The following is a 115,343-nucleotide window of genomic DNA, read 5'->3' as shown; positions in this document are numbered from 1 at the left end:
TAACGTTGTTTACCGTATGGGTTTTGCAGCTACTCGTGCAGAAGCACGTCAGTTAGTGAGCCATAAATCTATCGTGGTAAACGGTCGAGTAGTAAATATTCCTTCTTATCAGGTTTCTGTTGATGATGTAGTTGCTGTTCGTGAGAAATCTAAGAAACAAGCTCGAATTAAAGCATCATTAGAATTAGCTACTCAAAGAGAAAAACCAACTTGGTTAGAAGTTGATGCAGCTAAAATGGAAGGCGTATTTAAACGTACTCCTGAGCGTTCAGATCTATCAGCAGATATTAACGAGAGTCTGATCGTTGAGCTTTACTCTAAATAATAGTTGATAAAGCTTAAAAGAAAAGAGAGGATAAAATGCAGGGTTCTGTGACAGAATTTTTAAAACCGCACTTAGTGAATATTGAGCAAGTTAGCTCAACTCACGCAAAAGTGACATTAGAGCCACTAGAACGTGGCTTTGGCCATACACTAGGGAATGCCCTTCGTCGTATCTTACTTTCTTCTATGCCAGGTTGTGCAGTGACAGAAGTTGAAATTGATGGTGTATTACATGAATACAGCAGCAAAGAAGGGGTTCAGGAAGATATTCTTGAAGTGTTACTAAATTTAAAAGGTTTAGCGGTAAAAGTGCAAAACAAAGATGATATTGTTTTGACACTAAATAAGTCTGGAATTGGCCCTGTTATTGCAGCCGACATTACTCACGATGGTGATGTAGAAATAGTAAACCCAGAACACGTGATCTGTCATTTAACAGATAAAGATGCGTCTATTAATATGCGTATTCGAGTACAACGTGGTCGTGGTTATGTACCGGCTTCTGCGAGAGTTCACTCTCAGAGTGATGATCGTCCAATTGGTCGTTTATTGGTTGATGCACGTTTTAGTCCTGTTGATCGTATTGCTTACAATGTGGAAGCAGCACGTGTGGAACAACGTACAGACTTAGATAAATTGATCATTGAAATGGAAACTAATGGAACATTAGATCCAGAAGAAGCTATTCGTCGCGCTGCAACAATTTTAGCAGAGCAATTAGCTGCATTCGTAGATTTACGTGATGTACGTCAACCTGAAGTGAAAGAAGAGAAACCGGAATTTGATCCAATCCTTCTTCGCCCTGTTGATGATTTAGAACTAACAGTTCGTTCAGCTAACTGCTTAAAAGCAGAGACAATTCACTATATCGGTGATTTAGTACAACGTACAGAAGTTGAGTTATTAAAAACACCTAATCTTGGTAAGAAATCACTTACAGAGATTAAGGATGTGCTGGCTTCTCGTGGCTTATCACTGGGTATGCGTCTTGAAAATTGGCCTCCAGCAAGTATTGCTGAAGACTAATTTCAGACATAGATTTCTAAGAAGGAATAAGGTATGCGTCATCGTAAGAGTGGCCGTCAACTAAATCGTAATAGCAGTCATCGCCAAGCGATGTTCCGCAATATGGCAGGTTCTTTAGTAAGTCATGAAATTATCAAGACTACTGTGCCTAAAGCAAAAGAATTACGTCGTGTAGTTGAACCATTAATTACTTTATCAAAAGTAGATAGCGTAGCAAATCGCCGTTTAGCATTTGCTCGTACACGTAACAAAGATGTTGTTGCAAAATTATTTAATGAATTAGGTCCACGTTTTAAAGAGCGTGCGGGTGGTTATACTCGTATCATGAAATGTGGTTTCCGTGCAGGTGATAACGCTCCAATGGCTTACATTGAGTTAGTTGATCGTCCAGAAGTTGCTGAAGCAGCTGCGGAATAAATAATTTAATTTTATAAACGTAAAGCCCGACATAGTAATATGTTGGGCTTTTTTTATAGCAAGCGGTTATTTTTGATTACAAATTTGCAAAAAGTAGCTAAAATTTTCTCTCTTATATAAGATTTAGCCTTTCTATTTTTCTCTCAATATTTACATTATTTACAAATTTCATCTTTGCTAGATCTGATAAGCCTTCCTAATTTGTCAAGCTCTTATTATCAATAAATTATATTGAAATGATAATTCTTGTTGCGGTATGATCACGCTTATTTGTCAAAGCGAGGATAGAAAATGAGTAATTTTATGGTAACAAAACGAGATGGTTCTCTGATAGAATTTGATATCACACGCATTATTACAGCAATAAAAAATGCTTCTAAAGCTGTTGGTATTGATGATGAGCATTATTGTCTAGCAATCAGTCAACAAATTAGTGGTAAGATTTTAAATGATTATCAGCAGGGGATCGATATCAATAGTATTCAAAATATTGTTGAAGACCATCTAATGCAGAGTTGTTACCCTCAGGTTGCTCGTGCTTATATTGAGTATCGTCACGATAGAGATATTGCTCGTGAAAAATGCTCTTTTTTAATGAAAGAGATAGAAGGGCTAATCGATCAAACTAACATTGCGGTATTAAATGAAAATGCTAATAAAGATGCTAAGATTATTCCTACCCAACGTGATTTATTAGCGGGTATTGTTGCAAAGCATTATGCACAACGTTATATCTTACCTCGTGATGTTGTAAATGCTCATAACAATGGGGAAATTCATTACCACGATTTAGATTATTCACCATTTTTCCCGATGTTTAACTGTATGTTGGTTGATTTAAAAGGAATGCTTGAAAATGGTTTTAAAATGGGTAATTCTGAAATCGATACACCACGTTCTATTGGTACAGCGACGGCAATTACCGCGCAAATTATAGCTCAAGTGGCGAGTCATATTTATGGTGGCACAACAATAAATCGTATTGATGAAGTCCTTTCGCCTTACGTTGAGAAAAGTTACCAAAAATTACTCAAAATAGCTGAAAAATACGCTATTCCTGATTCTGAAAATTATGCAAAAGAAATGATAGAGAAAGAGTGTTTTGATGCGTTTCAGTCCCTTGAATATGAGATCAATACACTACACACTGCAAATGGTCAGACGCCTTTTGTCACTTTAGGTTTTGGATTAGGAACAAGTTGGCAGGCACGTTTAATTCAAAAATCCATTTTAAAAAATCGTATTCGAGGTTTGGGTACAAATAATAAAACGCCTATTTTTCCTAAATTAGTTTTTACACTAAAACGTGGCTTAAATCTTGAAAATGGCGATCCTAATTATGATATCAAACAACTTGCTTTAGAGTGTGCTTCTAAACGAATGTATCCTGATATTCTCAATTATGATAAATTGATTGAAATCACAGGTTCATTTAAAGCACCAATGGGATGTCGTAGCTTTTTAAATCCTTATGAAGAAGATGGTGAACAAATTCATGATGGGCGTAATAATTTAGGCGTGGTGAGTATTAACTTACCTCGTATTGCATTAGAAGCTAAACAGAGTGAAGCGAAATTCTTTGAATTGCTTGATAAACGGTTATATATTGCGAAAAAAGCACTAATGACACGTATTGCTCGCCTTGAAAATACCAAAGCTCGTGTTGCTCCTATATTGTATATGGAAGGTGCTTGTGGCGTACGTTTGAAAGCGGAAGATAATGTCGCCCAATTATTCAAAAATGGGAGAGCTTCCATTTCTCTTGGTTATATTGGTATCCACGAAACAATCAATGCATTGTATGGCGATAAACATATTTATGATGATGAGATTTTACGTCAGAAGGGCTTAAAAATTGTGGAATATTTAAGTAATGCGACCAAACAATGGAAAGAAGAAACTGGCTACGCATTTAGTTTATATTCGACACCAAGTGAAAATTTATGCGATCGTTTCTGCCGTTTAGACGTGAAACAATTTGGTATTATTAAAGGCGTAACGGATAAAGGTTACTACACCAACAGCTATCATTTAGATGTTGAGAAAAAAGTGAATCCGTATGATAAATTAGATTTTGAAATGCCTTATCCTGCTCTCGCAAGTGGTGGTTTTATTTGTTATGGCGAATATCCGAATATTCAGCATAACTTAAAAGCATTAGAGGATGTTTGGGATTATAGCTATGATAGAGTGCCTTATTATGGGACGAATACGCCAATAGATGAATGCTATGAATGTGGGTTTAGTGGCGAATTTGAGTGTACCAGTAAAGGATTTACTTGCCCTAAATGTGGTAACCACGACAGTAATAAAGTCTCGGTCACTCGCCGAGTATGTGGTTATCTAGGTAGCCCAGATGCCCGCCCATTTAATGCGGGAAAACAAGAAGAAGTGAAACGTCGCGTGAAACATTTGTAAATTTTATCAAAAATTTGACCGCTTGTTAGAAAAATAGTTAAGTGAAAAGATGAATTATTTACAATATTATCCTGTTGATGTGGTAAATGGAGAGGGTACAAGATGTACCCTTTTTGTCAGTGGTTGCACTCATTATTGCAAAGGGTGTTACAATCAAAAAAGCTGGTCTTTTGATGCTGGAATTTTATTTGACAGTGAAATGGAGCAGCAAATTATCAATGATCTCAATGATTCCCGAATTAAACGTCAGGGGTTAACCCTTTCTGGTGGCGATCCTTTGCATCCAAGAAATATAGAAGTATTATTACCTTTGGTAAAACGCGTAAAATCAGAATGTAAAGGTAAAGATATTTGGGTTTGGACAGGCTATAAACTTGCTGAGTTAGATGAGTATCAACGTCAAATGCTGCCTTATATTGATGTACTAATTGATGGTAAATTTATTCAGGAGCAATCTGACCCAAGTTTAATTTGGCGAGGCTCAGCAAATCAAATTATTCATTATCTAAAATAATGAGAATATGCTCAAATAATGATGTCAGTATTGTAAGATATTAAGTCTGAGCCAGTATTTAGAATATAATTGTTAATTAACAGCAGGTTATTTAAATATAATATGAAATTAGGTGGATAAAATAAAAGAAGTGGTGGGCGATACCGGTCTCGAACCAGTGACCCCCTCCTTGTAAGGGAGGTGCTCTCCCAACTGAGCTAATCGCCCTTTTAACTTTAAATTTTACTAGTGTAAACCATAAAATTTAATTTTAAAGGTTTTCTTTAAATTAGGATATTTAAAGAATAATTTAGAACAAAAAGGCACTTTAATGTTGGTTAAAAAAGTGGTGGGCGATACCGGTCTCGAACCAGTGACCCCCTCCTTGTAAGGGAGGTGCTCTCCCAACTGAGCTAATCGCCCTTTTTAATTCTAAATTTTACAACAGTGGCACTTTAATGTTGGTTAAAAAAAGTGGTGGGCGATACCGGTCTCGAACCAGTGACCCCCTCCTTGTAAGGGAGGTGCTCTCCCAACTGAGCTAATCGCCCGCTGTTGTGGGGTAGAATTATAGAGAACTAATCCTGTCAGTCAATCAATTTTTGTAAAAAAAAGTCTATTTGTCGTAAAAATCATCAAAAATGCAAAGTTTTTACTATTATTCGTTATTTTGCGTAGTAGAATAGCGGGGTATTTTGTCCAAAACTTATAGGTTACTTAGAATGAAAATTGAAAATCTTTTTCCTTTTGATCCAAATGTGAAAGTGCGAACTCGTTTTGCACCAAGTCCAACTGGTTATTTACACGTGGGTGGTGCAAGAACAGCACTTTATTCTTGGCTTTATGCTAAGCATAATAATGGTGAATTTGTGCTTCGTATTGAAGATACGGATTTAGAACGCTCAACGCCAGAAGCAACAGCAGCTATTTTAGAAGGTATGGAATGGTTAAATTTAGCGTGGGAACACGGACCTTTCTACCAAACTAAGCGTTTTGATCGTTATAATCAGGTGATCGATCAAATGTTAGAGCAAGGATTAGCTTATCGTTGTTATTGCTCAAAAGAGCGTTTGGAAGAATTACGTGAAAACCAAGAAGCGAATAAAGAAAAACCTCGCTATGATAGACATTGTTTAAATGGGCATAATCATTCTGTTGATGAGCCACACGTTGTGCGTTTTAAAAATCCAACAGAAGGCTCAGTAGTATTTGACGATGCAGTACGTGGTACGATTGAAATTAAAAATAGTGAGCTAGATGATTTAATTATTCGCCGTACTGATGGTGCACCAACCTACAATTTCTGTGTAGTGGTTGATGACTGGGATATGGGAATTACCCACGTGGTGCGTGGCGAAGATCATATCAATAACACGCCTCGTCAAATCAATATTTTAAAAGCATTGAATGCACCAATACCAACTTATGCACACGTTTCAATGATTAACGGTGATGATGGTAAGAAATTATCAAAACGTCACGGTGCAGTGAGTGTAATGCAATACCGTGATGAAGGTTATTTACCAGAAGCGTTGGTAAACTATTTAGTGCGTTTAGGTTGGGGACACGGCGATCAGGAGGTGTTCTCTGTGGAAGAGATGATCAATTTATTTGAATTGGATCACGTGAGCAAATCAGCGAGTGCATTTAATACTAAAAAATTACAATGGTTAAACCAACATTATATTAAAACATTAGATCCTAGCTACGTGGCGACACATTTAGATTGGCATATGAAAGATCAAAATATTGATTATTCAAATGGTCCAAAATTAGAAGATGTGATCACTGCATTGGCAGAGCGTAGCGTAACGTTAAAAGAAATGGCAACCGCAAGTCGTTACTTCTTTGAAGATTTTAATGAATATGATGAAAAAGCAGCGAATAAAAATTTCAAACCAGCAGCGGTTGAGCCACTTGCAAAATTATTAGAAAAATTGACCGCTTTAGCTGAGTGGAATGTGGAGAATGTTCATATTGCAATGAATGAAACTGCAGCTGAACTTGAAGTAGGAATGGGCAAGGTTGGAATGCCATTCCGTCTTGCTGTTACTGGTTCAGGGCAGTCGCCTTCAATGGATTTAACTGCTTATTTAGTGGGTAAAGAACGCACACTCACTCGAATCCAAAAAGCGATTGCGTTTATTCAAGCTCAAAACAGTTAATTTTCTATTGACATAAAAAACGCTGAGTATTATTATTCTCGGCGTTTTCTTCTCAACAAAACGTGGGGACATAGCTCAGTTGGGAGAGCGCTTGAATGGCATTCAAGAGGTCGTCGGTTCGATCCCGATTGTCTCCACCAAATCTCTTTTTATCTCTTTATTTAACTACATTGTGGTTATTTCAATGCTTTAATAAAATCAACGACAAATGATTGAACCCATTGTGCGGTGTCTGGATTAAATTCTTCACTGTGAATTTCACTATTAGAAAGAATTCTAATTCCAATAAATGGGATATGATATGCCGTTGCAACCTGTGCAGCCGCTGATGTCTCCATCTCTTCACTGGAAGTACCAAATTGCTTATGAATAAAGTTTATTCGTTCAATTTCTCGATTCCATTGATCTGCTGTACCAATCGTTCCTTTTATAACTTTGCCGTGATTATAAGGAATGTGAATTGCCTTATTTAACATTTTAGGATCGCTTGAGAAATGGGTATATTTTTCCTGTTGATTATCTTCATTACGAAGACGCTGTACAACATCAAAAAATAATTGGTCTTGCATGGCTGGGGCGATATTTGGGTCTTTATGCTCAGTACGGAATGCTCCAAAATTTACTATTTTTTCTCCTAATACAATATCGCCCTGATGAAGACTAGGATCGTGCCCGCCTGATGTGCCTTGATTGATGATTAACGTTGGCTGATATTTCTCTATTCCCAGCGTCGTTGCCGCTGCAGAATTGGTTAAGCCAATTTCAGTGCGAGAGATAATTACATTATTATCCCCCATTTTTCCTTTCCAAAATGTCCAAGAACCAATATGTTCTTTGTTCGCATTTTGTAATTGACTGATCATATAGTCAACTTCCATATCCATAGCTCCCTGTACTAAAATGGTCTCGTTTGAGAAGGCTATAGTGGGTAATAATGAGAAAAGCACGAGTAATTTTTTCATAAAAATTCCTTAATATAAAAGTAATATAGAAAAACTGCTTGAATTTAAGCGGTTATCTTGCAGATTATTTTGGTAAGTAGTGTTTAAGACTACTAACAAAATAATTCGGTTGTAATACCTAGTTTAGGTATTTGAAAATTAAGTATTTTTACACAAAACCATAAGTTGATTTTTATATTGCCCATATTTTAGCAAACGTTTGCTTTTTTAACAAGGATTGATGATTTTTTGTAAAAGGAGGAAAGTAGCAACGCATAAAAGAGCATAGTTATATGGCAAATAATGCTATTTTTGTATTTCCTTAATATTTGCTATCCAAATTAGTCTTTCAGTTGCCCAATAAATAAAAGTATGAAACAATCTACCTTATTTTTAAAGTTTGAAAAATAAGGCGGTCAGGTTGATCGATTCTGATGGATATCGCCCAAATGTTGGTATCGTTATTTGTAATAAGAAAAGACAAGTTTTGTGGGCAAAACGGTTTGGTCAAAACTCTTGGCAGTTTCCGCAAGGAGGCGTAAAAGAGGGCGAAAACATTGAAACAGCAATGTACCGTGAGCTACAAGAAGAAGTCGGTTTGACAAAAAATGATGTGCAATTATTGTGGGCATCTAAATATTGGTTAAGGTATAAATTACCAAAACGTTTAATTCGTAATGATGCCTCTCGCCCTGTATGTATTGGGCAAAAACAGCGTTGGTTTTTATTACAATTAGTAAGCGATGAAAGTGCGATCAAGCTAGATGCGACAAAAAATCCTGAGTTTGATGGCTGGCGTTGGGTTAGTTTTTGGTATCCTGTGCGTCAAGTGGTATCGTTTAAGCGAGATGTTTATCGAAAAGCAATGAAAGAATTTGCACAAATATTGATGAACAGTAATATTGAGCAATCTGATGATGTTGAGCGTGATGAAGAGCATTATCCAAAGCGTCAACATCGTCGTAATGCTTGGAGAAAACGTTAGTGTCTATCGCTATTTTGGGTGCATTTTTAGTGCTAGGGGCAATTTCAGGGCTGTTGGCTGGATTATTCGGCATTGGCGGTGGAATGGTTATTGTGCCAGCACTGGTTTATTTATTACCCAAAGTAGGTGTGCCAGATGATTTAATTATGTCGATGGCATTAGGCACCTCATTTTCTACTATCGTTGTGAACACCTTCTCAGCAGCACAACACCATCACAAATTAGGCAATATTGAATTTTCTGTGATAAAAGTGTTTGTTCCAGCACTAATGATTATGGGATTTCTCACAGCTTCTATCGTTACCGACTTACCAAAACACATTATCACAAAATTGTTTTCGGTATTGATGTTTTATTTATCACTTAAAATGTTTTTATCCATAAAATCACAGAAAGTAGCAACTAAACAATTAACGGTACGGTCTATGATTACGGCAGGTAGTGTAATTGGTGTATTAGCCAGTTTAGGTGGCATTGCGGGTGGTGGTTTTATCGTCCCTTTTTTAGAAGGACGCGGTTTAGCACTGAAAAAAGCGATTGGCACATCATCTTTTTGTGGCTGTTTGCTTGGACTAACAGGAATGTTGAGCTTTATGTTTTATGGCTATAATATTCCCAATTTACCTGATTATTCCTTAGGTTATGTTTATTTACCCGCCCTATTTGGCGTGGTGTCTGTGTCATTTTTTACCTCAAAATTAGGGGCGAAATTGGCGGCAGTGTTATCTGTAAGCATATTAAAAAGAGCGTTTGCATTACTGCTAGTCGGGATTGCAATCAATATGTTTTTTAAATACTAAATATAAGAGTAAAAATGTACGAAAATTATTTAATTTATCCAAATATTGATCCTATCATCTTCCAAATTGGTCCGATTGCATTGCGTTGGTATGGTTTGATGTATCTTATCGGTTTTGCTTTTGCCTATTGGCTAGGTACTCGTCGAGCAAAGCAATCTAATGGTCTGTGGACAGTAGAACAAGTTGATCAACTGCTTTATAACGGCTTTTTTGGGGTTATATTAGGCGGACGAATTGGCGATGTGTTCTTTTATAGTTTTGATAAACTAATGGCAGATCCATTGTATCTTTTCCGTATTTGGGAAGGAGGAATGTCATTTCACGGTGGGCTTATCGGTGTGATTATTGCAATGCTTTGGACAGCTCGTCGTCAGAAGCATACCTTCTGGCAAACGGCGGATTTTGTAGCACCTTTAATTCCTTTTGGTTTAGGAATGGGGCGTTTGGGTAATTTCATCAATGGCGAACTTTGGGGTCGAGCAACGGATGTATCGTGGGCGATGATTTTCCCCCACGTTGATATGCAACCTCGCCATCCTTCACAACTTTATGAGTTTTTATTAGAAGGCGTTGTATTATTTATCATTCTAAATTTATTTATTCGTAAAGCACGTCCACTGGGTGCGGTGTCAGGTCTATTTTTAATAGGTTATGGTTGTTTCCGCTTTATTGTGGAATTTTTCAGAGAGCCAGATATGACGCTTACTCTTGATTTAGATATTATTACACGTGGACAGTTATTATCACTTCCGATGATTATTGGCGGAATCGTTATAATGATGGTGGCGTATAAAAAAGCACAGAAATAACGAATTTCCTAGTATCAATCAAGCGGTGATATTTTCTAAAAAATTTGCAAATTTTAATGAAAATATCACCGCTTGTTTTTATCTATAATTAGTTACTTTGCCAAAATAGAGGCTCTAATGTAATACGGTTTGAATTCAGTCTGGGGTTTCGCCTCTAGCGAAGAGTACGACACCTTGTAATTTATCAAAACCTTGTTGGGTAGTGCTATTTTTTACTTCTTATTATTAGCAATCAAGCGGTGATATTTTTTCAGAAATTTGCAAATTTTAGTGAAAATATGACCGCTTGTTTTTTATCTATAATTAGTCATTTTACCAAAACAGTGGATCTAATGTAATACGGTTTGGATTCAGTCTGGGGGGGCATTCCTTGCAAAGAGAGCAACACCTTGTCATTTATCAAAACCTTGTTGGGTAGTGCTATTTTTTACTTTTTATTATTAGCAATCAAGCGGTGATATTTTTTCAGAAATTTACAAATTTTAATGAAAATATCACCGCTTGTTTCTTATTTATAATTAGTCATTTTGCCAAAACAGTGGATCTAAATGTAATACGGTTTGGATCCAGTCTGGGGTTTCGCCTCTTGCGAAGAGTACGACACCTTGTAATTTATCAAAACCTTGTTGGGTGATGTCATCTAAAATTTTATCTTTTGCTTCAAACATTGAGCCACCTGTTGTGAATACATCGTCCACGAGTAAGAAGGTTTTATTTTCAGGGGTGATATATTTTTCTAGGGCCTTTTGTAATGCAACACCACCACGTGGAATGCCGTACACGCCACCGAAGGTAAATTTGCGTGAGATTAAGAATGCAAGGGTGTCTAAATCTGCTTCGCTAAGTGCATCACATTCGATTTTAAAATCAGAGAAGCCCCCTGAGTGCATTTGAAAGCGTTGTTGGATAAAAAGATTATTCATTGATGTCCTCTCTATAAGTTATTTAGTGCAAAATTGATAAAATTTTTCGGTCTGTTGCTTAATATGTTGTGCATTCATTATGGGGCGACCGACCACCATATAATCACAACCTCGTTCCAGTGCTTGCTGTGGTGTGACACAATTTTGATGATCGTCTTTATTTTCAAAACGAACTCCGGGTGTCACAAGGGTAATCTCATTGCCAAATTGCTGGCGGAGTTCTGTTAGCATAAAACTTGGGGTAATAAAGCCTTGAATGCCACAATTCAAATTACGTTCTACGGTATTGAGAAAGGTTGTGGTATTGCCGATATCACTGGTTAGTGAGATAACCGCAAGGGGCTGACATTGGTTATCACAGCTTTCAACCACCGCTTTTAATCCGTCATTGCTTGATGTTCCCCATACGGTAATCATTTCAAGATATTCGAATGCGTTGCGATAACCCGTGATGGCTCGAGCCATTGTGCTTGGGATATCGTGTAGCTTAAAATCTAAAAATAAGGGGGTATCTTGAATGATTTTTTTAATGGTTTCTTGCCCCATTGTAAAAGGGATATGCCCGAGTTTAACGTGAGAAATCATCGCCTTTGTTTGGTCTAAGACCTGTGATGCCCTTTGGACATCACAAGTATCTAATGAAAGAATCAGTTTCATATTAGATGATGTTACAAGTTTTTAATGCGTGCATCATACGAGTTACACCGATTCCGCCGCCGCAACGCTCGAAGAAATCTAGGCTTAGATAATCTTCTAATTCTTGTAATACACGCGCTTTACCAAATTTGTTGAAAAGTAGATTTGCGTATTCGCCATCTGAAATTGTGTGGAAAGCGTGTCGCATTTCATCGGCATTCACTGCACGTTCTGCTGAACCGATGGTTTCTTGTCCGCAGATAATTGCATCAATTTTACGTGCCTTGTTTTGTCCTTCGTGGCTACGCATATTCCAGAATGGGCTGGTGTAGTTAGGGAAGTCGCAAAGTAATGCAACGTTGCCATATTCTTGGTAAATTTTCGCTTCTTCGTGATTATCAATGTCTGTTGTGCCATATTTTTCAGCGATTTCAGCATAATCGATATGTGGTACAGCATCAGGGCTATCGACTAAGCCTAAGTGTGTCACTAATTCTTTTTCTAATTGTGCTAATTGCTCTAATCCGCCGTGTGTTTCAAATTCAAACATTGGGAAAATTGTTCTGTGGCGATCTGGAATTGGGTTTGGTTCTGCTCGGTAAGAGGTTGAAAGACAGAAGTAACCTGGCACATTTGGTTTGGTTAAAAGTTCATACTCTAACCACATTTGCCCCGTTTGTGGTAGTGGCCATACTTCGCCTTCGAAGGTGTAAGTGCTAACGGTGGTTGGGTCTTCACAAGCGGCTAAGATAGATAAACGTGATTGTGTTGGTACTTCAATAAATCCTTTTTTGACAAAAAACTCACGTAGTAATGCAACGGTCTTGCTGTAATCTTCTGAATTGATTAAATCATTTGCATAAACGCCAGATGTGAAAGTTTTAGTGCTCATTTTTACTCCTTGATTGTGTGTTGTGTTGAAATTTAGGCAAAAAAAAACCACCTAAAATAGGTGGTTTAAAAATAAATAATAATTTGAAATTGAAAAGGGAATAGCCAAAGACAATGCTCTGTTTTTTCGTTTCTTGATTAAAACACAATAGTTCATTTTCTATGCTTCCCTTCGTCTAGGCTCAAAATTGTGCCGTATGATATAGATAAAATATTTTTAGTCAAGGATTTTTTTGTAAAAAATCTAAAAAAATTGACCGCTTTGCATTTCATCAAAAATGTGTTATTTTTTATTTCCCAAAAATAGAGGGGATTTTTATGTATAAAAAAATAGTGCGTCCGATACTCTTTTGGTGTGATCCTGAAACGGCTCATTTGATAGTTTTTTATCTACTCAAATTATTCTCTTTTCTGCCCTTTATTCCCCCTTTAATCCGTAAAAAATATTGCCTTAATGATCCTAAATTAACCCAAAAAATACTCGGTTTGACCTTTAAAAATCCGGTTGGTTTAGCTGCTGGATTTGATAAAAATGCTACGCTGTATAACGAATTGGCAAATTTCGGATTTGGCTTTATTGAGATTGGCACTGTGACACCAAAAGCGCAATCGGGTAATCCTAAAAAACGGCTGTTTAGATTAGTCAAAGATAGGGCGATAATTAACAGAATGGGTTTTAATAACAATGGGTTAGATGAAGCAATTAAACAGCTTAAAAAAAATAAACACAAGGCAATTATTGGCGGAAATATTGGCAAAAACACCACAACAAAACCAGAAAATTATACCCAAGATTATGTGCAATGTTTTCAAGAATTACACCCTTATGTGGATTATTTTTCAATAAATATTAGTTGCCCAAATGTGTCTAGTCATAAAAAATTACAAGAAATAAATTACCTAAAAGAATTACTTTTAACCCTGCAAAAAATAAATCATCAGTTTGCTAAACCTCGTCCGATTTTATTAAAAATTTCCCCCGATTTAACCCCTCAACAATTAGATGAAATTATCCGTTTAATTTCAGAAACTAGCATTGATGGCGTGATTGCGTGTAATACATCAACAACACGAGAAAATTTACAAACGCCGATTTCAACATTAGAAAAGATCGGCAATGGCGGATTAAGTGGCAAACCGATTAAGGATCGTAGCACAGAAATTATTCGTTATTTAGCCAAAAAATCCCAAAAAAGTTTTGTGATTATTGGGGTTGGTGGGATTCACAGCGAGCAAGATGCACTGGAAAAATTGCAAGCAGGGGCAGATCTTATCCAAATTTATACGGGTTTTATTTATGAAGGGGCAGGATTGGTTAAGCGTATTAACAAAAAGTTGCGAGAGGTTTGGTAAATAAATGAGCAATAAATATAAAAGCCAGTAGAAAAATTTCTACTGGCTTTTTACATCATTCATTCAATATGATTGATATTAAATTGAAATGATGATTAGTTTTGTTCTGCAATTCTTGCTTTTGCTGCTTCTTTTTCTTCTGCTGTACGGTAATCAAGGAAGATGATTAAGAAGAATGGAATTAAGAATGCCACTAAGATTGATACTGCATATACCCACATTGGTTTAAATACAGGAATAGTAAGTAGTGATGTAAATGCAAACGCATTTGTTGTTACACCGTTTACTACGCTTGCAACACCTTGGTTTACAACTTCGTGAGAAGTTAATGAACCTAAAATAGCAATTACAACACCACCGATGAAACAGCCTGGAAGCATACGTGAATATACTTTTTTGAAGCGTAAATGGATACCATATAAAGAAGGCTCTGAGATACCACCGAATAAACCAGCAGCTAATGCACCCACAGAAGTTTGACGCATTACAGAGTCTTTTTCACGCCATGATAGGAATAATACCCCTGCTGTTGCACCGAAACACGCAAAGTTCCATACACCCATTGGACCTTGAATGAAGTCATAACCAAGCGTTTGGATGTTTAATAGCATCAATGCGTTTAATGGCCAGTGTAAACCAAGTGGTACTAAGAATGGATAAAGCATAGGGATAATGATTGCAAATAAGAATGGAGCATTAGCATTCATCCACGCTAAACCGATACCTAATTTATTAGCGGCAAAAACACCGATTGGTCCTAAGAAGTATGCTGTAACAGGAATCATAATTACAAGCGATAAGAAAGGAACAAATACCATATGTAAATTTTCAGGGAAAACTTTTTTAAGGAAACGATATACAACCGCAAGTACAGCAACCATAATAAGTGGTACAAAAACTGAACCTGAGTAATCGTTCCAGATCATATCAAAACCAAAAATATTCGCTGTAAAGCTATCTGTTCCTAATACTGGGTTTTTAGTCACAACTGTGGTTGCAAGATTTTTGATACCCATAAAATCAGGCGTCATTAAAGCACCCATAATTGCAGCACCAACCCAAGGGTCAACATTCAGTTTTTTAGATGCATTGTATGCAATCATAATTGGTAAGAAATAAAATACTGTTTTCCACATTGCTGTTACTAACACCCAACCACCTGATGGATCGTCAAAAGCAACAATGTCTAGTGAACTTAATGCCGCACGGAATGCGATAATTAAAGATGCCCCTAATAACACGCCAAGAATTGGACGGAATGAATCAGAAAGATATTCAAAGAAGTTATCAATCCAAGCGATTTTACCACGCACACCTTGATTACGAAGTGATGTTTTTAATTCATCATTAGATTGAGCATTGCTTGCTGAACCACTTTTCATAGAAGGTAAAGCTTTAATTTGATTAAGAACAGTCATTACTGCACCACCAATAATCACTTGATAGCGATTACCTGATTGTGGTACTGACCCCATAACCTCTGGAATTGCGTCTAACACTTCCTTGTTAGCTAATGTACCATCGTGGAGCTCAAAACGAAGACGAGTAGCACAACATGTAACAGATTTAATGTTTTCTGCACCACCAACGCCATCAACAATGGCTTGAGCAACAGGTATATTACTTTTATTTTCCATATGAATGTTAACTCCTTTATATGAATTTATAATAATTGTGAGAATTTAAACGAAGAATAGATATTGTCTCCCCCTAAAATTAAGGGGGATAGCAAATGAGCTATAAACATCCATTCGGGTATTAAATATACCATATTTAGCGATATTTAGATAATTCAATTTGTGGTTTTATCCAAATGTTTCCCTTCTTTATTTATGAAGATACAAGGTTTGTTAAAGTAATAAATAAATGTTGTTGAATTTTTGTAAATAAACCAGAAACTAATGCAAATAATTACGATTTAAAGTATGATCTCAACCATCAATAATCTCTATTTTTTTAAGGAAAAAATTTTTATGATGATAGATAAACGTTTGATCGGAACGGTAACTGATAGCAAAAAATGGATTGCGGTAACGGTGCTGTGGAACTGGGTGGCACTGGTTGGCGGTATTGTAAGTGCGGTAGTTTTTGCGTGGGTATTGCAACAGGCTTTTGATGGCTCACTTTCATTAGGCGGTGGCATTTTTTACGCCATTATTTTGATCGTTGCACTAGGTGTGCGAGCCTTTGCGGGCAGTATGTCAGTCAAAGCCTCTTATAAAGCGAGTACCGATGTAAAACACAGATTACGTACCTTAATTTTTGAAAAATTGGCATCAATGCCATTAAATCAGGTTAATCAACAATCTACATCATCAATTATTCAGGTAGCGTCGGAGGGGGTTGAGCAGTTAGAAATCTATTTCGGTCGTTATTTGCCACAGCTTTTTTATAGCTTGCTTGCACCTTTAACCTTATTTGCCTTTTTGGTGTTTTTCAATGCACCGACAGCGTTGATTTTGTTGGTTTGCGTACCGTTAATTCCGATGTCTATCATTGCAGTCAATAAAATCGCTAAAAAATTATTAAGTAAATATTGGGCGATTTATGTCGGCTTAGGCAGTAGCTTTTTAGATAATTTACAGGGGTTGATTACCTTAAAAATCTATCAAGACGATGAACATAAATCCCAAAAGATGGATGAGGAAGCCGAGCATTTTCGTAAAATCACAATGAAAGTTCTCACAATGCAGTTAAACTCCGTTTCATTGATGGACTTGCTGGCTTATGGTGGAGCAGCGGTAGGGATTTTAACCGCATTATTGCAATATCAAGACGGTAATTTAGGGATTTTCGGTGTGATTTTATTTATTTTATTATCATCAGAATTCTTTATTCCATTGCGTTTACTCGGTTCATTCTTCCACGTTGCAATGAACGGTAAAGCCGCGTCCGATAAAATCTTCACTTTGTTAGATACGCCTGTTGAAGAAAATCAGCAAGCGGTCAAATTTGCCGTGGAAAATGCAATTTCAGTGGAAATTAACAATCTTCATTTTGCGTACTCTCCTGAAAAACAGGCGATCAACGGTTTGAACTTAACTATTCAACCAAAACAATTAACAGTCTTTGTGGGTAAAAGTGGTTGTGGAAAATCAACCTTAGTGTCATTACTAATGGGCTTTTATAAAGCCCAACAAGGCAAGATTTTATTCAACGGACAAGAAATTCAAGACGTGGAACGCCACTCTTTCTATCAACACGTTTCACTCGTGAGCCACAGTTCGTATATTTTCAAAGGTAGCTTACGAGAAAATATGTTAATGGCAAACTTAGAGGCGAGCGATGAGCAAATCTATCAAACCTTAGCGCAAGTCAATTTAGCGAATTTCGTGCGTGAAAATGGCGGATTAGATATGCCATTATTAAGTCGTGGTAGCAATCTATCAGGCGGACAAATTCAGCGTTTAGCCCTTGCTCGTGCTTTATTGCACAATGCGGATTTATATATTTTTGATGAAGCGACCAGTAATATTGACGTAGAAAGTGAAGAGATTATTCTCAACTTTATCCAAAAACTCAAAAATGAAAAAACCATTGTGATGATTTCGCATCGCTTAGCCAATGCCGTGTGGGCGGATAATATTTATGTGCTACAACAAGGCGAACTGGCAGAACAGGGCAATCATCGTCAGTTAATGGATAAACAAGGTATTTACGCTGAAATGTTTAATCAGCAACAGAATTTAGAAAGTATCAGAAACGGGGGAAATAACAATGCGTAAAAATGGATTTGTTGTGATGTGGCATTTATTAAAATTAGTCGCACCACTGGCTCACATTATGAGTCTTACCGTAATCACTGGCGTGTTAGGTTTCCTTTCTGCGATTTTTATAATGGTGCTTGGTGCAATGGGCTTGGCGAGTTTGCTTGATTTTCAAATGCACTTAGAATTACGCAGCGTGCTGATGATTTTAATTATCTTGGCGGTTTCTCGTGGTCTATTGCGTTACTTAGAGCAAATGTCAGGGCATTATATTGCCTTCAAATTGCTCGCATTATTGCGTGAAAAAGTCTTTACTGCACTGCGTAAATTAGCCTTTGTAAAATTACAAGATAAGCAATCAGGACAGCTTGTTTCTCTGGTCACTAACGATATTGAATTGTTAGAGGTTTTCTACGCTCACACTATCGCACCGATAATGATCGCGTTCTTAACCTCTACATTATTATTAGTTGTGTTCGCTCATATTTCAATTTGGTTTACTATTATCGCTTTTTTAGCCTATCTCACAATTGGCTTTATTTTACCAATTATTACCACCAAAATGGCACGAGAAGACGGACGCAAATACCGTGATTTAGTCGGCGAAATGAACGACTATTTCTTAGATAGCGTGCGTGGAATGAAAGAATTACAACTTTTTGGCAATGAAAAACCACGCTTAGATGAAATCAATCAACGCAGTGAAAAAATTGACCAAGCATTTTTAAAAATCAAACAGCAAGAAGGCAAAGTACGTTCTTACACCGAGATTGCAGTATCCGCTTTCAACATCGTGATTTTATTCGCAGGTTTAATTCTATTCTATTACCAACAGATTGATTTTGCAGGCTTATTAGTGGCAGTGATCTTATTGATGTCGAGCTACGGACCTGTGATTGCGTTAAGTAATTTATCGAGCAATTTACTACAAACCCTCGCGAGTGGCGAACGTGTTTTAACCCTATTAAATGAAACGCCAGATTTGGAAGATGTGGTGGATAGCACCGATTTAGATAACGTTGAACAAATCACAGTAGAAAATTTAAGCTTTGCTTATGAAGATGAGAAGATTTTATCGGATCTCAACTTAACCATAAACAAAGGCGAAATCGTGGGAATTCACGGACGTAGCGGAAGCGGTAAAAGTACCTTACTGAAATTGATTATGCGTTTTTATGATCCACAAAGTGGAAAAATCACCATAAATCAGACCGCTTTGCCACAGATTAACACGGCGAGTTTGCGTGATCATATCGCTTACATCACACAACAAACCTATATTTTCAACGAAAGTATTTATGAAAATATCCTAATGGCAAACCGCTCGGCAACCAAAGAACAAGTGATCGAGGCAAGTAAAAAAGCGTCATTGCACGACTTTATTATGAGCTTACCAGAAGGCTACGACACCAAAGTCACTGAGCTTGGCAACAATTTATCAGACGGCGAAAAACAGCGTATCGGTATCGCACGAGCCTTCTTACACAACGCTTCGATAATTTTACTTGATGAGCCAACCAGTAACTTAGACAGCTTAAATGAAGCGATCATTTTACAATCGTTACAAAAAGTAAAACAGGATAAACTGATTATTCTTGTGAGCCATAGAGCCTCGACAATGGCGATTTGTGATCAAGTGATTGAAATTGAAAATGGGCGAATGTCTTAATCGTTCACAATATGGGTACAGCAAATGCTCTGTACCCACAAATTACAAAATTTTTAATCAAAATTACTTTTTAACTTAGACCGAAAGGTTTAATATAAGAAAGTTATTGAGCGACACAATAAATGCTCAACACTTGTTATCAAATATCAAGCATACTAAGGAGCAAAAAATGGAACTCACACTTCAAGAAATCATTAAGTTTGAAGAACACAAAAATGATTTTTACACCGCAGAAGAACAAGCGTTAATTAGACAGCTCGACGCAGGAAAAATTGAAACTCAGTCTCACGATCAAGTTATGCAAGAATTAAAAGAATTTTTAAAATTATGATGAAATTTGATTATCAGGTTGTTTGGAGTGCGACAGCAAAAAACAGCTTTTTGAACAAGCTGAATAGATCTTAAATAATTCTAAAAATATTACAACGACATTAAATTTTTATCAAAAAATCACAAAAGAAGTGGATAAATTAAGTTATCTGGCTGATGTTTACCGATATAAAGAGCATAAATTTTTAGTGATTTTAAAAAAATATAAAGTTAAATTCTTAATCAGTAATAACAATGTTTATATTGTTGAGTTTAAATCAACAAGGCAACAATAGTGATATTATCACAAAATTTGCAAAATCCTTTTAAAATGTAACCGCTTAATCAATATGATAAGCGGTTATTTTTTGCCTGAAATTTACCATTTTCTTAATTAAAAAACGTGAAAATCGTAAGGATTATAATCCTTATGTTAGTTATTGACATAACTAACAATTCCTTCCTACTAGACTTAAAAAAATTTTGGAGATTTTTAATGAAAAGAAAAGCAATTCCTTTATTAGTGTTAAGTGCTTTGTTATTATCAGCTTGTACAACAAGAGTTGCTGATTTAACAGTTGCAAGTTCTAAAAATATGAATTTAAATTCTACTAAATTAGCATATGGAAAAAGAGTTCAAGGAATACATCAGTCAGCTAGCATTGCTAATATGAAAGAAGCAATGGATAGAGCGATTGAGCAAGATAGATGTGTAGTTGGACTTTCAGATGTTGTAATTAGTGTTAAACAAGGATTTTTTACTGTTGGATATGTTGTTAAAGGAACACAAATCATTGATCGTAGCTTACCGGGTTGTTCTAATAGATAGCAAATTTTTGCTATTTATTAGGTCAATTTGAAAAATACTTTTAAAACTCAACCGCTTAATCAATATGATAAGCGGTTATTTTTTGCCTAAAATTTACCATTTTTTCTCAATCAAAAAACGTGAAAATCGCAAGGATTATAATCCTTATGTTAGTTATTGACATAACTAACAACTCTTTCTATTAGACTTTTTAAAAAGGAAAAATAAGATGAAAATTCGTTGTAAACATTGCGGTCATAAGGATAGTTTTAATCGAGAATTATTAGTAAAAATTATTGGTGGAGTAATGCCTGTTGGAGGTTTTTCAGCGTGGGTTACTTATTTTTTTGCAGGAACAGGATTTGCTTTTCCTATTTGTGCAGCACTTGTTGTTGGTGGCGTTGGTATCCTTGTTTTTAAGGATCAAATTGTGCATTGGTTAAGCGATCATTATGATTGCCCTAGCTGTAATCATTCAAATTGGGAACTATTGAAAGATTGATTAAATAAGGGACGTTTAAAAACGTCCCCCGAGTTTCTAAACTCGATTTAAAGCATACCACTGCCCCAGCAACACCCCAGTATTTACCGCAACATTCAATCCATTATGCAACGGATTTGCAACAGAAAGTTGCACTGTTGTGTCTTCATCATACTCAATATCATTCGCAAGGGTTTCACTTAATACAAATACCACTTTATTTTGCAATTTCACTTTGGCAAAAATCTCTGCTTGTTTGCTTTGGGTTAAATGCACGATTTGATAGCCGGCTTTTCTTAATTGGGCTAAGGCGATTTGTTTATGTTTTGTTTCTAGCACACGCACAAATTCCAAGCCCCCTTCTGCCACACGTGCCGCATTGCTTGAATGTAGTGCGTTTGCATTATCGGTAATTACACCTTTTACGCCATAAAAGGCACAAGTACGAATAATTCCGCCGACATTTTGAGCGTTGTTCACATTATCCAACAACACCAAACAATCGTTTTGTTTTAAGGTGCTTAAATAACCCTCAAGGCTAAACGGACGTGTTTTTTTCACAAGCATACACATTCCGCCGTGATGTTCTGTGCCTGTTACTTTGGCCAGCTCTTCATTATCAACAATATGATAAACCTTTTTGTTTTCAGCCAAATAGCTTAACAACGTACCGTGTCTTTTTGCAACTTCGACCGTTGCCCATAAACGCACGATTGCCTCAGGGCGTTGTTCAAAAATAGTGATACAACTATTCTCGCCATAGACTTTCATCTCTTCATTGCGATTTTTGCGGATTTTTTCTGGGGCACGTGGCGATAATGCCCCTGTTTTTTTCTCTGCCCCTTTTATTTTAATTTTTACATTGCCTTCTTGCCCATTCGATTTTTTGGCAAAACTTGGATAGCTTTGTGTTGGCTTTGAAGAGCGAGGTCTTGATGAGTCTGAACGTGAAGGGGATTTTGATTTAAAGCTCTTACGTTCAACGGTTTTAAATTGTGGTTTATCTGTCATTTTTGGTTTCTCTTAAATGGAATTATTGCCCGACATTATAGCAAGCAGATTAAAAGTTTTTATAACAATTTTGCAAAAAATAATCAAAATATCACCGCTTATCGTAGAAAAACCTTAAATAGCACGCTATACTTGAAAACTTAAACCTAATCCATTTTTTAATTTGAGGATAATAAAATTGACAAAACTAACGAAAAAAATTGTTTCCGCACTTCTTGCGTTTGGCGTAACGTTATCTGTTCAAGCAGCAGAAAAATTATACGTTTATAACTGGACAGAATATGTGCCTTCAACTTTATTAGAGCAATTTACCGAAGAAACAGGGATAGAAGTGATCTATTCTACTTTTGAAAGTAATGAAGAAATGTATTCAAAATTAAAATTAACGCAAGGTGCTGGTTACGATATCGTGTTCCCTTCAAGCTATTATGTCAGCAAAATGGCAAAAGAAGGAATGCTAGAAAAGTTAGACAAAACAAAATTAAGCAATTTTAAATACGTGAGTAAAGAGTTAATGGGACAAAGTTTTGATCCTAAAAATGATTATTCATTGCCTTATGTTTTTGGCTTAACGGGTATCGGCGTAAACAAAGCAGAAATTGATCCTGCAACCGTAACCAGCTGGGCAGATTTATGGAAACCAGAATATAAAGGAATGGTTCAGTTAATGAATGATTCTCGTGAAGTGTTCCATATGGCACTCTTATTAGACGGAAAATCGCCAAATACCACGAATCCAGAAGAAATCAAAACCGCTTACGAGCGTTTAAAAAGCTTAATTCCAAATGTATTAACCTTTAATTCAGACGCACCAGAAATGCCATTTTTACAAGGCGAAGTGTCAATCGGAATGCTTTGGAATGGATCAGCCTATTTGGGTCAAAAAGAAGATCCAAATTTAACCTTTATTTATCCAAAAGAAGGGGCGATCGTATGGATGGATAACTATGCCATTCCAAACACCGCAAAAAACAAAGAAGCGGCCTATAAATTTATTGATTTCTTACTACGTCCAGAAAGTGCAAAAGTGGTAATGGAACGCTTAGGGTATTCAATGCCAAACGAAGGCGTAAAAGCATTACTACCAAAAGAAATGTTAGAAAATAAAGTGTTATTCCCACCAAAAGCTGAACTTGAAAAAGGTATTGCCCAAGCAGACGTTGGCGATGCGATTGAAGTTTATGAAAAATACTGGAATAAATTAAGAACCAGTAACTAAGGTTTTATAGCGGTCAAATTTTTATAAAAATTTACCGTTTTTCATACTTAACAGAAACCTGTTGCAGATTATTGGCGACAGGTTTTTTTATTTATAAATTTGTAGGATTAGCGCCAACCTTTTACTCAATATAACTTTTCTCATAAGACTAAATTTAAAAATAACGAATTACATTCACTTCACAAGCGGTCAAATTTTATTTACTATTTGCAAAATCTTATCCTTATATATAGAAGAGAAAATAAAATGCCAGAATTACCTGAAGTTGAAACGAGCGTGCGTGGAATATCCCCCTATCTTGTGGGCAAAACCATAAAAGAGATTATTATTCGCCGAAAGCAACTGCGTTGGTTGGTGAGTGATGAATTGAGCGAAATGCAAAATGCCCTAATTACCGTAATTTCACGCCGAGCTAAATATCTGATTATTCACACCACAAAAGGCGAAATTATTATTCATCTTGGTATGTCAGGTTCATTAAGTATTTTAGAAAAAGAAACTAAAGATGTCGGCAAGCACGATCACATTGATTTGATCACACAAGATGGCATTGTTTTACGCTATAACGACCCACGCCGATTTGGTGCTTGGCTGTGGGCAGATAATATTTCACAAATGCCGATTTTCCAAAAACTCGGATTAGAGCCCCTTTCAGCAGAATTTAATGGCGATTACCTGTATAAGAAGAGTAGAAATAGAAAAGTGGCGGTTAAAAAGTTCATCATGGATAATACCGTTGTAGTTGGCGTGGGGAATATTTATGCGTGTGAAAGTTTATTTCTCGCAAAAATTTTGCCTGAGCGATTAGTTTGCACTTTAACAGAGGAGCAATCTCACTTATTAGTGACGATAATTAAGCAAGTTTTAGCCAAAGCGATAGAGCAGGGGGGAACAACGTTGAAAGATTTTGTGCAACCAGACGGCAAACCGGGCTATTTTGCACAGGTTTTACAGGTATATGGGCGTAAAGGCGAAGAATGTCATCAGTGCAAAAACCAAATTAAGACAAAAATCATCGGGCAACGTAATACTTTTTACTGTGATGAATGTCAGAAATAGCGGTCAAAAACTGACATAAATTTACAAAAAAGCACCGTTTTGAATTAAAAGTAATCGCTCGAACAATTTTTTTAAACTTTTTTGAAAAAAGTGCTTGCGTAGTTTTTTAAAATCCCTATAATACGCCACACACAACGACGCACTGTTGTGAAGAAAGAAAGTTTACTAGGTGCGTCGTTGTTTTTTGCTCTTTAACAATTTATCAGACAATCTGTGTGGGCACTTGTTGATTTGACTTATTTAAAAAATATTTTTGAAATTAAAGTCTTAATAAGTGTCACTGAAAATTTATTTAATAAAAATTCTATGTCAGTTTATTGAGCGATTAAACTTTTAATTGAAGAGTTTGATCATGGCTCAGATTGAACGCTGGCGGCAGGCTTAACACATGCAAGTCGAACGGTAACAGGAGAAAAGCTTGCTTTTCTTGCTGACGAGTGGCGGACGGGTGAGTAATGCTTGGGAATCTGCCTTATGGAGGGGGATAACTACGGGAAACTGTAGCTAATACCGCGTAATATCTTCGGATTAAAGTGTGGGACCTTCGGGCCACATGCCATAAGATGAGCCCAAGTGAGATTAGGTAGTTGGTGAGGTAAAGGCTCACCAAGCTGACGATCTCTAGCTGGTTTGAGAGGATGACCAGCCACACTGGAACTGAGACACGGTCCAGACTCCTACGGGAGGCAGCAGTGGGGAATATTGCACAATGGGCGCAAGCCTGATGCAGCCATGCCGCGTGAATGAAGAAGGCTTTCGGGTTGTAAAGTTCTTTCAGCGATGAGGAAGGTGCTATATCTAATAGGTGTAGCAATTGACGTTAGTCGCAGAAGAAGCACCGGCTAACTCCGTGCCAGCAGCCGCGGTAATACGGAGGGTGCGAGCGTTAATCGGAATAACTGGGCGTAAAGGGCACGCAGGCGGTTGTCTAAGTCAGATGTGAAAGCCCCGAGCTTAACTTGGGAATTGCATTTGAGACTGGGCGACTAGAGTCCTCTAGGGAGGGGTAGAATTCCACGTGTAGCGGTGAAATGCGTAGAGATGTGGAGGAATACCGAAGGCGAAGGCAGCCCCTTGGAGAGAGACTGACGCTGAGGTGCGAAAGCGTGGGTAGCAAACAGGATTAGATACCCTGGTAGTCCACGCTGTAAACGATGTCGATTTGGGGGTTGGGCTTTAAGCTTGGCGCCCGTAGCTAACGTGATAAATCGACCGCCTGGGGAGTACGGCCGCAAGGTTAAAACTCAAATGAATTGACGGGGGCCCGCACAAGCGGTGGAGCATGTGGTTTAATTCGATGCAACGCGAAGAACCTTACCTACTCTTGACATCCATAGAAGAGCTCAGAGATGAGCTTGTGCCTTCGGGAACTATGAGACAGGTGCTGCATGGCTGTCGTCAGCTCGTGTTGTGAAATGTTGGGTTAAGTCCCGCAACGAGCGCAACCCTTATCCTTTGTTGCTAGCAGGTAATGCTGAGAACTCAAAGGAGACTGCCAGTGATAAACTGGAGGAAGGTGGGGACGACGTCAAGTCATCATGGCCCTTACGAGTAGGGCTACACACGTGCTACAATGGCGTATACAGAGGGCGGCGAACCTGCGAGGGTGAGCGAATCTCAGAAAGTACGTCTAAGTCCGGATTGGAGTCTGCAACTCGACTCCATGAAGTCGGAATCGCTAGTAATCGCGAATCAGAATGTCGCGGTGAATACGTTCCCGGGCCTTGTACACACCGCCCGTCACACCATGGGAGTGGGTTGTACCAGAAGTAGATAGCTTAACCTTCGGGAGGGCGTTTACCACGGTATGATTCATGACTGGGGTGAAGTCGTAACAAGGTAACCGTAGGGGAACCTGCGGTTGGATCACCTCCTTACCTAAATAAGCGACAGCGAGTGTTCACACAGATTGTTTGATAGAAATAAGACAAAAGACATCATTTCTGGGTCTGTAGCTCAGGTGGTTAGAGCGCACCCCTGATAAGGGTGAGGTCGGTGGTTCAAGTCCACTCAGACCCACCACTCATTGAGTGTGGTTAGAAATGATAGTGATGTGAATGGGGATATAGCTCAGCTGGGAGAGCGCCTGCCTTGCACGCAGGAGGTCAGCGGTTCGATCCCGCTTATCTCCACCAATTCATCATTGCTAAGTGAATTTATAGATAGATTATATTTGTAAGTTTGTTTATCAATGATGAAACACAAAAGTGTTTTGTTATATTTGTTCTTTAAAAAATTGGAAACAAGCTGAAAACTGAAGACTTTCAAGTTTGATGTTTGGTTTATTAACTTAAATTGATAAATTGAATATTAAATCTTTATGAAGTCTGAGTAAGAAACTAAAAAACAGTATGTTGAACAAAAGCAACATACGAACTTGAGTTGTTTAATGACAACTTTAGGTGTGAAAGCACTTGAGGTTGTATGGTTAAGTGACTAAGCGTACACGGTGGATGCCTTGGCAATCAGAGGCGATGAAGGACGTGCTAATCTGCGATAAGCTTGGAAGAGTTGATAAGAAACGTGATAATTCCAAGATTTCCGAATGGGGAAACCCAATAGGTGAAGAACCTATTATTAATAACTGAATACATAGGTTATTAAAGCGAACCGGGAGAACTGAAACATCTAAGTACCCCGAGGAAAAGAAATCAACCGAGATTCTGTGAGTAGCGGCGAGCGAAAGCGGAAGAGCCAGTTAGTTTTAGCAGTAGTATTAAGAGAAGAAGTTGGGAAACTTCGCGACACAGGGTGATAGCCCCGTATCTGAAAATACAATTGTGGAACTAAGCTAACGATAAGTAGGGCGGGACACGTGATATCCTGTTTGAAGATGGGGGGACCATCCTCCAAGGCTAAATACTCCTGATTGACCGATAGTGAACTAGTACTGTGAAGGAAAGGTAAAAAGAACCCCTGCGAGGGGAGTGAAATAGAACCTGAAACCGTGTACGTACAAGCAGTAGGAGCAACTTTGTGTTGTGACTGCGTACCTTTTGTATAATGGGTCAGCGACTTATATTTTGTAGCAAGGTTAACCGAATAGGGGAGCCGTAGGGAAACCGAGTCTTAACTGGGCGTTTAGTTGCAAGGTATAGACCCGAAACCCGGTGATCTAGCCATGGGCAGGTTGAAGGTTGGGTAACACTAACTGGAGGACCGAACCGACTAATGTTGAAAAATTAGCGGATGACCTGTGGCTGGGGGTGAAAGGCCAATCAAACCGGGAGATAGCTGGTTCTCCCCGAAATCTATTTAGGTAGAGCCTTGAGCGGACACCTTTGGGGGTAGAGCACTGTTTCGGCTAGGGGGCCATCCCGGCTTACCAACCCGATGCAAACTACGAATACCAAAGAGTGATACTCAGGAGACACACGGCGGGTGCTAACGTTCGTCGTGAAGAGGGAAACAACCCAGACCGCCAGCTAAGGTCCCAAAGTCTATATTAAGTGGGAAACGAAGTGGGAAGGCTTAGACAGCTAGGATGTTGGCTTAGAAGCAGCCACCATTTAAAGAAAGCGTAATAGCTCACTAGTCGAGTCGGCCTGCGCGGAAGATGTAACGGGGCTCAAATATAGCACCGAAGCTGCGGCATCAGAATTTATTCTGTTGGGTAGGGGAGCGTTCTGTAAGCGGATGAAGGTGAATCGAGAGGTTTGCTGGACGTATCAGAAGTGCGAATGCTGACATAAGTAACGATAAAACGAGTGAAAAACTCGTTCGCCGGAAGATCAAGGTTTCCTGTCCAACGTTAATCGGGGCAGGGTGAGTCGACCCCTAAGGCAAGGCTGAAAAGCGTAGTCGATGGGAAACAGGTTAATATTCCTGTACTTGTAATAACTGCGATGTGGGGACGGAGAAGGTTAGGTTATCAGGGTATTGGATTGCCCTGTTTAAGCCGGTAGGTGGGAATTTTAGGCAAATCCGGAATTCTATTAAACACCGAGAAGTGATGACGAGACGCTAAGGCGTTGAAGTAACTGATACCACGCTTCCAGGAAAAGCCACTAAGCTTCAGGTTATTATAAATCGTACTGTAAACCGACACAGGTGATCAGGTAGAGAATACTCAGGCGCTTGAGAGAACTCGGGTGAAGGAACTAGGCAAAATAGCACCGTAACTTCGGGAGAAGGTGCGCCGGCGTAGATTGTAGCCCTTTACGGGTGAAGGTTGAACCGGTCGAAGATACCAGCTGGCTGCAACTGTTTATTAAAAACATAGCACTCTGCAAACACGAAAGTGGACGTATAGGGTGTGATGCCTGCCCGGTGCTGGAAGGTTAATTGATGGTGTAATCGAAAGAGAAGCTCCTGATCGAAGCCCCAGTAAACGGCGGCCGTAACTATAACGGTCCTAAGGTAGCGAAATTCCTTGTCGGGTAAGTTCCGACCTGCACGAATGGCATAATGATGGCCAGGCTGTCTCCACCCGAGACTCAGTGAAATTGAAATCGCCGTGAAGATGCGGTGTACCCGCGGCTAGACGGAAAGACCCCGTGAACCTTTACTATAGCTTGACACTGAACCTTGAATTTTAATGTGTAGGATAGGTGGGAGACTTAGAAGTAGCAACGCCAGTTGTTATGGAGTCGTCCTTGAAATACCACCCTTTAACGTTTGATGTTCTAACGAAGATTACGAAACGTGGTCTCGGACAGTGTCTGGTGGGTAGTTTGACTGGGGCGGTCTCCTCCCAAAGAGTAACGGAGGAGTACGAAGGTTTGCTAATCACGGTCGGACATCGTGAGGTTAGTACAATGGTATAAGCAAGCTTGACTGCGAGACGGACATGTCGAGCAGGTACGAAAGTAGGTCATAGTGATCCGGTGGTTCTGAATGGAAGGGCCATCGCTCAACGGATAAAAGGTACTCCGGGGATAACAGGCTGATACCGCCCAAGAGTTCATATCGACGGCGGTGTTTGGCACCTCGATGTCGGCTCATCACATCCTGGGGCTGAAGTAGGTCCCAAGGGTATGGCTGTTCGCCATTTAAAGTGGTACGCGAGCTGGGTTTAGAACGTCGTGAGACAGTTCGGTCCCTATCTGCCGTGGGCGTTGGAGAATTGAAAGGGGCTGCTCCTAGTACGAGAGGACCGGAGTGGACGCATCACTGGTGTTCCAGTTGTCTCGCCAGAGGCATTGCTGGGTAGCTACATGCGGAAAAGATAAGTGCTGAAAGCATCTAAGCACGAAACTTGCCTTGAGATGAGTTCTCCCCAACTATAAGTTGGTAAGGGTTGTTTGAGACTAAGACGTAGATAGGCAGGGTGTGTAAGCATAGTGATATGTTGAGCTAACCTGTACTAATTGCCCGAGAGGCTTAACCATACAACGCTCAAGTGTTTTTGGAAAGACGAATAAAGAAAGTAGAAGTAGAAGCTTGTTTTTAATTAAAGAATAAAGAAAATTAGAGAAGAATATTGAAAGATTTTCCTGATGGCCATAGTGCAACGGAACCACCTGACTCCATACCGAACTCAGAAGTGAAAAGTTGTAACGCCGATGGTAGTGTGGGGTTTCCCCATGTGAGAGTAGGACACCATCAGGGTTTTAATTTAGAGAGAGCCGTAACTAGAGATAGTTACGGCTTTTTTGCATTTAGGGGAAAGTATATAAAGAGTAAGAGCAAATACGTTTTATCAGATAAAATTTATTATGGTTATTTATGTTCTCTAATTATGAAATGAAAGTGTATCAAGTTTGAGGTTAGAAGAAATATAGTGGTGATATATCACTTTCTTTTAAATCAATATGATAATACTTTATAAAAGGTATAAATGAGGCATTATTGTTTATTATCTTAATTTGATGACACTATGATAGGTAAAAAGTAATAAATTGAGTATTTGAGCTGTATTTTAGTACATAAGTAACATAATTGTTATTCTTTACTTCAAATTCTGAAAAGAGTTTACAAATTAGAATGAACAAGTCTATAATTAGAATAAGAAAGATTTAAATATGATATCACCCCTTCTTCAAAAGGCGATGATTTAAGGAGTTAGTTATGAACATTCCATTTTGTTTGCCAGAAGAAATCACTCCAGAGATTTTTTTGCAAAATTATTGGCAAAAGAAACCGCTTGTTATTCGCAATGGCTTACCACAAATTGTTGGTTTGTTTACACCTAAGGATATTCTTGATTTAGCTTTAGAAGAAGATGTTGTTGCTCGTTTAGTTCAATGTCATCACATTGATGATGAAAAACAATGGCAAGTTAAAATCAGTCCTTTTTGTGAGCAGGATTTTGAAAATTTACCAGAATTTTGGTCTGTATTAGTACAAAATCTAGAGCAGTGGTCGCCTGAATTAGGTGAGTTGTGGCAAGCCTTTGGATTTATTCCACAATGGCAGCGTGATGATATTATGGTATCTTATGCTCCAAAAGGTGGCTCTGTTGGGAAACATTATGATGAGTATGATGTATTTCTAGTACAAGGCTATGGACAACGTCGTTGGCAATTAGGCAAGTGGTGTGATCCAAGTACTGAATTCAATCCGAATCAGCCTATTCGTATTTTTGATGATATGGGGGAGCTGGTTATAGATGAGGTAATGAACCCCGGAGATATTCTTTATGTCCCTTCTCGTATGGCTCATTATGGAGTAGCAGAAACGGATTGTTTGACTTTTTCTTTTGGATTGCGTTTCCCTAGTTCTGTTGAATTGTTAGATAAAGTTAATCATCATTTACAGCATCAACAAAATATAGATATTTCACAGCTTAACGTACCATTTCGTTTAGGTATTGATAGTCAGCCTAATGGATTGTTAGATCCTAAGACAGTAGCCAATTTTAAAGAGCAGTTAACTTATTTATTACAAACATCTGATCAGTTTGATTATTTATTTTTACATAGTGTTGCGACAGCAGTAAGTTCTCGCCGTTATGAACAACTTGAAATAGATGAAGCATTTTATCCTGATGAATTGCAAACAGCACTTGAAGACGGTTCTTGGTTGATTCAAGATAGTAATGTTAAAATTGTTTATACAGAAAATCCGTTACGCATTTATGTCAATGGTGAATGGATTGATGAATTAAATGAAATGGAAGCTGATTTACTGGTTCGTATTGCAAATGGCGATACTATTTCTTGGAATAAATTAGCATCTAAAACTCAGGATCAGAATGAGTTAGAATTGCTGCTTGATTGCCTATGTGATTGGCTCGATTGCGGTTGGATTTTGTTAAATGAAGCGGAGTAAGTAAATACTAACAATTTAGTCTTTACAAATTTAATTTGGTGGAGTGTAGATAGTTCTTGATCTTTTCGATATTTGTCGTTAAAATTTGCACTCTTTTTATGGTTTAATAATTTTAACTAGGTAGATAATAATGAAACGTACTTTTCAACCATCTCGATTAAAGCGTGCTCGTTCACACGGTTTCCGTACTCGTATGGCAACTAAGAATGGCCGTCAAGTTTTAGCTCGTCGTCGTGCTAAAGGTCGTAAAAGCTTATCTGCATAATTTGCAGTAATATACTTTTTAGTCGTAAACTAAAATAGTGAATAAGCTAAAATTTTCTCGGGAGCTACGTCTGTTAGCTCCCGTTCAATTTAGAGCGGTTTTTGAAGATCCTCTGCGAGCTTCAACGCCTCAGATGACTATTCTCGCTCGTCAAACTTCCACTGAAATTCCCCGTTTAGGTTTAACTGTTGCGAAAAAGCATTTAAAACGTGCTCACGATCGTAATCGAATTAAACGTATTGTGCGTGAAAGTTTCCGTCTAAATCAGCATGAATTACCTGCCCTTGATTTTGTGTTTATCGCAAAAGGCGGTATCGGTAAATTAGATAATCAGGCACTTTTTTTAGCATTGGATAAATTATGGCAACGCCACATTCGTCTAGCAAAAAAAGAAAAGTAAGTTTAGTTGCACATCTTTTTATTCTATTGATAAAATTTTATCGTTATTTTATCAGCCCAATGTTATTACCACGCTGTCGTTTTAATCCCACTTGTTCTCAATATGGATTAGAGGCTATTCAAGTTCATGGTGCAATTAAAGGCAGTTGGCTTACCATTAAACGCATTTTAAAATGCCACCCTTTACATCAAGGAGGCGATGATCCCGTTCCGCCAAAATCTTCTTAAGAGAATAAGTAAGCGGTTACTTATTGATTAAAATTTGCAATATTTGGTCAAGAACTTAGCATTTGTCTATAAAAATCGGTTGGATTGAGTGTCAACCTATTATAAAATGTTCCCCTTTATTAGTGGGATTTTTCCCTTTTCTTCAACAAATACAGAGAAACCAAAATGAATTCAAATCGTAGTTTACTCGTTATCGGTTTTTTTCTGGTGTCATTTTTGATTTTTACACAATGGCAGACAGATCATAATCCAGAAGTTCAACAAGCCAGAGCACAACAAGCACAAGTTGCAACGCAATCAAGCGATGTGCCTGTATCATCTCAAACCACTGCAATCAATCAGCAAAAAACAACAGGTAAAACCATTGTTGTTGAAAGTGATGTATTACGCTTAGTGATCGACACTTTAGGCGGTGATGTTGTTGAGTCTGATTTATTAAAACATAATGCACAATTAGACAGCAAAGCACCGTTTAAATTATTAGAAAATAATGCAAAAACGGTGTATATCGCACAAAGTGGTTTAGTTGGAAAAAATGGTATTGATACCACAGCAGGCCGTCCACAATACCAAGTAACCACGGATAAATTTGTATTAGCTGAAGGTCAAGATGCTTTATCTGTACCTTTAACTTTTGAAAAAGATGGTGTGGTTTACACAAAAGAATTCATCTTAAAACGTGGTAGCTATGATGTTGCTGTTGATTTCGTGGTAGATAACAAATCAGCACAAGCGATTGAAGTTCAACCTTACGGGCAAATTAAACATACTTTAGAAGATGCGTCAGGTAACTTAACGATGCCAACTTATATGGGGGGCGCGTTCTCATCATCAGAAGTCAATTATGAAAAATATTCTTTTGATAAGATGGAAGAGAAAAATCTTTCTGTGGATACTAAAGCAGGTTGGGTTGCGATGTTACAACACTATTTTGTGTCAGCGTGGATTCCAAATCAAAATGCAGAAAATCATCTTTATTCTCGTACGAACAACGACGGCACTGCGTCAATCGGTTATCGTGGTGAAGTAACAACCGTTGCACCAAATTCACAAACGGTTATCAAAAGCCATTTATGGACAGGACCTAAAAATCAGGAAGAAATGGCACAAGCGGCAAATCACTTTGATTTAACCGTTGATTACGGGTGGGCTTGGTTTATTGCTAAACCATTATTCTGGTTATTAACACATATTCAACAATTAGTGGGTAACTGGGGTATTGCAATTATCTGTGTCACCATCGTTGTGAAGAGCCTTTTATATCCATTAACCAAAGCACAATATACTTCAATGGCGAAAATGCGTATGTTGCAACCAAGATTGCAAGAAATGCGTGAGCGTTTTGGCGACGATCGTCAGCGTATGAGCCAAGAAACAATGAAATTGTATAAAGAAGAAAAAGTAAACCCTATGGGTGGCTGTTTACCAATTCTTATCCAAATGCCGATTTTCATTGCATTATATTGGACATTTATGGAAGCCGTTGAATTGCGTCATGCGCCATTCTTTGGTTGGATCCACGATTTATCAGCACAAGACCCATACTACATTATGCCGTTGTTAATGGGGGCGTCGATGTTCTTATTACAAAAAATGTCGCCAACACCAGTGGCTGATCCGATGCAACAAAAAGTGATGATGTTTATGCCAATTATCTTTACTGGGTTCTTCTTATTCTTCCCATCAGGATTGGTACTTTACTGGATCACTTCAAACTCAATTACGATTTTCCAACAATGGTGGATTTACCGTAATTTAGAGAAAAAAGGATTACATACTCGCAAAAAATAATCGCGACGTAACGTAAAAATTTAAGCGGTCATATTTTTTTCATAATTTGTAAAAAGTGAAAAAAATATGACCGCTTTATTATTGGTTTGAAAAATAGCTTACAAATAAGAATTAATGATAATTTGTTACTACAAAATCAGAGCGATATTCTTTAATCCACATCGCCGTTGCTCCGCACACCGCCACAGGCATTATCACTAAATTCACCACTGGAATAAGAGTGGCAATACTCACTAATGCCCCAAAAGTAAAATTCATTACTCGATGTTGAGAAAGAGCTTTTTGCATTTGGATAAAGCTGACTTTGTGGTTATCGAATGGATAATCACAATATTGAATCGCTAACATCCAGCAACCAAAAATAAAAAAGAGAATAGGAATGATCGTTTGTCCGAGTAATGGAACAAATCCTAAAGCAAAGAGTAAAATAACACGAGGTAATGCGTACATCATTTTTTGCCATTCTCGTTTTAGCATTCTTGGAATATCTTTGAGAATATCAGTAAATGAGGTTTCTAATAATAATTCGCCTGTAAGTTGAAGTTCGACTTTTTCCGCTAGCAATCCATTAAAAGGGGCAGCGATAAAATTGGCGAGGGTGGTAAACGTAAAATAGAAAAAGACCACCAATCCTAAAATGGCTAGAGGCATTAAAATAACCGTAATCCAATCTAACCAGCTTGGCATAAAGCTCACTAAATTATTGAGCCAGTCATCAATGTTTGCGATAAAAAACCATAATAATCCAATGATTAAGGTGACGTTAATCAGCAAAGGCAACAATACAAAAGGCAGTAGTTTACGTTGTAGAATTAAACGCCAGCCAAAGGTAAAATAATATAGCCCCGACTCAAATTGATTTTGTGGGGGTGCTAATAATAAAGACATAATTTTTTCCTTATTTTTTAAAAAATACGTAGAAATATGGTAAGCTATTCCAACCATTTTACAAAGAATAAACTTCAACAATAAAGGGGATTATAATGGAACTTTCAGTGGTTTTATCTGCGGTAGCGTTAATTTTAGTGATTATTTTAATTGGTTATACGCTTATTGCGTCAAACAAAGAAAAATCGCAAGTGTTTGAAAATGATTTTTCTGCTCGCCCACGACCTGCAAGCCCATTAAAAAATACATCAAATAAACCTTTTTATGAGTCTCAAAATGTGATGTCTGAGCAGGAAAAAGAGGTTGTTTCTGAGACTGTAACGACTAATCCTGAAAAGAGTATTGAGCCTACTGAAAGTGCAATTAAAATTCGTTTAGATGATGAGACAAGTGTTCAGGAGCAGGAAACGCAGCCAGCGGTGGTTATCAATCAAGAAGTGGAACAGCCACAAGAAGATGAAATGCAAGAACCTGTTGAGAGTGAGCCAGAAACTGAGCAAGATGTGATGGAACAGGTTTTAACCCTTTATTTAGTTGCCCCAGAACATCAACAGTTTAGTGGCAGACAAATTGTTCAGCATTTAGAAGAAATAGGTTTTCAATATGGCGAGCATAAGTTATTCCATCGTCATATTGATAATGCCGCAAGCCCTGTGATTTTCAGCGTTGCTAATATGGTGCAACCTGGCACGTTTGATTTGGATAACCTTGATGAGTTTACTACCATTGGATTAGCGTTCTTTATGTATGTGCCGTCTTGCGGCAATGACGTCACCAATTTACGCTTAATGATAAGCACGGTGGAAAGTTTATCTCAATCTCTTGGCGGATTTGTGCTAAATGATAAACAGGCTTTATTTGATGAGCAATCCCATATAGAATATACCCAACGCTTACAATAAATTGTAAATTTTTACCAAAATATGACCGCTTAAATGCGGTCTTTTTTATTGAGAAATGACAAATGGCAAATAATATCCCACACACAATTGATGAATTAAGAAATAAATTACGTGAATACGAATATCACTATCACGTGCTAGACAATCCGCTCGTGCCAGATGCAGAATACGATCGTTTAATGAATGAACTTAAAAAGATTGAAGCAGAAAACCCAGCGTTAATCACAGTGGATTCCCCAACCCAACGTGTGGGTGCAAAGCCGTTGGACGGTTTTAGCCAAGTTAAGCACAAAGTGCCAATGCTCTCGTTAGATAATGCTTTTTCAGACGAAGAATTAGAGGCATTTCTACGCCGTATTACCGATAGAGCAACGGTAAATATTGCAAATCTTGAATTCTGTTGTGAGCCGAAATTAGATGGTTTGGCGGTGAGTATTTTGTATGAAAATGGCGTGCTAACCCAAGCCGCAACACGAGGTGACGGTGCAACGGGCGAAGATATTACTGCAAATATTCGCACCATTCGTAATATCCCTTTAAAACTGAATATGGCAAATCCCCCTGCGAGTTTAGAAGTGCGTGGCGAAGTGTTTATGCCACAGCGAGGTTTTGAGCAATTAAATGAAAAAGCTTTAGCCAAAGGCGAGAAAACTTTTGCAAATCCACGCAATGCGGCGGCAGGATCGTTACGTCAATTAGATCCAAAAATCACCTCACAACGTCCATTGGTACTGAATGCTTATGGTGTTGGGGTTTATGAAAGTGAGCAACCACTTCCTGATACACATTTTGCTCGTTTACAGTGGTTAAAATCCATTGGTATTCCTGTCAATAACGAAATTATTTTAGCCAAAGGAATGAAAGGATTACTGGAATTCTATCATTCAATCGCCCAAAAACGTGATAGCTTAGGTTACGATATTGACGGCACAGTATTGAAAATCAATGATATTCAGTTACAAGAACAGCTTGGCTTTATCTCAAAAGCACCACGTTGGGCGATCGCCTATAAATTCCCTGCCCAAGAAGAGATGACGGTATTAAATGATGTGGAATTTCAGGTAGGACGCACAGGGGCTATCACACCCGTTGCAAAATTAGAGCCAGTATTTGTGGCGGGGGTAACCGTAAGTAATGCGACCTTGCATAATGGCGATGAAATTGCACGTTTGGGTGTGTGTATTCACGATACGGTGATTATTCGTCGTGCGGGCGATGTCATTCCCCAGATTGTCGGTGTGGTGTTAGAAAAACGCCCAGAATTTGCAAAAAGTATTCAATTTCCGACCGCTTGCCCTGTGTGTAATTCATCGGTTATTCGTATTGAAGGCGAGGCAGTGGCACGTTGTACGGGCGGATTATTCTGTAATGCCCAACGTAAAGAAATTTTAAAACACTTTGTGTCTCGTAAAGCGATGGATATTGACGGCGTAGGGGTTAAATTGATCGAACAGCTAATGGAAAAAGAGCTACTTCACACTCCTGCGGATCTGTTTAAATTAGAAAAAGAAACCCTTGCTCGCCTTGAACGAATGGGGGAAAAGTCGGCAACAAAAGCATTATTAAGTATTGAAAAATCCAAAGCAACGACGCTTTCTCGTTTCTTATTTGCCTTAGGTATTCGAGAAGTGGGCGAGGCAACCGCACTGAATTTAGCCAATCATTTTGGTACGTTGGACGCGATTCGCCAAGCCAATGTTGAGCAGTTAAAAGAAGTACAAGATGTGGGCGAAGTGGTTGCAAATCACATTTACCGTTTTTGGTTAGAACCGCACAATATTGAAGTAGTTGAAGAGTTAATTTCACTCGGTGTTCACTGGGACGATGTGGTTCAGCAAGAGATTAAGGATAATCCATTAAAAGATAAAAATGTGGTTTTAACAGGCTCACTTTCACAATTAACACGAGATCAAGCAAAAGCCTTGTTACAAAGTTTTGGCTGTAAAGTGTCCGGTAGTGTGTCTAAGAAAACGGATTTCTTAATTGCAGGTGAAAAGGCAGGATCTAAATTAACTAAAGCTCAGGAATTAGGGATCACTGTTTTAAGTGAGCAGGATCTTATTGATCTGACGGTTGAGTAAGAATATAGATAAAAAATAATGGTATGAACGCCAAGTTGGTTAATTTGGCGGTTCATACCATTTTTTATAGTGAAAAATGCGTTATTATTTTTTAGCGTAATCAAAACCTTGTTCTTGGCAAGGCTCACAATGGCTTAATTCAGGATTTTTATCGTAGTTATAAAACGCTTGGTTTGTTGGTTTACAAGGTGGTAGATCTTTTGATTCAGTCTCGTTATTTTCAACTTGCTCAATGTAAGCTTTTATGGCTTCAATTGATTTTACACCACTATAAGTGATAACAGGTGCATTTGGGTTATTTTCATCTTTGATTGTAATAGTAAAATTGCTCATTTTAATCCCCTTTACTTGATAATTTTAAAATAATGATGAAATTTTATCCATAAGTGATTCAAAAGTCTAGCAATGTCATTGATAGTTAAAATGTATCAAAAATAATCAATTTAGCTTTTCAATAAAACTTGGCAACCACTCTTCTGCGGTGCTATCGTGATCAAAATTTTCCACCACATCAATTTTTAATGAAGGGCAGACTAACGTCGCCCCTTTTTCGGTTAAGATTTTTTCCACCGTATCCACTGCGAAGCAAAACGTATCATAATCTGAGCTACCTAACCCAATCACGCCAAATTGCATTGCGGATAAATCAAGTTCCGATTGTGCAATTTCTTCAAAAAGCGGTTGGATATTATCAGGCAATTCGCCAGCACCGTGCGTTGATGTCACGACTAATAATTGCGTTTGATCTTTAATATCATCAAAGCTCGCATTGTTAAATAAGCTGATTTCCTTACCTTGATTTTCTAGCACTTCCACCAAATGATCAGCTACATATTCCGCACTGCCCATTGTGCTACCAGTGATAATACAAATTGCCATAATTTAACCCTTTTTTTATTAAAATTTTACAGTATGCCCGTAACTGCTTAGAATTTGTTGAATATGTTCTAATTTCTCACGTGATGGCGGTTCAACATCAGCCAATTCATACTCTTCGCCTAAGGTTTCCCATTTATGTTCACCAAGACGATGATAAGGAAGCAATTCCACTTTTTCGATATTATCCATCCCTTCAATAAATTTACCCAAACGATGCACAGAATCATCATCATCGGTATAACCTGGCACGACAACATAACGGATCCACGTTGGTTTATTTTTTTGATGTAAATAGCGGGCAAATTCAAGGGTACGTTTATTTGAAACGCCGATTAAATTTTTATGAATATCATCATTAAGCTGTTTTAAATCGAGTAACACCAAATCCGTTACTTCTAACATTTCATCAACCACTTCATTGTAATTTCGTACAAAACCATTGGTATCTAAACAAGTGTTAATCCCTTCAGCTTTACAAGCTCTAAACCAATCTCGCACAAATTCCATTTGCAATACGGCTTCGCCACCAGATGCCGTCACGCCACCGCCCGTTGCATTCATAAAATGTTTATAGGTAACAACTTCTTTCATCAACTCTTCAACAGTAATCTCTTTGCCATCGTGCAAATCCCACGTATCACGGTTATGGCAATATTTACAACGCATTAAACAGCCTTGTAAAAATAAAATAAAGCGAATACCTGGCCCATCTACCGTGCCACAAGATTCATAAGAGTGAAATCGTGCTTTTGTTGTCATTTTTCTTCCTTTAAAACCATTATTTAAAATAATAGGATAGGTTTATGTTCTTCATAATTTGTGATATTTTAACAAAAATTCGCCACTAGCGGTGTTTTTTTCAAAATTATTTGTAAACTTTCAACTTTTTTTAAGAAAATATGACTTATTACTTTATTTCGGATCTCCATTTAAGTGAATCTCAACCTGAGATCACAGAAAATTTTTTGCAATTTTTACACCAAAAAGCACCGCTTGCGAAAGCCGTTTATATCTTAGGGGATTTTTTTGATTTTTGGATTGGCGATGATGAACAATCAGAACTGATTACAAAAGTTAAGCATGCCCTTTCTCAACTTTCTCAACAAGGCGTGCCAAGTTATTTTATCTGTGGAAACAGGGATTTTTTACTTGGAAAAGATTTTGCAAAAGAAACAGGCATAACCTTATTGCCTGATTATCATCTTATTGATTTATTTGGTAAAAAAACCTTACTTTGTCACGGCGATACCTTATGTATTGATGACGTGAGTTACCAAAAATTCCGCAAAATTGTACATAAAAAATGGCTACAATGGTTATTTTTACGTTTACCTTTAAAGAAACGTGTCAATATCGCTCAAAAAATACGTTCTAAAAGCCGTCAAGGAAAGCAGAGCAAAGCAGTAGAAATAATGGACGTAAACCCTGAATTCACCGCCCAAATAATGCAACAACACCAAGCAGAATGGCTGATTCACGGACATACCCATCAACAAGATATTCATTTTTGCAAATTTTCACCAAAATCTGACCGCTTATTTACTCGTATTGTGTTGGGGGATTGGCATAAAGATCGTGTGTCGATTCTCACAATAAATGAACAAGGTTTTACATTTGAAAATAATTAGCCGAATTATCTCGTATTTTTTATGATTTTATGTGACTTTTATCACATTTCTGAGATAAAAATAAAACAATGATTGCCCTTCAAATCATCTATGGCTAGAATGCGTTCAGTTCAGATAATTCACAACAATTAAATGGAGAATACGATGAAAAAAACACTTTTATCAATTGCACTTCTAGCGAGCTCAATGGCATTCGCACAAGAGCCAATCAATGTTCAAAGTGAAGCAAATAAAGTTGCAACAAGCCAAGAGCTTGGTATGGCGGTTTATTGGTATCAAACCTCTGGCGAAGCGAAAGCCCTTTATCAACAAGCCTTTAACGTTGCAAAATTATATTTTGATAGCTACAAAGCCCAAGAAGGCAAGAAGAAAGCGGTTGTGGTGGATTTAGACGAAACTATGATGGATAACAGCGAATATGCAGTTTATCAATTCTCCCAAGCAAAACCTTACACATCTGAAACTTGGAAAAAATGGGTAGAAGCGGAAAGAACCAGAGCCACAATGGGGGCGGTTGCTTTTAATAATTATGTGAATGCGAATGGTGGAACGGTTTTCTATGTTTCAAATCGCCGAGTGGCTCAAATGGCACCAACCATTAAAAATTTACAAGCCTTAGGTTTTGAAGGTGTGTCAGAAGAGCGTATGTATTTAAAAGATAAAAGTTCTAAAAAACAAGAAAGATACCGTGAAATCGAGAAAAAAGGCTATGAAATCGTGCAATATATTGGCGATAACTTAAATGATTTTACTGATGAAACCTATCACGGCAACCTTGAAGTGCGTGATGCTTGGGTTACAAAACATGCTGCTGAATTTGGTACAAAATATATTGTGATGCCAAATCCATTATATGGTGGTTTTGATAGTGCAACGCATTATGATATTCAACAAAGACATAAAGCATTACGTTTAACAGACTGGTATAAATAATTTTTAAGCCTCAAAGGCTCAAATAAAAAGAAGTTGATCGAGATGATCAACTTCTTTTTTTATTGAAATAATTTTTGTAAAAAAGGCTCAAAATATTACCGCTTGTTGTCCCAACAGTTTTTTAATGCGAGTAAAATTCCTAGCCCAATAAATGCACCCGGTGGCAAAATGGTGAGCAGTAAGCCATTTTCAAGATGTAGTACATCAATGCGTAGTACCGCAGCCCAGTCACCTAATAATAATTCAATGCCATCAAAAAGCGTCCCTTTTCCGATTAGCTCTCGCATAGCCCCTAAAATAACCAAGACTAAGGTCATTCCTAATCCCATTGAAAAACCATCAAAGGCGGAATTGATGACAGAGTTTTTAGAAGCATAGGCTTCAGCGCGTCCAATCACAATGCAGTTGGTCACAATCAACGGAATAAAAATCCCGAGCGATTGATAGAGCGGATAGGTAAAAGCATTCATCAATAATTGAATCGCAGTTACCATTGACGCGATAATCATCACGTAAATCGGAATACGAATATCGTGTGGTGTGATGTTTCTCAATAATGAAACGAGTATATTTGTACACATCAACACGATTAAAGTTGCAATGCCAAGCCCCAGAGCATTAGTGACACTATTGGATACAGCTAACAGTGGGCAGAGTCCAAGTAGTTGCACTAATACGCCATTATTTTTCCACACGCCTTCACTAAATAAGGTTTTCCATTCAGAAGGCTGTTGAGGACTTTCTTCAATTTGTTTAATGGGAATTTGATTATTTGTCATTATTTTTCCTAATTACAATCTGGAAATGTTTTGAGCAATTTTGGTTGTGAAATAACGGTCGTGATAAACCATTTTGCACTTTCACGCACATTATTTACGACTGCTCTTGGCGTAACTGTTGCCCCTGTGAATTGGTCAAATGTACCGCCGTCTTTTTTTACATACCATTGTTTTTCATTATTTTCTAATAGATAAGCACTTGTCGTTGCTCCGGAATATTGGTCAAACTTTCCATTGTATCTATTCTTACTAATATGGTTTAGACTCAATTTTTTACCATTGAAAGAAAGAATCCAGTCGGAGATTCGTAGCTCAATTTTATCGCCTAATCCTGGTGTTTCATTATGCTCCAATACACGTACGCCTAATACTTGCAAACTCTTTTCTAAGCGATCTAATTTAAACCCTTCAAGCAACACAATATCGCCAGAATAACCATTTGGTGCGGTGCTTTGAATCACATAAGCGGTGATTCTTTTTCTTTTTCTTGCGATGTACATTTTATTCAGAAAAGGATATTCAGGTAAATTTATAATTTTGCAGGTTGCTAAAATATCATTATCTGCCATATCTTTTGGGATCACTTCATTGATAAATTTTTGTTGTTGCTGTGCAAGCACATTATCAATTTTGTCTTTGGTAAACCAATAGACGCCCATAGATAGACTCGTACAGCAAAATGCCACAAGGGCTAAAATCCCAGCATAACGGATTGAAATTTTCGAGGGTCTCATTATTTTTGTCTTCTCCCTAATTTTGTTCCATATAAACGAGGTTGAGTATATTGATCAATCAATGGTACACAAATATTCGCTAACAATACTGAAAAGGCAATGGCATCAGGATAGCTACCATAATAACGAATTAAATATTCCAATAGCCCAATTAAGCCACCAAAAATCAGCTTGCCTTTTGGTGTGGTTGAGGCGGTAACAGGATCCGTTGCAATAAAGAACGCCCCATACATCATTGCCCCACTGAATAATTGTGCTTCAAAACTTAAATGTGGCGTTGAGCTAAATAGCTGTGTTAAAACAGCACACAGCATAAAAACACTCAAAATTGCCACTGGAATTTGCCAGTGAATAATGCGTTTATACAGCAGCACCAAGCCACCAAGTAAAAACGCCACATTTACTTGCCACCACCCTTGTGCAAAATCGCTATCTTGCATAAAAATCGGCGAACGAATCAAGCTATGGTAAGCAACATCAGCATTGCAATTTACAGAGCAAAATCCAGCATAAAAGGTTTTTGCACTATCTAAGGGGGTGGCTTGAGAAATCCCGTCAATATTATTGATTAACTGATACAAATCAACACCTTGTGTCATTTTTCCTGTAAAAATTAACCAAATGCTATCAAAGAAGCTCAATGAATGTTCAAATAATTCTGCTGGCACACTCCAAGCTGTCATCTGAGCAGGAAAAGAGACGAGTAACAACGCATAGCCCACCATCGCAGGATTAAAAATATTTTGCCCCAATCCGCCATAACAATGTTTAGCCAACAAAAGTGATGTGAGGGTACCAATCACAATAATCCAATAAGGGGCATAAGGCGGAATGGCGATAGCCAACATCATCGCTGTGACCAAGCCTGTTAAATCCGCTAAATAATACGTGAGCGACTTATGGCGTAATTTTGCCATCATAACCTCAACCACAGCAGCTAAACTTAATGCAATCGCGGTTTGAATCAGCACACCATAGCCAAAATAGTAATATTGCACCGCCACCGCAGGCACCATTGCCCCCATTACCCACAGCATAAATTTAGCCGTGAGATTACTTGAATGAACGTGTGGGGAAGTTGCCATTTTAAACATTATTATTTTCCTTCTGTTGTGCTTCTTTTTTTGCTTTGGCTCGTGCGATCGCTTGTGCCACCGCTAATTTACGCGGATCAGTTTCAGCTTGAGAATTTTCTATTTTTGCAAATTCTTGATCAGAATTCACCGCTTGTTGCTGAGCCTCTTTTTTCGCTTTGGCTCGTGCGATCGCTTGTGCCACAGCTAATTTACGCGGATCAGTCTCAGCTTGTGAATTTTCATTTTTTGCAAATTCTTGATCAGAATTAACCGCTTGTTGCTGAGCCTCTTTTTTCGCTTTGGCTCGTGCAATCGCTTGTGCCACAGCTAATTTACGCGGATCAGTTTCAGCTTGAGAATTTTCATTTTTTGTAAATTCTTGATCAAAAGTGACCGCTTGTTGCTGAGCCTCTTTCTTTGCTTTGGCTCGTGCGATTGCTTGTGCGACGGCTAATTTTCGCGGTTCAGTCTCAGTTTGAGAACTTTCGGTTTTTGCAAATTCTTGATCAGAATTCACCGCTTGTTGCTGACTCTCTTTTTTCGCCTTGGCTCGTGCGATTGCTTGTGCCACCGCTAATTTACGCGGATCGGTTTCGACCTGAGAATTTTCATTTTTTGCAAATTCTTGATCAGAATTCACCGCTTGTTGCTGACTCTCTTTTTTCGCCTTGGCTCGTGCGATTGCTTGTGCCACTGCTAATTTACGCGGATCCGTTTCAGCCTGAGAATTTTCGGTTTTTGCAAATTCTTGATCAAAAGTGGCCGCTTGTTGCTGAGCCTCTTTCTTCGCTTTGGCTCGTGCCAATGCTTGTGCGACAGCTAATTTACGAGGATCCGTTTCAGTCTGAGAATTTTCTGTTTTTGTAAATTCTTGATTAAAAGTGACCGCTTGTTGCTCTTTTTCTTGCTGTTTAGCTAAGCGTCGAGCTTTGCGTTGTGCCATCAATTCACTGTTATCAGGTTCGCCTGAAATCGTGGTTTTGATCGCCTTAATTTCAACTTTTTGATGTTGTTCTTTTTTCGCTTTTAAGCGTGCAAGAGCAGCGGCAACAGGATCTTCGCCTTGCTGGGTCGCAATGGTTTCTCGGCGTTTATCTGCCGCCTCTTGAATACGTTTTTCTCGTTCTTCTTTCTCTTTTTGTAAGCGTGCTTCACGGGCTTCAAAACGCTGTTTTGCCTCGATAGCTTTTTGTTCTTTACGCTCAATTTCGGCAATTTCTGCTTTTTCATCACGGAAATATTGCACCAATGGAATGTTACTTGGACACACAAAAGCACACACGCCACATTCAATACAAGCGTCCAAATTGTAAGCTTTGGCTTTTTCGTGGTCTTTGGCACGAGAATACCAGTAAAGCTGTTGTGGCAATAAACCAATTGGGCAAGCGTCGGAGCAACTTGAACAACGGATACAGTTTCGCTCTAATTCTTCATCGCTGTATTCATCTACATTTGGGGCGATAATACAGTTTACGGTTTTGGTTACTGGCACTTGTAAGGTTGGTACACTGAAGCCCATTAACGGTCCACCGATTAACACGGGGAAGCATTTGCTTTCTTCAAATTGTACCTGTTCTAGCAAATGATTTAATGGCGTACCTAATCTTGCCCATACGTTGCCTTTTTGCCCAATGCGATTACCCGTTAGGGTTACGACTCGCTCAATCAAGGCTTCATCATCAATCACGGCACGTTTTACCGCATAAGCCGTTCCCACATTGTGCATTACGATCCCCATTTCAATGGTTCGCTTGCCCTGTGGAATTTCAAGCCCTGTTAAGATTTGTACTAATTGATCCGACGCACCTGATGGATATTTTGTCGGTATCACGCGTAACTGAATATTTTTGGTATTTTTTAATGCAAATTTGACCGCTTGAATGGCGTTCGGTTTGTTGTCTTCAATCGCAATGACCACTTCTTTAGGCTGTAAAACGTGTTGCAGAATTTCAATCCCTTGCATTAACTCGGCGGTGTAATCCTGCATTAAACGGTCATCGCAAGTGATATAAGGCTCGCATTCCGCCCCGTTGATTATCAGTAGCTCACAACGATTGGTCGCATAATTTAATTTTGATGAGGTAGAAAATACCGCACCGCCTAAGCCCGCCACGCCTTTTTGGTAAATTTTCTCAATAATCGCACCGCTATCATATTGAGTATAATCTGCGATTGGATTGCGTTTTGCCCATTCATCTTTGCCGTCCGCTTTGATAACAATGGTCAATTCAGGTAACGCTTTCGCATTGGTTGAGATATGCTCGCCGATAGCCATTACACGCCCAGATGTTGGCGAATGCACTGGTAATTGGCGGAAATTATTGCCTTTGGTTAAGGGTTGTCCTTTTAAAACCTGATCGCCTTCTTTGACGATAATATCCCCTGCTGAGCCGGAATGTTGCACGACTGGCACATAAAAATAATCAGGCAGAGCAAGGTGTCTAATCGGGGTTTGATTAGATTGTGATTTCATTTCAGGGGGATGAATTCCACCCGGAAAGTCCCATAATTTATTCTGACGGATACGCTCAATCGCACTATTTTTCATTGTGGAACTCCGTCGGATTATCTGAAATGTTGATGATTGGGATTATTAAATTTTCATCAAATTTTCGTGGTTTATTTTTAATCGCTTGTTTAGATTTTATCATTTTAATACAATCGGTCGGGCAAGGGGCGACGCACAGCTCACAGCCCGTGCATAAATCAGGAATAATGGTGTGCATTGCTTTATTTGTGCCAATAATCGCGTCCACAGGGCAAGCCTGAATACACTTGGTGCAACCAATACACATATTTTCATCAATAAAAGCCACCATTTCTTCTGGGGCAGCTTCGCCGTCCATTTCTGGCGGTTCAACTCCCATTAAATCGGCAATTTTGATGATTAAAGGCTGTCCACCGGGTACACATTTTGTGATGTCATCGCCATTTGCGACTGCCTCAGCATAAGGTTTACACCCCGGATAGCCACATTGTCCGCACTGACTTTGTGGCAGAATGGTATCAATTTTTTCAACAATAGGATCGGCTTCAACTTTTAATTTGATTGACGCATAGCCAAGCATTGCCCCTACAATCAGGGCAATCATCGTTAAAATAATAATTACGCTATAAGTTGTCATCAGATTCTAACCAATCCAGTAAAGCCCATAAAGGCGAGAGACATTAACCCTGCGGTAATCAAGGCAATAGACGCACCTTGAAACACTTTCGGCACGTCCGCATTGGCTAAACGTTCACGCAATGCAGCGAATAAGACTAATACCAATGAGAAACCTAAGGCAGCACCAAAACCATATAACACGGATTCCACTAGGTTGTGGGCAAGATTAACATTTAACAATGCCACACCCAACACCGCACAGTTTGTGGTAATTAAGGGTAAGTAAATGCCCAATAAACGATAAAGCGTTGGGCTAGTTTTATGCACAATCATTTCCGTTAATTGCACGATAACCGCAATAATTAGAATAAAGGCAAGGGTACGCAAAAATTGGGCGTTTAAAGGGGCAAGAATGTAGCTATCAATTAAATACGCAGAAAGCGAGGCAACCGTTAGCACAAAGGTTGTCGCAAACCCCATACCAATCGCTGTTTCCACTTTTTTAGACACGCCCATAAAAGGACAAAGCCCTAAAAACTTAACCAGTACAAAGTTGTTGATCAACGCCGTACTGATTATCAATAAAATATAATCCACTTTATTCCCACAATAATTTTAAAAAATGTTGATCATTATCGCATTTTTTGAGCTGTAGGGGTAGATGTTATCGGCGGTTTTCGTTTTTATAAATTGTACGTTTATTGTATTAAAAATATGAGACAGTTTTTTATACTTGGATTGAATAGCGTTGTGTTTTGTGATGATAAGATGAGAAACAATGACAGCGAGCTGATAATTTAGCTATTCAGTGATAGTAGAATAGCTAAATTAAAAAAATTATATTTTAAAGAAGCGTTGCCCTTTCACTTCTTTGCTACTTTCAATTAAACGGTGATAGTTTTCAAAGCGAGTGCGGTCGATTTTGCCTTCTTCCATCGCTTCTCGAATGGCACAGCTTGGATCGGTGTTGTGTTTGCAATCACGGAATTTACAAAGCCCTAACACAGATTGAAATTCGATATAGCCTTGTGTGATTTGTTCGGTTTCTAAATGCCATAAACCAAATTCACGAATTCCCGGCGAGTCAATCAGCTTGCCCCCTTGTGGTAAACGGTATAAGCACGATGAGGTGGTGGTGTGTTGTCCTAGCCCTGAGTTACTGCTCACTTCATTTGTGACCGCTTGGGTTTCAGGTAAGATTTGGTTAATGAGGCTTGATTTCCCTACCCCTGATTGCCCTACAAAAATTGATGTACCCTGTGATAAATAATCGTCTAATTGTGCCATTCCTTCTCCAGTTTGAGCAGATAAGCAGAGGGTGTTGTAACCAATTTTTCGGTAAATATCGAGCTGTTTTTCCACCTCTTGGCGTGCGTTATCATCTAATAAATCAATTTTATTTAGGACGATTAACGCGGGAATTCTGGCATTTTCACAAATCACTAAATAGCGGTCGATAATGTTTAATGAAAGCTCGGGCAAGACCGCAGACACAATAATAATTTGATCGATATTGGCTGCCATTACTTTAATACCGTCATAATAGTCAGGGCGAGAAAGTTCGTTGGTGCGTGGATAAATTGCTTCAATCACACCACTAATACCTTGCAACTGTTCACTGCCTTTTCGCCACGAGACTTTATCGCCCACTACCACAGATTTTAAAGTGCGACGTAAATTACAGCGGAAAATTTCGCCATTTTCAGTTTCTACATCTGCGTGTTTCGCGTGGCGTGCGACAATTAAGCCATTTTCGGTTTCACCGAGCATTTCATCTTGCCATTCCAACTCTTTCTTGTGGATCTTTTTATGATGATTAGACTGAATACGGCGTTTTTGATTTTGTGTAAGTTTGCGTTGTTTAGCCAAAAGGAATACCTGATAAATAATAAATTTTGTTAGATTATAACCTAAGTGTTAATTTCTTGCCCCAAAAATTGCACTTCCAATGCGTACCATTGTTGAACCACATTCAATCGCACTTTGCATATCGCCACTCATTCCCATTGAAAGGGTGTCAATATCTGGGTATTTCTGCTGTAACATGTCAAATAGGGCTTTCATTTGGGCTAATGCGATTTTTTGTTTCTCTAGCTCTGTTTCTGATTTTGGGATTGCCATCAAACCACGCAATTTTAAACGAGGTAATTGCATAATTTCATCGGCAAGAGCAAGCATTTCACTTGGCTCAATTCCTGATTTTGAGTCTTCATCACTAATGTTAATTTGGATTAACACATTCAATGGTGCAAGTTGTTCTGGACGTTGTTCATTTAGGCGAGTCGCCACTTTTAAACGATCAAGGGTTTGTACCCAATCAAAATTTTCAGCTACTAAGCGGGTCTTTTTCGATTGCAATGTGCCGATAAAATGCCATTCAAGATCCTTGTTATTTTGAAAATAAGCAATTTTTTCTACGCCTTCTTGCACATAATTTTCCCCAAAAGCACGCTGTCCGCACGCAATGGCTTGCTCAATGTCCGTAACAGGTTTTGTTTTGGTTACGGCAAGTAGTTTTACTTCGTGATCCAAGCGGTCATATTTTTGTGAAAATTTACAAATTTGCTGTTTAATGCTCGTTAAATTTTGTTCGATAGACATATTTACTCCTAAAATAAGCTATAATCTTGACCATATTAAAATGCAATATTATTTAAATCAATAGAGAAAAGATGAAAGAATTAGCAAAAATTAAATTAGTGATTACCGATGTCGATGGTGTCTTAACAGACGGCGGACTTTATTACAGTGCAGAAGGTGAGGTTTTAAAAAAATTCCACGTGCAAGACGGGTTAGGCATAAAAATGTTATTAACTACAGGCACGAAGGTCGCGGTACTGTCAGGTGGCGATTCGCCATTATTACGTAAACGCATTGATGTATTAAAAATACCTTATTTTTTGTTAGGAAAAATGGAAAAACGCACCGCGTGTTTACAACTTATTGAGCAAGCAGGCGTCACTCCAGAAGAAACCGCTTATATTGGTGATGATACCCTAGATTTACCTGCCTTCGAGATTTGTGGCTTGGCGGTTGCCGTAGCTGATGCACCTGATTATATTAAAAAACAAGCGGATTTAATTCTTAAAAAAGCGGGTGGGCAAGGTGCGTTTCGTGAGCTGTCTGATATGTTGTTACTTTCACAGGGTAAGGAAGATGTTTATAGTACCGCAGATGGTTTTATGAAAGTGGTCGATCAAATGGCACAATAACGGATAAAGCAACAAGCAGTTTATCGCATAAAACTGCTTGTTGTGAGTTACAGAAGTACATCAATGTCTGTGGTATCAAACGTTTCAGGAAGAGGTTGATCAGTAATGATTTGATCGAAACTATTTAATGGGCAAATATAAGCCTGATGCGTTTTTTCTATTTTGGAATGTTCAAAAACTAAAATACTTTTTTCTGTTTTATTCATTGCTTTGCGTTTGGTTTGCACTTCATCAAAATAACAACAGGTTATTCCTTTTGATTGACTTACACCCGCTGTGGAAATAAAAGCTTTTGTGGTACAAATATTGTCTAGTTCATTGGATAAACTAATAGGACTTAATGCGTTGTTATGACGAGAGTAACTTCCCCCACATAAAATCAGTTCACAGTAAGGATATTCTTGTAAAATTAAAAATGTATTTATTGAGCAACAAATAGCCGTAAATTTTAGTGAGCGAGGAATTTGAGAGGCAATAAAAGGAATTGTAGAACCCGTATCAAAGAAAACCACATCATTTTCTACAATTTGAGATGCGGCCAATTTGCCCACATACATTTTTTCCGCAATATTCTTGGTTTCTTGTTCTAAGATAACATAGTTATTTTGATGATTGTTCTGAGGGGATTTAACAATATATCCCCCTAACAGGGTTACGGAACTTGAATCAGTACTCAAATCTCGTCGAATTGTCATTTCTGAAACATTTAAGATTTCAGCCGCATCACGTAAATGGATTTTATCCATTTTTTTTAGTAAGAAATTAAGTTGCTGAATTCGAGAATTTACTTTACTCATTATATAAACCTTAATACTTTATACACTAAAATCATTATCTTATAAATTGCGAAAAATTGAAAATAGAAATCGGTTGCTTAGCTTGTTTTTGTGAAATAAATGATCAGAAATGTGATAAGAATCACATTTTTAAAGGTGATTATCTTTTATACTTGAAGAGGTTAATTTAATCACGCAATAAATTTAAGGAGAAATCTATGGCTATTTTTAGAGAAGATCCAGATTTGCCTGTAACAAAATCACAGGAAGAAATCGATCAAACTTATCGCTTCTACCGTTTACAGTTAATGATAGTGAGCTATATTGGTTATGCTGTTTTCTATTTTACTCGCAAAGGATTCAACTTTGTTATGCCTGCAATGCTAACGGATTTAGGGTTAGAAAAAGCAGATATTGGTATGATGGGAACGGTATTTTATCTTACCTATGGTGCGTCTAAATTCCTGTCTGGTGTTATTGGTGATCGCTCAAATCCTCGCTATTTTATGGGAATTGGGTTGATGATTACAGGGGTTGTAAATATCCTATTTGGATTGAGTTCCTCTGTCTTTATGTTTATTACTCTATGGATGATCAATGCGTTCTTCCAAGGCTGGGGCTGGCCACCTTGTGCGAAGATTTTAAATACGTGGTATTCTCGTAATGAACGTGGTTTATGGTGGGCGATTTGGAATACGTCCCATAATCTGGGTGGTGCAATTATTCCACTTATTGCAGGTACGGTAACCCTTTATTGGGGCTGGCGTTATGGAATGATTATTCCGGGAATTATCGCGATTGTGGTTGGATTAGGATTGTGCGTGTTTTTGCGTGACCGTCCAAGATCAATGGGATTACCAACAGTGGGTGAATGGCGTGGCGATGAAGCAGAGAAAGAACACGAAAGTGAGGGTATTGGACTTTCTACGTGGGAAATTTTGAAAAGCTATGTCTTTAAAAATAAAATTATCTGGGCATTGGCATTATCTTATTGCTTAGTGTATATCGTACGCACAGGGATCAATGATTGGGGTAACCTTTACCTCATAGAAACGCGTGGTTATGATATTCTACAAGCCAATGCGAGTGTCTCTTTCTTTGAAGTTGGCGGATTTATTGGTGCGTTATTTGCTGGTTGGGGATCCGATAAATTCTTCAAAGGTAATAGAACCCAAATGAATATTATTTATGTAGTGGGCATTATTGCTGTTGCCTCTTCTATGTGGTTATTACCAACTCATAACGGTTATATCATGTCAGCCTTATTCTTCTTTATGGGCTTCTTTATTTTCGGACCACAATTCTTGATCGCAATGGCAGCTGCGGAAAACTCACACAAAAATGCAGCAGGTGCTTCAACGGGCTTTGTAAGTTTATTTGCGTATATTGGTGCTTCTATTGCTGGTTTGCCTCTTTCTTTAATTATTGAACACTTTAAATGGAATGGCTTTTTCGGGACATTATTTGTCATTTCAGTGGTGTGTGCGTCGTTATTAGTGCTGGTGTATATTTTACAGCGTAGCCGCAATAAACATTTAGCAAGTTAAATTAGTTTTAGTTAATAAATTTTATAGGATAGGTACTGTTTTAGGTATCTATCCTATTTTTTGTTAAGATATACGCGATTTTGAAAAGTAAGAGAAAATAATGAAAATTTATATAGATGCTGACGCTTGTCCAAAAACATTACGAGATTTTATTTGTAAATCGGTAATGCGAACCAAAACGACTGCAATATTTGTGAGTAATAGTTTTATCAATTTACCACGTTCACCTTTTATTACCATTAAAGTGGTTGAAAAGGGTTTTGATATTGCGGATAACTATATTGTGGAAGTGGTTGAAAAAAATGATTTAGCGATAACCAGTGATATTCCGCTAGCTAATGATCTGATTGACAAAGGCGTGGCGGTAATTAACTTTAAAGGAATAGAGTATAATAAGGATAATATTAAACAGAATTTAGGTATGCGAGATTTTATGGATATGATGCGGAGTACTGGTGTGCTTGAACCATCTCAAATGGGTAAACAAAAGCCTTTTTCTGATAGAGATAAGAAGATGTTTGCCGATACTTTTAATCGATTACATACTAAATTATTAAGATTAAATCCCTAATGGTTTATTATCAAATTGTTTATATTTAATACTTGCTTTTATTCTTAAAATGGCGTATTATTAGCAAACTTACTGAGTTAAGTCACTTGGTGTAATCATTTATCAAGTGTCATTACAGATTTTGTAATGAATAAAATGTTTCCGATTTGGAAACTACAAAAGGTTAATCGTGCTCCCTTGGACTATTTAAAATAATCCAAGTTGGTAGTTCGGTTTTTTATTAGCTAAATTTATAATGGAGCTCTGGTCTAATGCAGAACCAAAGAATCCGTATCCGCTTGAAAGCATTTGATCATCGTTTAATTGATCAATCAACAGCGGAGATCGTAGAAACGGCTAAACGTACTGGTGCACAAGTTCGTGGTCCAATTCCTTTACCAACTCGTAAAGAGCGTTTTACAGTATTGATTTCTCCTCACGTAAACAAAGATGCGCGTGACCAATATGAAATCCGTACTCACAAACGTTTGGTTGATATTGTTGAACCAACAGAAAAAACTGTTGATGCACTAATGCGTTTAGATCTAGCTGCTGGCGTTGATGTACAGATCAGTCTAGGTTAATTGGGAAATTTAAAGAGGTTATTACAATGATTGGTTTAATCGGTCGTAAAGTTGGTATGACTCGTATCTTCAATGAAGATGGCGTTTCAGTACCAGTTACAGTTATCGAAATCGAAGCCAACCGTGTTACTCAGGTTAAAACCCTTGAAACAGACGGCTACTGTGCAATTCAAGTTACAACTGGTACTAAAAAAGCTAGTCGTGTAACTAAGCCAGAAGCTGGTCATTTCGTAAAAGCAGGTGTTGAAGCTGGTCGCGGTTTATGGGAATTTCGTACTGAAGGTGAAACTCAAGAGTTCACTTTAGGTCAAGAAATCAAAGTGGACATCTTAAATGATGTTCAAAAAGTAGATGTTACTGGTACATCAAAAGGTAAAGGATTCGCTGGCGGTGTTAAACGCTGGAACTTCCGTACTCAAGATGCTACTCACGGTAACTCTTTATCACATCGTGTTCTTGGATCTATTGGTCAATGCCAAACTCCAGGTCGTGTGTTTAAAGGTAAAAAAATGGCTGGACACTTAGGTGCTGAACGTGTAACTGTTCAATCACTTGAAGTTGTTCGTGTTGATGCTGAACGTAACTTACTATTAGTAAAAGGGTCTGTTCCTGGTGCTATCAATGGTAATGTTATTGTTAAACCAGCTGTTAAAGCATAAGTCTAGGAGATAGAGATGGAATTAGTAACTAAAGATGCAGGAACTGCATTGACTGTTTCTGAAACTACCTTCGGACGTGAGTTTAACGAAGCGTTAGTTCATCAAGTAGTTGTTGCATATGCAGCAGGTGCTCGTCAAGGAACTCGCGCACAAAAAACTCGTGCTGAAGTGTCTGGTTCAGGTAAAAAACCTTGGCGTCAAAAGGGTACTGGTCGTGCTCGTGCAGGTAATGTTAAGTCGCCAATCTGGCGTTCTGGTGGCGTTACTTTCGCAGCTAAACCACAAGACCATAGCCAAAAAGTAAACAAAAAAATGTACCGTGGTGCAATCAAAAGCATTCTTTCTGAATTAGTTCGTCAAGAACGTTTAGTAGTTGTTGATAAATTTGATGTTGATGCGCCTAAAACAAAAGTTTTAGTACAAAAATTAAAAGAAATGGCATTAGATGATGCTTTAATCATCACAGCAGAAGTAAGCGAGAATTTATTCTTAGCTGCTCGTAACTTATATAAAGTTGACGTTCGTGATGCACAAGGTATCGATCCAGTAAGTTTAATTGCTTTTGAAAAAGTAGTTATCACTACTGATGCTGTTAAGCAAATTGAGGAGATGTTAGCATGATGCAAGAAGAACGTTTGCTAAAAGTGCTTAGAGCACCACATATCTCTGAAAAAGCGACAAACAACGCAGAAAAAGCGAACACAATCGTATTCAAAGTTGCATTAGATGCTAATAAAGTAGAAATTGCAAATGCGGTTGAACAACTTTTTGAAGTTAAAGTAGCTTCTGTAAGCACTTTGGTAGTTAAAGGTAAAACTAAACGCCGTGGTGTTAAAATGGGTCGTCGTAGTGACTGGAAAAAAGCTTATGTAACACTTGAAGAAGGCCAAGAATTGGACTTCGCAGGTAGTGCAGAGTAATAACGGAGGAATAAAATATTATGGCTATAGTAAAATGTAAGCCGACCTCCGCTGGTCGTCGTCACGTAGTTAAAATTGTTAACGCAGAGCTTCATAAGGGTAAACCTTATGCACCTCTTTTAGATACTAAATCTAAAACTGGTGGTCGTAACAATTTTGGTCGTATTACTACTCGTCACATCGGTGGTGGACATAAACAACACTATCGTATTATTGACTTTAAACGTAACAAACTTGATATCGTAGGTACAGTTGAGCGTTTAGAATACGATCCAAATCGTTCTGCGAATATCGCATTAGTACTTTATAAAGATGGTGAACGCCGTTATATCTTAGCACCAAAAGGTCTTTCTGCTGGTGATCAAGTTCAAGCAGGTGTTTCAGCGCCAATTAAAGCTGGTAATGCATTACCTATGCGTAATATCCCAGTAGGTACAACAGTTCATAACGTAGAATTAAAACCTGGTAAAGGTGGTCAAATTGCTCGTTCTGCTGGTGCTTACGTACAAATTATTGCTCGTGAAGGTAATTATGTAACTTTACGTCTTCGCTCAGGTGAAATGCGTAAAGTATTAGCTGAGTGTTCTGCGACTATCGGTGAAGTAGGTAACTCAGAGCATATGCTTCGCGTCCTTGGTAAAGCTGGTGCAAGCCGTTGGAGAGGTATTCGTCCAACAGTTCGTGGTACCGCAATGAACCCTGTTGATCACCCACACGGTGGTGGTGAAGGTCGTAACTTCGGTAAACACCCAGTTACTCCTTGGGGCGTTCAGACCAAAGGTAAGAAAACTCGTCACAACAAACGTACAGATAAATATATCGTACGTCGTCGTGGCAAGTAATATTTTTTTAAATTAAATAAAGAGGTAAGCCATGCCACGTTCTCTCAAGAAGGGTCCTTTCCTTGACCTACACTTGTTGAAGAAGGTAGAGAAGGCGGTGGAAAGCGGGGATAAAAAACCAATCAAAACTTGGTCCCGTCGTTCAATGATCATTCCACAAATGATCGGATTGACCATCGCAGTCCATAATGGTCGTCAGCATGTTCCTGTGTTTATTTCCGATGAAATGATCGGTCATAAACTAGGTGAATTTGCACCGACTCGTACATATCGCGGTCACGTCGCAGATAAGAAAGCTAAGAAATAAGAGGTAGAAGATGGAAACAATAGCAAAACATCGTTACGCTCGTACTTCTGCACAAAAAGCTCGCTTAGTTGCTGATTTAATTCGCGGTAAAAGCGTTGCACAAGCGTTAGAGATTTTAACTTACACTAATAAAAAAGCGTCAGATTTAGTGAAAAAAGTTTTAGAATCTGCTATTGCGAATGCAGAGCATAATGACGGTGCAGATGTAGACGATCTAAAAGTTGCGAAGATTTTTGTAGATGAAGGTCCTAGCATGAAACGTGTAATGCCACGTGCAAAAGGTCGTGCAGATCGTATTTTAAAACGTACTAGCCACATCACTGTGGTTGTGTCAGATCGTTAATCAGTAGGAGAATAGCAATGGGTCAAAAAGTACATCCAAATGGTATTCGCCTAGGCATTATTAAGCCTTGGAACTCTACTTGGTTCGCGAATACACAAGATTTCGCTGATAATTTAGAAGGCGATTTCAAAGTCCGTCAATTTTTAAACAAAGAGTTAGCAAATGCTTCAGTTTCACGCATCACTATTGAGCGTCCAGCTAAAAGCATTCGTGTAACTATTCACACAGCTCGTCCAGGTATCGTTATCGGTAAGAAAGGCGAAGATGTTGAAAAATTGAGAAACGCAGTTGCGAAAATCGCAGGTGTTCCAGCTCAAATCAATATCGCTGAAGTGAAAAAACCAGAGCTAGATGCAAAATTAGTTGCAGATGGCATTGCTTCTCAACTAGAACGTCGTGTAATGTTCCGTCGTGCGATGAAACGTGCGGTACAAAACGCAATGCGTTTAGGTGCTAAAGGTATCAAAGTTGAAGTAAGTGGTCGTTTAGGTGGTGCAGAAATCGCACGTTCAGAGTGGTATCGTGAAGGCCGTGTGCCTCTACATACACTTCGTGCAGATATCGATTACAACACTGCAGAAGCTCTCACAACATACGGTATTATCGGTGTTAAAGTGTGGATCTTTAAAGGTGAAGTTCTTGGTGGAATGGCTGCAGTGATGGAATCAGAAAAACAACCTGAAAAGCAGAAACCTCGCAAGGGTTCTCGCAAAGGTCGTAAATAAGGAGATCACTGAATGTTACAACCAAAACGCACAAAATTCCGTAAAGTTCACAAAGGTCGTAACCGTGGACTAGCGGCTGGTACTGATGTAAGCTTCGGTACTTATGGTTTAAAAGCAGTTGGCCGTGGTCGTTTAACAGCGCGTCAAATCGAGGCAGCACGTCGTGCAATGACTCGTGCGGTTAAACGTCAAGGTAAAATCTGGATTCGTGTATTCCCAGATAAACCAATTACTGAAAAACCATTAGAGGTCCGTATGGGTAAAGGTAAAGGTAACGTAGAGTACTGGGTAGCCTTAATCCAACCGGGTAAAGTATTATATGAAATGGATGGTGTTCCAGAAGAAGTTGCTCGTCACGCATTTGCGTTAGCGGCAGCTAAACTTCCAGTGAAAACCACATTTGTAACTAAGACGGTGATGTAATGAAAGCTCAAGAACTCCGTAGTAAAAGTGTTGAAGAGCTGAATGCTGAATTGGTTAACTTGTTAGGTGAGCAATTCAAGTTGCGTATGCAAGCAGCCACCGGTCAGCTTCAACAAACCCATCAGTTAAAGCAAGTACGTCGTAGTATTGCACAAGTAAAAACTGTATTGACTGAAAAGGCGGGTGAGTAATGACTGATAAAATTCGTACAGTACAAGGTAAAGTAGTTAGTGACAAAATGAATAAATCATTCACAGTTGCTATTGAACGTACCGTAAAACATCCATTATATGGTAAGTTTATGCGTCGTACTACAAAACTTCACGTACATGATGAAAACAACGAAGCAAAAGTTGGTGATTTAGTAGAAATTAAAGAGTGTCGTCCACTTTCTAAAACTAAATCTTGGACTTTAGTTCGTGTAGTAGAGAAAGCAGTTATTGTTGACTAATTTCTAACTACGAAGAATAAGAAGACCTAGCACTTGTGTTAGGTCTTTTTTTATTTTTGCAAAATCTTTAAAAAATCTGACCGCTTATGGTTTTTCACTTTCCTTTCTATTATTGTTTTTTTAAAATATTTTTATATGGCTTGGTATATTTACTATTCAATCCTAATTTATTTATAAAATAGCCGTTCTTTTCCTTCGATCATTTGCTTATTTTTTTTAATATTCGAACCATATTGTTAAAAAAGTGGCATAAATAAGTAAATCCAGATGATTAAATAAATTATTTGGTTTTTGGGGTATTTGATATAATGGAATGATGATAAGAATAAAGGGGCTTTTATGTTAGAGAGTACAACATCAAAAATAATAGCGGGTTTAGTTATTCACAAAATATTTTGCAAACCTGACAAGGAACTGGAAAAAAGAATAAAAGAGCGAGAAGAAAGAGAGCAAGCAGAATTAGATCGAGAATTTGAAAAAGTCAACAGAATTACAAAAAAATGTGAAGAACTACAAGCTAAGATGAAAACAACAGCTTCTTTAAGCCCTGCGGCGAGTCTTACACAGTCCCGCATTGATGAGATGAAAAGAACTGGAGAATTAAAAAGCACCCCATTAGCTGCAGATAATAAAAATAATGAAGAAGAGGGAACTTGGCAAGATGCACTGTTAGGGCTTTGCGTGCTTATCGGTATAATTTTATTTTTTGTTTGGCTCTTATAACTAGAAAACAAAAAGGCAGAATAAACCGCTCTATTACTTAATATTTAGGATTTCCTACATTCGTCTTCTTGTATGCTTTATTGTCTGTAATGTTTGACAAACAAGTGTGGCTCGAAATTTTTATAATAATGTAAATAAGTGCTTTTAATACTTTGCAAGCCGTGAGCAGTTAAAATGCTTTTGAAGTAGCTGTTATTGATATACTTAATCGTATCATTTACCGTTTAATTGATCATTGCTTTAGCTGGATTGATTGTACTAGAAAAAATGTATTCTCTATGCTTTATATAGTTTTTCATTTCTTTTAAAATCTCTAAGGCTTGAATTTTTTAACCACATACTGATAAATTCTTTCCACCGAGCTTGATGATTAAAAATAGGCTGTGGTCATCTGAAAATCTACATCCTTTTTCTAGGTGAAGACTCAATAAAAACGGATTATGATGAAACTATCTTAAATAGATAAAGCCTTGTTATAATTGGCTTTATGATACTTTTTGAAACGTTGGCGAACGTTGTGAAATGATTAAGTGGTGGAGCTGGGGGGAGTTGAACCCCCGTCCGAAATTCCTCTACCGTCAGTACTACATGTTTAGTCTAATCTTTAATTTAACTTACCCACTGCGGACAGACACGCGATAAATAAGCGAACTTGATTTAATTTAATGCTTCGATCCTCAAATGGCGGCTTCCACACGATCTTGTTTAGGTTTGACTCCTCTTGATCCCCGTCTTACAAGCTAAAGCTAGGGAGAGAAGGCTCTGAGCAGGTTATTAAGCTGCTAGTGCGTAGTTTTCGTCGTTTGCGACTATTGTTTTGCGGTTTGTTTACGAGGCCTACCGCACCTCGACATGCACTTTGGGCTTCGCTAATCCCGTCGAATCCTGAATCAGCCCCATTTCTTAGTAAATTGTTAGTAAAACTAAGAGGTTGAATTCTAACAGAAGCGGTGATATCTGTAAACTTTTTTGCAATTTTGTTTTCTATGGTAATATAAGGTTCTAATCGTAGATTAAGGAAAAAGAATGAGTGATATCCAAGAAACTAAATTGCTTGAAGTAAAAGAAAAGCATCTCCCCGCAAGACGTGATGATTTTGCGAATAATATGCTTATTCCACAAGGTAATTTGGATAGCTATATTCGTATGGCAAATCAATATCCTGTTTTAACCGCCGAAGAAGAAAAAGAGCTGGCTGAGCGTTTATATTATGATGAAGATATTGAAGCCGCGAAGCAATTGATTCTTTCACATCTGCGTTTTGTGGTGCATATTGCTCGTGGTTATATGGGCTATGGCTTGCCATTGGCCGACTTGATCCAAGAAGGCAATATTGGTTTGATGAAGGCAGTAAAACGTTTTAATCCAGAAATTGGGGTACGTTTGGTTTCTTTTGCAGTGCATTGGGTAAAAGCGGAAATTCACGAATATGTGCTTCGAAATTGGCGAATTGTGAAAGTGGCGACAACTAAAGCTCAGCGTAAACTTTTCTTTAATTTACGAAAAAATAAACACCGCTTAGCGTGGTTTAATGAAGATGAAGTGAATCACGTTGCGAATGAATTGGGCGTGCAACCGTCTGATGTAAAAGAGATGGAATCTCGCTTAACAGGGCAAGATCTCGGTTTTGATTTGTCCGCCGATGATGATAGTGATGATGCTTATTCACCTTCTATGTATTTGGAAGATGATAATTCTAATTTTGCGGATGATATTGAAGAAGAAGAATACGGCGGTCAAGCAACGGCAAAATTAGCTTATGCTTTAGCGACCTTAGATGATCGTAGTCAAGATATCATTAAAACACGCTGGTTAGATGATAATAAAGCGACATTACAGGATTTAGCAGCAAAATACAGTATTTCAGCGGAACGAGTGCGTCAGCTAGAAAATGCCGCTTTGAAAAAAATCAAACAAGCCGTTTCTTTCGACGGGTAACAAATCATAAAAAAACAGCACCTATAAATTGATATAGGTGCTGTTTATCATTTCAATATATCGCAATAAAAATTACGCTTTTGCTTTTTCCGCCGCTTTAACGATAACTGCAAATGCGTCTGCTTTTAATGAAGCACCACCAACTAACGCACCGTCAATGTCTGGTTGCGTGAATAAGTCTGCTGCGTTTGAATCGTTTACAGAACCACCGTATTGGATGATCACTTGGTCAGCAACTGCTTGAGATTTTGCAGCGATGTGATCACGGATTGATTTGTGAATTGCTTGTGCTTGCTCAGGAGTTGCAGATTTACCTGTGCCGATTGCCCAAATTGGTTCATAAGCAATGATTGCACCGTTGAATGCTTCTACACCTAAAGTGTTTAACACTGCATCAATTTGACGTTGGCAAACTTCTTGTGTTTTACCTTCTTCGTTTTCTTGCTCAGTTTCACCGATACATAACACAGGCACTAAACCTGCTTCTTTTAATGCACCGAATTTTTGAGCCACAAATTCATCGCTTTCTTTGTGGTATTGACGACGCTCAGAGTGACCGATAATGATATATTTTGCACCAAAATCTTTTAACATTTCAGTTGAAATATCACCAGTGAATGCACCAGATTGTTTTAAATCCACGTTTTGTGAACCTAATGCAATCACAGATTGACCTGCTAATGCAGCTTCAGCTTCTGCTAAATACATAACAGGTGGAGCGATTGCAACATCACAACCTTTCACATCTTTTAATTCCGCTTTTAAGCCTTCAACTAATTGTTTAGTGAATGCTTTGCTACCGTTTAATTTCCAGTTACCCATAACGAGTGGACGACGTGCCATTTTTTTCTCCTACGAATGATTTATAAAAAACGCTTAACTATACCAAATTTTGGCTGATATTTTATATTTTTTTACAGATTTTATGATCTAGTTCAGGGTTATGATTTAATTTTTAGATTTTAGACAATATTTTCGGAAAGCAATTTACCATCTGATTGATAAAAGATAAAAAACAGTTAATTCAAAATAAATTTGCAAATTTTTAATAAAAAATGACCGCTTACCAAAATATGGTAGGGAGGAATTAGCAACGGTGTTTGCGTACATGCTCCTGAGCGTGATTGTCTATTTGAGTCGGTGGTTTTATTTGCTTTGCTGATTCAATCTTACCTACGTATAACAATTTTAATTTTTATGAAAATATAAGAGAGGGCGGAATTTGTTTTTACAGGGGATTGCTAAAATATTATTTTTTGCAAATTTTTAATAAAAATGACCGCTTATTTCAAAATTTGGTAGGGCGGATTAGTAAACTTGTTTGCGTATATGCTTCCGAGTGTGACTGTATATTTGGGAGTGCAGTTTTATTTTCTCTGCTGATTCAATCTTACCTACGCATAACAATTTTGATTTTTATAAAAATATAAGGTAGGGCTGGAATTTGTTTTTAAAGAGGAATGATTAAAATAAATTTGCAAAATCATAATAAAAAACCACCGCTATATAAAAGGGGGATTTGGGGATTTTTGAGGGGAGTTTGCTTTTAAAGAGGAATGATAAAAATATTTTTTTGCAAAATCGTAATAAAAAATGACCGCTTATCTCAAAATTTGGTGAGGGCGGATTGGCAAACTTGTTTGCGTATATGCTTCCGAGTGTGACTGTATATTTGGGAGGGCGGTTTTATTTGCTTTGCTGGTTTAATCTTCCTCACGCATAACAATTTTCATTTTTATAAAAATATAAGGGAGGGTTAGGATTTGTTTTTAAAGAGGAATGATTAAAATAAATTTGCAAAATCGTAATAAAAAATCACCGCTATTAAAAGGGCATTTGGGGATTTTTGAGGGGAGTCTGCTTTTATAGGGGATTGATAAAATATGGTTTTTTGCAAATTTTTAATAAAAAATGACCGCTATAAGGTGTGCGTTTAGGATTTTAAGGTGTGGAATTTACTTTTATAAGAGGATTGAAAAAAAATTTTATTTTTCTTCAAAATTTAAAAAAAAGTTATGGATTTATTTTTAAATAACGTATTGTTTATTATAACAGTTCAGCTGTTATTTTAGCGTAAAATTTAATGGTTTTATTAAAAAGTTGAAATATTTCTTATTATTTCTAGATAAAAATCAACGTTGAATAATTTGCATTCAGATTGGGATGTTGTTACTATGTATCTGGTGTAAAAGGATATACTAGAGTTATGATTTCTATTTTCTCTAAAAATGAGGAAATTAGTTCAAGGAAATATTTACAACAAGTTTTGCTGTGTTTTAGAACGCCCAAGTAATTGTTTTTTACATTTTTATTACGTAATTTATGAGGATCACACGATGAATTCAATATATAAAACAGTTTGGAGCAAGAGTGCACAAACGATGGTAGTTGCCTCGGAATTGGCTAAATCTTCAGGTAAATCATCAAATAAGGTTTCAGGTCAAATTATCAATCCTAAGTTTTTACTTAGTTCTTTAACTGTTACTTTACTTTCTTCTATTAGTGTTTCCACATTGGCTGCAGAAGGCATTATTCAAGGAAATAATAATTATGTTACTGATAAAGATAAAAACTCTGTTGCGATTGGTCTTAGAGCAAAAATTGGTGGGGTGACATCAATTGCTATTGGTGCTGATGCAGAGGCAGATATAAATAAAGACACTAAAAATTATCCTGAAGATGGTGATTTACTTAATGGTTATGAAATGTGGGAAGGAATTGCTTATAAAGTACCCGCAACGGCGATTGGTTCCGGATCAAAAGCTTTTGGTCGAAATGCAATTTCAATTGGTACTAACGCTGAAGTTAATTCAAATCGTTCAATTGCAATTGGGGCTGGAAGTAAATCACATGGTGAACGTTCTGTTTCTTTAGGTTGGACGGCAAAAACAGCTGCAACTGCAGACAATAGTGTATCTATAGGTCGTGGCACAATTGCGGAAGGCTCAAAAGCAATTTCTATTGGTCACAAGTCTGAAGCAAAAAAAAATCACTCTATTGCTGTAGGTGAACACAGTGTTGTTAATGCTGAAGCGGGTATTTCTATCGGTGAAGAATCAGTTGTTGAAGCAAAAGCAGCAAATGCAGTGATATTAGGTAATAACAACGTAGCAAAATCAAATTCTAACGTTGTAATTGGTGATCAGTCGGAAGGTGATGGTCAATATTCTATTGTGATTGGTACGGATTCAAAGATTGAAGCATTAAATACTACAGATAAGCAACAAGGTCTTACGGCTTCTGCTCGCCCACAATATGATAATGCGATTGTGATTGGTCATGAGTCAAGAAGTACTAACCAAAACACGGTAACATTAGGTCATAGAGCAACAACTTATGGTGAAAAATCAGTTGCTATTTCTGAAGGTGCACAAGCAAGAGCGAATCGTTCTATTGCATTGGGTAATGAAGCTATTGCTGATCAAGAAAGTGCAATGGCATTTGGTGATAGATCGAAAGCACTTGGTCAAAATTCTGTTTCATTTGGATCAGGTTCGATTTCAAGAGGCAATCAAGCATTAGCCTTTGGTAGTTCATCAATGGCAAATGGTCAAGACAGCCTTGCATTGGGTGCTGGTGCGAAAGTTGGTGTAACTGAAGCAACAAAATGGAATTATCCGGATAAATATCGTAACAAAGATAAGATTGTTAATAAAGGCTTAGCACTAGGTGCTGGGGCAAATGTTACTAAAAATAATTCTGTGGCATTAGGTGCAGGTTCTGTTGCAAGTACCGATGCGGTGACTGTGCCGAATGCAACGCTTAATAACTTAACTTATGGCGATTTTGCAGGACAAGCTAAAGCCGCAAGCGGTATTGTTTCTGTTGGTTCAGCGGGCAATGAACGCCAAATCACAAATGTTGCTTCAGGAAGAATTACGGCAGATTCAACAGACGCAATCAATGGTTCACAGCTTCACGCAACTAATACGATTTTAGGCAATGTTGCAAAAACCCTAAAAGATAATTTAGGTGGTAATGCAGCGGTTTCACCAAAAGGAGATATCACCTTTACGGATATCGGTGGAACAGGAAAAGGCAATATTCACGATGCAATTAAAGCTTCAAAAGAAACAGTTGTTGCTGGAAATGGTATTAAAGTGGATGAAGGTAAAAATGATTCTGGTTCAAGTAAATATACTGTTTCATTATCTGATGATATTTTAAACAAATTAAAAAATCCAAATACACCACCAAGTGTTGATACTACTTCAGTAGAGGAAGTAACAGCAAAAACAGGTTCATCAGTAACCGTAACGGCTGCAAAAGATAAAGCAGATGGTACTGGTAAAACGTTTGAAGTTGCTTTAACTAAAACAGCAGAAGACGCGATTGCAGATGTTCAAAACAAAGCAAATAAAAACTTAGACAATATTGATGATGATGGTAAAAACGTTATTAAAGGTCTTGTTGAAGCAGAGGGTACTGCACCAATCAATGTAGAAACAACAGCTGGCACAAACGGTGCGAAGAAATTTGTTGTGAGCTTAAATGATAAAGGTGTGGATGAAAGTAAACTATCTGATCCTGTTGTTGAAAAACTAAACAAAGTAGAAACTGTTGTTGCGAAAGATAGCAATATTACTGTTGCAGATACCAAACTAAATGGCACGAAAGGTAAAGAGTTTGAATTAAGTCTAAATAAAGATCTTAATTTATCAACAGCAAATGATGGAAGTATTGATGGTTTAGCAGATAATATTACTGCACCAACTGATCCAAAAACAGCCACTGCACCAGCAGGCTCGCACAAAGCGGCAACTGTAAATGATGTATTAAACGCAGGTTGGAACTTAAAAGAAAATACAGATGCGAAAGATTTCGTTAAAGCATTCGATACGGTTGCTTTTGTAAATGGTGAAGGTACAACAGCTAAGGTAACAAATACGGATGGTACTACATCAGAAGTTACTTTTAATGTGAATGTTGATGGCACATCGATTAAAGTGAATGATCAAGGTAAGTTAGAAGCAGTTGCAAAACCGCAAGAAACAACTACCTTAACGCCGACAACAGACGGTACTGTTACAGAGCCAGCAGATGGTGATAAAACTAAACTAGTGAATGCGGGCGACATTGCAAAAGCAATCAATGGTGCTGGGTTTAAAGTTAAAACAACAAATGGTGATGGTAGCAAAGATCAGCTTGTCAAAATGGGTGAAACCGTTGAGCTTGATGAAGGTAAAAATATTGATGTGGTTCAAGCAGACAATAAATTTACTATCAAAACGAAAGATGATTTAACTGGTTTAAATTCAGTTGTTTTAGGTGATGATACAACTGATCCAAATACTGTTGCTTTAACCAAAGAGGGCATTAAAGCGGGTAATAAGAAAATTACTAACGTTGCTAAAGGTGATATTTCAGATGATTCAAAAGATGCAATCAATGGTTCGCAATTAAAAGATTTAGCGGATAAATTGGGTATTGAACCTGAGACTGAACCAGCAAAAGCAGGTACGTTTAAAGCTCCAACTTTAACCAAACTAACTAATGTGGATGGTACTGAACCAGCGGCAGCACCAACAAATGTTGTCAATGCAGTAAATGGTTTAGCGGATAAAGTGAACGAAGGTTTAACTTTTGGCGGAAATCAAGGTACAGCTAAACAGCAATTAGGGTCTAAATTAGACGTTAAAGGTGATGTTAAAGATGCGACAGCAACTTATGTAAGCTCAAATATTACGACTGAATATACCAACACGAACGGTAACGGTGTGATCCAAATTTCGATGAAAGAAAAACCTAAATTTAAAGGTGTAGAAATCAAAGAAGATGACACGAAACCAACAACGTCAATCACACCAAATGGCGTAACTATTACTCCTGTTGCTGGCACAAATAAAGCACCAGTTACTTTAACCGACAATGGTTTAGATAACGGTGGTAATAAAGTGACTAATGTAGCTGATGGTGACGTTAGTGCAACAAGTAAAGATGCGGTAAATGGTAGCCAGTTAGATAAAGTGGCGAAAGCATCTAAAGAAGATGTTAAATCTGATGATAAATCAGTTACAGTGGTTAAAACCGAAGCAGCTGATGGTTCTAATATCTTTGATTTAGCCGTTAAAGTGGATGATAAAACATTAGAATTTGTTCCAGTTGACGCAAATACACCAGACGGTGCGAAAAAATTAGCACTAAAAACCACAGCGTTAACACCAGCGAATACAGGTTCGATCACATCACCACAAGGCGATGAAGCGAAAAAACTTGTGAATGCTGGCGATATTACGAAAGCAATCAATGGTGCGTTCCATCAAGTAACTAATAGTAATACGGATACTCTTGCAACTGATGAAGTTAAAACAGCTAAAATCAAAGCGGGTAGCACGTTAACCTTTGAAGCGGGTAAAAACTTAGTTTCAAAAATGACAGAAGATGGTCAATTAACGGTTTCAACGAAAAATGACGTTAAATTTGATTCTGCACAAGTTGGTAAGGTTAAGATCAACGAAGATGGTAACAACCAAATTGGTGGCTTAGCAAAAGGTACTGCGGATGATGATGCGGTTAACTTCGCTCAATTAAAAGATCTGATTGCGAAAGGGAATATCGTAAATAAAGTTGCTGCCGATAATAACGCAACATTTACTTATGTTGGTACTGTTGAAGGCAAAGAAGTGCAATTAGTCAGAGATGTGAAAGAGGTTAATGGAAAAGTTGTGCCTTTCTATTCATACGTTAAAGATGGTAAGAAAGTAGTACTTGATAAAGCACCTGATGATGTTCATATTTCTACAATTGATCCTATTACAGGTATTCCTGCAGTACCTACGCAAGTAGCAAATGTAAAATCAACCTTACCTGGTTCTTTTGATCAAACCATTCCTACTGATAAAGTAGAAGAAATGAAGAAAGGTCAAACATTACTACCGAATTCATTGACGGATGATCAAAAACATAATGCAGCAACAATTTCTGATGTTTTATCAGCAGGTTGGAACTTAGCAGATAAAGCTGGTTATGTAGATTTTGTTAAACCTTATGAGACAGTGAAATTCTTAGATGGTGAAGGTACAACTGTTGAAGTTAAAACGGAAGATCACTTGACTAGCACGATTAAATACAGCGTTGCGGTTGATAATAAAACGACTGAGTTAACGGGTGAGAAAGCAGACGGTACAAAAGTTGTTAAAGCTAAAGACGGTAAATGGTACACAGTAGGTACTGATGGTCAGCCGACAACAACAGTTGTGCCAGCAACCGATGTTGCGAAAACAATAGTTTCTGCAAAAATTGTTGATACACCATTTGAGTATGCTGATAAAGACGGTAATCCAATCGTTAAGAATGGCGATAAATTCTTTAAAGATGGTGCAGAAGTGCCAGCAGATAAAGTTGTCGTTAAAGCGAAAGGTACAAAACCACAATCTATCACTAATGTTGCAAGTGCATTAGGCTTGAATGATGCGAAGTATGATGACGCAACAAATGGCTCAACTAATGCAACTGTTGTACCAGCTCAAACAGCTGTTAAAAATCTACTTAAAGAAGCAGATGATAAGAACCTAAACAAAGCAACTTCGGCTCGTGATTTACAAGCAGTTTCTCGTGCAGGATTAGATTTTGCAGGCGATAACTCAGCAGAGAAAACAGTTCACAAAAACTTAGGTGAAAAACTTGAGATTGTGGGCGGTGCGGCTAAAGCTAAATTATCTGATAACAATATTGGCGTAAATGCGAATGAAGCGGGTAAATTAGAAGTTAAATTAGCGAAAGACGTGAAAGGTTTGGATTCTGTTGTTTTAGGTGATGATGCAAATTCTCCAGATACAATTGCTTTAACAAAAGCAGGTATCAAAGCGGGTAATAAGAAAATTACTGGTGTTGCAAAAGGTACGGAAGATACTGATGCAGTGAACAAAAAACAATTAGATGATGAAATTAAATTATCTAAAGAAGAAGTTACTGCTGGTAACGGTATTAAAGTAACGAAAACTGAAGCAACCGCAGACAAAGCTGCTTCATTTAAAGTTGCTGTTAAAACAGATGGTAAAACAATCACAACGGATAAAGATGGAAATATTACCGCAAATACGACCGCTTTAACGCCAGCAGCAACGGGTGCTATCACTGAGCCACAAGGAGATGAAGCGAAAAAACTAGTGAATGCAGGCGATATTTCAAAAGCGATCAATGGTGCGTTCCATAAAGTAACCAATACCAATACAGATGAGACTGTAACGGCAGGAAAAGGAACTAGCAACATTAAAGCAGGTGATACGTTAACTGTTGAAACAGGTAAAAACTTGGTTTCTTCATTAGATGATCAAGGTAACTTAAAAATCTCAACACAAAAAGAAGTTGAGTTTGATAAAGTAACTGTTGGCGGTGTTGAGATTGATAAAACAACAGGCATCAATGCAGGTGATAAGAAAATTACTGGTGTGAAAGCGGGTGAGAATGATACTGATGCGGTGAATGTTGCTCAATTAAATGCTGTTAAAACTCAAGTAACGAGTGGAAATGGTGTGTCTGTAACATCAAAACCTATCGCTGGTGGAAACGGTACTTCATTTGAAGTTGCTGTTAAAACAGATGGTAAAACAATCACAACGGATAAAGACGGAAATATTACCGCAAATACAACCGCTTTAACCCCGGTTAAAACGGGTGATAAAGCAGGTTCGGTAACTAAACCAACAGGTGATGAAGCGAAAAAATTAGTGAATGCTGGCGATATCGCAGATGCAATCAATAATTCAGGCTTTACAATCACAGCAGCTGGTAACCTTGATGGTACTGCGACAAATGAAATCGTAAATCCAGGCGATAAAGTTGAACTTGTTGCTGGCGATAATATGACTATTAAGCAAGAAGGTGGCAAATTCACATTGAGTGCGGTGCTTCCTGATGTAGTTGAAAGCCCATTCGGTTATGTGGATGAAGCTGGTAATGAAGTGCTTAAGAAAGGCGATAAATTTGTGAAAGAAGATGGTGTTGTATTAACACCTGAAGAAGCAGATAAAGTTGTTGTAAAAGCGAAAGGTAAAAAACCTCAGCAAGTTACGAATATTAAATCAACTTTAGTTGGTTCAAAGGATAATCCATTAGCAGACAAAGATGCGGGTGAAAAATCACGCACCGGAGATGTGAAAGATGATCAACTTAATAACGCAGCAACGGTTAGCGATGTATTAAGTGCTGGCTGGAACTTGAAAGGTAATGGTTCGGATGTTGATTTTGTTAAAGCATACGATACAGTGGACTTTGTAAACGGTACTGGTACAACAGTAACTGTTGAAACTAAAGATAATGCAGTAAGTACAGTGAAAGTTGATGTAGCGGTAGATGATGCAACAATTACAACAGAAGAGTACGGTCAACCAGATAAAAATGGTAAGAAAGCAACACGTATCAAAGCAAATACAACAGCATTAACACCAACAGCAGAAGGTAAAATTGCAGATCTTGCAGATGCTGACGCGAAGAAACTTGTGAATGCGGGTGACATTAAAACGGCAATCAATAGTGTTTATCACACAGTGAAAAATACGAATACTGGCGGAAAAGTTACTGCAAATGCAGGTTCAACTAAAGTTGGTGCTGGTAGCACATTAACCATCGATGCAGGTAATAACTTAATCTCTGCAATGAATGACGGTGTGTTGACTATTGGTACGAAAGACAGCGTTGCATTTGATGATGTGAAAGTTGGCGATGTCGTTATCAATAAAGATTCTGGTATTAACGCAGGTAACAAACAAATCACTGGTGTGGCAAGTGCGTTAGCCTTAGGTAATGCTAAATATGATGACGCAACCGACGGAGCAAATGGTGCAACAGTTAAACCTGCTCAAACAGCTGTTAAGAATTTACTTAAAGAAGCGGATGATAAGAACCTGAACAAAGCGACTTCTGCTCGTGATTTACAAGCAGTATCTCGTGCAGGGGTAGATTTTGCAGGCGATAACTCAGCAGAGAAAACAGTTCACAAAAACTTAGGTGAAAAACTTGAGATTGTAGGTGGTGCTGATAAAGCTAAATTGTCTGATAATAATATCGGCGTGAATGCGAAAGCGGGTAAATTAGAAGTTAAATTAGCGAAAGATGTGAAAGGCTTAGACTCTATTGTTTTAGGTAGCCAAGCTGGAGATAACGTTGTTTCATTAAATGCAAACACTGGTATCAACGCGGGTAACAAACAAATTAAAGGTGTTAAAGCGGGTGTTGCGGATACTGACGCAGTAAACGTAGGTCAATTAAAAGCATCAAACGCAAATATTGCTAAACAGTTAGGTGATTTAGATAAGAATATGCGTGCAGGTGTTGCAGGTGCATTCGCTGCGGCTAACTTAGGTCAACCACATGATCCAGGTGCAAGCACAGTGGGTATTGCAGTAGGTACTTATCGTGGTGAGTCTGCATTATCACTTGGTTTATCAACCATCTCTGATAATGGTAAATGGATCTTAAAAGGTTCTATCTCACACGATACGTCAAACTATACGGGTGCTGGTGCAAGTATTAACTATCAGTGGTAATCACTTTATTGGCTAATCACTTCGGTGGTTAGCCAGTTTGTTGAATTTTTTGAAAGGTTTAAAAAAATGAAATTATTAAAATTAGCAGGGTTAACTGCAACAGCATTGTCTGTGATGGCGTGTACTAATACATTAAACAGTATTGACCGTGATGGCGTATTAGAGAATCCAAAATATGAAGATCTTTACTGGCCAGCGATTGATGATGCAACACAGCCAGAAGGTATTTTTCCTAACTTAGAAAGTCTTGATCATATCGGTCCAGGTGTTACTAAGAAAGATTTATATTATATGATTGAGCGTCCACATTTCTCTGAAATGAACGGTGCTCGTGAGTGGAATTACATTATGAAATTCCGTCAAGCTGATCGCAGTGTAAAAATCTGTCAATACAAAGTGTTATTTGATAAAGATGAAGTTGCACAAAACTTCTATTGGTTACCAAAAGATTGTTTAACTGAGAAATTTGACTTAGCAGCGGATGCATTGTTCCCATTTGATAAGGGTGCGATGAAAGATATCAAAGCAGCAGGTAAAGTTAAATTAGATAAATTAGCTGAACACATTACAAGTTTAGGTAATAAAGCAAAAATTCACTTAGTTGGACATACCGATTACTTAGGTAATGAAATGTACAATCAACGTCTTTCTCAACAACGTTCAGCAAGCGTGGCTCGTTATTTGGAAACTAAAGGCGTGAATGGTGCAAATATTACGACATCTGGAATGGGTGAAAGCCAGCCAGTGAAACATTGTTCAACAGACATTTCTCGTAAAGCATTAAAAGAATGTTTACAACCTAACCGTCGTGTAAGTGTTGAAATCGTTCGTTAATTAGCAACGACTAATTTATAAAAGCACTCTATTTTTATGAAAATAGGGTGCTTTTTTATGAAAATCAATGAGCTGTATTTTTATTTAATATTATTGATATGATCTAGAAAAATTTCAGCGATTGCACGATTGCCTGTTTCATTAAGATGAATACCGTCTAAATAAAAATTTTTACGATTATTTGCGTATCGGTAAGTGAGTTCCTCGTCGTAATTGATTATTTTCACTTGTGTGCTGGCTATTGAATTCATATCAATAAACCACTGAAAAAGTTTTCGCATATCAACGATAATTTTATCAAAATTCATAAAATCCACTTTGTTTTTATCAACTTGCTCAATAATTGGAAGAGGACAGAATCCAATAATCGGCTTAATGCCATAAAAATCAGCTTGATGGCACACTGCTTTAATATTGGCTCTCACTTGTTCGACGTTCACACCAAAGCCAATATCATTTAATCCACCCATAATATGTACGACATCTGGCTTGTCATTAACGATATCACTGTGAAAACGAGCAAGCATTCCTCCGGTCGTATCACCAGAAATTCCTTTGTTGATAAGAGTCGTATTCGTGAGGCTTTTTGCAATGATAGATGTCCAAACGTCATCACGGTTTAGATTTTCACCATAGCCATAAGTAATGCTATCACCAAGAAAGCTTATTTTCATATCATACTCCAAAGGTTAGAACATTGATTAAGAATTATATCAAAAGCTAAAATAGTATGGTATTTGGACGTTATTATATTGTGTATAAAAAAACTCGCTAATAAAATTGTTAGCGAGCTTTGTGATTTTTCTATACGTTAATTTGATTACTCAGTAGTGGCAGTTTCTGCTGTTTGAGTGTCTGAATTGTTGATAGGTTGAGAATGCTGAGAGGTATTATTATGTGAGACAGCTCTTGCTGGAACAATGGTCGAAATTGCGTGCTTATACACCATTTGGCTCACAGTATTTTTCAATAAAATGACAAACTGATCGAAAGATTCAATTTGTCCTTGTAGTTTAATTCCATTAACAAGATAGATAGAAACTGGAATGCGCTCACGGCGAAGTGAATTTAAGTATGGATCTTGTAAAGATTGACCTTTTGCCATAACAATCGTTCCTTTAATTATAGTTGTACGAAAGAATAGTACGATTAAGAGTAATAAAAATACAATCAATCACTAAAATTATACCTTTTTATAATTTTAACTCAATGATCTTTTTCATTTTATCATAAGAATCTGACATTGCTAAGCTATCTAACCATTCAATATCACTCGTCCAACCTCTTAGCCAAGTTATTTGGCGTTTGGCTAATTGACGAGTGGCACAAATGCCTTTAAAAATAGCTTCATCCAGAGAGATTTCGCCTTGTAAATACTCCCACATTTGACGATAGCCGACACAACGAATAGACGGAAGATCAATGTGTAAATCTTGACGTAAAAATAACCGCTTCACTTCGTCCTCAAAACCAAGTTCGATCATTTTATGAAAGCGTTGTTCGATACGTTGGTGTAATACGGCTCGATCTTGTGGAGCAATTGCAAACTGCATCACATCATAGGGTAACTCTTCACCTTTTTGAGCTGTGAGTTCTGTCATTGTTTTGCCGGAAATATAAAAAACCTCTAAGGCTCGTCCAATGCGTTGGCTGTCGTTTTCATTGATTCGCTGTCCTGCGACAGGATCAATGGCAAGCAATTCTTTATGTAATTCAGACCAACCAATTTGCTCTGCTTTGGCTTGAATTTCTGCTCTAATTTCTGGTTGTGAAGAAGGTAGTGGTGAAAGCCCTTCCATTAAACCTTTGTAATAAAGCATTGTGCCACCGACTAATAACGGAATTCTGCCCGATGCAGTAATTTCTGCCATTTCTCGTAAAGCATCTTCACGAAAGTTAGCAACAGAGTAGCTTTCTGCGGGATCAATAATATCAATGAGACGATGTGGTGCTTGTGCTAATTCCTGTTGAGTCGGTTTCGCTGTGCCAATATCCATTCCTTTGTAAATAAGGGCAGAGTCAACGCTAATCACTTCAACGGGTAAGGTTTTTCTAAGTTGAATAGCGAGATCGGTTTTGCCTGAAGCTGTTGGTCCCATTAAAAATATTGCGAGAGGTTTTTGCATAAAGTAGCCTTTTGTTAAAAATAAATAAGCGGTCATATTTGCAAAACATTTTACAAAAATGACCGCTTAAATCTAAGTGTTTTCTTTAAGAATTTTATTTAAAGTTATCAATTCGTTTAAATAAATCCAATACAAATGCTCTTTCGTGCTGCAAGTAAGGAAGCACTTTGTCTCCACCTGCCGCACTTGTTAAGATTTTTGTATGTCTTGCGTATAAGTTTGCCATCACATCAAAACTGGTTGATAGGCGAAGTTTATCTTTTTTCAATGCTTGTACACGTTGTTTGTATTCTGCTTGCTCTTCTTTGGTTAATGTTTTTTCTTTTGCTTGTAATTCAACGGTGCGATTATAAAAGTCGATAAAGGCTTTTTTAAGGTTGCCATAGTTAGCAGAAGCTTGATTAAATTGAGTTACCTCAAGAGGTAATTCCGCTTCTTTTTTACTTGTGGTTGCTGTGGAGATTTTTTGATAAGTATGGCAAGAATATAAACTATCTTGTGGAATAATATTTTCTTTTTTCCATTGTTTTACGGTTTTAGTCGCTATTTTTTTGTCTATTTCAGCGACAGAAACCATAAACCAACCTTTTTTATTTTTTACAATATTTACGTTATCAAATTTTGATGCATAGTCATTTTGAATTTTCTGTGCATTTTCCAGTGATTTGGTTGAGGATACAATTACATTACAGGTTTTAGCTTGAGCATAGCTCGGTAACATTACAGTAAGTCCTGTCGCCAATAATAGTGTTTTTTTCATTTTAATCTCCTTTTGAGTTAATTTGTAAGCGGTAACGTTATTTACAGTCAATTTTTTGATGTTGACAAAGTTGCTGTATATTTATTTTCGCCACTTTTTTAATAATAACTAGTATATCCTGTCTTTCATCTTTTAGAAAAGAGGCAATTTTCTTGCCCCCTTTTGCTGTTTTAAGTATATCTAAATTGTTAGTGTAAATATTAACCATATCATTATAAGTATGAGTTAATTGTTTTTGAGATTCTTTAATTTTTTTAATCAGCTGAGCGTGTTGCATCACTTTTTTCTTAGCGGGATTTTGGGTGTTCAAAATTTCTTTTGATGAGTGATTTATCGCGTTATATAGCTTATTTACGGTTTCTTTGCTGGCTAAATATTGAGTGATAGCTTGGTTAATTTTCACAACAGCGGTTTTTTGCTCTTGTTTTGAGAATATATTTTGGTGTTGTTTATTGGATTTATGAGTCGTATTTTTGACATCTATTTCAGGATACTCAATGCCAGAGCAGAGACTATCTTTGGGAATTTTTTTCAGTGCTTTTAAGCGAGAGACAATATTTTTTTCTACTTTTTTATCGACTTTTGCGACGGAGAGCATAAACCAATCACGATTATTTTTTAAAATAGCGACACGTTTAAATTGGCTATATAAATATTTTTGTTGAGCTTTTTTTACATCAGCTAGCGATTTTGTGGAATAAACAATAAGATGACAGCTGTGGGGAGAAGCTTGTAGCATTTGTGAAAAGACCAACAAGCTCCCTAGTATAAATAGTACTTTTTTCATATTTATTCCCCCAGCTATTTTAGTTAAGCCCCATCATTATCCGATTGTTCTTTGGTATAAAATCGAGAAAATATAAGACCCACTTCAAATAAAAGTATCATCGGAATAGCTAACAATGTTTGTGAAAACATATCTGGCGGGGTTAATAACATCCCAACGACAAAAGCAATTACAATAATGTAAGGACGCTTTTTCTTCAAATCTTCTACGGTGGTCACGCCAGACCAGCACAATAAAATAATTGCCACTGGAACTTCAAAACAGACACCAAAAGCTAAGAAAATAGTTAACACAAAGTCTAAATAGCTTGCGATATCTGTCGCCATTGTGACACCAGCAGGCGTGGTACTTGTTAAAAAGCCAAATACTAATGGGAATACGACATAGTAAGCAAAAGCAACACCGACATAAAAGAGTAAGGTGCTGGAAAGAAGCAATGGATAAACCAAACGCTTTTCGTGTTTATAAAGTGCAGGGGCAACGAATGCCCAGATTTGATATAAGATATAAGGCACAGAAAAAAACACCGCAACGACAAGGGTTAATTTAATCGGTGTAAAGAAAGGCGTGACCACGTTGGTGGCAATCATTGTCGCCCCTTCTGGCAAACGTTCTGTTAAAGGGGTTGCCAGTAAGGAGTAAATATCATTTGCCCAGAAGACGAGTAGGGCAAAAATAATCCCAATACACGCAAGAGCGTGTAATAAGCGGTTACGCAATTCAACAAGATGACTAATGAGTGGTTGTGATTCTTCAACTGACATTCTACTTTCCTTTTATTTCTTCTTGTTGCGTTGTATCTATATTTAGCGTCTCTTTTTTATAGACGTCTTTATTTTTAATACTGTCTTCCAATTCTTTCGCAGAATATTTTAAATCATCAATTTTTTCAGCCAAGTCAGACGAAAGATTTTTTAAATTTAATTCTTCTGCTTTTTTAATGCTTTCTTTTAATTCTTGTAATCTCAATTCTTCTGAGAATTCATCTTGAATATTTGTTGCTAAACTTTTAACCGCACGAATCCAGCCCATCACGGTTCTAATCGCAGAGGGTAATCTAGTTGGACCAAGTACAACTAAACCAACGATAAAAATTAAGACAATTTCAGAAAATCCAATATCAAACATGAGTTAGCCTATTCTTTATCTTTTTTTTCTGTTTCAAGTTCGGTTTTAGTTTCAATTTCGGCTTCATCTTTCATCGCTTTTTTAAAGCCCTTTACAGATTCGCCTAAATCAGACCCTAAGGTGCGTAATTTTTTTGTTCCAAATAACAATACAACCACGACTGCGATTGCTAATAACTGCCATACACTGATACCGCCCATAATATTTATTCCTCTGTTATAAAGATAGTTGTAAAAAGAACCCTGCAATTATACAAGTTTTTATACAAAAAATCATCAAGGGGTTCATTTCTATAAAAAATTTACCAATCTGAAATTATTGAATAAAAAGAAATCTTTGTTGATAGATTACATTATAGGGAATGTGAGATTTGAGAATAGGTCATAGCGGTCATATTTTATGAAAAATTTGCAATTTATTTTATACTTTCAAGGAATTGCAAATTCTTTAAAAAATCTGACCGCTTACTTATGAGAATATTATTTATTCTTTCTCGCCACATTCAATGCCGAAAATGTCTGAGCCGTTGGCATCACTTCAACGCTGTTGATATTCACGTGAGGGGGCTGTTGATTTAACCATAATACGATATTCGCAATGTCTTCTGGTTTTATGTAATCCACGTTTTCATATAAGCTCGTCACTTTCTCTTGATCGCCTTTAAATCGCACCAAAGAAAAATCGGTATCGCCACATAAACCGGGTTCTACGTTGGATACGCGAATATTGGTGTTCGCAAGATCCGCCCGTAAATTTAAAGAAAATTGTTTTACAAAGGCTTTCGTCGCACCATACACATTGCCACCCGGATAAGGATAAGTACCTGCAATCGAACCGATATTGATAATATGCCCTGAATTGCGTTCCACCATTTTCGGAAGGACTAAGCGAGTGATATAAACAAGCCCTTTAACATTGGTGTCGATCATATTCTCCCAATCCGCTAACTCCGCTTTATGTGCCGGCTCTAAGCCTAGCCCCAAGCCCGCATTATTCACGAGTAAATCAATCTGCTGATATTCTTGCGGTAAAGACGCGAGGGCATTTTCTATCTCAGCCAAGTTTTGAATATCAAAATTTAGGGGAATAAATTTATCGTTGAAAATTTCTTTTAGCTCATTTAATTTTGCTGTTCTTCTGCCTGTACCAATCACTAAATAGTTATTTTTTATTAAGCATTCTGCGATAGCTCGTCCAAATCCTGAGGTTACGCCAGTAACAAGTGCAATATTCATCATAATAAAATCTCCTATTCTTCAATCATATAGAGCGAATACTATATCATATTTAGTATTTAGTATTTAGTATTTAGTATTTAGTATTTAGTATTTAGTATTTAGTATTTAGTATTTAGTATTTAGTATTTAGTATTTAGTATTTAGTATTTAGTATTTAGTATTTAGTATTTAGTATTTAGTATTTAGTATTTAGTATTTAGTATTTTTGCATTGTTTGCTGAAAAAACAAGCATATGATAAGCGGTCAAATTTTTGTGAAAATTTACAATTTGTTTTATACTTTCAAATAATTACAAATTCTTACAAAAATCTGACCGCTTGTGAAAAAACTCGATCCTATCATAGAACTTTTTTTAGATAATTTATGGCAAGAATATGGCTTGTCGGATAATACTGTTGCCTCTTACCGCCAAGATTTAGAATTATTTAGCCTGTGGCTAGCCGAAAATAAAACCTTTTTAACCGTCGATCGTTTTGATTTACAACAGTTTTTTGGCGAACGTTTAGAGCAGGGTTATAAAAGTTCCAGCTCGGCGAGAATGTTAAGCTGTTTACGAAAATTTTTCCGCTTTTTATATGTTGAAAAATACCGTGCTGACGATCCGTCAGTTTTATTAAAATCCCCAAGAAAAACTCAATCATTGCCGAAATCATTAAGTGAAGATCAAGTTTCTGATTTGTTGAATGCACCGAATACCTTAGATCCCATTGAATTACGAGATAAAGCAATGTTGGAATTATTGTATGCCACAGGTTTGCGTGTCACTGAATTGATCTCGTTAAAATTAGATAATATCAATTTGCGACAAGGCGTGGTGCGAGTGATTGGTAAAGGGGATAAAGAACGTCTTGTGCCGATTGGCGAAGAGGCGAGTTATTGGATTGACGAGTTTTTTGAATATGCACGCCCACTATTACTGAGAAATGAGCAGTCGGATGTTTTATTTCCAAGTCGTAGAGGAACGCAGATGACACGCCAAACTTTTTGGCATCGCATTAAATATTATGCGGTTTTAGCGGATATTGAGAGTGAAAAACTGTCACCGCATATTCTACGCCACGCCTTTGCGACACACCTAGTGAATTATGGGGCGGATTTGCGTGTCGTCCAAATGTTGCTCGGGCATAGCGACCTTTCCACCACACAAATTTATACCCAAGTCGCAAAATCTCGGTTACAATCTTTGCACCAAAAATATCACCCAAGAGGATAAAAGCGTGAATTCATCATTTTCAAAATTTAGTTGGGCATTAGTCGGATTATGTTTGCCCTGTGCATTATGGCCATTAGCCTTATTGCTCACTCCTGCATTATCAAATGTCGGATTTAGTGGCTTGTGGTTAAATATTCTTTCTATTTCATTGTGGGTTTATCCTTTCATTCTGTTTTATGTCGCTTATTTGTTGCATAAATCCCATAAAAATAACAATAAAAGCGTAAAGTTTTGGTTATTGATAAGCTATATTATTGCTTACGGATATTGGGGATATATTTTTAGTTTGATTTAATAAAAAAGAAAAGTGCGTTTAAATAACGCACTTTTACTTTTTAGTTTTCGTTTATAGGTTAAATGGAGTAATACTGAGTTAAACAGCTTAGATAGCGTTGGTAAATTGGGGCATATTTTGCGGTATTTTCTTGAATTGGCGATGTTTTAGAAGAATCATCAATATGTACAAAATCACGACAAAGAGACACCAAATCTCCTTCATTATTGACCCACATTGCTTGAATCGCACCACCCAAAGCTGCTGCTTCTCCTTCGGTTAAGCACACGACCTCGACATTCATTATATCTGCAATCATTTGTCGCCAAACGGCACTTTTTGCTCCGCCACCAATTAAACGAATTTCAGAAATGTTTACTCCTGCTTGCCTAAATAAATTAAGTCCATAGCATAGCGTAAAACTAGCACTTTCTATCATTGCCCTTGCTAAATTTTCCTGCGTGAAATTTGTGCTATCTAATCCTAAAATACTCGCTTTTGCATTTGGTAAATCAGGCACACGCTCACCATTAAAGAAAGGTAAAATAGTGATGCCATCTGCCCCTATTTTTGCTTGTGAAATAAGCTGGTTAAACGCGTTTATATCCAAATTAAATAATGACATTATGGTGTTATTCGCAGATGTCATATTCATCACGCAAACTAATGGCAACCAACCACCAGAACTAGAACAGAAATTAGCGATCATTGGCGGTAAATTTTGCAAAGGCGTGTCGGTATAAGTATAAAGCGTACCTGATGTACCCAAACTCATTGTTACAACACCCTGCTGGATGTTGCCTGTGCCAATCGCTCCCATCATATTGTCACCGCCACCCGTTGCAACAATAACCTGCTCATTTAAGCCTAATAATTGAGCTACGTCTTTTTTGATGATTCCTAATCGTTGATCAGAAGAAACTAACTGAGGCAAAACCTGTTTAGGATCTAATTCTGGGGCAATCACATTGAAGATATCATCATCCCATTGGCGGTTAATGACATCAAAATAGCCTGTACCAGACGCGTCCCCATATTCAGTGGCAAATATGCCAGTTAGCCAATAATTAAGGTAGTCGTGGGGGAGCATTATTTTCGCAATTTGACTGTAAAGCTGAGGATGATATTTTCTCAACCAACTTATTTTAGAGGCGGTATAGCCTGTTTGACAGAGAATACCTAGTTTTTCAAATGCACGATCTGAGCCACCTAATGCCTGAATAAGTGCATTATTTTCCGTTGCGGTTTCAGTATCACACCATAATTTAGCGTTATATAAAGGCGTATCATTTTTATCTAACACCACCAGTCCGTGCTGTTGCCCTGATACGCCTATTCCTTTAATCAATAATGGCGAAATATTTGCTTCTTCTATCGCAAGTTTAAAGGCGTGAAGGAGGGCGTCAATCCACCAATTTGGTTGCTGTTCTCTGCGACCATCGCTATTTTCAATGAGTTGGTGAGCCGCATAGCCTCTCCCTATTACTTGCTTGTGATGGCTATCTACAACAATAACTTTTGTGCCTTGCGTACCACAATCAATACCTAAATACATAATGGTTATCCTTTAATATTATTGAAGCGGTCATATTTTTATAAGATTTTGCAAATTTATTTCTTTTGCTGTATTTGATTATTTTTCCAAAGGCCACAACCAAGCAGCCCCACGCACGCCACTAGAATCGCCGTGCATTGCTTTTTTGATTGGGGTTTGGAATTCTCGACCAAAAATATAATCATTCATTAAGCGTGGAACGTTAGTGTATAAACGTTCAATATTACACACGCCGCCTGCAAAAACGATAACATCAGGATCTAATACATTCACATAGGCCGCTAATGATTTTGCTAAACGTCTTTCGTAGGCTTGTAGTGATTGTTCTGCGATTGGATCGCCTTGTTCAGCCAGTTTAACAATTTCATCGCCTTTTAAACGGATTCCAGCACGTCTTTCATAATCATCACAAAAGCCTGTGCCTGAGACAAATTGTTCAATACATCCAGCTCGACCACAATGGCAGGGGGTGGCATCCATTACAGCTTTTTCTTCTGTGTCTGCCCAAGGTAATGGATTATGTCCCCATTCGCCGCCAATACCGTTTCCGCCATTATGCGGTTTGCCGTTGATAACAATACCAGAGCCACAGCCTGTGCCTAAAATAAGAGCGAGGACAATATTTTTTCCTGCTCCTGCACCATCGGTTGCTTCCGATACTGTCATACAGTTGGCATCGTTGGCGATACGAATTTCACGCCCTAATAATTTTTCTAAATCTTTATCTAAATATTGTCCATTTAACCACGTCGAATTGGCATTTTTTACTTTACCTGTAAAAGGCGAAATTGTTCCTGGAATACCCATTCCGACAGTGCCTGTTTGCCCTGTTGCAGCTTCGGCATCATCAACCAAGCCTTTAATTGCTTGTAAGGTGTCTGGATAAGATCCTTTTGGTGTTGCGACACGTTTTCTAAATAATTCTTCGCCTTGATCCGATAGGGCGATCACTTCAATTTTTGTACCACCTAAATCAATCCCAATTCGCATAATATTCTCCTTTTGTTCAAATAATTATTCAAAACATTGTTTGGTAAGCGGTGATTTTTTTCTGATTTTTTGCAAATTTTTATAAAAATATGACCGCTTGTTTGCTTTGAGTAACTATTTGTAATTATGGGTATTTTATATATACTATAGGATCTATTCTTAATTTCATTATTATGTGGATTTTGCTTATGCAACAAGATATTTCTATCCTAATTATTGACGATGACCCACAGATTTGTGAGCTGTTATGTGACACCTTTGATGACTATGGCTATAAGGTGAACACCGCATTTAATGGACAAGATGCACTTGCTTTACTTTCTCAAAATCCCTCAATTAAACTTATTTTTCTTGATCTTATTTTACCTGATATTAACGGCTTAGTTTTATTACAACAATTAAAATCCCTGAGTTCTGCCCCTATTATTATGTTGAGTGGGTTGAATACGGAATCTGATGTGGTTGTTGGGCTTGAAATGGGAGCAGATGACTATATTGCTAAGCCTTTTTATCCACGCGTTGTCGTAGCTCGAGCCAAAGCGGCTATCCGTCGTATTCAGCCACAACATTTCACCCCAAATTCTCTTTTTTCTGCAACAGTTCAGCAAGGTTTCAAATTTGATAATTGGTTGCTTGATACTGAAAATCATAAACTTTTTTCGCCTTCTCAAACAGAAATTGTGTTAACACAAGGGGAATATATTTTACTCAATGCGTTGGTTTGTAATGCTCGTAAAGTGCTGTCTCGTCAGAAATTATTAGAGCTTACCCATAATGAATCTTTTGAGATTTTTGATCGCACCATTGATGTGTTAATAATGCGATTACGTAAAAAACTTGAGCCTAATCCTAAAGCACCGACTTATATTAAAACCATTCGTGGTGTTGGTTATCTGTTTGATATTTGCTGCACGCCTATCAAATAACCTTTCCCCACTTTTAGATTTTAAAAGCAGGGAAAGGGCTGTTAGATCAGATTATTTTACTGTCCAACCTTTGTAGTCTTTGATATTTGATTTATCAATCACTTTTACAGGAATTAACACAGGGTCTTTTGGTGCTTCTTTACCTTGTAAAATATCATAACCAATGCGTACCGCTTCTGATGCCATTACTTGTGGATCTTGTGCTGGTGTACCAACGAATAAGCCTTCACGTTTTAATGCTTCTTCTGCATCTGGCGAACCATCTACACCCATAATGAAGAATTCTTTACGTTGCATTTGTAACGCTGCTAGCTCTGCACCGATTGCACTTGGGTCGTTGATAGCAAATACTGCATCAATTTTTGGATACGCAGTTAATAGGTTTGTCATTACTTCTAAACCACCTTCACGGCTACCTTTACCATTTTGGTTATCAGAAAGAACTTTGATTCCTTCGTGTTTAGCAAACACATCTTTACAGCCTTGAACACGGTCTGTTACTGCTGATACTGGTGGTCCATCAATGATAATTACATCCCCTTTACCATTTAATTTATCCACAATTGTTTGACACGCAAGTTCACCTGCTTGGTAGTTATTTGAGGTTACTGTTGCATTCGCACCATCTGCTGCTACATCAACAGCAACGACAATAATACCCGCATCTGTTGCACGTTTAACCGCAGGACCGATACCTTTAGAATCAGCCGCATTTAAGATAATCATATCTGTTTTAGCTGCAATAAAGTTATCAATTTGAGCCACTTGTTGTCCTAAATCATAGCCACTAGAAGCAAGTGTTACTTGAACGTCATTACCAGCAAGTTCTTTTGCTTTTAATTCAGCCCCTTTTGCAATCTGTACAAAGAATGGGTTTGCTAAATCACCAACAGTAACACCGATTGATTTTAACTCTTTTGCTTGCACAAATGGTGCTGATGCTAACATCAAAGATGCGGCTAATGTTTTTAATTTCATAGTAAAGTTCTCCTAATATTTGAGAAATAATGAAGCTTTTATCAAGCTGAACGGGTACGATATTTGTCGATTAACACAGCGACAATAATTACCGCACCTTTTATAACGAGTTGCCAGAAATATGACACGCCCATTAAAGTCATACCATTATTTAAGGTGGCAATAATCAATGCACCGATCAGCGTACCGACAATTGTTCCGATACCGCCAACGAAACTTGTTCCACCTAAAATAACAGCTGCGATTGCATCAAGTTCGTATCCCATACCAAGATTTCCGTTGGCACTGAATAAACGAGATGCACTCATTACACCACCTAAACCAGATAATAATCCGCTAGCAGCGTAAACAAAGATTAACACAACAGATACTTTGATACCTGTTAAGCGAGCAGCTTCTACATTACCACCCACTGCATAAATATGTGTACCGAGTGTGGTTCTACGTAAAATAAACCAACACACTGCAATCACCGCAAAAGCAATCACAACTAACCAAGGCACTGGCCCTAAATAGCTATTACCAACCCAACTAAATGAAATGTTTGAGTTGATCACTGTTGTACCGTCTGCAACAAGGTAAGCCGCACCACGCAATGCGGTGTAAGTCCCCAATGTGACGATAAATGGCGGTAATCCCGCATAAGCAACCAGTAAACCATTAAAAATCCCCATTCCTAAACCGGCTAACAGTGCAATAGGTACAGCAAATTCAGCAAGGGCGGGATTTAATGATGCAACAAGCCCCATTACAGCAGTTACCCCAAGAATTGAACCCACAGAAAGGTCAATCCCCCCAGTTAAAATAACAAAGGTCATACCGGCAGCTAGTACAATATTGATCGATGCTTGGCGAGTAATATTCATTATATTGGCTTCACTCATAAAGTGCGGTGCAACAAATGAAAACACAATCACGATAAGAATTAAAATAGGTAAAATTCCCATCGCTTGCATAGTATCTGCCCAAGCAATTTTTTTGAAACTTGCTTTTTTGTCTACTTGAGTCGCTTTTTCCATTTTTGATCTCCTCTAAATTTTTTATTATTCTGTTTCTGCACCACAAGCCAGTGCCATAATTTTTTCTTGGTTGATATTGCCATCTTGTAATTCACCCACAATGTGTCCTTCTTGCATGACATAAACTCGGTCACTCATTCCCACAATTTCAGGCAATTCACTTGAAATCATTAGAATCGCCACACCTTGTTTTGCCATTTCCGTCATCATTTTATAGATTTCACTTTTCGCCCCCACATCAACCCCACGCGTTGGCTCATCTAAAATAAATAAGCGTGGATTGATCGCATACCAGCGAGAAAGTAAGACTTTTTGCTGGTTTCCGCCTGAAAGCCCGCCAACCGTTACATTGGCATTTGGTACACGAATTTGTAATCCTTGAATGGCTCTGTCTGCTTCTTCTTTGCCTTTTTTCTGATTAACAATCATCATTGATGCATCACGCTCAAGGGTCGCCATTGTGATGTTGTTAAACACATTCATATCAAGGAATAAACCTTCTTCTTTGCGGTTTTCAGGCAGGAGAGCAATACGGTGTGCGATTGCATCACGTGGTGTTTTAAAACTGATTTCCCCACCGCTTAAATAGATTTTACCCTGTGTTGGTTGAGAAACACCGAATAGTAAGTGAGCTAACTCAGAGCGTCCCGCACCAACCAAGCCGGATAATCCAATAATTTCACCTTCACGAATCACGAATGAGGCATTTTTTACTTTATGCCCATCAGACAGGTTTTCTACTCGTAATACTTCTTTGCCCGCAGGGATTTTTTCTTTGTTAAAGAGATCCGTTAATGGTCGTCCCACCATCATTTGCACCAAACGGCTCGAATCAATTTCTTCTCTCACTAATGAGCCGACATATTTACCGTCTCGCAACACACTCACTCGGTCAGCGAGTTCATAAATTTCTGCCATACGGTGGCTGATATAAATAATCGCCATTCCTTCATCACGTAATTTCTTAATTAACGCAAATAAACGTTCCGTTTCACGAGAAGAAAGGGCTGCGGTTGGCTCGTCCATCACCAAAATACGGCTATTACGGTATAACGCACGAGCAATCTCAACCTGTTGCTGTTCAGCAATGGTCAGAGAAGATACTTTTTGCCAAGAATAGAATTGAGCCCCCAAGCGATCTAAGGCTTTTTGTGCTTCCGATTCCATCGTTTTACGATCAAGACCAAACATTGTTTTAAGTTCTTGTCCTAAAAAGATATTTTCATACACCGTTAAGTTAGGAGAGAGTTGAATTTCTTGATAAATGAGCGTAATCCCCGCTTTAATGGCATCTTTTGGGGAAGAAATGGAAAAAGGTTGACCATCAATTTTAATTGAACCAGTCGTTAAAGTATAAGCCCCCGCAAGAATTTTCATTAAGGTACTTTTCCCTGCTCCATTTTCACCCATAAGTGCGTGAATTTCCCCTTTATAAATATCTAAATTTACATCTTGTAAGGCATAAAAAGAGCCAAAGCGTTTGGCGATATCTTTCATCTCTAATAGAGGTAATGTATTTTGTGTTTGAGCCATTTTATCCTCCAATAATAAAAATTAACCTAATTAAATCATAAAATTATGAATAAAATATTTTATGGTTCATTCATAATTGTCATAATTTCAGGCTATACTATCCAGTAAACTAAGGAATAAGCGGTCATAAAAAAGTCATTTTTTGCAAAGGGTTTAGGATGAAAAAGTCTTTATTTACAAATGGTTACAATGTTAAGTTTCGTTTGATTGCGTTTGTGATTTTAACCATTATTTTTATTTCTTTTATCAGTATTACTGCCATTTTAGGGCTGAATAATACTTATGACTCTTTGTCAGATTTGAGAAGTAGATCACAAAATCAGATCTTTTTTTCGATGACCTTAGGGGTCAAAACTGCACAAATATCATCCTATTCCACACGTTTAATTCAAACAATGAATGCATTGGAATATAAAGAGCAATCTCAGCAACTCTCGCTCTATGCTGATGAATTACGCCAATTTTTATCACAACTAAAACTTGATATATCAGAAGAAGAAAATCAGCCACTAATAAAGGTCGTAGAGCAAATTAATTTATTAGAAAGAACGCTACAAGATTTACTTTTTAACGCTCACGAACGCCATATTATCCACAATAATTTATTAAGTTCATTACACCAAATGCAGGTGCATCTTCGCCAAATTAAGCAATTAGAAAAAGAAAATCCCATTTCAGCTTATTTTATGTTTCGCTTAGATAAATTAGAAAATTTGGCTCAAAAGGCAGCAGAGAGTCATTTTTCTGAGGAAATATTTATTGGGTTGCAATCCGTTTATTCTTTTTTGCCAAATTTTAGTGAGAATCTTAAAACAAACGAGGAGTTAGCTAAATTACAGAAAATTATTCAGAGTGATATTTTAGAATCAAATAAATTAGCAGAAATCAATCTAAAAATTAAATTATTGACCTATCAAATTAACGCCTTAGTGAAAAAAATAAACAGCGATTATTCTGCAATTGTTACCAATAAATTCAATGACTTAAATTCAAAATCTGGACAAATTCAACAAAATATTTCAACCAAAAGCATTTATATTTCAGTGGTTTCTTTTATTGCTGTTTTCTTACTAATTTCTCTGAGTGTCTATTTTTATGATTTACTGGGTAAGCGTCTTTATTCCATCACCCAAGCATTGAAAAGGCTTTCTCAGGGTGATAAAACAGCCCAAGTCCCACAACAGCAAACCCAAGATGAAATCGGTGATCTCGCTCGTGCTTTTCATCGTTTTTACCAAAATGTCGTCAAGCTAGAGCAGACCGATGCCTTGTTAAAAGAGAAGAGTGAATTGCTGGAACAAACCTTTTCGACTATGCGAGATGGCTTTGTTATTTTTGATAAAGAAATGCAGATCATTTCTTACAATGAAAAATTTAAAGAGTTGCTGAATGAATTTATGAGTAACCCTGCTCAGCCACTAAATATTGAAACACTAGCGGTCTTTTTTAATCAAAAAAATGCAAATTTATACGGAAAAAACACCGCTATCACGCCTGAAATATTAATCACCCCTAATCGTGAGCAAGAGTTACTTGAAATCGCATTTAATAACCAAATTTTAGAGTGGCGTTCGACGACCCTAGAAAATGGTTTAGTAGCATTTTTAATTAACCGCACTGAACGTAAAAAATTAGAAAGTGATCTTGCTCATAGCCAAAAAATGCAAACAATCGGGCATTTAACGGGAGGCATTGCTCACGATTTTAATAATTTCTTGGCGGTTATTATTGGAAATTTAGATCTGATTGATCCAGAAACCTTAACGGAAAAACAGCAAAAACGTTTACAACGAGCCTTAAAAGCGGCGGAAAATAGTGCGGAGTTAACTCAGCGTTTATTAGCGTATGCTAGAAAACAACCATTACATCCAAAGGATCTCGATCTAAACAAACTGATTATCGAATTTAACGATTTTATTAAACATAGTATTCCACCGACAATACAAGTGGAGCTGGAATTAACGACCGATTTACCACACATTTATATTGATAAAACCCAGTTAGAAACGGCGTTAATGAATTTAATTGTCAATGCAAAAGACGCATTAACAAATGGCGGAAAAATTATTATTCGCTCCACCTTGCAAGTTATTCAACGTACCCATCATATAGAAAAAATGGTACAACTTTCTATCATTGATAACGGTTGTGGAATGGATGAAGCAACCCAAAAACAAATTTTCGAACCTTTCTTTACCACCAAAGGGCAACGGCGAGGCAATGGATTAGGGTTATCAATGGTATATGGCTTTATTCGTCAATCAAAAGGGCGGGTAGTGGTGCAATCTAAAATCAATGAAGGCACGGCGATTCATTTACAGTTGCCGCTTGCTCAAACATCGTTTTTACAGCATAAAATCAGTGATAATAAGCGTGCTATTGTTTCTCAAAAAGTGAAAATTTTAGTGATAGAAGATAAACCAGATTTGCGTCTAACTTTAATGGAACAATTAAATAATATGGGCTATTTGCCTATTATTTGCGGTTCAACAGCAGAAGCAATAGAAACATTAAAAACCGAAAAAGAGATCGGTTATTTACTTTCTGATATTGTGTTGGCAGAACAAATGACAGGCGTGGATATCGCAAAATTTGTGCAACAAAATTATCCAACAATAAAAATTTTGTTAATGACAGGACATACCGAACAGCTTGAAAAAACTAACGCATTTCCGATTATGACTAAGCCATTTAGACAGCAGGATCTAATGCGAGCATTAAGAAATTTATAGATATGAAGCGGTTAAATTTTATTGAAAATTTGCAAAAATAAAAATTTGTAAAAAGTTAATAAAATTTAACCGCTTCACTGATTAGTGAATGTTTGCTGTTTGAAAGCCACGATTAAAATAAGTCAGCACGTTGCTTTCACGTGTTTGAATATCCGTTAATTGCAACAGAAAAATAGTGTGCGTGCCGATTTCATAACTATCAATAATATCCCCTGTCAGCGTTGAAACAGCGTCTTTTAATTCTGGTTGAGCATTCTCCGTCCAAATATCCCATTCAAAGCGTTGCTCTATTGTGGAGTCCAACATATTGGCAAAATGTTTGGCTAACTCTTCTTGCTCAGGGGCTAAAATATTGACACAAGCCTTGCCATTTTGTTTAAAAAGATCGTGTGTGCCACTGCTTTTGTTAATGCAAAATAGCACGGTCGCAGGGCTATCGCTTACAGAGCATAATGAGGAAATGGTTAGTCCTGTTTTCCCCGCCTTGCCATTGGTCGTGACAATGCTGACTGCGGCAGGTAAATGTGCCATTGCGTTACGAAATTCTAATGAAAAATCACTCATTTTAGCCTCTATTCCTTCCAAATAATGTGGTATTCACGGTTTTCTGCTTGATGTGAAATAAGAAAACGTGCAAAAACATCGTCCATTTCATCCTGTTCATTTACTAATCCAATCCAGACTTCTGCAAAAGCATCAGGATCGATTAACACCCCAATTTCTTCATCCCAATTTTCACTGGTTTCTACCATCTCTACCGCTCCACGCTCTTCAAATTGAAGGTTGAACAGTAAAATATCCGCAGGATCAAGATTTTCTCCCGCCATTTCTAAGAAAATATCATACGCGATATCAATCGCTTCATCAGGCGTAAGTTTTGTTGCCATTTCAGTCATTTTGTTTCTCTATTTAGTATCAATAAGCGGTCAGTTTATCAAAAAAATTTGCAAAAAAGTAAACTTCTGCGATTTTAATCTTGTTGTTCATTTTTCGCAATGCGTTGTTCTAAGATAAAAATCTGCTTCTGTAAACTTAGCATATAATTTCTGGCTTCTTTTTCGGTTTTAAATTCTAACATTTCGCCATTGAGTAATTTTTGTAATTTTGCTTTATGTTGTGCAAGAGTGCGTCGATCTTCAATGAGCTGTTGTGTTGCTTGATAGCCTTGATAAGCCTTTTGATGAATTTTTTGTAATTTATTGTTTGAGCAAACGGCATTAAAGGAATAGCCTAATTGCCCAAGACGAGTGGCATTTTCAGCAGTACAATAATGAGTGAGTCCTTGCTCTCGTCCTTTTTGCCACAAACTAAAATTAGGAATAACGCCCGTTTCAGCACAGGCTTCTTGATGATCGTTGATACGCTCAGGATAATGTCCTATCACCCCATCATTATAACCAATTGCCTGCCAATCCTTTGAAAGGCATTGTTCTTTCGTTAAAGAAGGCGATGAACAGCCCGTCAAACCAATAAATAACGTGATAGCCGTTACCGATACGAATAATGTTTTAAATTTATTTTTCATTTTTATGTCCTTTCGTTGTGTTATTTATTTTTGTAGGAGTATTGAATAAGTAAAGTGGATGGAGTATGCACCTATTAATTTATTTGATACTAGAAGTATATAAGTAATAAGTTGCTAATGCTCTCCTACATTTTGTCAAAATATGAACAATTATCCTTAGTTGCAATTTTGATATTATAAATAGATAATAATGCGTTGGCTAATAAAGTCTTTCTACTTTATTTAATCTATTTCCAAATTTTCATTTTATTAAGGAACATATCATGTCTTTACAAGCAATTATCGAAGCAGCATTTGAACGCCGTGCGGAAATTACTCCAGCAAACGTGGATGCTGAAACCAAAGCAGCCATTGAAGAAGCCGTTTTAAAATTAGATTCAGGCGAATTACGTGTCGCTGAAAAAATTGACGGTGAATGGGTTGTTCATCAATGGTTAAAAAAAGCGGTGCTGCTTTCATTCCGTATTCGTGATAACGTGTTAGTGGACGGTGGCGAAACCAATTATTATGACAAAGTGCCATTAAAATTTGCTGAATATACCCAAGAACGTTTTGATAAAGAAGGCTTCCGTGTTGTGCCATCAGCAACAGTTCGTCAAGGGGCTTACATTGCAAAAAATACCGTGTTAATGCCATCTTATGTGAACATTGGTGCGTATGTTGATGAAGGCACGATGGTAGATACGTGGGCGACAGTGGGTTCTTGTGCTCAAATCGGTAAAAACGTGCATTTATCAGGCGGTGTAGGCATTGGTGGTGTATTAGAGCCATTACAAGCAAACCCAACGATCATTGAAGATAACTGCTTTATCGGTGCAAGATCAGAAATCGTTGAAGGCGTGATCGTAGAAGAAGGTTCTGTGATTTCTATGGGCGTATTTATCGGACAATCAACCCGTATTTATGACCGTGAAACGGGCGAAATCCATTACGGACGTGTGCCAGCAGGCTCTGTGGTTGTATCAGGTAGCTTACCGTCAAAATGTGGTAAATATAGCCTTTACTGTGCGGTTATCGTGAAAAAAGTGGATGCTAAAACTTTAGGTAAGGTGGGCATTAACGAGTTATTGCGTACAATTGAGTAAGGTTTGTAATACTTAGTAAATTTAGAGAATAATTCTTTAATTTTAGTCACGAATAATCTAGAAAATAAGAGATGAGTTTCTGTATGTAATGGAAGCTCTTCTCTTATTTTTTTGTTGTCTATAAAAAAAACAACAGGTCAGACCATTCTTTCTTTGAAAATATCCATATATACTTAAGGGTTATTTGTTTAGTATACTGATAAATAGTTTTAAGACAAGGATGAATTATGAACAATATATTCAAGGTGATATTTAATCACTCTACAGGGACGTATCAAGTCGTATCTGAGCTTGCTAGAGGGCAAAGCAAATCAAAAAGTATAAAAAAATCAAGTCAAAGAAAAATCGTATCTGTTAGTCTAGTCACGATTTCAGCATTATTAACCGTTTTTCCCAATTTTGTTTTTGCACAAAACGATCTTCCTGTAAATGACGGTACGAAAGGAATGAGCGTTCAAACAGGGCAAGATGCTAAAGCAGGTCAAGAAAATTCAGTGGCTATTGGGCATAGTGCGAAAACAGAAAAGAGTGGGGATGAAACAAAATCTTCTGTTGCTATAGGTGCTAATACAACAGCTTCCGGTTCTCAATCTATTGCGATTGGAGGTTCAAAAAATTCTGATGATGGAGCTAAAGCTAAAGGTGAACAATCCATTGCTATTGGTGCTGATGTTGTTGCTAAGGGTAGCTCAAGTATTGCAATTGGTGGAGATGATTTAGATGATATCGCGAATGCTTTAGGAAAAGATGAGAGAGTAAAACAGGATAAATTCGGTTGGGGAGATTTCAATGAAGAAAAAAGAAAAGAATTTAATGATTCAATGGTTGCTAAGCATTATCTAGAAAAAACAGGGCATTACTTAGTCGGTGATACTAAAGTAGAAGACGGAAAGTATGATCGATTTGTAAAAACAGAGGCAACAGGACAAGGTTCTGTTGTTATTGGAGTACAATCAAGTGCTAAAGGCGATTTAGCTACTGCAATTGGAACCATTTCAAGAGCAGATGGTATGGATTCAACTGCTTTTGGGGTTGGTGCTGCTGCATTGAGAGATGATTCAATTGCTTTGGGTGCGGGCTCTCAAACAGGTGATAAAACCGAAATGCAACTTTCAATGAACACTAAAAATGATTTTTTTGAAAATGGTGAGGCTAGAGAAGGTGCAAAAGGTAAAGGCTCAAAAGCAGAGAAAGTTGAAAGAGCCGAAATAATAATTGAAGCTATTAAAAATGGTGAAAATAATAAAATTAAATATGGTAACTTTGCTGGTGGTAAAAATATAGAAAATGGTGGTGAACAATTATCTATCGGCTCAATTGGCTATGAGAGACAAATCAAAAACGTTGCTCCAGGTGCTGTTAAAGAATGGTCTACCGACGCAATCAATGGATCGCAACTATATGCAACAAATAAAGTATTAGGTAATGTTGCAGGTAGTGTAGTAAATAATTTCGGTGGTAATGCGACATTAACACCAGAAGGAGGCATCACTTTTACTAATATTGGTGATACAGGGGCTGATAATATCCATGATGCAATTAAAAAGGTCAATCAAGATGTCTATGTTCATGTTAATGAAAATACTGATACTCAGCTTAACGGTGACAGTAATGATAACAAAGGTAAAATTGATTCAAAAGCAGGTGCAACAGGTAAATATAGCGTAGCGATTGGTGTAAGTACTAAAGCTCAGAATGAAAATACGATTGCAATTGGTAATGTAGCAACTGCAACTGGAAAAGACTCTTTTGCAGCAGGTCCTCACTCAAAAGCGATGGGCGAAGCTTCTATCGTTTTAGGGCGTATAGCTAAAGCAAATGGTGAAAGATCTATTGCAATTGGAGATAGTACTGAAGCCTCAGAATTTAGTTCTATTGCATTAGGCCGTACAGCGAAATCTCAGAAAAAAGAAGCTATTGCAATTGGTAATGGGGCTGATGGGAATGGTGAAGCGGCTGTAGCTTTAGGTCGTACATCAAAAGTATATGGTAATGATTCTATTGCAATTGGTAATGGAGCAAGAACTGGTATAGCACCTAAAAATAATGGTGTGCAAGGTAGTGGAAATTACTCAATTGCAATCGGCCGAGTTACTGTAGTAGAAGGACAAAATGCAGTTGCATTAGGACATAGTGTTCAAGTTAAAAGTAATTATGCAACAGCACTAGGTTCTTTATCTCAGGCGAAAGAAGAACACTCTATTGCTATTGGTTCAAATTCTATTGCAAATCAAGGAATTCCAACAAACAGTGGTTGGGATATCAACAAAGGAGCAACTGGCGGTAATGCAGATGAAACAGATCTCATTTGGAAAGCAAACACTGCCGCTGTTTCTATTGGACATGATGGTAATACAAAAAACACCCAAAATCAGAAATTAGGTAGCATAACTCGTAAAATTGTCAATCTTGCTGCTGGTAGTGCCGATACTGATGCAGTAAACGTTGCACAGTTGAAAAAGGTGAAAACTTATATTGATGAAAAAGGCTTAACTTTCACTGGTAATACTGGTGGAGATCATAAAGTTAAGTTAAACAATAAAGTAAGCATCGAAGGTGCTGAAAATGGAGAAGATATCTCTGTAAATGCGCAAGCAGATGGAAATAATGCAAAACTTCAATTAGCATTACAAAAAGAAACTGAACTTAATGAAACGAATAAACAAAGTACTAAAGTTGCGACATCACAAGCGGTCTATAATGCAATAAAAAATGCAAAATCTAATGTAACAGGTGATAATGTTATTAAGGTAACAGGTCAAAAAACAGATGATGTACAAGGCAATACGTTTAGTTTATCGATCAATGATAAATCCATTGATAAAACTAAAATCAATGACAACACAGTACGAGACTTTGAAGCAAAATCTCGTGAAACCGTTAAGGGTGAAGGAGATATTGAAGTTACTGTAAATGATCAAGATGCAAATAAAGATAATCGAGTATTTACAGTAAAACTTAGCCAAAGTGCACAGCAAAAACTTAATAAAGCAGGCGCTAAAGTTACAGCGGGGAATGGCATTACCTTAACCGATCTAAATAAAGATAAACAAGATCAACCTGCTAATTATCAAATAGCGGTTAAACCAGCTGATGAAACATTAGTTGTCGATAATAATGGTGTAAAAGTTAATACCGTAACATTAATGGTAAATGATGGGAAAATTGCTGATGTAGATAATACTAATAAGAAAAAATTAGTAAATGCTGGAGACATTAGTAATGCGATTAATCAATCAGGTTTTAAACTTTCAATTGGTGGTAATACAGGCTCGGTTCAAAATACTAATAATCAGAATTTTGAATTGATTCATCCATCCGACGAAGTAAAAATCATTGGTGGCGATCATATTACTGTAAGTCAAAAAGCAGGTGGGATTACCATTGCTACAAATAACCAAGCAATTACCGAATCAGCTCAATTACCTGTAGTTTATACAGACAAAGATGGTAATAAGTTGACCAAGATAGGGGATAAATTCTATAAAACAGATGCTGAAGGTAATCCTGTTGATAGAGAAAATAAAAAGCTTATTGTAAAAGGTAACAAAGCATATCCAGCAGGTACCGATATAAATAATATTACTGATTTAACAGAACAAGTACCTGAAACAGAAACGATAAATCCAAGTGACATTATTGCTTCAATGAATAATGCTGATGGTAAAACCTCAACAGCAACCACCTTAACAAACGTGAAATCTACTCTTGCAGGAACTAAAGATTACACGCCTAATGCAAAAGACATTAAAGATGAAAAAGGTAAGATTGTGGCGAAACCTGCAAATGGTAAAGATATGGCTGCTTATGATAAAGCGGTCAGAAATGCGAAAGCAAATGCAAAATCTGAGATAGATAGAACAATTCCTACAATCACAGATTCACAAAAAGCTAACGCAGCTACTGTTGATGATATTTTGCAAGCAGGCTGGAATTTACGAGAAAATGATGAAGCAAGAGATTTCGTAAAAGCGTATGACACAATAAACTTTGTAAACGGTCAAGGTACAAATGTTTCAATTGATACAACCGCTAATAAATGGTCTGAAGTAAAAGTAAACGTTAATGTTGATAACTTAACTGTTGAAGCTATTGATTTCGTCGATGGTAAAAAGGTAGTCGAAGCTGAAGATAACAGATGGTATGAAGCAAAACCAGATGGAACTCCAGATAAAACCAAGCCAATTGCAGATGAAAAAATAGAAAAAATCAAAAATACTATTCGAGCTAAAACAGTGCAATTAGCACCAGAAATTAAGCAAGGAGCAAGTACGCCAACAGGTAAAATTGTTGAGCTAACAGGAAATGATGCAAAAGCACTTGTTAATGCTGGAGATATTGCTAAAGCGATTAATAATGCTGGCTTTAATATTGTTTCCTCTGCAGAGGGCGGTAAAGTAACTGGTAAAAATGAAGATCATCTAGTGAAGATAGGTGAAAAAATTGAATTAATTGCTGGTGAGCATATAACTATTAATCAAGATGGAGGGAAATTTAAATTTAGCACAAATAATCAAGCTATTTTAAATGATACTTTACAAGCTGTGGTATATACCAAGGCTGATGGCACAAAAGTATATAAACAACCAAATGGTGATTTCACCACAGGAAAAGATGGTTCTGGTGAGAAAATTAAAGATATTGGAAGTATTATTACTTCGATACAAAGCGCTGATGGTGATACTAAAAAACCAACTACACTTACTAATCTAGCTGGTAACTTAGATGGAGCAAAAGCAAATACAACTGCACCAACAACTTCAGCTAAATTACCAGAAGGTGATAAAACACTTAATCAAAATAATGCTGCAACTGTAGGCGACGTTTTAAATGCAGGATTTAATTTACAGAATAATGGTAAAGCAAAAGATTTTGTGAAAGCTTATGACACTGTGAATTTTATAAATGGTCAAGGCACAATTGCTAAAGTGGAAACTGATGCTAAAGGTCAAACGTCTAAGGTTAGTTATGATGTAAATGTTGATGGTAAAACAACAGAAATTACAGGTAAAGATAGCAATGGTAATAAGGTTGTGAAAATCGGAAATAAATTCTACAGCGTAGATAAATCAGGAAAAGTAGATAAAACAAAAGAAGTTCAGGCTTCAAATGTTGTATCAACCGCAATTTCTGCTAAAACGACGCAATTAGAATTAGCCAAAAATCAAGATAACAAACCTACGGGTAAAATTGTTGAACCAACTGGTAATAATGCAGAATCTCTTGTTAATGCAGGTGATATAGCCAAAGCAATCAATAATGCAGGCTTTAATATCCTTGCTTCTGCTCAAGGTGGTAAAGTAACTGGTGAAAATAAAGATCATCTAGTGAAAGCGGGTGAAAAAGTTGAATTAATTGCAGGTGACCATATTACCATTGAACAGAAAGGTGGAAAATTCACATTTAGCACAAATACTCAATCTATTTTGAATGATAGCTTGCAAGCCATTGTTTATACTAAAGCTGATGGCACAAAAGTATATAAACAATCAAATGGAGATTTCACTACAGGAAAAGATGGTTCTGGAGAAAAAGTTAAACCTACAGAAATTATTACTGCGATACAAAGTGCAGATGGCTCAACGACGGAGCCAACTACACTGACAAATTTAGCTGGTAACTTAGATGGTGCAAAAGTAGGCACAACTTCACCATCAATTTCAGCTACTTTACCAAAAGGCGATAAAGCATTAAATCAAAACAATGCTGCCTCTGTTGGAGATGTCTTAAATGCAGGCTTTAATTTACAAAATAATGGCAAAGCAAAAGATTTTATCAAAGCTTACGATACCGTGAACTTTGTAAATGGAGCGGGTACAACAGCAAATGTTTCAACTAATAGTAAAGAAACAAAAATAACATTCAATGTTAATGCTGATAATCAAACTATCCGAGTTACTGGTAAAGCAAAAGATGGCGCTAATATTGTTCAGATTGTTAAAGATAACAATATTGTTTGGGTTAAAACAGATACTAATGGTAATCCAATTGATTCTGCAGTGATTAACGCGGGAGATGTGGTAAGTAGCTCTATTTCTGCAAAAACGATCAAACTAGCCGTTGAAAATCGTGAAAATAATCCAAATGCAGGAAAGGTCATTGTACCAGAGGGTAAAAATGCTAAATCTTTAGTTAATGCTGGTGATATTGCAAATGCTATTAATAGTGCAAGCCATAAAATAACCAATAAAAATACGGATACTGAAGTGATTGCAAAAGTTGGTAGTGCAACAATTAAAGCAGGCAGTAAATTAACGGTGGAAACAGGTAAAAACTTAGTTTCTAAACTAAATAAAGATGGTTTATTACAAATTTCAACTGCGAATAATGTGAACTTTGATAATGTACAAATTGGAGATGTTGTCATTAATAAAAACACAGGCATTAATGCTGGCAATAAGCAAATTAAAGGCGTTAAAGCGGGTACTGCACCAAACGATGCTGTCAATGTAGCTCAGTTAAATTCAAGTAACCAAAATATTTACAAAGCAATTAACAATGTAGATAAAAACGCGAGAGCAGGAATTGCAGGTAGTGCTGCAATGGCAATGCTAGCTCAGCCACTTGAAAGTGGAGAAGCTTATGTGACTGCAGGTGTTGCAACACACCGAGGTGAAAGCGCATTAGCCGTTGGATTATCAACATCATCTGATAATAATAAATGGATTGTTAAAGGAGCTTTGGCAGTAGATTCTCAGTCTAATACAACTGTTGGTGCTTCTGTTAGCTATAAAATATGGTAGGTAAATAATGAAAAAATTAAATGTAGTCATGCTTTCAACTTTTGTGAGTATTGCTTTCACTGGATGTAATAGTGTTGTCGATACAAATCAAATCAATGATGAAGGAAATTTAGTAAGTAAAGATTTAAAATGGCCCGCAATTGAAGAGGCAAGTTTAGAGGGCGGAACATTCCCCTCTCAAGATGAAATTGATTTGTTACAGAAAAATTTAACTCGCTCACAGTTAAAAAAAATTATTGAACATCCCCATTTTCAAGAAAGATTTCGTGCAAAAGAATGGAATTATTTATTCAATTTTAATATGAGTGACGGTTCTATTAAACAATGTCAACTAAAAATTTTATTTGATAAAAATTATCGTGCACAAAATTATTATTTGAAGCCAGCAGATTGTTTACACGAAAAATTAAATTTAAGTGCGGATATGCTATTTGAATTTGATAAAAGTGGATTCAATGATATTCGTCCTGAAGGGAAAAAAGAGTTGGAAAAATTAGCAAACTATGTCCTTAAGGAAGGAAATAAAGCTCAATTAAGCCTTATTGGTCATACAGACTATATGGGAAGTGATGATTACAACCAAAAACTTTCTGAAAGACGAGCTGCAACTATCGGAGATTATCTAATAACTCAAGGTGTTAACCCTAAGAATATTACAACTGCTGGACGAGGTGAAAAGGAACCTATCAAACAATGTGATAAAAAATTGGAAAAAACAAGATTAAAAGAATGCCTGATTACAAATCGTCGCGTAAGTGTTGAAATTAAACGTTATAGCAAACATAAAATTGTTTGGCATGATATTAATATGACATATTCTGAGTTAAGAAATAAATAGTAATCCTATTTTTAAGCAAAAAGCAGGCAATGTGCCTGCTTTTTTATTTAATAAATTTTACAAATTCTTACTCAGAACTAACCGCTTATTTTCTTGTCTTTTAATAATGCGGAGGCGGTGTTTCCTCTGATAATGAGGCGATATTGCTTGATTGAGCATTTTTGAGTTTTTCTGCAATATGACGGACCTGTGTTTGCAGTTTATCTAAAACAAACTGTTGTTGAATCAATGCTTGGTTTAAGTCTTCAATTGTGGATTCTTGAAACGCAATTTTGGTTTCTAATTCAGCAATTTGAGTGAGTAATAGATTATTATCAGTATTCATTTTAATGATGACTATTGTTTATTAAAGGAATATACTTTACTCTATTCGTTCTCGTGTTTAAACCCTTTCGGGCTATTTATTTATACTGATAGACCAAAAATTAAAGGAATATTTATGTTAAAAACTAAACTTTCAGCTGTGGCACTTTCTGTAACTGTAATGGCAACGGCACTTGTAACTTCACAATCAGTGATGGCGGATCAAAAAGCAGATCAAAAATTTGTTGATGAATCATCTTATGCGATTGGTGTTTTGATGGGTAAACAAGTTGATGAAATCACAAAATCACAAAAAGAAATGCTTACTTATAACAAAGATAAAATCATTGCAGGTTTTTCTGAAACGTTAAAAAGCACAAGTAAATTAAGCAACGATGAATTAAAAGCACATTTGGAAGCGTTAGATAAATTTATTTCTGAAAAAGAAGCAAAAATTTTAGCGAAACAAAGCGAAGCAACGATTGAAGCGGGTAAAAAATTCCGTGAAGAATTTGCGAAGAAAGACGGTGTAAAAACGACTAAATCTGGTTTAATGTATAAAATTGAAAAAGCAGGCGAAGGTGAATCACCAAAAGTAGAGGATACTGTGAAAGTACATTATGAAGGTACACTAACAGACGGTACAGTATTTGATAGCTCATACAAACGTGGTGAGCCAATTGAGTTTCAATTAAGCCAGCTTATTCCAGCGTGGAAAGAAGCTATTCCAATGCTTAAAAAAGGCGGAAAAATGGAATTAGTTACCCCACCTGAATTAGCATATGGCGATCGTCCAGCAGGACAGATTCCAGCAAATTCAACCTTAATTTTTAAAATTGAATTATTAGATTTCAAACCAGCTAAATAACAATAATAACGTGGCTAGTGTGCCTAGCCACGCCTTTAAATTATGATAAATTCAGACCCTTTTGAACTTGAAGATTACGCTATTATTGAGTCTTACATTCCCGTTGTTGATGGGCTAGCAGCTTTACTTGGTGAATATTGTGAGATTGTTTTACACTCGTTAGAAACCCTTGAACATTCGGCGATTTATATTGCGAATGGACATAATACGGATCGTAAAATCGGTTCGCCAATTACCAATCGAGCCTTGCAATCGCTACATCAGATGGGCAATCAGCAACACTCAAAACCTTATTTTACCAAAGCGAAGGGCAATGTTTTGATGAAATCGAACACCATTGCGATTCGTAACAGTAAGCAACGAATTATTGGATTACTTTGTATCAATTTGAATTTGGATGTGCCTGTATCACAGTTTTTAAATAGTTTCATTTTGCCCCCAGAAGAGCCAGAAGTGGAAGAAACTTTTGCAAGTTCGGTGGAAGATTTGGTGGCTCAAACTATTGAAAAAACCGTTGATGAAATTTCAGCAGATAGTGGTGTAGCAAATAATAATAAAAATCGCCAAATTGTTGGTTCGTTATTTGAGAAAGGTATTTTTGATATCAAAGATGCAATCAATCAGGTGGCGGAGCGTTTAAATATTTCACGCCATACGGTGTATTTATATATCCGTCAAATTAAGCAGGAACAGGACTAATGAACTATGTGATTGCGGTGAAATCCCCTGTTTTTGGTTCACAAGGCAGTGCATTGGCTTATCAATTTGTGGAAACGTTATTAGCTCAGAAACATAGCGTTACACAGGTCTTCTTTTTTCAAGACGGCGTAAGTAACGCAAACTGTTTAGTTAATCCTGCTTCTGATGAAGTAAATTTAGTCGAAAAATGGCAAAATTTAGCAAAATCACACCGCTTATCTTTACATTTATGTGTGTCAGCAGCCCAAAGACGAGGTGTGGTGGATCAAAGCACAACGCCGATAACTGATAACATAAATTTAGCCGAAAGCTTTATTTTGGCAGGCTTGGGTGAATTTAGCCAAGCAATGTTCAATGCTGATAGATTGATAACTTTTTAAGATGAAAAAATATAAATTAGCCGTTTTATTTACGCAGCCCCCTTTTGATTCGGCAATAAGTCGAGAAGGGCTAGATGCTTTGCTTGCAGCAAGTGTATTTTGTGATGAGGATGAAATTGCGATCTGCTTTTTAAATGATGGCGTATTTAATTTGCTCAAAGATCAACACCCTGATTTGATTTTGCAAAAAGATCATAGTGTCACTTTTAAATTGATCGATCTTTATGAATTATCAGAATGTTTTATTTGTCAGCAGTCATTACAACAACGTAATATCAGTGCTGATAATTTGCTTATTTCAGGCTATCAATGTGTTTCTCAACAAACTATTTTTGATATTTTACAGCAGTCACAAAAAGTGCTGACTTTTTAGGAATTCTTATGCTCTATACTCTTTCTAACGCACAATATAATTTATCGGAACTTGAAGAAATTTTAGGGAATATCACTGAGCAAGATGCGGTTGTATTATGGCAAAATGGTGTGCTACAAGCGGTCAAAAATTCGCAACTTTTTGCAAAAATTGCTAATCTTTATATTTTAGAACAAGATGTGCAAGCAAGAGGATTAGCGATAACACGCTCTAATTTTCAACAAATAAATTTAACGCAACTTGTTGAATTAACAGAGAAATATTATCCTCAATTGGCATTATAAATTAGACATATCTTTTGAGATAAAGATATGTCTAAAATCCATTAAGCAACATCAATTCCAAAAGAAATCACTTCGTTGATATGTTGCTTGTCCATTGCAAGCATAAGTAAGCGATCCACGCCAAGAGCAACCCCTGAACAGTTTGGAATACCCGCTTTTAAAGAGGCAAGAAATCGAGAGTCTAGGGTTTGTTGTGGTAAGCCTAATTTTTCACGCTCTGCGTTATCTTGCATAAAACGGCGAATTTGTTCATCTGCATCTTGTAATTCGTGAAAACCATTGGCGAGTTCAATTCCTTTAAAATAAAACTCAAAACGCTCTGCAACACGATGATCTTCAGCACTCATTTGGGCTAAGGCTGCCTGAGAAGCAGGGAAGTGGTAGATTGCCACAGGACGCTCTTGGCCGATTTTTGGCTCAACCATTTCTGTGAACAAGAATTGTAATAAAACATCACGGTTTTCTTCGTCATCGCATTGTAAGCCTTGTTCACGTGCTTTATCCACAAGCTGTTTTTTAGAGGCCGAGAGAGGATCTAAGCCAACATAATTTTGGAACACAAATTGATAACTAAATGATTCAGCAGGTTCGCAATCTAAGGTCTGTTGCAATAGATCATCGACTTCATTGATTAAACGGTACATATCAAAATGTGGACGATACCATTCAAGCATTGTAAATTCAGGATTATGGCGATTACCTGCTTCTTCATTTCGAAATACTTTACAGAACTGAAAAATTGCACCAGAGCCAGCAGCAAGCAAGCGTTTCATATGATATTCAGGGCTTGTCATTAAGTAGAGTGTTTTAGATTCACTTGAAAAAGGCGAGCTAAATTGAGTGTTGAAAGTTGAAAGATTGATATCAGTCACACCAAACTCGCTTAGAATAGGGGTTTCGACTTCTAGTAAACCTCGTTCTGTAAAAAATTGGCGTATATTCTTAATAATTTCAGCACGTTGTAATAAATTTTCGATAGAGGCAGTAGGCTGCCAATTTATTTCATCTAATTGTAAATTTTCCATAAAATGTTACCGCTTATAAGATTTTCCGTGATTGTAGCATTATCATTTTTAGATAAAAACCCCTTTAGTTGATAGTGCTTATCAATACGTCTGTTACAACTCTGAAACAATTTGAGGTAGATCACAAAATCGCTAAGAAAGGTTATAAATTTTACTAAAAAAATGTCACAATTTATCTATCAAGTAAGATAATTTATTTTTCCCTAAATGAGTAGGAGTATATTGTGCAAACTGTAAATGTTGATGTAGCGATTGTGGGCGCTGGTGGTGGTGGCTTACGTGCTGCGATTGCGGCAGCGGAAGCAAACCCAAACTTAAAAATTGCTTTAATTTCAAAAGTTTATCCAATGCGTAGTCACACTGTGGCAGCGGAAGGTGGATCAGCGGCAGTTATTAAAGAAACCGATTCTTATGAAAAACACTTCCACGATACAGTGGCAGGTGGTGACTGGTTATGTGAGCAGGATGTGGTTGAATATTTTGTGAAACATTCACCCGTTGAAATGACTCAACTTGAACGTTGGGGTTGTCCTTGGAGTCGTAAGGAAGATGGCGGTGTAAACGTACGTCGTTTTGGTGGAATGAAAATTGAGCGTACTTGGTTCGCAGCAGATAAAACAGGTTTCCACCTATTACATACTCTTTTCCAAACTTCAATTAAATACCCACAAATTATCCGTTTTGATGAGCATTTCGTCTTAGATATTCTGACTGATGATGGTCACGCACGTGGTTGTGTGGCAATGAATATGATGGAAGGGACATTTGTTCAAATCAATGCGAATGCGGTTGTTATCGCAACAGGTGGTGGTTGTCGTGCATTCCGTTTCAATACCAATGGCGGTATCGTAACAGGTGATGGTTTATCTATGGCGTATCGTCACGGTGTTCCATTACGTGATATGGAATTCGTTCAATATCACCCAACAGGCTTACCAAATACCGGTATCTTAATGACAGAAGGTTGTCGTGGTGAAGGTGGTATTCTTGTGAATAAAGACGGCTACCGTTACCTACAAGATTATGGTCTAGGACCTGAAACACCAGTCGGCAAACCTGAAAATAAATATATGGAACTTGGTCCGCGTGATAAAGTTTCACAAGCATTCTGGCAAGAATGGCGTAAAGGTAACACCCTTAAAACAGCGAAAGGCGTGGACATTGTTCATCTTGATTTACGTCACTTGGGTGCAAAATACTTACAAGAGCGTTTACCATTTATCTGTGAATTAGCAAAAGCCTATGAAGGGGTTGACCCAGCAGAAGCACCAATTCCAGTGCGTCCTGTGGTTCACTATACAATGGGTGGTATCGAAGTAAATCAACAATCTGAAACTATTATCAAAGGCTTATTCGCAGTGGGCGAATGTGCGTCATCAGGCTTACATGGTGCAAACCGTTTAGGTTCAAACTCATTGGCTGAATTAACCGTTCTTGGTCGTGTGGCAGGGGAAGGTGCAGCACGTGTTGCGTCAGAGGCAACAACAAGAAATCAAGCCGTTATTGATGCACAAGCAAAAGATATTTTAGCCCGTGTTCACGAGTTAGCGCGTCAAGAAGGTGATGAGTCTTGGTCACAAATTCGTAATGAAATGGGTGATTCAATGGAAGAAGGCTGTGGTATTTATCGTACTGAAGAAAGTATGCAAACCACTGTTAATAAGATTGCTGAACTTAAAGAACGTTACAAAAAAATCAGCATTAAAGATACCTCAAGCGTATTTAATACTGATTTATTATACAAAATTGAGTTGGGTTATATCCTTGATGTTGCTCAGGCTATTTCATCTTCTGCGTTGGAACGTAAAGAGTCTCGTGGTGCACACCAACGTTTAGACTACACTGAACGTGATGATGAAAACTACTTACAACATACATTGGCTTACTATAATAAAGACGCTGCACCAACCATTAAATACAGCGATGTGAAGATTACCACTTCACAACCAGCAAAACGTGTTTATGGTGCAGAAGCCGAAGCGGCAGAAGCTGCTGAGAAAGCCGCAAAAGCAGCTAAGGAGTAAAAAATGGCAGAACAAAAAATGATGACTGTTGAAGTGCTTCGTTATAATCCAGAAAAAGATAACGAACCACATTTAACTCAATATCAAGTGCCTTACGATAGTCAAACTTCATTACTTGATGCACTTGGTTATATTAAAGATGAAGAAGAACCAGAGCTCTCTTATCGCTGGTCTTGCCGTATGGCGATCTGTGGTTCTTGTGGAATGATGGTAAACAATAAGCCGAAACTTGCTTGTAAAACATTCTTACGTGATTACAGTGGTCATATGCGTATTGAACCATTAGCAAACTTCCCAATCGAACGTGATTTGGTGGTGGATTTAAGTCACTTTATTGAAAGTTTAGAAGCGATCAAACCTTATATTATTGATAATCAAGCCCCTGAACTGAAAGAGTCGCTTGATGATAAAGATCATCCAGAAGCACGCTTAAAACTTGAAAAAACACGTACTAAACAAACGCCTGCACAGTTAGAAAAATACCGTACATTCTCAATGTGTATTAACTGTGGTTTATGTTATGCAGCCTGTCCACAATTTGGTTTAAACCCTGAGTTTGTTGGTCCTGCGGCATTAACATTGGCACACCGTTATAACCTTGATAACCGTGATAATGGTAAAGCAGAGCGTATGAAAGTAATCAATGGTAAAAACGGGGTGTGGAGCTGTACTTTTGTGGGATATTGTTCAGAAGTATGTCCAAAACATGTCGATCCTGCGGCAGCCGTAAACCAAGGTAAAGTTGAAAGCTCGAAAGATTACGTGATTTCAATGTTAAAACCAAAGAAATAAGGAGTGTAAGATGACAACTGAAACAACTAAACGCAAAAAATATGTGCGTGAAATGACACCAAGCTGGTGGAAAAAGTTAGATTTTTACAAACTTTATATCGTTCGTGAAGCAACGGCAATTCCAACACTTTGGTTCTGTTTGGTATTACTTTATGGTGCGATCTGTTTAGGTGGCGGTGTAGAAGATGTAAAAGCGAATTTCATTCCATTTTTACAAAATCCAGTGGTGGTTATTTTAAATATCATCACATTGGGTGCAGTGATCTTAAATACGGTTACTTACTACTTTATGACACCAAAAGTATTAAATATTATTGTTAAAAATCAACGTATCAATCCAAATATTATTACGATTGGATTATGGGGTGCAACAGCATTCGTAAGCCTTGTAATTCTTGTGTTGATGTACATTTAATGGGGGAGAAAATGAAAGAAATTAAACGTTCTAATGAACCTGTTGTATGGTTACTTTTTGGTGCGGGTACAACAGTAAGTGCAATGTTCTACCCTATTTTAGTGTTAGTGATTGGATTATTATTGCCATTTGGCTTAATTGACGGTGGTGTTGAAAATCTTGTGGCATTTTCACAATGTTGGTTTGGTAAACTTGTGATTTTAGGGTTCTTGATCTTCCCTGTCTGGGGGGCAATGCACCGTATTCATCACGGCTTGCACGATTTTAAAATTCATTTACCAGCAAGTGGCATTATTTTCTACGGTTTATCTATTTTATACAGTGTGTTAGTATTGTTCGCTGTAATTAACATTTAATTGTAGAACTTTTAGACAAAATGGCGGTCTGATTGGATCAGACCGCCATTTTTTTATTTTTATTCACTAAGGAATTTATATGAAATTTTTAAAATCATTATTAGTATTATCAATCGCAACTGCAGTTTCAACGGCTTCTTTTGCTGCACCTAGCACAGCTTCTTCTAAAGCAGACAAACAAAAGACAGCTCAGGTAATGAAGAAAAAAGCGAAAAAGGTAAAGAAAGCGAAGAAAGTAAAAGCACTCAAAGCGACGAAAAAAGCACAGAAGGCACAAAAAACTGAAAAAGTATTAAAATCAACAACAAAAACGACAAAGCAAGCGGTCATTTCTGCAAAAGAAAATGCAAAAAAATCAGTATCTGAAAAAGTAACAAATAAATCAGAGACAGTGAAAAAGAATTTATCTGATAGCAAAATGGCGATGAAAGAAAAAGTATCTACTAAAAAAGCAGATATGAAGCAAAAAACAACTTCGATGAAGAAAGATGCAACTAAAAAAGTATCACAATCTAAAAAAACAGCTGCTAAGAAAGTATCAAAAGTTGTAAATCTTAATACTGCAACAGAAGAAGAGTTACAAAATTTAGCGGGTATTGGACCGAAGAAAGCGAAAGCAATTATGGATTACCGTAAAAAAGTGGGTAAAATTAAGGATGCATCTGAATTATTAAATGTGCCTGGAATTGGTAAAGCAACCATCCAAAATATTCAATCATTTGTAAAATTCTAATTTGAATCGAATGTTTAATAGCCCAGTAATTTAAAATACTGGGCTTTTTTATGCTTATTACCCCCTAGCCAAAATAAAATTAAATAGGTACAATCAAGCGTTTGCGTAAAATAATATTTTAACGGAGAAATATATGTCGTGGAATGAATCAGGTAATCAAGATCCTTGGAGTAAACCAGGACAGAAAAAGCCTGAAAACCAGCAAGAACCCGAAAATCAAAAAGAGCCTCAAAACGATCAACAGCCACCAGATCTAGAAGAAGTGTTTAGTAATTTATTAAAAAAACTAGGCAAGCCTAATGGTTTCGGAAACGGGAGCACCCAAAATTCTCAACCTCAATTTACCAAATTATTGCCAATCGCCTTAGGATTAGGGCTATTAGTTTGGGCTGGTTCTGGTTTCTATACGATAAAAGAAGCAGAGCGTGGTGTGGTGACTCGTTTTGGTAAAGTAAATGAAATCGTTATGCCGGGTTTAAACTGGAAGCCAACTTTCATTGATAAAGTGATTCCAATCAATGTTGAGCGAGTATCTGAATTAAACACGCGTGGTTCAATGTTGACTCAAGACGAAAATATGGTTTCTGTTGAAATGACAGTGCAATACCGTGTTGAAGATCCAGCAAAATATTTATTTAGTGCGGCAAATCCTGATGATAGCTTAAAACAAGCGACAGACAGTGCATTGCGTTATGTTATTGGACATATGACAATGGACGATATTTTAACCACTGGACGTGCTGTGGTGCGTGAAAAAACGTGGAAAGAATTGCGTGAAATTATTAAAACCTATGATATGGGATTACTGGTAACAGATGTGAACTTCCAATATGCACGTCCACCTGAAGAGGTAAAAGATGCCTTTGATGATGCAATTAAAGCACAGGAAGATGAACAACGTTTAATCCGTGAAGCAGAGGCTTATGCTCGAGGTCAAGAACCGATTGCTCGTGGTAATGCACAACGTATTTTAGAGCAAGCAAACGCTTACAAGGAAAAAGTGGTATTAAATGCGAAAGGGGAAATTTCTCGTTTTACGCAACTTTTATCTGAATACAAGCTTGCCCCACAAATTATGAAAGAGCGTTTATACCTTGAAACAATGGAAAAGGTAATGAAAAATACGCCGAAGTTGATGATGGACGATACCAAAAGTAATAATCTGATGGTGTTGCCGGTGGATAAAATGATGACAATGCCAAAAACGGCGGTTGATGTATCATTCAATGAACCACAAGCGGGTAAATTTTTATCAGAAAATGCAAAAATGGTAGAATCAAAAACGGAAACTGAGCCATATAGTGCAAGACAAGTAAAAGAAGAGTCGGGTCGTAAGGGGAGATTTGAATAATGCGTAAACTATTTTTACCTATACTAGCAGTCGTTATTTTTACCCTTTTTCAATCTGCGATTGTGGTAAAAGAAGGGCAAAGAGGCATTATGCTACGCTTTAATAAAGTGCTTCGTGATTCAGACAATAAAGTCGTCGTGTATAAACCTGGTTTACATTTTAAAGTGCCTTATTTTGATCACCTAAAAGTACTTGATGCTCGCATTTTAACTTTAGACGGTGCAGAAGACCGCTTTGTGACTGTTGAGAAAAAAGACTTATTAGTCGATTCTTATGTGAAATGGCGAATCAGTGATTTTGGTCAATTTTATATGGCAACGGGTGGCGATTATTTAAAAGCAGCAAGCCTATTAAAACGTAAAGTAAATGACCGCTTACGTTCTGAAATTGGTTCTCGTACTATTAAAGATATTGTTTCAGGTTCTCGTGGCGAGTTGATGGCAGATGCACAAAAAGCCTTGAATGTCGGTAATGACAGTGCGGAGAAATTAGGGATTGCAGTAATTGACGTGCGTGTAAAGCAGATCAATTTACCAAACGAAGTATCTTCTTCAATTTATCAGCGTATGCGTGCTGAACGTAATGCAGTAGCTAAAGAGCACCGTTCACAGGGGCAGGAAAAAGCAGAGTTTATTCGTGCGAATGTGGATAAAAAAGTCACCTTAATTTTAGCGAATGCGAATAAAAAAGCCGCAGAATTAAAAGGGGAGGGGGATGCAAAAGCAGCAAAAATTTATGCGAATGCTTTTGGACAAGATCCTGACTTTTATAGCTTTATGCGTAGTTTAAAAGCATATGAAGAAAGCTTTGCAGAAGGAAAAAACAATATGATGTTGATTAAACCGAATAGCGAGTTTTTCCGCTTTATGCAAGCACCTACAAAATAGAAGTATCTAAAACCCAGTGCAACTAAACACTGGGTTTTTTATTTTTAGATTTCTTTATTTAGAAGAAATTTTAAACAAGTTTAACCAATGAAATAGATTAAGCGGAGGCGTTTATGGGAAAAAGTGTTGTTATACTCGGAGCTCAATGGGGAGATGAAGGCAAGGGAAAGATTGTTGATCTTCTTACTGACCGAGTAAAATATGTTGTTCGTTATCAAGGTGGACATAATGCGGGGCATACGCTCATCATCAATGGTGAGAAAACAGTATTACGTTTAATTCCATCTGGTATTTTACGTGATAATGTGACTTGTTTAATTGGTAATGGTGTTGTGGTTTCCCCTGAAGCACTAATGCAAGAGATGGGCGAGTTAGAAAAGCGTGGTATCAACGTTCGTGAAAGATTATTGATTTCAGAAGCTTGTCCTTTAATTCTACCTTATCACGTTGCAATGGATCACGCGCGTGAAAAAGCACTAGGTAAAAATGCGATTGGTACAACAGGACGTGGTATTGGGCCTGCTTATGAAGATAAAGTGGCTCGTCGTGGTTTACGTGTGGGCGATTTATTTGATCGTGATGCTTTTAAGGCAAAACTAGAAAAAATCTTGGAATATTATAATTTCCAATTGGTACATTACTATAAAGCTGAACCTGTTGATTTTGAAAAAACATTTAATGATGTATTAGCTGTTGCTGACATTATTACAGGTATGGTTGCAGATATTACCACTATATTAGATACAGCACGTAAAAATGGGGATAACATCTTATTTGAAGGTGCACAAGGCACAATGCTGGATATTGACCAAGGTACTTATCCTTATGTAACTAGCTCAAATACCACAGCAGGTGGTGTTTCTACTGGTTCTGGTTTTGGTCCACGTCATATTGATTATGTGTTAGGTATCATTAAAGCTTACTGTACGCGTGTTGGTGGCGGTCCTTTCACAACAGAATTATTTGATGATGTTGGTATGGAGATTGCTCGCAAAGGTAATGAATTTGGTGCGGTAACAGGTCGTCCACGTCGTTGTGGTTGGTTTGACGCTGTGGCAGTACGTCGTGCGGTACAAATCAACTCAATCTCAGGCTTCTGTATGACCAAACTTGATGTGCTAGATGGTTTTAAAGAACTTAAAATCTGTGTTGGCTATAAAATGCCGAATGGTGATATTGTAGAATATGCACCGCTAGCAGCAAAAGATTGGGAAGGTGTTGAGCCAATTTATGAAACAATGTCGGGTTGGGACGAAAATACCTTTGGTGTGACGAATCGTGATGAGCTTCCACAAGCAGCGATTGATTATATTAAACGTATTGAAGAAGTGGTTGGCGTGCCGATTTCAATTCTTTCAACCGGTCCTGATCGTGTAGAAACAATGATCTTTGATGACCCGTTTGGTGCTTAATTAAATAAGTATTAAGTGACATAAATCCCCCCAAAGTTGGATACAACGTTTGGGGGGATTTTTATTATACAATTTCCAAATACTGTGAATTTATTTCAAATTCAAAATGGTTTTCTAACCGTACAAAATCATAGTTTTGATATACCAGCATTCAGGTTTCTTTGTTGTAATTTAGTTCGCTAAAATTATCGCTTAATGCTTTGAAAATGCATTTGGTTAGCTCGCCTTTCCTTTTAAAATAGGTATGAGTTTTTCAAATTTTGTTGTAATGGTAGTATTTCTATTAAGAATAAATTTATCCGTTGCAATATTTTTATCAATTTCAATGGGGGGATTCTTTATGCTCGGTGTCAGCAAGTTCTTCCTTTTTTTCAGATTCTATATTTTCATCAATGAAATGTATTTGGTATATCAAGAGGGTAGTGTGTTTTTTATACTTCTTAGACTGAGGAGGATATGAGAAAATTATTGATAATAAGCGGTTATATTTTATTTAAAATTTGCAAATTTGATATTGTAGTGACAGGGCATACCCTGCCTCTACGTTTTCTATTTTATCGCCACAATTCCCCAACTGTCATATCAGGCGAGAAATGATGGCTGATTTGAGCTTGGAATAATTCAGCTGTTGCAATCGAATCAATCAACGCATTGTGAGCTGTATAAGGCGGTAAGCCATAACGGGTACGGCTGTTGGCGAGGCGGACAGAGGGCATTTTCTTACCGAATAATTTATCCAACCACGTTCTGTTTTCATATTGAATGTTGCCCTCAATTTGCATTGTGTCGATCACGGGGAATAAAATCCCTTCGTTAATTCGCACCATTAACGCTGAATTGATAAATTGACGCTCGATGGGGCGGTAATGCACCACCACAATTTTATTGGCAAGGATTGTCAGCAAATCGTCTAGCACTTTACGTAAATCAGGGGCGTCGGAAATATCGCTGTGGGTAATGCCGTGAATCACGACTGACTCTTCGTCTAGCTCTTGTTTTGGGCGGACAATCCAATGTTTGGCTTGGTTACAATAAATGCTTTTCAAGTCAAAAGGAATTAAGCCGATACTCACAATGTCATCAACGGTCGCGTCTAAGCCTGTGGTTTCAAAATCCAGAGCCACAAAATCCACCTCTTTTAGGGGCGTGTTTTCGTCGATCACGCCCGCTTGGTAAAATGCTTTTAGTAGCGGATTTTTCACCTGCTGAGCCTGTTGTTGATAGTAATCCTGCCAGTTTTCAGGGAGCTGGCTATCAGGGATAATCAAATTTTGTTTTGCTGTCATTGTTTATCCTTAGTATTTACGTCTTGGCGGATAGCGGAATTTAATAAATTTTTGGGCATTGCTTAGCACCAAGAAAGCATCTTTTAAATTACGGCGTTCACGATCTGACATCGTTTCAGGATCGATATTATTATCTGGCTCGAGATCTTCTAACACATCATTCGCTTGGTGGCGGATACGCACGATAGAGAGCAATTCAAGGGCGTTTTGTAGATCTCGTCCCTGATTACGTGGCAAAATGCCTGCCTCAATAATATTTTCTAAACGCTCAAACGAGTTTTTAGCCAATGACCCGATAGATAACGCGTGAACACGAATCAAATCTGCCAGTGGAGCTGTGCCACGACGTTTTAGGTTAATTGATTTTTGATGGCGACCGTCATTTTCCATCACAAAGTTTTTAAAGAAGCCCAGTGGCGGAGTGCGTAAGCCTGCCGTATGAGCCAATGCACCTAAGAAAACATTGTTTTTTCTCGCACGTTGCACCACAAAACTATATAGCTGCTCCGCCCATTTAGTACGACCATAAACGCCGTCTAAATCAAAGAAAATTGAGCTGTTTAATAGGGCTTTTGGATTTGGATTATCGATCCAATCTGCAAAGGTTTCTTTCCATTCTGTGAGGGTTTTACGCCATTCTGGATTGGTCGCCATAATATCGCCAGTGCAATAAGTATAGCCACAAGCCGCTAAGCCATCGCAAATAAAGTGGGAGAATTGCTCGAAGTAATCGTTGTGTAATTTAGGATCGTAGCTTTCATCTAAAATTAAGGCGTTGTCTTGATCGGTAACGATAAGCTGTTCATCACGTGCCATTGAGCCTAAGGCTAATAGACAGTAAGGAATCGGTGCGGTGCCAAGTTTTTCTTCGGCAAGTTCTGCTAAACGCTGTTTGAAACTGCGTCCAATCACTGCCATTGCTGAGCCGACCATATGCGAATTTGCCTCTTCTTGCACCATTCGCACAAAACAATCTTTGACTTGCCCTGCAATGACGGCTAAATCTTCCACACTGTTTTGTTGGAAAATACTGTTTACAATCAACAAGCTATTTTGCGATTCGTGACGCAGTAAATCCGTGTTGGAAATAATCCCAATCGCTTCGCCTTTGTTCATCACTGGTAAATGGTTAATGTTGTAGCGTAGCATTGTCATCATCGCTTCATACACATAAGCATTGCCGTCTAAATAGTATAAACTTGGTGACATTACTTCGCTGATTGCCGTCGCTGGATCTATTTTTTCTGCCAGCACGCGGGTACATAAATCTCTGTCTGTGACAATGCCAACAAAAGGATCGTGGTCATCTTCATCGCCTTCGTTTGCATTGGCAACCAATACCGCTGACACGTTTTCTTCTTTCATGCAAGCGGCAGTGTCCGTAATTGAAGTATGTTGGTCCACAATCACTGCAGGGCGAGTAATTAAGGTTTTGACTTTGGATTGTGTTAGGTCATTTTCACTATTGGAGATGGCTTGATTTAAACGCTGTGTGCCTTCCACTTCCATAAAATCCGCAAACACTTCGTATTCATCACAATAGCGATGAAAAATCTCGGCAGGAATACAATAAGCAAGCGTATCTTCAATCGCAACCACAGGAAAACGCACTTTATTATTCATAAAGAGTCCCATTTGCCCAAAGATTTGTTTCTCTGTCATACGGTTATACAGTTTGCCACTACGACGATACACTTCCACCACGCCACTTCGGATCACATAAAGGGAATCAATCTCCCCACCGTAGCTTAAAATAGGGGTTTCAGCACGAAAATAACGGATTTCAATATTGTGGGCTAATTCATTGAGTGCTTGTTCGGGTAATTCATCAAAAGGGGCAATTTCAGAGAGAAAATTTTTGATTTCAAGTAGTTCGATTTCCATAGGATGACCTTAAGGCTGGCAAATAAAAGATAGTATACTATATTTTAAAATCAGCGGTAGCATTATCAATAACGCAAGTGGTACAATGTGAAAATCTATCAATTATTCACAATAGTAAGCGGTAGGATTTTAGTAAGAATTTGCAAATTTTCCC

Annotated in this window: 104 protein-coding genes, 6 tRNA genes, 3 rRNA genes, 1 other RNA gene and 1 pseudogene (1 of these 115 only partly in view); 70 read left to right on the top strand and 45 right to left on the bottom strand. The window is 37.5% G+C overall.

Annotated elements, in window-relative coordinates; genetic code table 11:
* The 5 genes from rpsD to nrdG all read left to right on the top strand — a co-directional run.
* Positions 1-325: the 3' portion of a 30S ribosomal protein S4 gene (gene rpsD, locus DYE60_RS07925; protein WP_115316072.1), read on the top strand. Its footprint begins 302 nt before the window's first position; 325 of the gene's 627 nt are visible here — the last part of the coding sequence; its start codon lies off the left edge, out of view; its stop codon occupies positions 323-325.
* A gap of 35 nt (positions 326-360) precedes the next feature.
* Positions 361-1,350, top strand: a complete 990-nt coding sequence (locus DYE60_RS07920; RefSeq protein WP_115316071.1) for a DNA-directed RNA polymerase subunit alpha — start codon at positions 361-363, stop codon at positions 1,348-1,350.
* 33 nt (positions 1,351-1,383) lie between these two features.
* Positions 1,384-1,767 (top strand): 50S ribosomal protein L17, encoded by a 384-nt coding sequence (rplQ, locus tag DYE60_RS07915; RefSeq protein ID WP_115316070.1) that lies wholly within the window; start codon positions 1,384-1,386, stop codon positions 1,765-1,767.
* A gap of 291 nt (positions 1,768-2,058) precedes the next feature.
* Positions 2,059-4,185, top strand: a complete 2,127-nt coding sequence (nrdD, locus tag DYE60_RS07910) for an anaerobic ribonucleoside-triphosphate reductase (RefSeq protein WP_115316069.1) — start codon at positions 2,059-2,061, stop codon at positions 4,183-4,185.
* A 49-nt stretch (positions 4,186-4,234) separates the two neighbouring features.
* On the top strand, positions 4,235-4,699 hold the full coding sequence (gene nrdG, locus DYE60_RS07905) for an anaerobic ribonucleoside-triphosphate reductase-activating protein (protein ID WP_115316068.1): 465 nt from the start codon (positions 4,235-4,237) through the stop codon (positions 4,697-4,699).
* A 131-nt stretch (positions 4,700-4,830) separates the two neighbouring features.
* Here the strand turns inward: nrdG and DYE60_RS07900 are convergent.
* The 3 genes from DYE60_RS07900 to DYE60_RS07890 form a co-directional block, all read right to left on the bottom strand.
* Positions 4,831-4,906 (bottom strand) — tRNA-Val (locus tag DYE60_RS07900).
* A gap of 119 nt (positions 4,907-5,025) precedes the next feature.
* Positions 5,026-5,101 (bottom strand) — tRNA-Val (locus DYE60_RS07895).
* Between the two features lie 52 nt (positions 5,102-5,153).
* A tRNA-Val gene (locus DYE60_RS07890) sits at positions 5,154-5,229 on the bottom strand.
* 171 nt (positions 5,230-5,400) lie between these two features.
* On the opposite strand from DYE60_RS07890, the gene gltX reads away from it, so the two are divergent.
* Positions 5,401-6,843, top strand: coding sequence for a glutamate--tRNA ligase (gene gltX / locus DYE60_RS07885; protein ID WP_115316067.1), 1,443 nt, complete (start codon positions 5,401-5,403; stop codon positions 6,841-6,843).
* Between the two features lie 64 nt (positions 6,844-6,907).
* Positions 6,908-6,983 (top strand) — tRNA-Ala (locus DYE60_RS07880).
* 36 nt (positions 6,984-7,019) lie between these two features.
* Here DYE60_RS07880 and DYE60_RS07875 read toward each other — a convergent pair.
* Positions 7,020-7,805, bottom strand: coding sequence for a 5'-methylthioadenosine/S-adenosylhomocysteine nucleosidase (locus DYE60_RS07875; RefSeq protein ID WP_115316066.1), 786 nt, complete (start codon positions 7,803-7,805; stop codon positions 7,020-7,022).
* 400 nt (positions 7,806-8,205) lie between these two features.
* On the opposite strand from DYE60_RS07875, the pseudogene rppH reads away from it, so the two are divergent.
* From rppH to lgt, 3 genes and pseudogenes are all read left to right on the top strand, one after another.
* Positions 8,206-8,677 (top strand): annotated as a pseudogene (gene rppH / locus DYE60_RS07870) (RNA pyrophosphohydrolase); the annotation flags it as partial.
* A 97-nt stretch (positions 8,678-8,774) separates the two neighbouring features.
* Positions 8,775-9,569 (top strand): sulfite exporter TauE/SafE family protein, encoded by a 795-nt coding sequence (locus DYE60_RS07865; RefSeq protein WP_115316450.1) that lies wholly within the window; start codon positions 8,775-8,777, stop codon positions 9,567-9,569.
* 14 nt (positions 9,570-9,583) lie between these two features.
* Positions 9,584-10,378: a prolipoprotein diacylglyceryl transferase gene (gene lgt / locus DYE60_RS07860; protein ID WP_115316064.1), complete on the top strand. Its 795-nt coding sequence runs from the start codon at positions 9,584-9,586 to the stop codon at positions 10,376-10,378.
* A 518-nt stretch (positions 10,379-10,896) separates the two neighbouring features.
* Here lgt and DYE60_RS07855 read toward each other — a convergent pair.
* The 3 genes from DYE60_RS07855 to DYE60_RS07845 are packed head-to-tail and all read right to left on the bottom strand — an operon-like array spanning position 10,897 to position 12,829.
* The gene (locus tag DYE60_RS07855; protein ID WP_115316063.1) at positions 10,897-11,301 is read right to left on the bottom strand and encodes a phosphoribosyltransferase; all 405 of its coding nucleotides are present in this window, start codon (positions 11,299-11,301) and stop codon (positions 10,897-10,899) included.
* A gap of 18 nt (positions 11,302-11,319) precedes the next feature.
* Positions 11,320-11,958, bottom strand: coding sequence for an orotidine-5'-phosphate decarboxylase (pyrF, locus tag DYE60_RS07850; protein ID WP_115316062.1), 639 nt, complete (start codon positions 11,956-11,958; stop codon positions 11,320-11,322).
* A 1-nt stretch (position 11,959) separates the two neighbouring features.
* A complete protein-coding gene (locus DYE60_RS07845) occupies positions 11,960-12,829 on the bottom strand; it encodes an amino acid--tRNA ligase-related protein (protein ID WP_115316061.1) in 870 nt (289 codons plus the stop codon).
* A 317-nt stretch (positions 12,830-13,146) separates the two neighbouring features.
* On the opposite strand from DYE60_RS07845, the gene DYE60_RS07840 reads away from it, so the two are divergent.
* Positions 13,147-14,181, top strand: coding sequence for a quinone-dependent dihydroorotate dehydrogenase (locus DYE60_RS07840; protein ID WP_115316060.1), 1,035 nt, complete (start codon positions 13,147-13,149; stop codon positions 14,179-14,181).
* Positions 14,182-14,276: 95 nt separating this feature from the next.
* On the opposite strand, the gene DYE60_RS07835 is transcribed toward DYE60_RS07840, so the two are convergent.
* Positions 14,277-15,818 carry a PTS transporter subunit EIIC gene (locus DYE60_RS07835; protein ID WP_115316059.1) on the bottom strand — a complete coding sequence of 514 codons (1,542 nt, stop codon included), beginning with the start codon at positions 15,816-15,818 and terminating at the stop codon, positions 14,277-14,279.
* 336 nt (positions 15,819-16,154) lie between these two features.
* On the opposite strand from DYE60_RS07835, the gene DYE60_RS07830 reads away from it, so the two are divergent.
* From DYE60_RS07830 to DYE60_RS07810, 5 genes are all read left to right on the top strand, one after another.
* Positions 16,155-17,906, top strand: a complete 1,752-nt coding sequence (locus tag DYE60_RS07830; protein ID WP_115316058.1) for an ABC transporter ATP-binding protein/permease — start codon at positions 16,155-16,157, stop codon at positions 17,904-17,906.
* Positions 17,899-19,557, top strand: a complete 1,659-nt coding sequence (locus DYE60_RS07825) for an amino acid ABC transporter ATP-binding/permease protein (RefSeq protein WP_115316057.1) — start codon at positions 17,899-17,901, stop codon at positions 19,555-19,557. Before DYE60_RS07830 ends, DYE60_RS07825 begins: the two co-directional genes overlap by 8 nt.
* 169 nt (positions 19,558-19,726) lie before the next feature.
* A complete protein-coding gene (locus DYE60_RS10230; protein ID WP_172460389.1) occupies positions 19,727-19,888 on the top strand; it encodes a hypothetical protein in 162 nt (53 codons plus the stop codon).
* Positions 19,889-20,296: 408 nt separating this feature from the next.
* Entirely contained in the window at positions 20,297-20,695 is a 399-nt protein-coding gene (locus DYE60_RS07815; protein WP_245942692.1) for a hypothetical protein, read from the top strand.
* Positions 20,696-20,903: 208 nt separating this feature from the next.
* Positions 20,904-21,176, top strand: a complete 273-nt coding sequence (locus DYE60_RS07810) for a hypothetical protein (RefSeq protein ID WP_115316055.1) — start codon at positions 20,904-20,906, stop codon at positions 21,174-21,176.
* Positions 21,177-21,212: 36 nt separating this feature from the next.
* Here the strand turns inward: DYE60_RS07810 and DYE60_RS07805 are convergent, their stop codons facing one another.
* Positions 21,213-22,166 (bottom strand): TrmH family RNA methyltransferase, encoded by a 954-nt coding sequence (locus tag DYE60_RS07805; RefSeq protein WP_115316054.1) that lies wholly within the window; start codon positions 22,164-22,166, stop codon positions 21,213-21,215.
* 199 nt (positions 22,167-22,365) lie between these two features.
* On the opposite strand from DYE60_RS07805, the gene DYE60_RS07800 reads away from it, so the two are divergent.
* The 12 genes from DYE60_RS07800 (at position 22,366) to yidC (ending at position 34,339) form a co-directional block, all read left to right on the top strand.
* A complete protein-coding gene (locus DYE60_RS07800) occupies positions 22,366-23,385 on the top strand; it encodes an extracellular solute-binding protein (RefSeq protein WP_172460414.1) in 1,020 nt (339 codons plus the stop codon).
* 246 nt (positions 23,386-23,631) lie between these two features.
* Positions 23,632-24,444 carry a bifunctional DNA-formamidopyrimidine glycosylase/DNA-(apurinic or apyrimidinic site) lyase gene (mutM, locus tag DYE60_RS07795; protein WP_115316053.1) on the top strand — a complete coding sequence of 271 codons (813 nt, stop codon included), beginning with the start codon at positions 23,632-23,634 and terminating at the stop codon, positions 24,442-24,444.
* 334 nt (positions 24,445-24,778) lie between these two features.
* Positions 24,779-26,321 (top strand): 16S ribosomal RNA (locus DYE60_RS07790).
* A 68-nt stretch (positions 26,322-26,389) separates the two neighbouring features.
* Positions 26,390-26,466: transfer RNA gene (locus tag DYE60_RS07785), tRNA-Ile, on the top strand.
* Between the two features lie 37 nt (positions 26,467-26,503).
* A tRNA-Ala gene (locus DYE60_RS07780) sits at positions 26,504-26,579 on the top strand.
* Between the two features lie 291 nt (positions 26,580-26,870).
* Positions 26,871-29,774, top strand: a 23S ribosomal RNA gene (locus DYE60_RS07775).
* Positions 29,775-29,878: 104 nt separating this feature from the next.
* A 5S ribosomal RNA gene (rrf, locus tag DYE60_RS07770) occupies positions 29,879-29,994 on the top strand.
* Together the 16S, 23S and 5S rRNA genes with 2 tRNA genes alongside form the textbook arrangement of a ribosomal RNA operon.
* 459 nt (positions 29,995-30,453) lie before the next feature.
* Complete coding sequence (locus DYE60_RS07765; RefSeq protein ID WP_115316052.1) at positions 30,454-31,656, top strand: ribosomal protein uL16 3-hydroxylase; 1,203 nt, start codon at positions 30,454-30,456, stop codon at positions 31,654-31,656.
* A 130-nt stretch (positions 31,657-31,786) separates the two neighbouring features.
* Positions 31,787-31,921 (top strand): 50S ribosomal protein L34, encoded by a 135-nt coding sequence (gene rpmH / locus DYE60_RS07760; RefSeq protein WP_090923035.1) that lies wholly within the window; start codon positions 31,787-31,789, stop codon positions 31,919-31,921.
* A 37-nt stretch (positions 31,922-31,958) separates the two neighbouring features.
* Positions 31,959-32,321, top strand: coding sequence for a ribonuclease P protein component (gene rnpA / locus DYE60_RS07755; protein WP_115316051.1), 363 nt, complete (start codon positions 31,959-31,961; stop codon positions 32,319-32,321).
* Positions 32,282-32,548, top strand: a complete 267-nt coding sequence (gene yidD / locus DYE60_RS07750) for a membrane protein insertion efficiency factor YidD (RefSeq protein WP_115316050.1) — start codon at positions 32,282-32,284, stop codon at positions 32,546-32,548. The genes rnpA and yidD overlap by 40 nt, the downstream gene beginning before the upstream one ends.
* A gap of 165 nt (positions 32,549-32,713) precedes the next feature.
* On the top strand, positions 32,714-34,339 hold the full coding sequence (gene yidC, locus DYE60_RS07745) for a membrane protein insertase YidC (RefSeq protein WP_115316049.1): 1,626 nt from the start codon (positions 32,714-32,716) through the stop codon (positions 34,337-34,339).
* A gap of 111 nt (positions 34,340-34,450) precedes the next feature.
* Here the strand turns inward: yidC and cysZ are convergent, their stop codons facing one another.
* Positions 34,451-35,227 carry a sulfate transporter CysZ gene (gene cysZ, locus DYE60_RS07740; RefSeq protein ID WP_115316048.1) on the bottom strand — a complete coding sequence of 259 codons (777 nt, stop codon included), beginning with the start codon at positions 35,225-35,227 and terminating at the stop codon, positions 34,451-34,453.
* A gap of 95 nt (positions 35,228-35,322) precedes the next feature.
* Here cysZ and zipA point away from each other — a divergent pair, with 95 nt between their 5' ends.
* Positions 35,323-36,129, top strand: a complete 807-nt coding sequence (gene zipA, locus DYE60_RS07735) for a cell division protein ZipA (RefSeq protein ID WP_115316047.1) — start codon at positions 35,323-35,325, stop codon at positions 36,127-36,129.
* A gap of 62 nt (positions 36,130-36,191) precedes the next feature.
* A complete protein-coding gene (gene ligA / locus DYE60_RS07730; RefSeq protein WP_115316046.1) occupies positions 36,192-38,210 on the top strand; it encodes an NAD-dependent DNA ligase LigA in 2,019 nt (672 codons plus the stop codon).
* An 84-nt stretch (positions 38,211-38,294) separates the two neighbouring features.
* On the opposite strand, the gene DYE60_RS07725 is transcribed toward ligA, so the two are convergent.
* From DYE60_RS07725 to pflA, 3 genes are all read right to left on the bottom strand, one after another.
* Positions 38,295-38,543, bottom strand: coding sequence for a hypothetical protein (locus DYE60_RS07725; RefSeq protein WP_115316045.1), 249 nt, complete (start codon positions 38,541-38,543; stop codon positions 38,295-38,297).
* Positions 38,544-38,648: 105 nt separating this feature from the next.
* Positions 38,649-39,089 carry an FMN-binding protein MioC gene (mioC, locus tag DYE60_RS07720; protein ID WP_115316044.1) on the bottom strand — a complete coding sequence of 147 codons (441 nt, stop codon included), beginning with the start codon at positions 39,087-39,089 and terminating at the stop codon, positions 38,649-38,651.
* Between the two features lie 18 nt (positions 39,090-39,107).
* Positions 39,108-39,848, bottom strand: coding sequence for a pyruvate formate lyase 1-activating protein (pflA, locus tag DYE60_RS07715; RefSeq protein ID WP_115316043.1), 741 nt, complete (start codon positions 39,846-39,848; stop codon positions 39,108-39,110).
* A 140-nt stretch (positions 39,849-39,988) separates the two neighbouring features.
* Between pflA and lpxH the strand changes: the two genes are divergently transcribed.
* Both lpxH and DYE60_RS07705 read left to right on the top strand, forming a co-directional pair.
* The gene (gene lpxH, locus DYE60_RS07710) at positions 39,989-40,717 is read left to right on the top strand and encodes a UDP-2,3-diacylglucosamine diphosphatase (protein ID WP_115316042.1); all 729 of its coding nucleotides are present in this window, start codon (positions 39,989-39,991) and stop codon (positions 40,715-40,717) included.
* Positions 40,718-40,861: 144 nt separating this feature from the next.
* A complete protein-coding gene (locus DYE60_RS07705; protein WP_172460388.1) occupies positions 40,862-41,650 on the top strand; it encodes a 5'-nucleotidase, lipoprotein e(P4) family in 789 nt (262 codons plus the stop codon).
* Between the two features lie 95 nt (positions 41,651-41,745).
* Here the strand turns inward: DYE60_RS07705 and DYE60_RS07700 are convergent, their stop codons facing one another.
* From DYE60_RS07700 to DYE60_RS07665, 8 genes are all read right to left on the bottom strand, one after another.
* Positions 41,746-42,429, bottom strand: coding sequence for an electron transport complex subunit E (locus tag DYE60_RS07700; protein WP_172460387.1), 684 nt, complete (start codon positions 42,427-42,429; stop codon positions 41,746-41,748).
* An 8-nt stretch (positions 42,430-42,437) separates the two neighbouring features.
* On the bottom strand, positions 42,438-43,163 hold the full coding sequence (gene rsxG / locus DYE60_RS07695; RefSeq protein ID WP_115316039.1) for an electron transport complex subunit RsxG: 726 nt from the start codon (positions 43,161-43,163) through the stop codon (positions 42,438-42,440).
* Positions 43,163-44,257 carry an electron transport complex subunit RsxD gene (gene rsxD / locus DYE60_RS07690; RefSeq protein ID WP_115316038.1) on the bottom strand — a complete coding sequence of 365 codons (1,095 nt, stop codon included), beginning with the start codon at positions 44,255-44,257 and terminating at the stop codon, positions 43,163-43,165. The genes rsxG and rsxD overlap by 1 nt, the downstream gene beginning before the upstream one ends.
* On the bottom strand, positions 44,250-46,787 hold the full coding sequence (rsxC, locus tag DYE60_RS07685) for an electron transport complex subunit RsxC (RefSeq protein ID WP_115316037.1): 2,538 nt from the start codon (positions 46,785-46,787) through the stop codon (positions 44,250-44,252). Before rsxC ends, rsxD begins: the two co-directional genes overlap by 8 nt.
* Positions 46,777-47,364 carry an electron transport complex subunit RsxB gene (gene rsxB, locus DYE60_RS07680; protein ID WP_115316036.1) on the bottom strand — a complete coding sequence of 196 codons (588 nt, stop codon included), beginning with the start codon at positions 47,362-47,364 and terminating at the stop codon, positions 46,777-46,779. The genes rsxC and rsxB overlap by 11 nt, the downstream gene beginning before the upstream one ends.
* Positions 47,364-47,942, bottom strand: a complete 579-nt coding sequence (gene rsxA, locus DYE60_RS07675) for an electron transport complex subunit RsxA (RefSeq protein WP_115316035.1) — start codon at positions 47,940-47,942, stop codon at positions 47,364-47,366. The genes rsxB and rsxA overlap by 1 nt, the downstream gene beginning before the upstream one ends.
* 240 nt (positions 47,943-48,182) lie before the next feature.
* Positions 48,183-49,214: a small ribosomal subunit biogenesis GTPase RsgA gene (gene rsgA, locus DYE60_RS07670; RefSeq protein ID WP_115316034.1), complete on the bottom strand. Its 1,032-nt coding sequence runs from the start codon at positions 49,212-49,214 to the stop codon at positions 48,183-48,185.
* Between the two features lie 48 nt (positions 49,215-49,262).
* On the bottom strand, positions 49,263-49,946 hold the full coding sequence (locus tag DYE60_RS07665) for a YggS family pyridoxal phosphate-dependent enzyme (protein ID WP_115316033.1): 684 nt from the start codon (positions 49,944-49,946) through the stop codon (positions 49,263-49,265).
* A 71-nt stretch (positions 49,947-50,017) separates the two neighbouring features.
* Here DYE60_RS07665 and DYE60_RS07660 point away from each other — a divergent pair, with 71 nt between their 5' ends.
* Positions 50,018-50,557 (top strand): KdsC family phosphatase, encoded by a 540-nt coding sequence (locus DYE60_RS07660; protein ID WP_115316032.1) that lies wholly within the window; start codon positions 50,018-50,020, stop codon positions 50,555-50,557.
* 47 nt (positions 50,558-50,604) lie between these two features.
* Here DYE60_RS07660 and deoR read toward each other — a convergent pair whose 3' ends face one another.
* Positions 50,605-51,354 (bottom strand): DNA-binding transcriptional repressor DeoR, encoded by a 750-nt coding sequence (deoR, locus tag DYE60_RS07655; RefSeq protein WP_172460386.1) that lies wholly within the window; start codon positions 51,352-51,354, stop codon positions 50,605-50,607.
* A gap of 197 nt (positions 51,355-51,551) precedes the next feature.
* On the opposite strand from deoR, the gene uhpC reads away from it, so the two are divergent.
* From uhpC to DYE60_RS07585, 14 genes are all read left to right on the top strand, one after another.
* Positions 51,552-52,880, top strand: a complete 1,329-nt coding sequence (uhpC, locus tag DYE60_RS07650) for an MFS transporter family glucose-6-phosphate receptor UhpC (RefSeq protein ID WP_115316030.1) — start codon at positions 51,552-51,554, stop codon at positions 52,878-52,880.
* 100 nt (positions 52,881-52,980) lie between these two features.
* A complete protein-coding gene (locus tag DYE60_RS07645) occupies positions 52,981-53,451 on the top strand; it encodes a YaiI/YqxD family protein (protein WP_115316029.1) in 471 nt (156 codons plus the stop codon).
* Positions 53,452-53,702: 251 nt separating this feature from the next.
* Complete coding sequence (rpsJ, locus tag DYE60_RS07640; protein WP_001181005.1) at positions 53,703-54,014, top strand: 30S ribosomal protein S10; 312 nt, start codon at positions 53,703-53,705, stop codon at positions 54,012-54,014.
* Between the two features lie 26 nt (positions 54,015-54,040).
* Complete coding sequence (gene rplC / locus DYE60_RS07635) at positions 54,041-54,673, top strand: 50S ribosomal protein L3 (protein ID WP_115316028.1); 633 nt, start codon at positions 54,041-54,043, stop codon at positions 54,671-54,673.
* 15 nt (positions 54,674-54,688) lie between these two features.
* Entirely contained in the window at positions 54,689-55,294 is a 606-nt protein-coding gene (gene rplD, locus DYE60_RS07630) for a 50S ribosomal protein L4 (RefSeq protein WP_115316027.1), read from the top strand.
* Positions 55,294-55,593: a 50S ribosomal protein L23 gene (gene rplW / locus DYE60_RS07625; protein WP_172460413.1), complete on the top strand. Its 300-nt coding sequence runs from the start codon at positions 55,294-55,296 to the stop codon at positions 55,591-55,593. Before rplD ends, rplW begins: the two co-directional genes overlap by 1 nt.
* Positions 55,594-55,613: 20 nt before the next feature.
* Positions 55,614-56,435 carry a 50S ribosomal protein L2 gene (gene rplB / locus DYE60_RS07620; RefSeq protein ID WP_115316025.1) on the top strand — a complete coding sequence of 274 codons (822 nt, stop codon included), beginning with the start codon at positions 55,614-55,616 and terminating at the stop codon, positions 56,433-56,435.
* Positions 56,436-56,466: 31 nt separating this feature from the next.
* On the top strand, positions 56,467-56,742 hold the full coding sequence (gene rpsS / locus DYE60_RS07615; RefSeq protein WP_115316024.1) for a 30S ribosomal protein S19: 276 nt from the start codon (positions 56,467-56,469) through the stop codon (positions 56,740-56,742).
* Between the two features lie 10 nt (positions 56,743-56,752).
* The gene (gene rplV, locus DYE60_RS07610) at positions 56,753-57,085 is read left to right on the top strand and encodes a 50S ribosomal protein L22 (protein ID WP_115316023.1); all 333 of its coding nucleotides are present in this window, start codon (positions 56,753-56,755) and stop codon (positions 57,083-57,085) included.
* Positions 57,086-57,102: 17 nt separating this feature from the next.
* Positions 57,103-57,810, top strand: coding sequence for a 30S ribosomal protein S3 (rpsC, locus tag DYE60_RS07605; protein ID WP_115316022.1), 708 nt, complete (start codon positions 57,103-57,105; stop codon positions 57,808-57,810).
* A gap of 12 nt (positions 57,811-57,822) precedes the next feature.
* Positions 57,823-58,233 (top strand): 50S ribosomal protein L16, encoded by a 411-nt coding sequence (gene rplP / locus DYE60_RS07600; protein WP_115316021.1) that lies wholly within the window; start codon positions 57,823-57,825, stop codon positions 58,231-58,233.
* The gene (rpmC, locus tag DYE60_RS07595) at positions 58,233-58,424 is read left to right on the top strand and encodes a 50S ribosomal protein L29 (protein ID WP_115316020.1); all 192 of its coding nucleotides are present in this window, start codon (positions 58,233-58,235) and stop codon (positions 58,422-58,424) included. Before rplP ends, rpmC begins: the two co-directional genes overlap by 1 nt.
* The gene (gene rpsQ, locus DYE60_RS07590; RefSeq protein WP_115316019.1) at positions 58,424-58,684 is read left to right on the top strand and encodes a 30S ribosomal protein S17; all 261 of its coding nucleotides are present in this window, start codon (positions 58,424-58,426) and stop codon (positions 58,682-58,684) included. The genes rpmC and rpsQ overlap by 1 nt, the downstream gene beginning before the upstream one ends.
* Before the next feature lie 339 nt (positions 58,685-59,023).
* Positions 59,024-59,407 (top strand): hypothetical protein, encoded by a 384-nt coding sequence (locus tag DYE60_RS07585; protein WP_115316018.1) that lies wholly within the window; start codon positions 59,024-59,026, stop codon positions 59,405-59,407.
* 531 nt (positions 59,408-59,938) lie between these two features.
* Here DYE60_RS07585 and ssrA read toward each other — a convergent pair.
* Positions 59,939-60,305: a transfer-messenger RNA gene (ssrA, locus tag DYE60_RS07580) on the bottom strand.
* A 128-nt stretch (positions 60,306-60,433) separates the two neighbouring features.
* Between ssrA and rpoH the strand changes: the two genes are divergently transcribed.
* Positions 60,434-61,345, top strand: coding sequence for an RNA polymerase sigma factor RpoH (gene rpoH, locus DYE60_RS07575; RefSeq protein WP_115316017.1), 912 nt, complete (start codon positions 60,434-60,436; stop codon positions 61,343-61,345).
* Between the two features lie 72 nt (positions 61,346-61,417).
* Here the strand turns inward: rpoH and tpiA are convergent, their stop codons facing one another.
* Positions 61,418-62,188, bottom strand: coding sequence for a triose-phosphate isomerase (tpiA, locus tag DYE60_RS07570; protein ID WP_115316016.1), 771 nt, complete (start codon positions 62,186-62,188; stop codon positions 61,418-61,420).
* Positions 62,189-63,681: 1,493 nt separating this feature from the next.
* Between tpiA and DYE60_RS07565 the strand changes: the two genes are divergently transcribed.
* Entirely contained in the window at positions 63,682-71,832 is an 8,151-nt protein-coding gene (locus tag DYE60_RS07565; protein ID WP_172460385.1) for a YadA-like family protein, read from the top strand.
* Positions 71,833-71,898: 66 nt separating this feature from the next.
* Positions 71,899-72,666 carry an OmpA family protein gene (locus tag DYE60_RS07560; protein WP_115316014.1) on the top strand — a complete coding sequence of 256 codons (768 nt, stop codon included), beginning with the start codon at positions 71,899-71,901 and terminating at the stop codon, positions 72,664-72,666.
* 80 nt (positions 72,667-72,746) lie between these two features.
* Here DYE60_RS07560 and DYE60_RS07555 read toward each other — a convergent pair whose 3' ends face one another.
* The 9 genes from DYE60_RS07555 to DYE60_RS07515 form a co-directional block, all read right to left on the bottom strand.
* Entirely contained in the window at positions 72,747-73,340 is a 594-nt protein-coding gene (locus tag DYE60_RS07555) for a GDSL-type esterase/lipase family protein (protein WP_115316013.1), read from the bottom strand.
* Between the two features lie 146 nt (positions 73,341-73,486).
* Complete coding sequence (gene hfq, locus DYE60_RS07550; RefSeq protein WP_115316012.1) at positions 73,487-73,771, bottom strand: RNA chaperone Hfq; 285 nt, start codon at positions 73,769-73,771, stop codon at positions 73,487-73,489.
* A gap of 88 nt (positions 73,772-73,859) precedes the next feature.
* The gene (gene miaA, locus DYE60_RS07545) at positions 73,860-74,792 is read right to left on the bottom strand and encodes a tRNA (adenosine(37)-N6)-dimethylallyltransferase MiaA (protein ID WP_115316448.1); all 933 of its coding nucleotides are present in this window, start codon (positions 74,790-74,792) and stop codon (positions 73,860-73,862) included.
* Between the two features lie 94 nt (positions 74,793-74,886).
* Positions 74,887-75,552, bottom strand: a complete 666-nt coding sequence (locus DYE60_RS07540; RefSeq protein WP_115316011.1) for a hypothetical protein — start codon at positions 75,550-75,552, stop codon at positions 74,887-74,889.
* A gap of 37 nt (positions 75,553-75,589) precedes the next feature.
* On the bottom strand, positions 75,590-76,339 hold the full coding sequence (locus DYE60_RS07535; protein WP_115316010.1) for a hypothetical protein: 750 nt from the start codon (positions 76,337-76,339) through the stop codon (positions 75,590-75,592).
* Positions 76,340-76,362: 23 nt separating this feature from the next.
* On the bottom strand, positions 76,363-77,103 hold the full coding sequence (gene tatC / locus DYE60_RS07530) for a twin-arginine translocase subunit TatC (RefSeq protein ID WP_115316009.1): 741 nt from the start codon (positions 77,101-77,103) through the stop codon (positions 76,363-76,365).
* Between the two features lies 1 nt (position 77,104).
* Positions 77,105-77,467 (bottom strand): Sec-independent protein translocase protein TatB, encoded by a 363-nt coding sequence (tatB, locus tag DYE60_RS07525; RefSeq protein ID WP_115316008.1) that lies wholly within the window; start codon positions 77,465-77,467, stop codon positions 77,105-77,107.
* 8 nt (positions 77,468-77,475) lie between these two features.
* On the bottom strand, positions 77,476-77,667 hold the full coding sequence (tatA, locus tag DYE60_RS07520; protein WP_115316007.1) for a twin-arginine translocase TatA/TatE family subunit: 192 nt from the start codon (positions 77,665-77,667) through the stop codon (positions 77,476-77,478).
* Between the two features lie 279 nt (positions 77,668-77,946).
* On the bottom strand, positions 77,947-78,702 hold the full coding sequence (locus DYE60_RS07515) for an SDR family oxidoreductase (protein WP_115316447.1): 756 nt from the start codon (positions 78,700-78,702) through the stop codon (positions 77,947-77,949).
* 323 nt (positions 78,703-79,025) lie between these two features.
* On the opposite strand from DYE60_RS07515, the gene xerD reads away from it, so the two are divergent.
* Together xerD and DYE60_RS10170 are read left to right on the top strand one after the other, a co-directional pair.
* Positions 79,026-79,919, top strand: coding sequence for a site-specific tyrosine recombinase XerD (gene xerD / locus DYE60_RS07510; RefSeq protein WP_115316006.1), 894 nt, complete (start codon positions 79,026-79,028; stop codon positions 79,917-79,919).
* A 4-nt stretch (positions 79,920-79,923) separates the two neighbouring features.
* Positions 79,924-80,214, top strand: coding sequence for a DUF5389 family protein (locus DYE60_RS10170; RefSeq protein ID WP_147285453.1), 291 nt, complete (start codon positions 79,924-79,926; stop codon positions 80,212-80,214).
* Positions 80,215-80,272: 58 nt separating this feature from the next.
* On the opposite strand, the gene xylB is transcribed toward DYE60_RS10170, so the two are convergent.
* Together xylB and mak are read right to left on the bottom strand one after the other, a co-directional pair.
* Positions 80,273-81,748, bottom strand: a complete 1,476-nt coding sequence (gene xylB / locus DYE60_RS07505; protein WP_115316005.1) for a xylulokinase — start codon at positions 81,746-81,748, stop codon at positions 80,273-80,275.
* A 78-nt stretch (positions 81,749-81,826) separates the two neighbouring features.
* Positions 81,827-82,738 (bottom strand): fructokinase, encoded by a 912-nt coding sequence (mak, locus tag DYE60_RS07500; protein WP_115316004.1) that lies wholly within the window; start codon positions 82,736-82,738, stop codon positions 81,827-81,829.
* Between the two features lie 188 nt (positions 82,739-82,926).
* Here mak and DYE60_RS07495 point away from each other — a divergent pair, with 188 nt between their 5' ends.
* The gene (locus DYE60_RS07495; RefSeq protein ID WP_115316003.1) at positions 82,927-83,664 is read left to right on the top strand and encodes a response regulator transcription factor; all 738 of its coding nucleotides are present in this window, start codon (positions 82,927-82,929) and stop codon (positions 83,662-83,664) included.
* A gap of 51 nt (positions 83,665-83,715) precedes the next feature.
* Here the strand turns inward: DYE60_RS07495 and DYE60_RS07490 are convergent, their stop codons facing one another.
* The 3 genes from DYE60_RS07490 to DYE60_RS07480 are packed head-to-tail and all read right to left on the bottom strand — an operon-like array spanning position 83,716 to position 87,194.
* Entirely contained in the window at positions 83,716-84,642 is a 927-nt protein-coding gene (locus DYE60_RS07490; RefSeq protein WP_115316002.1) for an ABC transporter substrate-binding protein, read from the bottom strand.
* A 41-nt stretch (positions 84,643-84,683) separates the two neighbouring features.
* Entirely contained in the window at positions 84,684-85,661 is a 978-nt protein-coding gene (locus DYE60_RS07485) for an ABC transporter permease subunit (RefSeq protein WP_115316001.1), read from the bottom strand.
* A 24-nt stretch (positions 85,662-85,685) separates the two neighbouring features.
* Positions 85,686-87,194 carry a sugar ABC transporter ATP-binding protein gene (locus DYE60_RS07480; RefSeq protein ID WP_115316000.1) on the bottom strand — a complete coding sequence of 503 codons (1,509 nt, stop codon included), beginning with the start codon at positions 87,192-87,194 and terminating at the stop codon, positions 85,686-85,688.
* A gap of 158 nt (positions 87,195-87,352) precedes the next feature.
* On the opposite strand from DYE60_RS07480, the gene DYE60_RS07475 reads away from it, so the two are divergent.
* The gene (locus tag DYE60_RS07475) at positions 87,353-89,926 is read left to right on the top strand and encodes an ATP-binding protein (protein ID WP_115315999.1); all 2,574 of its coding nucleotides are present in this window, start codon (positions 87,353-87,355) and stop codon (positions 89,924-89,926) included.
* A gap of 81 nt (positions 89,927-90,007) precedes the next feature.
* Here the strand turns inward: DYE60_RS07475 and hpaC are convergent, their stop codons facing one another.
* The 3 genes from hpaC to DYE60_RS07460 form a co-directional block, all read right to left on the bottom strand.
* A complete protein-coding gene (hpaC, locus tag DYE60_RS07470; RefSeq protein ID WP_115315998.1) occupies positions 90,008-90,490 on the bottom strand; it encodes a 4-hydroxyphenylacetate 3-monooxygenase, reductase component in 483 nt (160 codons plus the stop codon).
* 8 nt (positions 90,491-90,498) lie between these two features.
* On the bottom strand, positions 90,499-90,813 hold the full coding sequence (locus tag DYE60_RS07465) for an HI1450 family dsDNA-mimic protein (protein ID WP_115316446.1): 315 nt from the start codon (positions 90,811-90,813) through the stop codon (positions 90,499-90,501).
* 83 nt (positions 90,814-90,896) lie between these two features.
* Positions 90,897-91,451: a DUF2799 domain-containing protein gene (locus DYE60_RS07460; RefSeq protein WP_115315997.1), complete on the bottom strand. Its 555-nt coding sequence runs from the start codon at positions 91,449-91,451 to the stop codon at positions 90,897-90,899.
* Between the two features lie 260 nt (positions 91,452-91,711).
* Here DYE60_RS07460 and dapD point away from each other — a divergent pair, with 260 nt between their 5' ends.
* From dapD to DYE60_RS07445, 3 genes are all read left to right on the top strand, one after another.
* On the top strand, positions 91,712-92,536 hold the full coding sequence (gene dapD, locus DYE60_RS07455) for a 2,3,4,5-tetrahydropyridine-2,6-dicarboxylate N-succinyltransferase (RefSeq protein ID WP_115315996.1): 825 nt from the start codon (positions 91,712-91,714) through the stop codon (positions 92,534-92,536).
* Positions 92,537-92,763: 227 nt separating this feature from the next.
* Positions 92,764-99,279, top strand: a complete 6,516-nt coding sequence (locus DYE60_RS07450; RefSeq protein WP_115315995.1) for a YadA-like family protein — start codon at positions 92,764-92,766, stop codon at positions 99,277-99,279.
* Positions 99,280-99,286: 7 nt separating this feature from the next.
* Positions 99,287-100,117 (top strand): OmpA family protein, encoded by an 831-nt coding sequence (locus DYE60_RS07445; RefSeq protein WP_115315994.1) that lies wholly within the window; start codon positions 99,287-99,289, stop codon positions 100,115-100,117.
* A gap of 100 nt (positions 100,118-100,217) precedes the next feature.
* Here DYE60_RS07445 and DYE60_RS07440 read toward each other — a convergent pair whose 3' ends face one another.
* Complete coding sequence (locus DYE60_RS07440; protein ID WP_115315993.1) at positions 100,218-100,442, bottom strand: SlyX family protein; 225 nt, start codon at positions 100,440-100,442, stop codon at positions 100,218-100,220.
* 114 nt (positions 100,443-100,556) lie between these two features.
* On the opposite strand from DYE60_RS07440, the gene fkpA reads away from it, so the two are divergent.
* The 5 genes from fkpA to tusB are packed head-to-tail and all read left to right on the top strand — an operon-like array spanning position 100,557 to position 103,024.
* Positions 100,557-101,288 carry an FKBP-type peptidyl-prolyl cis-trans isomerase gene (gene fkpA, locus DYE60_RS07435; protein WP_115315992.1) on the top strand — a complete coding sequence of 244 codons (732 nt, stop codon included), beginning with the start codon at positions 100,557-100,559 and terminating at the stop codon, positions 101,286-101,288.
* 42 nt (positions 101,289-101,330) lie between these two features.
* Complete coding sequence (locus DYE60_RS07430; RefSeq protein WP_115315991.1) at positions 101,331-101,987, top strand: helix-turn-helix transcriptional regulator; 657 nt, start codon at positions 101,331-101,333, stop codon at positions 101,985-101,987.
* Positions 101,987-102,367, top strand: a complete 381-nt coding sequence (tusD, locus tag DYE60_RS07425) for a sulfurtransferase complex subunit TusD (RefSeq protein WP_115315990.1) — start codon at positions 101,987-101,989, stop codon at positions 102,365-102,367. Before DYE60_RS07430 ends, tusD begins: the two co-directional genes overlap by 1 nt.
* 1 nt (position 102,368) lies before the next feature.
* Positions 102,369-102,740, top strand: a complete 372-nt coding sequence (gene tusC, locus DYE60_RS07420) for a sulfurtransferase complex subunit TusC (protein ID WP_115315989.1) — start codon at positions 102,369-102,371, stop codon at positions 102,738-102,740.
* Between the two features lie 8 nt (positions 102,741-102,748).
* Positions 102,749-103,024, top strand: coding sequence for a sulfurtransferase complex subunit TusB (gene tusB, locus DYE60_RS07415; protein WP_115315988.1), 276 nt, complete (start codon positions 102,749-102,751; stop codon positions 103,022-103,024).
* 41 nt (positions 103,025-103,065) lie between these two features.
* On the opposite strand, the gene epmA is transcribed toward tusB, so the two are convergent.
* A complete protein-coding gene (epmA, locus tag DYE60_RS07410) occupies positions 103,066-104,049 on the bottom strand; it encodes an elongation factor P--(R)-beta-lysine ligase (protein ID WP_115315987.1) in 984 nt (327 codons plus the stop codon).
* A 224-nt stretch (positions 104,050-104,273) separates the two neighbouring features.
* Between epmA and frdA the strand changes: the two genes are divergently transcribed.
* The 8 genes from frdA to DYE60_RS07370 all read left to right on the top strand — a co-directional run bounded on the left by frdA (position 104,274) and on the right by DYE60_RS07370 (position 112,019).
* Positions 104,274-106,073 (top strand): fumarate reductase (quinol) flavoprotein subunit, encoded by a 1,800-nt coding sequence (gene frdA / locus DYE60_RS07405; protein ID WP_115315986.1) that lies wholly within the window; start codon positions 104,274-104,276, stop codon positions 106,071-106,073.
* Positions 106,074-106,076: 3 nt separating this feature from the next.
* Positions 106,077-106,865, top strand: coding sequence for a succinate dehydrogenase/fumarate reductase iron-sulfur subunit (locus DYE60_RS07400; RefSeq protein ID WP_115315985.1), 789 nt, complete (start codon positions 106,077-106,079; stop codon positions 106,863-106,865).
* A 10-nt stretch (positions 106,866-106,875) separates the two neighbouring features.
* On the top strand, positions 106,876-107,280 hold the full coding sequence (gene frdC, locus DYE60_RS07395; RefSeq protein WP_115315984.1) for a fumarate reductase subunit FrdC: 405 nt from the start codon (positions 106,876-106,878) through the stop codon (positions 107,278-107,280).
* An 11-nt stretch (positions 107,281-107,291) separates the two neighbouring features.
* Positions 107,292-107,636 (top strand): fumarate reductase subunit FrdD, encoded by a 345-nt coding sequence (gene frdD / locus DYE60_RS07390; RefSeq protein ID WP_115315983.1) that lies wholly within the window; start codon positions 107,292-107,294, stop codon positions 107,634-107,636.
* 79 nt (positions 107,637-107,715) lie between these two features.
* The gene (locus tag DYE60_RS07385) at positions 107,716-108,369 is read left to right on the top strand and encodes a ComEA family DNA-binding protein (RefSeq protein ID WP_115315982.1); all 654 of its coding nucleotides are present in this window, start codon (positions 107,716-107,718) and stop codon (positions 108,367-108,369) included.
* Positions 108,370-108,502: 133 nt separating this feature from the next.
* Complete coding sequence (gene hflK, locus DYE60_RS07380) at positions 108,503-109,720, top strand: FtsH protease activity modulator HflK (protein WP_115315981.1); 1,218 nt, start codon at positions 108,503-108,505, stop codon at positions 109,718-109,720.
* Positions 109,720-110,607: a protease modulator HflC gene (gene hflC / locus DYE60_RS07375; RefSeq protein ID WP_115315980.1), complete on the top strand. Its 888-nt coding sequence runs from the start codon at positions 109,720-109,722 to the stop codon at positions 110,605-110,607. The genes hflK and hflC overlap by 1 nt, the downstream gene beginning before the upstream one ends.
* A 113-nt stretch (positions 110,608-110,720) precedes the next feature.
* Positions 110,721-112,019, top strand: coding sequence for an adenylosuccinate synthase (locus DYE60_RS07370; protein ID WP_115315979.1), 1,299 nt, complete (start codon positions 110,721-110,723; stop codon positions 112,017-112,019).
* Between the two features lie 554 nt (positions 112,020-112,573).
* Here the strand turns inward: DYE60_RS07370 and DYE60_RS07365 are convergent.
* Positions 112,574-113,305 (bottom strand): 3'-5' exonuclease, encoded by a 732-nt coding sequence (locus tag DYE60_RS07365; protein ID WP_115315978.1) that lies wholly within the window; start codon positions 113,303-113,305, stop codon positions 112,574-112,576.
* Between the two features lie 9 nt (positions 113,306-113,314).
* Entirely contained in the window at positions 113,315-115,189 is a 1,875-nt protein-coding gene (locus DYE60_RS07360; protein WP_115315977.1) for a DUF294 nucleotidyltransferase-like domain-containing protein, read from the bottom strand.
* Positions 115,190-115,343 lie beyond the last annotated feature (154 nt).

Source organism: Phocoenobacter uteri (genome assembly GCF_900454895.1).
GTDB lineage: Bacteria > Pseudomonadota > Gammaproteobacteria > Enterobacterales > Pasteurellaceae > Phocoenobacter > Phocoenobacter uteri.
This window is presented reverse-complemented; position numbering and strand designations above follow the sequence as displayed.

What these genes read in the sequence shown, in the direction of transcription:
- DYE60_RS07920 (WP_115316071.1), top strand. Translation starts at nt 361, where the DNA reads ATGCAGGGTTCTGTGACAGAATTTTTAAAACCGCACTTAGTGAATATT.
- rplQ (WP_115316070.1), top strand. Translation starts at nt 1,384, where the DNA reads ATGCGTCATCGTAAGAGTGGCCGTCAACTAAATCGTAATAGCAGTCAT.
- nrdD (WP_115316069.1), top strand. Translation starts at nt 2,059, where the DNA reads ATGAGTAATTTTATGGTAACAAAACGAGATGGTTCTCTGATAGAATTT.
- nrdG (WP_115316068.1), top strand. Translation starts at nt 4,235, where the DNA reads ATGAATTATTTACAATATTATCCTGTTGATGTGGTAAATGGAGAGGGT.
- gltX (WP_115316067.1), top strand. Translation starts at nt 5,401, where the DNA reads ATGAAAATTGAAAATCTTTTTCCTTTTGATCCAAATGTGAAAGTGCGA.
- DYE60_RS07875 (WP_115316066.1), bottom strand. Translation starts at nt 7,805, where the DNA reads ATGAAAAAATTACTCGTGCTTTTCTCATTATTACCCACTATAGCCTTC.
- lgt (WP_115316064.1), top strand. Translation starts at nt 9,584, where the DNA reads ATGTACGAAAATTATTTAATTTATCCAAATATTGATCCTATCATCTTC.
- DYE60_RS07855 (WP_115316063.1), bottom strand. Translation starts at nt 11,301, where the DNA reads ATGAATAATCTTTTTATCCAACAACGCTTTCAAATGCACTCAGGGGGC.
- pyrF (WP_115316062.1), bottom strand. Translation starts at nt 11,958, where the DNA reads ATGAAACTGATTCTTTCATTAGATACTTGTGATGTCCAAAGGGCATCA.
- DYE60_RS07845 (WP_115316061.1), bottom strand. Translation starts at nt 12,829, where the DNA reads ATGAGCACTAAAACTTTCACATCTGGCGTTTATGCAAATGATTTAATC.
- DYE60_RS07840 (WP_115316060.1), top strand. Translation starts at nt 13,147, where the DNA reads ATGTATAAAAAAATAGTGCGTCCGATACTCTTTTGGTGTGATCCTGAA.
- DYE60_RS07835 (WP_115316059.1), bottom strand. Translation starts at nt 15,818, where the DNA reads ATGGAAAATAAAAGTAATATACCTGTTGCTCAAGCCATTGTTGATGGC.
- DYE60_RS07830 (WP_115316058.1), top strand. Translation starts at nt 16,155, where the DNA reads ATGATGATAGATAAACGTTTGATCGGAACGGTAACTGATAGCAAAAAA.
- DYE60_RS07825 (WP_115316057.1), top strand. Translation starts at nt 17,899, where the DNA reads ATGCGTAAAAATGGATTTGTTGTGATGTGGCATTTATTAAAATTAGTC.
- DYE60_RS10230 (WP_172460389.1), top strand. Translation starts at nt 19,727, where the DNA reads ATGGAACTCACACTTCAAGAAATCATTAAGTTTGAAGAACACAAAAAT.
- DYE60_RS07815 (WP_245942692.1), top strand. Translation starts at nt 20,297, where the DNA reads ATGTTAGTTATTGACATAACTAACAATTCCTTCCTACTAGACTTAAAA.
- DYE60_RS07810 (WP_115316055.1), top strand. Translation starts at nt 20,904, where the DNA reads ATGAAAATTCGTTGTAAACATTGCGGTCATAAGGATAGTTTTAATCGA.
- DYE60_RS07805 (WP_115316054.1), bottom strand. Translation starts at nt 22,166, where the DNA reads ATGACAGATAAACCACAATTTAAAACCGTTGAACGTAAGAGCTTTAAA.
- mutM (WP_115316053.1), top strand. Translation starts at nt 23,632, where the DNA reads ATGCCAGAATTACCTGAAGTTGAAACGAGCGTGCGTGGAATATCCCCC.
- DYE60_RS07765 (WP_115316052.1), top strand. Translation starts at nt 30,454, where the DNA reads ATGAACATTCCATTTTGTTTGCCAGAAGAAATCACTCCAGAGATTTTT.
- rpmH (WP_090923035.1), top strand. Translation starts at nt 31,787, where the DNA reads ATGAAACGTACTTTTCAACCATCTCGATTAAAGCGTGCTCGTTCACAC.
- yidD (WP_115316050.1), top strand. Translation starts at nt 32,282, where the DNA reads ATGGCAACGCCACATTCGTCTAGCAAAAAAAGAAAAGTAAGTTTAGTT.
- yidC (WP_115316049.1), top strand. Translation starts at nt 32,714, where the DNA reads ATGAATTCAAATCGTAGTTTACTCGTTATCGGTTTTTTTCTGGTGTCA.
- cysZ (WP_115316048.1), bottom strand. Translation starts at nt 35,227, where the DNA reads ATGTCTTTATTATTAGCACCCCCACAAAATCAATTTGAGTCGGGGCTA.
- zipA (WP_115316047.1), top strand. Translation starts at nt 35,323, where the DNA reads ATGGAACTTTCAGTGGTTTTATCTGCGGTAGCGTTAATTTTAGTGATT.
- ligA (WP_115316046.1), top strand. Translation starts at nt 36,192, where the DNA reads ATGGCAAATAATATCCCACACACAATTGATGAATTAAGAAATAAATTA.
- DYE60_RS07725 (WP_115316045.1), bottom strand. Translation starts at nt 38,543, where the DNA reads ATGAGCAATTTTACTATTACAATCAAAGATGAAAATAACCCAAATGCA.
- mioC (WP_115316044.1), bottom strand. Translation starts at nt 39,089, where the DNA reads ATGGCAATTTGTATTATCACTGGTAGCACAATGGGCAGTGCGGAATAT.
- pflA (WP_115316043.1), bottom strand. Translation starts at nt 39,848, where the DNA reads ATGACAACAAAAGCACGATTTCACTCTTATGAATCTTGTGGCACGGTA.
- lpxH (WP_115316042.1), top strand. Translation starts at nt 39,989, where the DNA reads ATGACTTATTACTTTATTTCGGATCTCCATTTAAGTGAATCTCAACCT.
- DYE60_RS07705 (WP_172460388.1), top strand. Translation starts at nt 40,862, where the DNA reads ATGAAAAAAACACTTTTATCAATTGCACTTCTAGCGAGCTCAATGGCA.
- DYE60_RS07700 (WP_172460387.1), bottom strand. Translation starts at nt 42,429, where the DNA reads ATGACAAATAATCAAATTCCCATTAAACAAATTGAAGAAAGTCCTCAA.
- rsxG (WP_115316039.1), bottom strand. Translation starts at nt 43,163, where the DNA reads ATGAGACCCTCGAAAATTTCAATCCGTTATGCTGGGATTTTAGCCCTT.
- rsxD (WP_115316038.1), bottom strand. Translation starts at nt 44,257, where the DNA reads ATGTTTAAAATGGCAACTTCCCCACACGTTCATTCAAGTAATCTCACG.
- rsxC (WP_115316037.1), bottom strand. Translation starts at nt 46,787, where the DNA reads ATGAAAAATAGTGCGATTGAGCGTATCCGTCAGAATAAATTATGGGAC.
- rsxB (WP_115316036.1), bottom strand. Translation starts at nt 47,364, where the DNA reads ATGACAACTTATAGCGTAATTATTATTTTAACGATGATTGCCCTGATT.
- DYE60_RS07665 (WP_115316033.1), bottom strand. Translation starts at nt 49,946, where the DNA reads ATGTCTATCGAACAAAATTTAACGAGCATTAAACAGCAAATTTGTAAA.
- DYE60_RS07660 (WP_115316032.1), top strand. Translation starts at nt 50,018, where the DNA reads ATGAAAGAATTAGCAAAAATTAAATTAGTGATTACCGATGTCGATGGT.
- deoR (WP_172460386.1), bottom strand. Translation starts at nt 51,354, where the DNA reads ATGAGTAAAGTAAATTCTCGAATTCAGCAACTTAATTTCTTACTAAAA.
- uhpC (WP_115316030.1), top strand. Translation starts at nt 51,552, where the DNA reads ATGGCTATTTTTAGAGAAGATCCAGATTTGCCTGTAACAAAATCACAG.
- DYE60_RS07645 (WP_115316029.1), top strand. Translation starts at nt 52,981, where the DNA reads ATGAAAATTTATATAGATGCTGACGCTTGTCCAAAAACATTACGAGAT.
- rpsJ (WP_001181005.1), top strand. Translation starts at nt 53,703, where the DNA reads ATGCAGAACCAAAGAATCCGTATCCGCTTGAAAGCATTTGATCATCGT.
- rplC (WP_115316028.1), top strand. Translation starts at nt 54,041, where the DNA reads ATGATTGGTTTAATCGGTCGTAAAGTTGGTATGACTCGTATCTTCAAT.
- rplD (WP_115316027.1), top strand. Translation starts at nt 54,689, where the DNA reads ATGGAATTAGTAACTAAAGATGCAGGAACTGCATTGACTGTTTCTGAA.
- rplW (WP_172460413.1), top strand. Translation starts at nt 55,294, where the DNA reads ATGCAAGAAGAACGTTTGCTAAAAGTGCTTAGAGCACCACATATCTCT.
- rplB (WP_115316025.1), top strand. Translation starts at nt 55,614, where the DNA reads ATGGCTATAGTAAAATGTAAGCCGACCTCCGCTGGTCGTCGTCACGTA.
- rpsS (WP_115316024.1), top strand. Translation starts at nt 56,467, where the DNA reads ATGCCACGTTCTCTCAAGAAGGGTCCTTTCCTTGACCTACACTTGTTG.
- rplV (WP_115316023.1), top strand. Translation starts at nt 56,753, where the DNA reads ATGGAAACAATAGCAAAACATCGTTACGCTCGTACTTCTGCACAAAAA.
- rpsC (WP_115316022.1), top strand. Translation starts at nt 57,103, where the DNA reads ATGGGTCAAAAAGTACATCCAAATGGTATTCGCCTAGGCATTATTAAG.
- rplP (WP_115316021.1), top strand. Translation starts at nt 57,823, where the DNA reads ATGTTACAACCAAAACGCACAAAATTCCGTAAAGTTCACAAAGGTCGT.
- rpmC (WP_115316020.1), top strand. Translation starts at nt 58,233, where the DNA reads ATGAAAGCTCAAGAACTCCGTAGTAAAAGTGTTGAAGAGCTGAATGCT.
- rpsQ (WP_115316019.1), top strand. Translation starts at nt 58,424, where the DNA reads ATGACTGATAAAATTCGTACAGTACAAGGTAAAGTAGTTAGTGACAAA.
- DYE60_RS07585 (WP_115316018.1), top strand. Translation starts at nt 59,024, where the DNA reads ATGTTAGAGAGTACAACATCAAAAATAATAGCGGGTTTAGTTATTCAC.
- rpoH (WP_115316017.1), top strand. Translation starts at nt 60,434, where the DNA reads ATGAGTGATATCCAAGAAACTAAATTGCTTGAAGTAAAAGAAAAGCAT.
- tpiA (WP_115316016.1), bottom strand. Translation starts at nt 62,188, where the DNA reads ATGGCACGTCGTCCACTCGTTATGGGTAACTGGAAATTAAACGGTAGC.
- DYE60_RS07565 (WP_172460385.1), top strand. Translation starts at nt 63,682, where the DNA reads ATGAATTCAATATATAAAACAGTTTGGAGCAAGAGTGCACAAACGATG.
- DYE60_RS07560 (WP_115316014.1), top strand. Translation starts at nt 71,899, where the DNA reads ATGAAATTATTAAAATTAGCAGGGTTAACTGCAACAGCATTGTCTGTG.
- DYE60_RS07555 (WP_115316013.1), bottom strand. Translation starts at nt 73,340, where the DNA reads ATGAAAATAAGCTTTCTTGGTGATAGCATTACTTATGGCTATGGTGAA.
- hfq (WP_115316012.1), bottom strand. Translation starts at nt 73,771, where the DNA reads ATGGCAAAAGGTCAATCTTTACAAGATCCATACTTAAATTCACTTCGC.
- miaA (WP_115316448.1), bottom strand. Translation starts at nt 74,792, where the DNA reads ATGCAAAAACCTCTCGCAATATTTTTAATGGGACCAACAGCTTCAGGC.
- DYE60_RS07540 (WP_115316011.1), bottom strand. Translation starts at nt 75,552, where the DNA reads ATGAAAAAAACACTATTATTGGCGACAGGACTTACTGTAATGTTACCG.
- DYE60_RS07535 (WP_115316010.1), bottom strand. Translation starts at nt 76,339, where the DNA reads ATGAAAAAAGTACTATTTATACTAGGGAGCTTGTTGGTCTTTTCACAA.
- tatC (WP_115316009.1), bottom strand. Translation starts at nt 77,103, where the DNA reads ATGTCAGTTGAAGAATCACAACCACTCATTAGTCATCTTGTTGAATTG.
- tatB (WP_115316008.1), bottom strand. Translation starts at nt 77,467, where the DNA reads ATGTTTGATATTGGATTTTCTGAAATTGTCTTAATTTTTATCGTTGGT.
- tatA (WP_115316007.1), bottom strand. Translation starts at nt 77,667, where the DNA reads ATGGGCGGTATCAGTGTATGGCAGTTATTAGCAATCGCAGTCGTGGTT.
- DYE60_RS07515 (WP_115316447.1), bottom strand. Translation starts at nt 78,702, where the DNA reads ATGAATATTGCACTTGTTACTGGCGTAACCTCAGGATTTGGACGAGCT.
- xylB (WP_115316005.1), bottom strand. Translation starts at nt 81,748, where the DNA reads ATGTATTTAGGTATTGATTGTGGTACGCAAGGCACAAAAGTTATTGTT.
- mak (WP_115316004.1), bottom strand. Translation starts at nt 82,738, where the DNA reads ATGCGAATTGGGATTGATTTAGGTGGTACAAAAATTGAAGTGATCGCC.
- DYE60_RS07495 (WP_115316003.1), top strand. Translation starts at nt 82,927, where the DNA reads ATGCAACAAGATATTTCTATCCTAATTATTGACGATGACCCACAGATT.
- DYE60_RS07490 (WP_115316002.1), bottom strand. Translation starts at nt 84,642, where the DNA reads ATGAAATTAAAAACATTAGCCGCATCTTTGATGTTAGCATCAGCACCA.
- DYE60_RS07485 (WP_115316001.1), bottom strand. Translation starts at nt 85,661, where the DNA reads ATGGAAAAAGCGACTCAAGTAGACAAAAAAGCAAGTTTCAAAAAAATT.
- DYE60_RS07480 (WP_115316000.1), bottom strand. Translation starts at nt 87,194, where the DNA reads ATGGCTCAAACACAAAATACATTACCTCTATTAGAGATGAAAGATATC.
- DYE60_RS07475 (WP_115315999.1), top strand. Translation starts at nt 87,353, where the DNA reads ATGAAAAAGTCTTTATTTACAAATGGTTACAATGTTAAGTTTCGTTTG.
- hpaC (WP_115315998.1), bottom strand. Translation starts at nt 90,490, where the DNA reads ATGAGTGATTTTTCATTAGAATTTCGTAACGCAATGGCACATTTACCT.
- DYE60_RS07465 (WP_115316446.1), bottom strand. Translation starts at nt 90,813, where the DNA reads ATGGCAACAAAACTTACGCCTGATGAAGCGATTGATATCGCGTATGAT.
- DYE60_RS07460 (WP_115315997.1), bottom strand. Translation starts at nt 91,451, where the DNA reads ATGAAAAATAAATTTAAAACATTATTCGTATCGGTAACGGCTATCACG.
- DYE60_RS07450 (WP_115315995.1), top strand. Translation starts at nt 92,764, where the DNA reads ATGAACAATATATTCAAGGTGATATTTAATCACTCTACAGGGACGTAT.
- DYE60_RS07445 (WP_115315994.1), top strand. Translation starts at nt 99,287, where the DNA reads ATGAAAAAATTAAATGTAGTCATGCTTTCAACTTTTGTGAGTATTGCT.
- DYE60_RS07440 (WP_115315993.1), bottom strand. Translation starts at nt 100,442, where the DNA reads ATGAATACTGATAATAATCTATTACTCACTCAAATTGCTGAATTAGAA.
- fkpA (WP_115315992.1), top strand. Translation starts at nt 100,557, where the DNA reads ATGTTAAAAACTAAACTTTCAGCTGTGGCACTTTCTGTAACTGTAATG.
- DYE60_RS07430 (WP_115315991.1), top strand. Translation starts at nt 101,331, where the DNA reads ATGATAAATTCAGACCCTTTTGAACTTGAAGATTACGCTATTATTGAG.
- tusD (WP_115315990.1), top strand. Translation starts at nt 101,987, where the DNA reads ATGAACTATGTGATTGCGGTGAAATCCCCTGTTTTTGGTTCACAAGGC.
- tusC (WP_115315989.1), top strand. Translation starts at nt 102,369, where the DNA reads ATGAAAAAATATAAATTAGCCGTTTTATTTACGCAGCCCCCTTTTGAT.
- tusB (WP_115315988.1), top strand. Translation starts at nt 102,749, where the DNA reads ATGCTCTATACTCTTTCTAACGCACAATATAATTTATCGGAACTTGAA.
- epmA (WP_115315987.1), bottom strand. Translation starts at nt 104,049, where the DNA reads ATGGAAAATTTACAATTAGATGAAATAAATTGGCAGCCTACTGCCTCT.
- DYE60_RS07400 (WP_115315985.1), top strand. Translation starts at nt 106,077, where the DNA reads ATGGCAGAACAAAAAATGATGACTGTTGAAGTGCTTCGTTATAATCCA.
- frdC (WP_115315984.1), top strand. Translation starts at nt 106,876, where the DNA reads ATGACAACTGAAACAACTAAACGCAAAAAATATGTGCGTGAAATGACA.
- frdD (WP_115315983.1), top strand. Translation starts at nt 107,292, where the DNA reads ATGAAAGAAATTAAACGTTCTAATGAACCTGTTGTATGGTTACTTTTT.
- DYE60_RS07385 (WP_115315982.1), top strand. Translation starts at nt 107,716, where the DNA reads ATGAAATTTTTAAAATCATTATTAGTATTATCAATCGCAACTGCAGTT.
- hflK (WP_115315981.1), top strand. Translation starts at nt 108,503, where the DNA reads ATGTCGTGGAATGAATCAGGTAATCAAGATCCTTGGAGTAAACCAGGA.
- hflC (WP_115315980.1), top strand. Translation starts at nt 109,720, where the DNA reads ATGCGTAAACTATTTTTACCTATACTAGCAGTCGTTATTTTTACCCTT.
- DYE60_RS07370 (WP_115315979.1), top strand. Translation starts at nt 110,721, where the DNA reads ATGGGAAAAAGTGTTGTTATACTCGGAGCTCAATGGGGAGATGAAGGC.
- DYE60_RS07365 (WP_115315978.1), bottom strand. Translation starts at nt 113,305, where the DNA reads ATGACAGCAAAACAAAATTTGATTATCCCTGATAGCCAGCTCCCTGAA.
- DYE60_RS07360 (WP_115315977.1), bottom strand. Translation starts at nt 115,189, where the DNA reads ATGGAAATCGAACTACTTGAAATCAAAAATTTTCTCTCTGAAATTGCC.